92 protein-coding genes, 1 pseudogene and 1 riboswitch are annotated in these 90,849 nt (G+C 66.5%); of the genes and pseudogenes, 42 read left to right on the top strand and 51 right to left on the bottom strand.

The features are described from left to right. Positions 1–22: 22 nt before the first annotated feature. Entirely contained in the window at positions 23–1,462 is a 1,440-nt protein-coding gene (locus H289_RS0109785) for an HNH endonuclease signature motif containing protein (protein WP_020100602.1), read from the top strand. 92 nt (positions 1,463–1,554) lie between these two features. On the opposite strand, the gene H289_RS31780 is transcribed toward H289_RS0109785, so the two are convergent. From H289_RS31780 to H289_RS0109825, 8 genes are all read right to left on the bottom strand, one after another. Continuing rightward, complete coding sequence (locus tag H289_RS31780; RefSeq protein WP_138158541.1) at positions 1,555–1,878, bottom strand: hypothetical protein; 324 nt, start codon at positions 1,876–1,878, stop codon at positions 1,555–1,557. A gap of 167 nt (positions 1,879–2,045) precedes the next feature. Next, the gene (locus tag H289_RS0109795; RefSeq protein ID WP_036420416.1) at positions 2,046–2,666 is read right to left on the bottom strand and encodes a hypothetical protein; all 621 of its coding nucleotides are present in this window, start codon (positions 2,664–2,666) and stop codon (positions 2,046–2,048) included. A 158-nt stretch (positions 2,667–2,824) separates the two neighbouring features. Continuing rightward, entirely contained in the window at positions 2,825–3,211 is a 387-nt protein-coding gene (locus tag H289_RS30235; RefSeq protein WP_020100604.1) for a hypothetical protein, read from the bottom strand. A gap of 3 nt (positions 3,212–3,214) precedes the next feature. Further along, a complete protein-coding gene (locus H289_RS0109805) occupies positions 3,215–3,985 on the bottom strand; it encodes a MerR family transcriptional regulator (protein WP_020100605.1) in 771 nt (256 codons plus the stop codon). Between the two features lie 9 nt (positions 3,986–3,994). Further along, positions 3,995–5,479 (bottom strand): flavin-containing monooxygenase, encoded by a 1,485-nt coding sequence (locus H289_RS0109810; protein ID WP_020100606.1) that lies wholly within the window; start codon positions 5,477–5,479, stop codon positions 3,995–3,997. A gap of 12 nt (positions 5,480–5,491) precedes the next feature. Continuing rightward, positions 5,492–6,412, bottom strand: coding sequence for a reductase (locus H289_RS0109815; RefSeq protein ID WP_029105034.1), 921 nt, complete (start codon positions 6,410–6,412; stop codon positions 5,492–5,494). Between the two features lie 30 nt (positions 6,413–6,442). Next, positions 6,443–7,300, bottom strand: coding sequence for an SDR family NAD(P)-dependent oxidoreductase (locus H289_RS0109820; RefSeq protein ID WP_090563052.1), 858 nt, complete (start codon positions 7,298–7,300; stop codon positions 6,443–6,445). Then, positions 7,300–8,289, bottom strand: a complete 990-nt coding sequence (locus H289_RS0109825) for an alpha/beta hydrolase (RefSeq protein ID WP_020100609.1) — start codon at positions 8,287–8,289, stop codon at positions 7,300–7,302. Before H289_RS0109825 ends, H289_RS0109820 begins: the two co-directional genes overlap by 1 nt. An 89-nt stretch (positions 8,290–8,378) precedes the next feature. Here H289_RS0109825 and H289_RS0109830 point away from each other — a divergent pair, with 89 nt between their 5' ends. Next, a complete protein-coding gene (locus H289_RS0109830) occupies positions 8,379–9,431 on the top strand; it encodes a ferredoxin--NADP reductase (RefSeq protein WP_029105036.1) in 1,053 nt (350 codons plus the stop codon). Positions 9,432–9,438: 7 nt separating this feature from the next. On the opposite strand, the gene H289_RS0109835 is transcribed toward H289_RS0109830, so the two are convergent. Further along, a complete protein-coding gene (locus tag H289_RS0109835; protein WP_020100611.1) occupies positions 9,439–11,193 on the bottom strand; it encodes an MFS transporter in 1,755 nt (584 codons plus the stop codon). A 126-nt stretch (positions 11,194–11,319) separates the two neighbouring features. Then, positions 11,320–11,434: riboswitch (TPP riboswitch) on the top strand. On the opposite strand from H289_RS0109835, the gene thiC reads away from it, so the two are divergent. The 5 genes from thiC (at position 11,426) to H289_RS0109860 (ending at position 16,309) form a co-directional block, all read left to right on the top strand. Further along, positions 11,426–13,048 carry a phosphomethylpyrimidine synthase ThiC gene (thiC, locus tag H289_RS0109840; RefSeq protein WP_020100612.1) on the top strand — a complete coding sequence of 541 codons (1,623 nt, stop codon included), beginning with the start codon at positions 11,426–11,428 and terminating at the stop codon, positions 13,046–13,048. It overlaps the preceding riboswitch by 9 nt. A 7-nt stretch (positions 13,049–13,055) precedes the next feature. Further along, on the top strand, positions 13,056–13,886 hold the full coding sequence (gene thiD, locus H289_RS0109845; RefSeq protein ID WP_029105037.1) for a bifunctional hydroxymethylpyrimidine kinase/phosphomethylpyrimidine kinase: 831 nt from the start codon (positions 13,056–13,058) through the stop codon (positions 13,884–13,886). Next, positions 13,883–14,509, top strand: coding sequence for an alpha/beta hydrolase family protein (locus H289_RS0109850; RefSeq protein WP_020100614.1), 627 nt, complete (start codon positions 13,883–13,885; stop codon positions 14,507–14,509). Before thiD ends, H289_RS0109850 begins: the two co-directional genes overlap by 4 nt. 14 nt (positions 14,510–14,523) lie before the next feature. Beyond that, on the top strand, positions 14,524–16,011 hold the full coding sequence (locus H289_RS0109855) for a flavin-containing monooxygenase (protein WP_020100615.1): 1,488 nt from the start codon (positions 14,524–14,526) through the stop codon (positions 16,009–16,011). Positions 16,012–16,027: 16 nt separating this feature from the next. After that, positions 16,028–16,309 carry a DoxX-related protein gene (locus H289_RS0109860; protein ID WP_020100616.1) on the top strand — a complete coding sequence of 94 codons (282 nt, stop codon included), beginning with the start codon at positions 16,028–16,030 and terminating at the stop codon, positions 16,307–16,309. A gap of 60 nt (positions 16,310–16,369) precedes the next feature. On the opposite strand, the gene H289_RS0109865 is transcribed toward H289_RS0109860, so the two are convergent. The 7 genes from H289_RS0109865 to H289_RS31785 form a co-directional block, all read right to left on the bottom strand. Continuing rightward, positions 16,370–17,575 (bottom strand): MFS transporter, encoded by a 1,206-nt coding sequence (locus tag H289_RS0109865; RefSeq protein WP_029105039.1) that lies wholly within the window; start codon positions 17,573–17,575, stop codon positions 16,370–16,372. Further along, the gene (locus tag H289_RS0109870; RefSeq protein ID WP_020100618.1) at positions 17,572–18,210 is read right to left on the bottom strand and encodes a GntR family transcriptional regulator; all 639 of its coding nucleotides are present in this window, start codon (positions 18,208–18,210) and stop codon (positions 17,572–17,574) included. The genes H289_RS0109865 and H289_RS0109870 overlap by 4 nt, the downstream gene beginning before the upstream one ends. 67 nt (positions 18,211–18,277) lie before the next feature. Then, complete coding sequence (locus tag H289_RS30240; RefSeq protein WP_138158543.1) at positions 18,278–18,682, bottom strand: hypothetical protein; 405 nt, start codon at positions 18,680–18,682, stop codon at positions 18,278–18,280. Positions 18,683–18,764: 82 nt separating this feature from the next. Beyond that, the gene (locus tag H289_RS0109880; RefSeq protein ID WP_020100620.1) at positions 18,765–20,240 is read right to left on the bottom strand and encodes a M28 family peptidase; all 1,476 of its coding nucleotides are present in this window, start codon (positions 20,238–20,240) and stop codon (positions 18,765–18,767) included. After that, positions 20,237–21,709 (bottom strand): M28 family peptidase, encoded by a 1,473-nt coding sequence (locus H289_RS0109885; RefSeq protein WP_020100621.1) that lies wholly within the window; start codon positions 21,707–21,709, stop codon positions 20,237–20,239. The genes H289_RS0109880 and H289_RS0109885 overlap by 4 nt, the downstream gene beginning before the upstream one ends. A 44-nt stretch (positions 21,710–21,753) precedes the next feature. After that, positions 21,754–22,698 carry a class I SAM-dependent methyltransferase gene (locus tag H289_RS0109890; protein WP_155944095.1) on the bottom strand — a complete coding sequence of 315 codons (945 nt, stop codon included), beginning with the start codon at positions 22,696–22,698 and terminating at the stop codon, positions 21,754–21,756. Next, positions 22,659–25,019, bottom strand: a complete 2,361-nt coding sequence (locus tag H289_RS31785; protein ID WP_081633365.1) for a glycosyltransferase — start codon at positions 25,017–25,019, stop codon at positions 22,659–22,661. The genes H289_RS0109890 and H289_RS31785 overlap by 40 nt, the downstream gene beginning before the upstream one ends. 382 nt (positions 25,020–25,401) lie before the next feature. On the opposite strand from H289_RS31785, the gene H289_RS0109900 reads away from it, so the two are divergent. From H289_RS0109900 to H289_RS30260, 4 genes are all read left to right on the top strand, one after another. Next, positions 25,402–26,700: a lipopolysaccharide biosynthesis protein gene (locus H289_RS0109900; RefSeq protein WP_020100624.1), complete on the top strand. Its 1,299-nt coding sequence runs from the start codon at positions 25,402–25,404 to the stop codon at positions 26,698–26,700. A gap of 13 nt (positions 26,701–26,713) precedes the next feature. Continuing rightward, positions 26,714–27,631, top strand: a complete 918-nt coding sequence (locus H289_RS31790) for a pentapeptide repeat-containing protein (RefSeq protein ID WP_020100625.1) — start codon at positions 26,714–26,716, stop codon at positions 27,629–27,631. Positions 27,632–27,731: 100 nt separating this feature from the next. After that, complete coding sequence (locus tag H289_RS30255; protein ID WP_155944096.1) at positions 27,732–29,789, top strand: hypothetical protein; 2,058 nt, start codon at positions 27,732–27,734, stop codon at positions 29,787–29,789. Positions 29,790–29,945: 156 nt separating this feature from the next. Beyond that, positions 29,946–30,797 carry a glycoside hydrolase family 16 protein gene (locus H289_RS30260; protein WP_020100628.1) on the top strand — a complete coding sequence of 284 codons (852 nt, stop codon included), beginning with the start codon at positions 29,946–29,948 and terminating at the stop codon, positions 30,795–30,797. A 30-nt stretch (positions 30,798–30,827) separates the two neighbouring features. Here the strand turns inward: H289_RS30260 and H289_RS30265 are convergent, their stop codons facing one another. Beyond that, entirely contained in the window at positions 30,828–31,655 is an 828-nt protein-coding gene (locus tag H289_RS30265; protein WP_020100629.1) for a class I SAM-dependent methyltransferase, read from the bottom strand. A 313-nt stretch (positions 31,656–31,968) separates the two neighbouring features. Here H289_RS30265 and H289_RS0109930 point away from each other — a divergent pair, with 313 nt between their 5' ends. Then, positions 31,969–33,084 (top strand): glycosyltransferase family 4 protein, encoded by a 1,116-nt coding sequence (locus H289_RS0109930; RefSeq protein WP_029105042.1) that lies wholly within the window; start codon positions 31,969–31,971, stop codon positions 33,082–33,084. Positions 33,085–33,105: 21 nt separating this feature from the next. Here H289_RS0109930 and H289_RS0109935 read toward each other — a convergent pair whose 3' ends face one another. Both H289_RS0109935 and H289_RS30270 read right to left on the bottom strand, forming a co-directional pair. Next, entirely contained in the window at positions 33,106–33,852 is a 747-nt protein-coding gene (locus H289_RS0109935) for a class I SAM-dependent methyltransferase (protein ID WP_020100631.1), read from the bottom strand. 4 nt (positions 33,853–33,856) lie between these two features. After that, positions 33,857–34,687 (bottom strand): polysaccharide deacetylase family protein, encoded by an 831-nt coding sequence (locus H289_RS30270; RefSeq protein WP_020100632.1) that lies wholly within the window; start codon positions 34,685–34,687, stop codon positions 33,857–33,859. A 273-nt stretch (positions 34,688–34,960) separates the two neighbouring features. Here H289_RS30270 and H289_RS30275 point away from each other — a divergent pair, with 273 nt between their 5' ends. After that, positions 34,961–36,082: an acyltransferase family protein gene (locus tag H289_RS30275; protein ID WP_177127414.1), complete on the top strand. Its 1,122-nt coding sequence runs from the start codon at positions 34,961–34,963 to the stop codon at positions 36,080–36,082. An 18-nt stretch (positions 36,083–36,100) separates the two neighbouring features. Here the strand turns inward: H289_RS30275 and H289_RS0109950 are convergent, their stop codons facing one another. The 4 genes from H289_RS0109950 to H289_RS0109965 all read right to left on the bottom strand — a co-directional run bounded on the left by H289_RS0109950 (position 36,101) and on the right by H289_RS0109965 (position 40,741). Then, a complete protein-coding gene (locus H289_RS0109950) occupies positions 36,101–37,135 on the bottom strand; it encodes an SGNH hydrolase domain-containing protein (protein WP_155944097.1) in 1,035 nt (344 codons plus the stop codon). 276 nt (positions 37,136–37,411) lie between these two features. Then, positions 37,412–38,251: a glycosyltransferase family 2 protein gene (locus tag H289_RS30280; RefSeq protein WP_020100635.1), complete on the bottom strand. Its 840-nt coding sequence runs from the start codon at positions 38,249–38,251 to the stop codon at positions 37,412–37,414. Positions 38,252–39,059: 808 nt separating this feature from the next. Further along, positions 39,060–40,193, bottom strand: a complete 1,134-nt coding sequence (locus H289_RS0109960; RefSeq protein ID WP_020100636.1) for an HTTM domain-containing protein — start codon at positions 40,191–40,193, stop codon at positions 39,060–39,062. Next, entirely contained in the window at positions 40,190–40,741 is a 552-nt protein-coding gene (locus H289_RS0109965) for a hypothetical protein (protein ID WP_020100637.1), read from the bottom strand. The genes H289_RS0109960 and H289_RS0109965 overlap by 4 nt, the downstream gene beginning before the upstream one ends. A 156-nt stretch (positions 40,742–40,897) precedes the next feature. Between H289_RS0109965 and H289_RS32930 the strand changes: the two genes are divergently transcribed. Continuing rightward, a complete protein-coding gene (locus tag H289_RS32930; RefSeq protein WP_155944098.1) occupies positions 40,898–41,065 on the top strand; it encodes a hypothetical protein in 168 nt (55 codons plus the stop codon). 1,640 nt (positions 41,066–42,705) lie between these two features. Here H289_RS32930 and H289_RS0109980 read toward each other — a convergent pair. The 6 genes from H289_RS0109980 to thiO are packed head-to-tail and all read right to left on the bottom strand — an operon-like array spanning position 42,706 to position 47,135. Further along, a complete protein-coding gene (locus tag H289_RS0109980; protein WP_020100640.1) occupies positions 42,706–43,449 on the bottom strand; it encodes an ABC transporter permease in 744 nt (247 codons plus the stop codon). After that, complete coding sequence (locus tag H289_RS0109985; RefSeq protein WP_020100641.1) at positions 43,446–44,354, bottom strand: ABC transporter ATP-binding protein; 909 nt, start codon at positions 44,352–44,354, stop codon at positions 43,446–43,448. Before H289_RS0109985 ends, H289_RS0109980 begins: the two co-directional genes overlap by 4 nt. A 34-nt stretch (positions 44,355–44,388) precedes the next feature. Next, complete coding sequence (locus H289_RS0109990) at positions 44,389–45,159, bottom strand: SGNH/GDSL hydrolase family protein (RefSeq protein WP_020100642.1); 771 nt, start codon at positions 45,157–45,159, stop codon at positions 44,389–44,391. Further along, the gene (locus H289_RS0109995; RefSeq protein WP_263863807.1) at positions 45,156–45,899 is read right to left on the bottom strand and encodes a thiazole synthase; all 744 of its coding nucleotides are present in this window, start codon (positions 45,897–45,899) and stop codon (positions 45,156–45,158) included. Before H289_RS0109995 ends, H289_RS0109990 begins: the two co-directional genes overlap by 4 nt. 22 nt (positions 45,900–45,921) lie before the next feature. Continuing rightward, a complete protein-coding gene (gene thiS, locus H289_RS0110000) occupies positions 45,922–46,119 on the bottom strand; it encodes a sulfur carrier protein ThiS (RefSeq protein ID WP_020100644.1) in 198 nt (65 codons plus the stop codon). Then, the gene (gene thiO, locus H289_RS0110005; protein WP_502685699.1) at positions 46,113–47,135 is read right to left on the bottom strand and encodes a glycine oxidase ThiO; all 1,023 of its coding nucleotides are present in this window, start codon (positions 47,133–47,135) and stop codon (positions 46,113–46,115) included. Before thiO ends, thiS begins: the two co-directional genes overlap by 7 nt. A 125-nt stretch (positions 47,136–47,260) precedes the next feature. On the opposite strand from thiO, the gene thiE reads away from it, so the two are divergent. Further along, positions 47,261–47,929: a thiamine phosphate synthase gene (gene thiE / locus H289_RS0110010; protein ID WP_020100646.1), complete on the top strand. Its 669-nt coding sequence runs from the start codon at positions 47,261–47,263 to the stop codon at positions 47,927–47,929. Here the strand turns inward: thiE and H289_RS0110015 are convergent. Then, positions 47,919–48,404 carry an NUDIX hydrolase gene (locus H289_RS0110015; RefSeq protein WP_029105044.1) on the bottom strand — a complete coding sequence of 162 codons (486 nt, stop codon included), beginning with the start codon at positions 48,402–48,404 and terminating at the stop codon, positions 47,919–47,921. The genes thiE and H289_RS0110015 overlap by 11 nt on opposite strands. Before the next feature lie 142 nt (positions 48,405–48,546). Here H289_RS0110015 and glnX point away from each other — a divergent pair, with 142 nt between their 5' ends. From glnX to H289_RS0110030, 3 genes are read left to right on the top strand one after another with little or no spacing between them, the layout of a single operon-like run. Next, the gene (glnX, locus tag H289_RS0110020) at positions 48,547–49,863 is read left to right on the top strand and encodes a protein kinase G-activating protein GlnX (RefSeq protein ID WP_029105045.1); all 1,317 of its coding nucleotides are present in this window, start codon (positions 48,547–48,549) and stop codon (positions 49,861–49,863) included. Then, complete coding sequence (locus tag H289_RS0110025) at positions 49,860–50,825, top strand: transporter substrate-binding domain-containing protein (protein WP_020100649.1); 966 nt, start codon at positions 49,860–49,862, stop codon at positions 50,823–50,825. Before glnX ends, H289_RS0110025 begins: the two co-directional genes overlap by 4 nt. Beyond that, positions 50,825–53,107 (top strand): serine/threonine-protein kinase PknG, encoded by a 2,283-nt coding sequence (locus H289_RS0110030; RefSeq protein WP_020100650.1) that lies wholly within the window; start codon positions 50,825–50,827, stop codon positions 53,105–53,107. Before H289_RS0110025 ends, H289_RS0110030 begins: the two co-directional genes overlap by 1 nt. Before the next feature lie 140 nt (positions 53,108–53,247). On the opposite strand, the gene H289_RS0110035 is transcribed toward H289_RS0110030, so the two are convergent. The 4 genes from H289_RS0110035 to fgd all read right to left on the bottom strand — a co-directional run bounded on the left by H289_RS0110035 (position 53,248) and on the right by fgd (position 58,359). Continuing rightward, a complete protein-coding gene (locus H289_RS0110035) occupies positions 53,248–54,048 on the bottom strand; it encodes a cytochrome c oxidase assembly protein (protein ID WP_081633386.1) in 801 nt (266 codons plus the stop codon). 80 nt (positions 54,049–54,128) lie between these two features. Continuing rightward, positions 54,129–55,253, bottom strand: coding sequence for an acetate kinase (locus H289_RS0110040; RefSeq protein WP_020100652.1), 1,125 nt, complete (start codon positions 55,251–55,253; stop codon positions 54,129–54,131). Next, positions 55,250–57,319, bottom strand: coding sequence for a phosphate acetyltransferase (gene pta / locus H289_RS0110045; protein ID WP_020100653.1), 2,070 nt, complete (start codon positions 57,317–57,319; stop codon positions 55,250–55,252). The genes H289_RS0110040 and pta overlap by 4 nt, the downstream gene beginning before the upstream one ends. 29 nt (positions 57,320–57,348) lie before the next feature. Next, positions 57,349–58,359, bottom strand: a complete 1,011-nt coding sequence (gene fgd / locus H289_RS0110050) for a glucose-6-phosphate dehydrogenase (coenzyme-F420) (RefSeq protein WP_020100654.1) — start codon at positions 58,357–58,359, stop codon at positions 57,349–57,351. An 87-nt stretch (positions 58,360–58,446) separates the two neighbouring features. Here fgd and H289_RS0110055 point away from each other — a divergent pair, with 87 nt between their 5' ends. Continuing rightward, positions 58,447–59,184 (top strand): MBL fold metallo-hydrolase, encoded by a 738-nt coding sequence (locus tag H289_RS0110055; RefSeq protein WP_020100655.1) that lies wholly within the window; start codon positions 58,447–58,449, stop codon positions 59,182–59,184. Between the two features lie 12 nt (positions 59,185–59,196). On the opposite strand, the gene H289_RS0110060 is transcribed toward H289_RS0110055, so the two are convergent. Next, positions 59,197–59,514, bottom strand: coding sequence for a hypothetical protein (locus tag H289_RS0110060; RefSeq protein ID WP_020100656.1), 318 nt, complete (start codon positions 59,512–59,514; stop codon positions 59,197–59,199). A gap of 61 nt (positions 59,515–59,575) precedes the next feature. Then, positions 59,576–60,778 carry an FAD-dependent oxidoreductase gene (locus tag H289_RS0110065; RefSeq protein ID WP_020100657.1) on the bottom strand — a complete coding sequence of 401 codons (1,203 nt, stop codon included), beginning with the start codon at positions 60,776–60,778 and terminating at the stop codon, positions 59,576–59,578. 75 nt (positions 60,779–60,853) lie between these two features. Between H289_RS0110065 and H289_RS0110070 the strand changes: the two genes are divergently transcribed. Next, complete coding sequence (locus tag H289_RS0110070) at positions 60,854–61,708, top strand: SDR family oxidoreductase (RefSeq protein ID WP_020100658.1); 855 nt, start codon at positions 60,854–60,856, stop codon at positions 61,706–61,708. 73 nt (positions 61,709–61,781) lie between these two features. Here H289_RS0110070 and H289_RS0110075 read toward each other — a convergent pair whose 3' ends face one another. Then, entirely contained in the window at positions 61,782–62,225 is a 444-nt protein-coding gene (locus H289_RS0110075; RefSeq protein ID WP_020100659.1) for a VOC family protein, read from the bottom strand. Positions 62,226–62,352: 127 nt separating this feature from the next. Between H289_RS0110075 and H289_RS0110080 the strand changes: the two genes are divergently transcribed. Next, complete coding sequence (locus H289_RS0110080) at positions 62,353–62,784, top strand: PaaI family thioesterase (protein WP_020100660.1); 432 nt, start codon at positions 62,353–62,355, stop codon at positions 62,782–62,784. Positions 62,785–62,787: 3 nt separating this feature from the next. Here the strand turns inward: H289_RS0110080 and H289_RS0110085 are convergent, their stop codons facing one another. Further along, the gene (locus tag H289_RS0110085; protein ID WP_020100661.1) at positions 62,788–63,591 is read right to left on the bottom strand and encodes a helix-turn-helix domain-containing protein; all 804 of its coding nucleotides are present in this window, start codon (positions 63,589–63,591) and stop codon (positions 62,788–62,790) included. 99 nt (positions 63,592–63,690) lie between these two features. Between H289_RS0110085 and H289_RS0110090 the strand changes: the two genes are divergently transcribed. The 5 genes and pseudogenes from H289_RS0110090 to H289_RS0110110 form a co-directional block, all read left to right on the top strand. Next, on the top strand, positions 63,691–64,581 hold the full coding sequence (locus H289_RS0110090) for an alpha/beta hydrolase (protein ID WP_020100662.1): 891 nt from the start codon (positions 63,691–63,693) through the stop codon (positions 64,579–64,581). Positions 64,582–64,593: 12 nt separating this feature from the next. Continuing rightward, complete coding sequence (locus H289_RS0110095; protein ID WP_020100663.1) at positions 64,594–65,433, top strand: MBL fold metallo-hydrolase; 840 nt, start codon at positions 64,594–64,596, stop codon at positions 65,431–65,433. A gap of 13 nt (positions 65,434–65,446) precedes the next feature. Next, on the top strand, positions 65,447–66,157 hold the full coding sequence (locus H289_RS0110100) for a flavin reductase family protein (RefSeq protein ID WP_020100664.1): 711 nt from the start codon (positions 65,447–65,449) through the stop codon (positions 66,155–66,157). After that, the gene (locus H289_RS33375) at positions 66,154–66,567 is read left to right on the top strand and encodes a hypothetical protein (RefSeq protein WP_020100665.1); all 414 of its coding nucleotides are present in this window, start codon (positions 66,154–66,156) and stop codon (positions 66,565–66,567) included. Before H289_RS0110100 ends, H289_RS33375 begins: the two co-directional genes overlap by 4 nt. A gap of 178 nt (positions 66,568–66,745) precedes the next feature. Next, positions 66,746–67,666: pseudogene (locus tag H289_RS0110110) on the top strand (YbfB/YjiJ family MFS transporter); the annotation flags it as partial. A gap of 39 nt (positions 67,667–67,705) precedes the next feature. On the opposite strand, the gene H289_RS32345 reads toward H289_RS0110110, so the two are convergent. Beyond that, positions 67,706–68,635, bottom strand: coding sequence for a LysR family transcriptional regulator (locus tag H289_RS32345; RefSeq protein ID WP_081633367.1), 930 nt, complete (start codon positions 68,633–68,635; stop codon positions 67,706–67,708). A 121-nt stretch (positions 68,636–68,756) separates the two neighbouring features. On the opposite strand from H289_RS32345, the gene H289_RS0110120 reads away from it, so the two are divergent. Together H289_RS0110120 and H289_RS0110125 are read left to right on the top strand one after the other, a co-directional pair. Beyond that, a complete protein-coding gene (locus H289_RS0110120) occupies positions 68,757–69,470 on the top strand; it encodes an SDR family NAD(P)-dependent oxidoreductase (RefSeq protein WP_020100668.1) in 714 nt (237 codons plus the stop codon). Continuing rightward, positions 69,457–69,816: a YybH family protein gene (locus tag H289_RS0110125; RefSeq protein WP_155944099.1), complete on the top strand. Its 360-nt coding sequence runs from the start codon at positions 69,457–69,459 to the stop codon at positions 69,814–69,816. Before H289_RS0110120 ends, H289_RS0110125 begins: the two co-directional genes overlap by 14 nt. 8 nt (positions 69,817–69,824) lie before the next feature. Here the strand turns inward: H289_RS0110125 and H289_RS0110130 are convergent, their stop codons facing one another. Genes H289_RS0110130 through H289_RS32350 form a run of 6 tightly spaced genes read right to left on the bottom strand, consistent with a single transcriptional unit; the run spans position 69,825 to position 73,853 of the window. Further along, positions 69,825–70,217, bottom strand: a complete 393-nt coding sequence (locus H289_RS0110130; protein WP_020100670.1) for a hypothetical protein — start codon at positions 70,215–70,217, stop codon at positions 69,825–69,827. Between the two features lie 11 nt (positions 70,218–70,228). Beyond that, a complete protein-coding gene (locus H289_RS0110135; protein WP_020100671.1) occupies positions 70,229–71,458 on the bottom strand; it encodes an O-succinylhomoserine sulfhydrylase in 1,230 nt (409 codons plus the stop codon). Positions 71,459–71,463: 5 nt separating this feature from the next. Further along, positions 71,464–71,877, bottom strand: coding sequence for a rhodanese-like domain-containing protein (locus H289_RS0110140; RefSeq protein ID WP_020100672.1), 414 nt, complete (start codon positions 71,875–71,877; stop codon positions 71,464–71,466). A gap of 20 nt (positions 71,878–71,897) precedes the next feature. Next, positions 71,898–72,347: an Rv0361 family membrane protein gene (locus tag H289_RS0110145; RefSeq protein ID WP_020100673.1), complete on the bottom strand. Its 450-nt coding sequence runs from the start codon at positions 72,345–72,347 to the stop codon at positions 71,898–71,900. Continuing rightward, positions 72,344–73,495 (bottom strand): ATP-grasp domain-containing protein, encoded by a 1,152-nt coding sequence (locus tag H289_RS0110150; protein WP_020100674.1) that lies wholly within the window; start codon positions 73,493–73,495, stop codon positions 72,344–72,346. The genes H289_RS0110145 and H289_RS0110150 overlap by 4 nt, the downstream gene beginning before the upstream one ends. A 49-nt stretch (positions 73,496–73,544) precedes the next feature. Further along, complete coding sequence (locus H289_RS32350; protein WP_081633387.1) at positions 73,545–73,853, bottom strand: UBP-type zinc finger domain-containing protein; 309 nt, start codon at positions 73,851–73,853, stop codon at positions 73,545–73,547. A 58-nt stretch (positions 73,854–73,911) separates the two neighbouring features. On the opposite strand from H289_RS32350, the gene H289_RS0110155 reads away from it, so the two are divergent. The 7 genes from H289_RS0110155 to H289_RS30290 all read left to right on the top strand — a co-directional run bounded on the left by H289_RS0110155 (position 73,912) and on the right by H289_RS30290 (position 79,073). Further along, on the top strand, positions 73,912–75,504 hold the full coding sequence (locus H289_RS0110155) for a Na+/H+ antiporter (protein ID WP_020100675.1): 1,593 nt from the start codon (positions 73,912–73,914) through the stop codon (positions 75,502–75,504). Between the two features lie 117 nt (positions 75,505–75,621). After that, entirely contained in the window at positions 75,622–76,470 is an 849-nt protein-coding gene (locus H289_RS0110160; protein WP_029105048.1) for a putative endonuclease domain-containing protein, read from the top strand. Positions 76,471–76,577: 107 nt separating this feature from the next. Next, complete coding sequence (locus tag H289_RS0110165; protein ID WP_020100677.1) at positions 76,578–76,973, top strand: ArsR/SmtB family transcription factor; 396 nt, start codon at positions 76,578–76,580, stop codon at positions 76,971–76,973. Next, on the top strand, positions 76,970–77,455 hold the full coding sequence (locus tag H289_RS0110170) for an SRPBCC family protein (RefSeq protein WP_020100678.1): 486 nt from the start codon (positions 76,970–76,972) through the stop codon (positions 77,453–77,455). The genes H289_RS0110165 and H289_RS0110170 overlap by 4 nt, the downstream gene beginning before the upstream one ends. 31 nt (positions 77,456–77,486) lie before the next feature. Further along, entirely contained in the window at positions 77,487–77,948 is a 462-nt protein-coding gene (locus tag H289_RS0110175; RefSeq protein ID WP_020100679.1) for a VOC family protein, read from the top strand. 100 nt (positions 77,949–78,048) lie between these two features. Continuing rightward, positions 78,049–78,240: a hypothetical protein gene (locus tag H289_RS33380; protein WP_020100680.1), complete on the top strand. Its 192-nt coding sequence runs from the start codon at positions 78,049–78,051 to the stop codon at positions 78,238–78,240. After that, positions 78,237–79,073 carry a GH25 family lysozyme gene (locus tag H289_RS30290; RefSeq protein WP_020100681.1) on the top strand — a complete coding sequence of 279 codons (837 nt, stop codon included), beginning with the start codon at positions 78,237–78,239 and terminating at the stop codon, positions 79,071–79,073. The genes H289_RS33380 and H289_RS30290 overlap by 4 nt, the downstream gene beginning before the upstream one ends. On the opposite strand, the gene H289_RS0110185 is transcribed toward H289_RS30290, so the two are convergent. Continuing rightward, positions 79,074–79,559, bottom strand: coding sequence for a MarR family winged helix-turn-helix transcriptional regulator (locus tag H289_RS0110185; protein ID WP_020100682.1), 486 nt, complete (start codon positions 79,557–79,559; stop codon positions 79,074–79,076). Between the two features lie 106 nt (positions 79,560–79,665). Between H289_RS0110185 and H289_RS0110190 the strand changes: the two genes are divergently transcribed. Beyond that, positions 79,666–81,597 carry an MMPL family transporter gene (locus H289_RS0110190; protein WP_155944114.1) on the top strand — a complete coding sequence of 644 codons (1,932 nt, stop codon included), beginning with the start codon at positions 79,666–79,668 and terminating at the stop codon, positions 81,595–81,597. Here the strand turns inward: H289_RS0110190 and H289_RS0110195 are convergent. Continuing rightward, the gene (locus H289_RS0110195; RefSeq protein ID WP_020100684.1) at positions 81,594–82,241 is read right to left on the bottom strand and encodes a PaaI family thioesterase; all 648 of its coding nucleotides are present in this window, start codon (positions 82,239–82,241) and stop codon (positions 81,594–81,596) included. The genes H289_RS0110190 and H289_RS0110195 overlap by 4 nt on opposite strands. Continuing rightward, positions 82,238–83,527, bottom strand: coding sequence for an adenylosuccinate synthase (locus H289_RS0110200; RefSeq protein WP_020100685.1), 1,290 nt, complete (start codon positions 83,525–83,527; stop codon positions 82,238–82,240). Before H289_RS0110200 ends, H289_RS0110195 begins: the two co-directional genes overlap by 4 nt. 81 nt (positions 83,528–83,608) lie before the next feature. Here H289_RS0110200 and H289_RS0110205 point away from each other — a divergent pair, with 81 nt between their 5' ends. From H289_RS0110205 to H289_RS0110215, 3 genes are all read left to right on the top strand, one after another. Next, on the top strand, positions 83,609–84,244 hold the full coding sequence (locus tag H289_RS0110205; RefSeq protein ID WP_051128454.1) for a hypothetical protein: 636 nt from the start codon (positions 83,609–83,611) through the stop codon (positions 84,242–84,244). 9 nt (positions 84,245–84,253) lie between these two features. Next, positions 84,254–85,027 carry a site-2 protease family protein gene (locus H289_RS0110210; protein WP_020100687.1) on the top strand — a complete coding sequence of 258 codons (774 nt, stop codon included), beginning with the start codon at positions 84,254–84,256 and terminating at the stop codon, positions 85,025–85,027. 99 nt (positions 85,028–85,126) lie between these two features. Next, positions 85,127–86,017, top strand: coding sequence for a cation diffusion facilitator family transporter (locus H289_RS0110215; RefSeq protein ID WP_020100688.1), 891 nt, complete (start codon positions 85,127–85,129; stop codon positions 86,015–86,017). On the opposite strand, the gene H289_RS0110220 is transcribed toward H289_RS0110215, so the two are convergent. Next, positions 86,018–86,431, bottom strand: a complete 414-nt coding sequence (locus H289_RS0110220) for a DUF3151 domain-containing protein (RefSeq protein ID WP_029105052.1) — start codon at positions 86,429–86,431, stop codon at positions 86,018–86,020. It lies immediately after the preceding gene. A 134-nt stretch (positions 86,432–86,565) separates the two neighbouring features. On the opposite strand from H289_RS0110220, the gene H289_RS33640 reads away from it, so the two are divergent. Next, on the top strand, positions 86,566–87,003 hold the full coding sequence (locus H289_RS33640) for a hypothetical protein (protein ID WP_020100690.1): 438 nt from the start codon (positions 86,566–86,568) through the stop codon (positions 87,001–87,003). A gap of 28 nt (positions 87,004–87,031) precedes the next feature. On the opposite strand, the gene fbaA is transcribed toward H289_RS33640, so the two are convergent. Both fbaA and H289_RS0110235 read right to left on the bottom strand, forming a co-directional pair. Beyond that, positions 87,032–88,078, bottom strand: a complete 1,047-nt coding sequence (fbaA, locus tag H289_RS0110230) for a class II fructose-bisphosphate aldolase (RefSeq protein WP_020100691.1) — start codon at positions 88,076–88,078, stop codon at positions 87,032–87,034. A gap of 93 nt (positions 88,079–88,171) precedes the next feature. After that, entirely contained in the window at positions 88,172–89,185 is a 1,014-nt protein-coding gene (locus H289_RS0110235; protein WP_020100692.1) for an alcohol dehydrogenase catalytic domain-containing protein, read from the bottom strand. Between the two features lie 64 nt (positions 89,186–89,249). Between H289_RS0110235 and H289_RS0110240 the strand changes: the two genes are divergently transcribed. Together H289_RS0110240 and H289_RS30300 are read left to right on the top strand one after the other, a co-directional pair. Continuing rightward, complete coding sequence (locus tag H289_RS0110240) at positions 89,250–89,909, top strand: VTT domain-containing protein (protein ID WP_020100693.1); 660 nt, start codon at positions 89,250–89,252, stop codon at positions 89,907–89,909. Between the two features lie 122 nt (positions 89,910–90,031). Continuing rightward, a partial coding sequence (locus H289_RS30300) for a DUF222 domain-containing protein (protein ID WP_196810023.1) occupies positions 90,032–90,849 on the top strand: 818 nt, incomplete at its 3' end.

The raw sequence follows: 90,849 nt of genomic DNA on the forward strand, positions 1-90,849 counted from the left end.
ATTCGAACGTATGAGCGAAACTATGAGTGATCCCCACGCCGCGGCCGCGGCGGTCGACGCGATCACCCTGGCCACCCGCCAGGAGAACGCCGCCGGCGCCCGCCGCCTGGCCGCGATCGGCGACCTGTGGGAGCTGCGCGCTCCCGACGACGACATCGAAAAACGGTACTGGGCGATCGACGGTTTTTCTGGCCTGGTGGTCGAGGTCGCCGCCGCGCTGGGGGTGTCCCGCAAACGGGCGCAGGCCCAGGTGGAGCGGGCGGTGATGCTGCGCACCCGCCTACCCAAAGTCGCGGCCGTCTACGCGAAAGGGCTGATCGATGCGGTGATGGTCGCGATGATCGTCGCGCGCACCGACCTGATCATCGACGACGACGTCGCCCAACAGGTCGACGCCGACCTCGCCGCCAAGATCGTGGCCTGGGGGCGGTTGTCGAAACCGAAAATGGAACAACGGATCGACGCGATCATCGCCGCCTCCGACCAGGCCGGGGTGCACCCGCCCAAACCCCCGTCACAAGCCCGGTACCTCGACATCCGCGCCTGCGGCCCCGGCGCCGCCAGTGTCTGCGGAACGCTCGATGCCGCGACCGCCGCCGTACTCGACGCGGCCCTCGACGACCTCGCAAAAAGCGTGTGCCGCAATGATCCGCGCAGCCACGATCAACGCCGGGCCGCGGCCATCGATGCCCTCGCCCGCGGTGGCCGGTTGCGCTGCGAGTGCGGACAGGACGACTGCCCCGCCGCCGCGGCCGAGCTACCGGCGGCGACCGTCGGCCCCCGCGCCGTCATCCACGTCATCGCCACACCGCAAGCAGTGAACGGGCAGGCCCCCGGGTTCCTGCCCGGCTACGGGCAGATCCCCGCCGAACAAGTCGAACGACTCGCCGACGGCGCCATCATCCGCCAGGTCGACATCCCACCGGATGCGGCCGAACCCCGCTACCGGCCCTCGGCCAAACTGGCCGAGTTCGTCCGCTGCCGGGACCTGACCTGCCGATTCCCCGACTGCGACCGGCCCGCCGACGCCTGCGACATCGACCACACGACCGCCTATCCCGCGGGGCCGACGCACCCGTCAAACCTCAAATGCCTGTGCCGGTTCCACCACCTACTCAAAACCTTCCACCCTTGGCGCGATCAGCAGTTCCCCGACGGGACCGTCGTGTGGACCGCTCCCACCGGGCACACCTACATCACCAAACCCGAAGGCGCCCACTGGTACCCACAACTCGCCCACCCCACCGGAACACCCCAGATCAGCGAACAACCGCCACGCAGCCCCGCGCGCGGCCACTGCATGCCCAAACGCAAACGCACCCGCGCACAAGAACGCCAACAACGCGTCAACCAAGCCCGCACGGCCAACGAAGAACGCATCGCCGACGAACAATCGCGCCGCATCGAACACGAAAAGATCCGGGCAGCAGAAGAAGGCTGGAATGAACCCGCACCGTTCTGAAATGCGGAAAACGGCCGCTTACAATGGGTTTCACCATCGCGAGCGGCCGTCGTCGGGCAGCAGGGGGGCGACGACCACCCCGCCGGCCGTAGCTACGGGCACCCCAAGAACTGGCAGGTCGCGTTGGTGTTCTCGCCCGCGACTGTGCGGTAGTGGGGGTGACCGCCGTACCAGCCGTCTTCGGCGGTCATGCCGACGACCTGAGGTGGCATTCCGCGGTGTACCAAGTTGTACCGATGGCAGGTCGTCCAGTCCCAGTCAACCTCGGTGAAGCCGCCGGGGACCGGCTGGCCCGGGCACCAGGTACCCGAGGAGGGTTCTGCGTGGGCGGTGCCGGCGCTGAATCCAAAGGCGGCCAGACTCATCCCACCGGACAGCAGTGCCGCCGCGGCCAGTCGTGCGATTCGTCGCGTCATGTGAACTCGACCTTTCTGTTCGTCGACGCTGCCGTCGATCTGCTGCTGATTGGTGAACGAAGCATGCAGCCCGGCGCTTGGGAGATTCTTGGCTCGCACCCACGAGGCAGCCGAACACGACCCGACACCGTTCGAGTGCGGTCCTCGGGTCGGTTCGGCGACTGTGGCTAAACCAGTTCGGGCACCCGCAGGTGGGCGAAGGCCACATCGAATTCGGCCTCATCCAGCTCGGCCGCACCCGTTTCCTTCATGCGCATCTGCTTCATCGTGCGCGCGCCATCCCGGTTGCGCTCCATGGATTCCCGGCTGTCGAACGTCGTGCAGGACACCCCGCGGCCGGTGTTCCGATCAACCAGCAGGCTCGTGCTGCAGAAACCCTCGAGGGCCTCGCTGTCGGGGACGATGTTCATCTTGAAGTGTTCGATTGCGGCGTCAGCATGAGCCGGGTCGACATGCCCCCACGTAACGCGCGCACATGCGCCTTCGGGCAGCTGGCGAGCGCGGTGCAATATCGCGATATCCCACTCGTCGACGGTGGCGGCGCCGCCGAACATCTGGATTGCCTTTTCGCGGATCGGCCGAACTTGTTCGGCGACAGCGTTCATCGCGTCCTCGGACTCCCACGCGGTCACCGCGATGCACCGGCCGGACTGCCGGTCGGTGAGCAGCGACATGCCCACGAACCCTTGGAGGCCTTGGAGTTGGGGCATCACTTCATCCCGGAGATGAGCAACTCCAGCGTCGATGGCCGAGGGTTGTGCGTGAATAGTGGTAGAGCGTGCGTACACGACCCACCCCCTCTATCTCGGGGCAGCGCCCCAGCGGCACCGCCGGTCCACCGATATACGTTCCTCCGATGTCCGGCGGCTGGCAATAGCCGATCCGCACGGGTGTCGATATTGACGACCCAGGACGAATTCCGTTCTGCGAGAACAGGAATTGACGACTAGCTTCGTTTTCCGCCGGGAATCCGGTCGACGAACCACCCGAGTCGGGCGACCGTGTTGTCGAGGGGCTCCACCACTTCGGCGAGCCGCTGCAGACTCGGCAGGGTCGCGGCGATGGAATTGGCGCCGTGGGCGATCTTCTCGGCGGAGGTGTCGATGCCCGCCGCGGCCTCGGTCAGGGTGGTGATCTGGCTGGCGATCAGTTCCGCATGCCGGTCGATGCCCGCCGCGCTCTCGCTCAGCTTGGCGATGTTGTCGGCGATGTACTGCGCGGACTTGCGAAGCTCGGCGACGTCGTCCATCAACGCGAAAACTGCCTGAACGAGGGTCTTCGGTCCACGCCGCCGTTTGCCCGGGGCACTCTCCGCTTCGCCTGCCTGCGCCATGACTCACGCCTTCCGTTCGACAGGGGCCCCCTTGTCCTTGGCCTCCTGCTGGTACTGCCGCAGCTCGGCACGCACCGCTTCATCTAACGCGCGGTCAAGGCTAGCGTGCGCAGAACGGCGAGATACACGGCGCATGGCATCGATGAGGTCGGCGGCCCAGGCAAGTTCGACGTCGTTGCTGGGATACCAGCCAGTCCCACGCTGCCGAACCACCTCGGTGTGCCCGGCCCGGGTCATGGCCCGCGCCGCTTCGTCGAGCTTCTTGTCGACCGCCGTGGTGGTCTTGAGGATCGCCGCCAACGGCATCCCGCGGGAGATGAGCCTGGCGAAGTCGTCGATAACCCGCCGGTCAGGGACGAGGTAGGAATCCTTGTCGTCCGTCGGCTCGATGATCCGGCCCGAAACGAGCCGGCGCAGCGTCGCGCCATCGAGGCGGCCCAGCTGCATCTCCAGCTCCTGGCGCGTCATCGTCTGCGCCTCGGGGTTCGACCACGGCGAGATCACCAGCTCCTCGAGCTCCGACAGGTCCAGCACCTCGACGAGCCCCTCACCGCGCTGCAGGCCGGTGAGGAACTTCAAGATGTGCTTGACGGTGAAGCCCTCGCTGAGCAGCCGGACGATCGCCTGCAACTGGCTCAGGTGCCGGTCGGTGTAGATCGCGACCCGGCCCCGGCGCTGAGGCCGGGGCAGCAGGCCGTTCTCTTGGTAGACGCGGACGTTCCGGGTTGTCGTCCCCGCTTCGCGTGCGAGGTCGTCGATCCGGTACTCAGCCACCAGCGGATTCTATGCGGTCAGGACCGAAGCACCGCTGGTCTGTTCAGCAGTGATCTTGAAGTCGTGCAGATTGACCGCCTTCAGCTGGTTGACGTACTGGGTGGCAAACCCGGGGAACATCGTCGCGTTGAAGCCGTCCTCGGTCAGGTACCAGCTCTGGCAGCCCGAGTTCCACGTCGTGGACTGCAGTCGCTGCTGGATGTCCTCGTTGTAGCGCGCCTGCACCTCGGGTCGCACGTCGAGCGATTTCCACCCGAACTGCAGCAGCTTGGAGATCGCCTCGACGATGTAGTCGATCTGCGCCTCCATGTACACCAGCGCGGAGCTGTGGCCGGGGCCGGAGTTGGGTCCGAAGGTGAAATACAGGTTGGGGTAACCGGATACCGCGACGCTGCGATAGGCGTACGCGCCCCGGCTCCATTCCGCGGCGAGCTCCCGGCCGTCGATGCCGATGACGGGGAACGGGGTACCGGCCTTGGACACCTCGAAGCCGGTGGCGAACACGATGGCGTCGAACTGGTGCTCGATGCCTTCGACCGTCCGAATACCCTTGGGCGACAACCGCGCAATGGGCCACGTGACCAGCTTGCAGTTGTCGGCCTGCAGCGCCGGATAGTAGTCGGCGGTCATCAGCAGCCGCTTGCAGCCGGCCGAGAAGTCCGGGGTCAGCTGGCGGCGCAGCCACGGATCCTTCACCTGCAGGCGCAGATTCGCCAGGCTCAGCGCCTCGACGACCCGGGTGAACGGGCTGTCCCACACCACACCGAGCGCCACCGACTCATGGCCCCAGAACCACGCCGAGCGGGCGAGCTTCTCCGCGAAGGGAACGTCCTTGTAGATGCGCTTCAGCCAGCCACTGGTCGACCCGTTGATGCGCGGGATCACCCAGCCGGGCGTGCGCTGGAACACCTTGACCGACTTGGCGACCTTGACCAGTTCCGGGACGATCTGCACGCCACTGGCGCCGGTTCCGATGACCGCCACCTTCTTGCCGGCGAAGTCGTAGTCGTGATCCCAACGGGCACTGTGGATCTTGTGGCCCTCGTAGGTCTCGATGCCTTCGATCTTCGGGAAGCTGGCGTTCGCCAACGGCCCCGAGGCGACGATCACGGCGCGCGCCTGCACGGGTTCGCGACCCTCGAAGTTGACGGTCCACTCCCCCGCCACCTCGTCGTACTCCACGCCGGTCACGTTGTGGCCGAAGCGGATATGCGGCGCGATACCGAACGACTCCACCATGTTGTCGATGTAGCCGAGGATCTCGTTGCTGCCGGAGTAGGTGTGTGACCAGTCCGGGTTCGGCGCGAAACTGTAGGAGTAGAGGCGCGACGGGATGTCGCACGCCGCACCGGGATACGTGTTGTCACGCCAGGTGCCGCCGACGCGCGTGCCGCGTTCGAAGATCTCGAAGTCGGTGATGCCCTGGTCTTTGAGCCGGATGGCGGCGCCGATGCCGGCGAACCCGGCACCGATGATGGCTACAGAGAGTGTCATTGGTGAATTCCTTTACGCGACCGGCTCGTAGGTCATCTCGTCCGACCAGCTCGGCGTGTACCGCACCAGTGGCATCGGGATGGCGCCGGTGACGACCACCAGCGAGTCGGCCAGCCAGTGGTACTTCGACGTGCGGTCGATGACCTTCTTGGCGTGCCATGAGACGAACCGGTACATCGGCACCCGGCGCGCGAAAGCGCTGCGCTCACCGACGCTTTGGAAGCGGCGCATCGCCTGGTACAGGCGCTCCTCGTTGACGCCCATGGCGACGATGTTGTCGCGCATCTTGTTCAGCAGCGGGAAGTAGCTCAGCGTGCCGACGACCAGTGCCGGGTTCATCCAGCTACCGACGAAGTCGACGGCCAGCTTGCGCATGTCGGCGTGGCCCAGGATGTCCATCACCTCGAAATCGACAGCCAGGTGGCGGGATTCGTCGGAGTTGATGCGCTTGAAGACCTCTTGCGCCACCGGATCCTTGACCTCATCGGTGATGAACTTGATCAGTGCGCCGTCCAGCGCCACCTCCAGCATGGGGATGACGGTGCCCAGGATCGACAGCGACATGCCGTCGGAGAACTTGTCGAGCCAGGTGATCACCAGCTGCACGTTGACGCTCGGCGGCGGCACCTCGTCGTTCTCGAGCATGCCCCAGCGCCGCATCAGCGCGAGCTCGGCGTTGGCGTGCTTCTGCTCCTCGGCGTGGAAGTGCTCGTAGATGCTCTTGAGCGTCGGCGTCGGCGCCTTGCGGGCCAGCGCGGCGAAGCCACGGGCGCCCACGTTCTCGATCCACATCAGGTCGGTCATGAACGGCTTGAGCTTGGCCCACAGTTCCGGCTCGATCAGCTCGGCACCCGGTGCGTCCCAGTCGATGTCGGCCAGGGCCCACTGCTTGTCCTTGATCCGCTGCAGCATCTCATCGAGATCCATTGCCATGGTGGGTTCCTTTCAGTCCTTGGGGAAGCTTCAGTCTTTGGGAAGTACGCGGCCGAGTAGTCCGGCACCGCGGACGTACAGAGCCGGGAAGTGTCGCTTGAGATGCCAGATGACGGTGGCATCGAGCTGCGGCACCACGTAGAGCCGGCCGCCGTCGTGCGCGTCCAGGGTGCGGGCGGCGACGTTGTCGGCGGACAGACCGGTCCAGCGAGCCAGCTGCTGGCTCAGGCTCATCGAGCCGGGGGTGATGCGGCCGTCGGTGAAGACGTTGGTTTTCACGAACGTCGGGCATAGGACGGTGACGGCGACGTCCGTGCCGTCGAGCTCGGCGGCGAGGGTTTCCGACAGCGACATCACGCCGGCCTTCGACACGTTGTAGGCCGCCATCGACGGCGCGGCGGCGAACCCGGCGGCCGAGGCCACGTTGATGATGCCGCCCCGGCCGGCTTCGCGCAGCAGCGGCGTGAAGACCTCACAGCCGTACACCACGCCCCACAGGTTGATGCCGAGCGCCCAGTCCCAGTCTTCGAAACCGATGTCGCCCACCGGCTTTCCGCCGATGCCGACACCCGCGTTGTTGATCACCAGCGTCGGTGCGCCACCGAAGATCTCCTGCGCCTGCTTGGCCAGGAGCTCGATGGCGGTGCGGTCGGCGACGTCGCACTGCACGGCGTGCCCCTTGCCGGTCGGCAGCTGGTCGATCAGCGCGACGGTCTCCTTCGCGCGCTCCAGGCTGATGTCCGCGCAGATGATCTCGCCGCCCCGGCGCGCGAGCTCGAGAGCGAACGACCGCCCGATGCCGCTGCCGGCGCCGGTGACCACCGCCTTCGCTTTGTCCGAGCGGCGCTGGCCGCGAAAGACATTCAGGATCGTGTCAAGGCCGATCATCAGCACACCTCTTCGAGCTCGTTGGATCGCTTGTAGGCATCGGCGATGAATGCCGCGGCACGGCGCAGTGCCGGGCCGGCCTCGGGTGCCAGATGCGGCAGGGCCTGGAAGACGTGCACCATGCCGGGCCAGACCTCGAGCGTGCTGGCACCGCCGGCGCGGCGCAGTTCGGCATCGAGGTAGCGGGCGTCGGCGCGCAGCATCTCGAAGCCGCCGACCTGAATCAGCATGGGTGGCAATTGATCTGCCTTGGCGAAGTCGAGGCGCAGCCGCGGATCGGCCAGGTTCTGCCCTTGGGTGTACAGCCCGACCATGCGCGCAGCCGCGGTGGCCGACATCGCCGGATCGCGGTACGACGCCTTCTCCTGCTCCAAGGCCAGCCCGAGCGTCACGTCGATCAGCGGCGAGAACAGCACCACGCCCGCGGGCCGGAAGTCGGGGTCGCCGGCGTGCGCCAGCAGCATGTCGCAGGTCAGGTGGCCACCAGCGGAGTCGGCGCCCATCACGATGTCCGAGGCCGCGTAGCCTTCCGACAGCAGCCACCGGTATCCGGCTTCGACATCTTCTGCCGCGGTCGGGAACCGGTGCTCGGGAGCGAGGCGGTAGTCCACGACGAACATCGGCAGTCCGGTCGCCTCGGACAGGCGGGCCACCAGCTTGCGGTGGGTGCGCGCCGAGCAGATGACGTAGGCGCTGCCGTGTACGTAGTAGCCGGCGCGGCGGCCGAATTCGACACCCGGCCCGAGGACCCATTCGCCCCGCAGGTGCGGCGTGCGCACCGGGATGATTCGGGTGCCGCCGGGCATGGAGCCGGCGACCTCCATGATCGTGGCGATCAGCCCGCGCCCGAACCAGACGCCGGGCGTGTTCATGGGGATCACGCTGGTCAGATTTCCGAGCGTCCAGCGGGTCACGGTGGCCGAGAGCGTGGAGCGCAACGTTGCGCGGCTGGGTACCTCGGGCAGCGCTGCCCGATCAGTTTCCGTCACGCCGAATAGGTCACCACTAACTGTGCCATTTGTCAATGGCACAGTTATTGACGACAATCTGACCTGGTCCTACGACGGAAGGCTTATCCATGACCGCTCCGACAGCGTCCAGGTCACACGAGTTGACCGTGGTCGAGGTGATCACCGAGACCCCCGACGCCGTGTCACTGGTCCTGACGGCCGCGCACGACGCGCGTGACCAGTTCACCTACCAGGCCGGCCAGTTCCTGACATTGCGCATCCCGGCGCACGGCGGCGCGGTCTCGCGGTGCTATTCGCTCTCGAGCAGTCCGTCCACCGACGAGCACCTGAAGGTGACCGTGAAGCGCACCGCGGGCGGCCTCGCCTCCAACTGGCTGTGCGACCACGCCAAGGCCGGAATGACGCTGGAATCACTCACGCCCGCAGGCGCTTTCACCGTCCGCCCGGCAGCGGGCGAACTGATCTTCGTCGCTGCCGGCAGCGGCATCACCCCGGTCATCTCGATGATCCGCGCCGTGCTCCTGCAGACCGGCCGCCGGGTGACACTCGTCTATGCCAACCGCGACCGCGAGTCGGTCATCTTCAACGCTCAGTTGACGGAACTGCTTGCGGCACATGCCGACCGGCTGACCGTCGCCCACTGGCTCGAGTCGGAATCGGGCCTGCCCACCCCGGCCGGGCTGCGTACATTGCTGCCTGCCAAGCCTGGTGCCGACACCGCCGCCTACCTGTGCGGCCCAGCAGCATTCATGGACGTGGCCGCGGCCGCCCTGCACGACGCCGGCGTCGCCCGCGAGCACGTGCACCGCGAGGTCTTCGTCTCCCTGACCACGGACGCTTTCGCCGCGCCGGAGCCGGCAAGCGATGCTGGCGCGGACGGCGAGTCCGCCACCGCCACCGTCGAAATCGACGGCGATACCCACGAGATCAGTTGGCCCAAGACCCAGGTTTTGCTCGATACCCTGCTGGACAAAGGTATCGACGCGCCCTACGCATGCCGTGAAGGCAACTGCGGCGCGTGCGCGTACACCCTCCGTCAGGGCGAGGTGAGCATGCGCGTCAACGACACCCTCGACGACTACGAACTCGGCATCGGCGTCCGGCTGGCGTGCCAGTCACTACCCGAATCGGACTATCTGACAGCCATTTTCGACCGCTGATCGGCCGTCACGCCTCGTTGTCGGCGCCGGGCTCCGTGGCGTACGTACCCGGATTGAACATCGACGCCACGGCGCCCAGCAGCATCATGATCGCCGCCGCGCCGAACACCACGACCAGCCCGGAGTGGAACGGTTCGGTGATCAGCTGCGGGAAGAACGTCTGGCCGGTCAGCGTGCCTGCGTTGACGCCCGGCTGCTGCAGGGTGTGGAACGGGGCCAGCAGCTCGGCTATCGGGTTGTAGCCGAGGAAGGCCGCGAACAGGCTGCCGACCGGAGGTAGCCCGGCCACCTGCTGCGCGACGTCGGCCGAAACCCCCTGCTGCTGCAGGCCGCTGGACAGCGCGGACGGCAACGTGTTGGCCAGCCCGACGATCATCAGCGAGAAGAAGATGCCGATCGACAGCGAGTTGCCGGCGTTGAAGAACGTCGACCGCACACCGGACGCCGCACCACGCTGCGCGGCCGGCACGCTCGACATGATGGCGGCCGCGTTGGGCGCGGTGAAGATGCCGCCGCCGACGCCGTTGAGGAACACCAGGACGGCGAACTGCCAGTAGTCGAAGTTGACCGGGATGATCAGCAGCGCAACGAAAGTCGCCGCCATCAGCAGCATGCCGCCGACCGCGAGCGGCCGGGCACCGAGCCGGTCGGACAGGGTTCCGGCGACGGGTGCCGCCACCAGGAAGCCGACCGTCGCCGGCAGCAGATAGATACCCGCCCACAGCGGCGTCGATTCGAAGTCGTAGCCGTGCAGCGGCAACCAGATGCCCTGCAGCCAGATGATCAGCATGAACTGCAACCCGCCGCGGCCGACCGAAGACATCAGGCCGGCGAGGTTGCCCATGCCGAACGTCGCCGATTTGAACAGCCGCATGTCGACCATCGGCGACTCGACCTTGAGTTCGACGATGCAGAACGCGACCAATAGGAGCAGGCCGACGGCGATCGATCCCAGCACCGCGGGGCTGGTCCAGCCCGTCGGCGAATCACCATACGGCTGAATGCCATACGTGATGCCGAGCAGCAGCACCGTCAGGCCCACCCCGAACGTCGCGGTACCTGCCCAGTCCATCCGGCCCGGACTGCGCGAGCCCAATTCGTGCAGCGAGCGGTAGCTCCAGATGGTGCCGATGATGCCGATCGGGACGCCGACCCAGAACACGGCCTTCCACTCCCATTCGGAGAGGAACCCGCCGATCAGCAGACCGAGGAACGAACCGGCAACGGCGGCAACCATGTTCACGCCGAGGGCCATGCCGCGCTGGTTGGCGGGGAAGGCGTCGGTCAGGATCGCCGACGACGACGCCATCAGCATGGCGCCACCGATGCCCTGGATCACGCGCCAGGCGATGAGCCACACCGCGCCGCCACCGAGATGGAACGGATCGAACGACAACGCGACGGCCGCCAGCGTGAAGACGACGAAACCGATGTTGTAGATCCGGACCCGGCCGTACATGTCACCGAGGCGGCCGAACGGCACCACCAGCACGGCCGTCACCACGAGGTAGCCCATCAGCATCCACAGCAGGTAGCTGACGTTGCCCGGCGCGAGCGGGTTCAGCCCGATCCCCCGGAAGATGGCCGGCAGGGAGATCAACACGATGGACGCATTGATCGAGGCCAGCAGGATGCCCAGTGTGGTGTTGGACAGCACGACCCACTTGTAGTGCGGGTGGTCGTGGTCCATCTGGACACGGCGGCGTGCGGTGGCGGCGAGCGCGGTGTCGCGCTGCCCGGTGAGCTCGGCTTCAGTCGTCATCAGTCGGTCTTCGCTCCAATATCAGAAAAACATATGTTAGCTATACAAACGACCGCATGACAATTCCGTCCCGCTCACCGGCCCGCAACGCACCCTTGCCTTCCGGCGCGCATCGACTACGGTGAACAGCGTCCGCGCGGGAGCGCACACCCTGGTGCGCTGAGAGGACGGCTTCATGGCGCCGTCGACCGTATGAACCTGACCGGGTAATGCCGGCGTAGGGAGTAAGCAGATGTCTGCAATTGCTGTATTCAACGACCTTTCCTGCGGCCCCATCCAGGGCAGCACGAAGGTTTACCGGGAGCTTCCCGACGGTGGAAAGGTCCCGTTCCGCCGGGTCAACCTGACCACCGGCGACCACCTCGACCTGTACGACACCTCGGGCCCGTACACCGACGAGAACGCCACCATCGACCTGGAGAAGGGCCTGCCCGCCCGTCCCGGTGTCGTCAAGGACCGCGGCACCCAGTTGCAGCGCGCCCGCAACGGCGAGATCACCGCCGAGATGGCGTTCATCGCCGAGCGCGAGGGTGTGCCGGCCGAGCTGGTGCGTGACGAGGTCGCCATCGGCCGCGCCATCATCCCGGCCAACCACAACCACCCCGAGCTCGAGCCGATGATCATCGGCAAGGCGTTCGCCGTGAAGGTCAACGCCAACATCGGCAACTCGGCCGTCACGTCCTCCATTTCCGAAGAGGTCGACAAGATGGTGTGGGCCACCCGCTGGGGCGCCGACACGATCATGGACCTCTCCACCGGCAAGGACATCCACCAGACCCGCGAGTGGATCCTGCGCAACTCCCCCGTCCCCGTCGGGACCGTGCCGATCTACCAGGCGCTCGAGAAGGTCAACGGCGATCCCACCAAGCTGACCTGGGAGCTGTACCGCGACACCGTCATCGAGCAGTGCGAGCAGGGCGTCGACTACATGACGGTGCACGCCGGCGTGCTGCTGCGTTACATCCCACTGACGGTCAAGCGCGTCACCGGCATCGTGTCCCGCGGCGGCTCGATCATGGCGGCGTGGTGCCTGGCGCACCACCAGGAGTCCTTCCTCTACACGCACTTCGAAGAGCTCTGCGAAATCCTGCAGCGCTACGACGTCACCTTCTCCCTCGGTGACGGTCTGCGTCCCGGCTCGATCGCCGACGCCAACGACGAGGCGCAGTTCGCCGAGCTGCGCACCCTCGGCGAGCTCACCAAGATCGCGAAATCCCATGGCGTGCAGGTGATGATCGAGGGCCCGGGCCACGTCCCGATGCACAAGATCGTCGAGAACGTGCGCCTGGAAGAGGAACTCTGCGAAGAGGCCCCGTTCTACACGCTGGGCCCGCTGGCGACGGACATCGCGCCGGCGTACGACCACATCACCTCGGCCATCGGTGCGGCGATCATCGCCCAGGCCGGTACCGCGATGCTCTGCTACGTCACCCCGAAGGAACACCTGGGCCTGCCCAACCGCAAGGACGTCAAGGACGGGGTGATCGCGTACAAGATCGCCGCGCACGCCGCTGACCTGGCCAAAGGCCACCCCGGCGCGCAGGACCGCGACAACGCGCTGTCGCAGGCGCGCTTCGAGTTCCGCTGGCACGACCAGTTCGCGCTGTCGCTGGACCCGGACACCGCCCGCGAGTTCCACGACGAGACGCTGCCGGCCGAGCCCGCCAAGACGGCGCACTTCTGCTCGATGTGCGGTCCGAAGTTCTGCTCGATGCGCATCACGCAGGACATCCGCGACGCCTACCCGGACGGGGTCGCGCCCGATTTCGCGGACGAGATCGCCCAGGGCATGGCAGAGAAATCCCAGGAGTTCGCTGACCACGGCAACCGGGTGTATCTACCCTTGACGTCGTGATGCGTCCGTGAACCTTCTGCCTTTGACCCCGCCGGGCGAAACGCCGCTGCGGGTGATGACCATCGCCGGCTCGGACTCCGGCGGCGGCGCCGGCATCCAGGCCGACCTGCGTACCTTCGCGATGCTCGGCGTGCACGGGTGCGTCGCCGTCGCCGCGGTGACGGTGCAGAACTCGTTGGGGGTCAAGGGTTTTCACGAGCTGCCGCTCGACATCATCAGTGGGCAGATCACCGCGGTCGCCGACGACATCGGCATCCAGGCGGCCAAGACCGGCATGCTGGCCTCGGCCGACATCATCGGCGCGGTCGCCGAGACGTGGCAGAGCCTCGACGGTGACATCCCGCTGGTCGTGGACCCGGTGTGCGCGTCCATGCACGGTGACCCGCTGCTGCACCCCAGCGCGCTGAATTCGGTTCGTACCCAGCTGTTTCCGATCGCCACGCTGGTCACCCCGAACCTCGACGAGGTCCGGCTGATCACCGGCATCGACGTGGTCGACGCGTCGACCCAGAAAGATGCCGCCAAGGCCCTGCATGACCTGGGCCCGAAGTGGGCCCTGGTCAAGGGCGGTCATCTGCGGTCCAGCGATCACAGCCCGGACCTGCTGTACGACGGCAGCGAGTTCTACGAATACACCACCGAGCGCATCGACACCGGTCATGACCACGGTGCGGGCGACACGCTCGCGGCGTCGACGGCTTGCGCACTGGCGCACGGCTTTTCGGTGCCCGACGCGGTGGCGTTCGGCAAGAGCTGGGTGACCGAGTGCCTGCGGGCGGCCTACCCGCTGGGCCACGGCCACGGTCCGGTCAACGCGCTGTTCAGGTTGCAGGCATGAGTCTCGAGGACATCGCGGGCATCGCGCACGAACCCGACGGGACGCCGACGGGCGTCGTGCTGCTCACGCACGGCGCGGGCGGTAACCGCGACGCCCCACTGATCGTCCGCATCTGCGACGAATGGGCTCGCCACGGCTGGCTCGCCATCCGCTACAACCTGCCCTACCGGCGGCGCCGCCCGAAGGGGCCGCCGTCCAACTCGGCGGCGTCGGACCAGCAGGGCATCGTCGAGGCGATCGAGCTGGCCCGCACCCTGACCGACGGTCCGGTGATCGCCGGCGGCCATTCCTACGGTGGCCGGATGACGTCGATGGTGGCCGCCCAGGGCGCCGACCTGGCGGCCCTGACGCTGTTCTCCTATCCCCTGCACCCGCCCGGCAAGCCCGAGCGGGCCCGCACCGAGCACCTGGGCCAGATCGAGGTCCCGACGGTCTTCACGCACGGCACGGCCGACCCGTTCGGCAGCATTGCCGAGCTCACGGCCGCAGCCCAGCTGATCCCGGCGCCCACCGAGCTCATCGAGATCACCGGGGCCCGCCATGACCTGGGATCCAAGACCCTGGATGTCCCCGCGCTAGCGGTTACTAGGGCCATTGGACTCATTGCTCCAGGCGGTACCTGAGGTACCGTCTGAATATGACGACGCAGCAGTTCGACGCGGTCATCGTCGGCGCGGGGTTCGCCGGTATCGGTGCGGCCATCCAGCTCAAACGCCTCGGGATCGAGAATTTCACCATCCTGGAGCGCGAGGACGACCTCGGCGGCACCTGGTACGTCAACCACTATCCCGGGCTCGCGGTCGACGTGCCGACGACCACCTACTCGTACTTCTTCGAGCCCAACCCGAACTGGTCGCGCCTGTTCACCCCCGGCCCGGAGATCAAGCGGTACGCCGACGACGTCGCGGCCAAGTACGACGTGCGACGGCACATCCGGTTCAACGTCGTCGTCAACGGCGCCCGCTGGGACGAGGAAGCCGCGCTGTGGCGCGTCAGCGTCGCCGACGGCGAAACCCTCAGCGCCCGCTACCTGATCACCGCCACCGGCTTCCTGTCGCAGCCGAACATCCCGGCGATTCCGGGCATCGAGACCTTCGCCGGCCGCGTCATCCACACCACCGACTGGGATGACGACTACGACCCGGCGGGCAAGCGCATCGCGGTCATCGGCACCGGCGCCACCGCAGTCCAGCTCATCCCCGAGCTCGCCAAGACCGCCGCCGATCTGACGGTGTTCCAGCGCACGCCCATCTGGGTGGTGCCCAAGATCGACCCGCGCTTCGGCGCCCGGGCCAAGAAACTGTTCGCGCGATTCCCCTTGACGCAGCGCGCGCTTCGCTGGCTCACCGACTCGATCTACGAAGTCATGGTGTCCGTCGGGGTCCGGCACTACGGCATGTTCCGCGGCCGCTTCAACATCTCGGCCTCCGACCTGTCGAAGATGCACCGGTTCTTCGTCATCCGCGACAAGGACCTGCGGCGCCGTCTGACCCCGGACTACGACTTCGGTTGCAAGCGGCCGACTTTCAGCAACGGCTACTACCAGGCCTTCAACCGCCCCAACGTGCACCTGCAGGACGCCGGCATCGACCGGATCGAGGCCGACGGCATCCTGGGCAACGACGGCGTCAAGGTCGAGATCGACACCCTGGTGCTCGCAACCGGTTTCGACCTGTGGGAGGCCAACTTCCCGGCCATCGAGGTGATCGGCCGCGAGGGCCGCGATCTCGGAAAGTGGTGGCGCGAAACGCGTTTCCAGGCCTATCAGGGCGTGTCGATGCCGTACTTCCCGAACTACCTGAGCCTGGCGAGCCCGTACGCGTTCCTGGGGTTGAACTTCTTCAACACCATGGAGTACCAGATGCGGCTGATGGACCGGCTTTTCACCGAGGTCAGGGCGCGCGGTGCGACGACGTTCGAGGTCACCGAGGAAGCCAACACGGCGTTCCTCGACCGGATGACCGAACTGCTCGGCGACTCGCTGTTCACGCTCGGCAACTGCGCCAGCGCCCACTCGTACTATTTCAATCCCGCGGGTGAGCCCACGCTGCTACGCCCGTCGTCGACCGAGACGGCAATCCGGGAAGCGTCCGAATTTCCGTTGAGCGACTACAAGATTTTGTGATCAGAGAGGACCACAGGTGACCGACGCCGCTGAGAACACCGCTGGAAAGAAGGGCCTGCTGGCCGGGATCGGCCTGGCATTGGCCGGACTGGCGCACTTCGTCAAGCCCGACCTGTTCAAGGGCATCACCGCCACGGCGTTCCCGGAGGACATCGACAAGCACCTCAAGGTCAACGGATCGATCGAGACGGCGCTCGGCGTCGGCCTGATCGTGCCGCAGACCCGCAAAATCGCGACCGTCGGCGTCATCGGGTACGTCCTCTACCTGGCCGCCAACGTCGCCCGCAACCGCGCCTGACTTAGTGATTTGAGCACGATTTTCCGCGGTTGGCGCGGAAAATCGTGCACAAATCCCGGTCTAGGCGCGCGCCGGCAGGTGCTTTGACCAGCCGGCCGCGCAGATCACCGTGCACACCGCCGCCATCAGGCCGACCACGGTGAGCATCGCCGGGTAACTGACGTAGTGGGCCAGCGCGGCAAGCACCGCCGGCAGCAGGAACCCGACGTACGCCAGCGAGTAGTACACGCCGGACACCCCGGCCAGCTCGTGCGGTTTGGCGATGCGCTGAATCTCCAGCAGCCCGGACACGATGGCGATGCCGTACGCACTGCCCAGCAGCATGGCCACCAGCACCGCGACGGCCGGTGAGCGCGTGACGGCGGTGGCGACCGCGGCGAACACGCCCGCCGACATCAGCACCATCGACACCACCACGGCACGGGCGCTGGAATGGTCGTCCAGCCGCCTGGCGATCGGCTGCACCAGCACGCCACAGGCCAGCGTCAGCACCGTCAGGCCGGCGGTGTACAGCAGCGCCCAGGAGCCCAGCCGGTCGGCGACCAGCGCCGGCACGATGGCGTACGCGATGGCCGCCGAGCCGAACACCCACGGTGCCATCGGGGCCACCACGCGGACGAAGCGGCGGTGCGTCGCGGCGGGAACCCGCAACTGCGACAACAGGTCTCCGCTGACGCGAGCGCTCCGGGTCTCCACCGTCCGATACAGGACCAGCCACAGTGCGGGCGCGCACAGCGCCGCCTGCACCAGGTATGTCAGGGTCAACGGCAGCGGCGCGAACTGCGCCAGCAGGCCCGAGCACAACGGGCCGATCGCCAGGCCCAGGGACAGCCAGATCGACGCCCGGCGCGCTCCGGCGCCGGTCGCGGCCGAGTCATACGGCGGCGCGGACAGCTCCGCGATCCAGGTCGAGCCGACAGCCATCGCGACGCCCACACTGAGCCCACAGAGCAGCCGGCCCACGAAAAGTGCTGGGAATCCGCCCAATTCGCCGGTCGCGAGAATGAGGCTGCCCACCGCCGAACTGATCAGCCCGGCGATCATCAGCGGGCGCCGACCGTAGCGGTTCGACATGGCCGCAGCGACCAGCAGCCCGGGGATCAGGCCGAGCACGTACGCGCCCAGCAGGACGTCGACGTCCACCCGGGAGTAGCCGGCGCGGTGCACGTACTCGATCAGCATCGGGGTGAACTGATTTCCGCCCCAACCGATACAGAACACAGCGACCGCGACAGCGAGCCACGGCTTCATACGTGCGCGGCTCATCGCAGCACCACCTCGTAGGTCGACTCGAGGTGCGCCAGCAGGCGGGCATCGAACGCCGCGGCATCACGCGTCCCGACGGCGTGCGCCAGCTCGGCGTGTTCGGCGATGAGCCGGGCGACGAGGGTCTGGTCGGCCTGCACGGCGTCGGCCATCATGCGGCGCTGCCGGTCCCCCAGCGAGCCGTAGAACCGCTGTGCGATGCAGTTCCCCGCAGCGTCCACGATGTGCCGGTGGAAGGCATCATCGAGCTCGGCGAAGCGCACGAGGTCGGCAGCGGCACCGCGCTGCTGGTCGATCAGGCGGGTGAGTTCGGCGGCCGCCGCCTGCGCGGTGGCCTCGGAGCGGCAGAGCCGGCGCACGGCGCTGCCCTCCAGGGCCAGGCGCATCTCGAGCAGGTCGGTGGCTTCACGCGGCGGGATCGGGACGACGACCGCGCCCCGCCGGGGCAGCAGGTCCAGCAGGTCCTCGGCCGCCAGCCGCAGGAAGGCCTCGTGCACCGGGGTCCGGCTGACGCCGAGCTCCGCCGCGACTTCGACCTCGCTCAGCAGCTGCCCACCCTTGACCGCGCCCACCAGAATCTTGCTCTTGGTGTCACGGTAGGCGCGCTCGCTGGCGGGGGTCTGATCGATGGCCACCTGACGACGGTAGCAACTTGCATGCAAGTTTGCATACAAGCAGTGACGGACCTAACTCAGGGCCTGGTCAGTGCTGCTGTTGCGGCCCGAAGTTGAAGCCACCGCGCTCGCGCGGCTGCGGCTGGTAGACCGTCGAGGTCTGCACCGACGTCGACGTTTCCGTCGAGGTCTGGACCGACGTCGAGGTCTCGGTCTGCGTCTGGGTCTCGGTCTGGGTCGCCGTCTCGGTATTGGTCACCGTCTCCGGCGCAGGTGCCGGTGCCTGCTGCTGACCCCCACCGCCCGCGCTGCCGCCACCACCGCTGTGGTGTTCCTTGGCCGTCGTCGTGGTGGTCGTCGTGCTCGACGGGGTGACCGTGACGGTGGCCGGAGCGTTGTTGCCCTGCGAGCCGCAGGCGACGGTCAGGCCGCCCATGGCCACGACAGTGACGGTGCCGGCCACGGCCGACCAACGACGAGTAGTGCTTTTCATGGGCACCATTACTAACCCGGCAACCTGGCAAGCGAACCCACAGAAATGGCGATTCCGCTTATGAGCTCGCTGTGAGCTTTGGCTACTTGCCTGCCTGCCGGTGCCGTTGGTCGTGCAGCGGCACGCCGTTGGGTCCGGTCAGCGACTGCGCGTAGGTACCGACCGCAAACGCGACGGCCGGCCCGGTCACCGCAAGCGCGGACCGGTTCAGCTGCTCGACGGTGTCGCCCGTCGGCCCATAACCGGGATCGAAGGCGGCGCCCACCTGCCCGCCCCACAATCTGGCCTGGATCGGCGTCTTGCGCTGCGACGTCCCCGTCGAGATACCACCGACCGGAATGCCGGCGGTGAGGAACGGACCGTAGCCACTGCCCAGATCCATCGTCATGTCGGCGGGCCGCTTGCCGGCGAGGTACAGATACCCGGCCAGCGTGCGCTCGAGGCCGGCGGAGCCGGCCGGCACCGCGTCGAGGGGGATCTCGGGGTTCGCCTGACCGGACTGGTCGCCGTCGAACGTGAAGAACCCTGCGTTGGGTGAGCCGAGGATGTCGAAATCCAGGTACAGCGCAATGTCATTCAGCGGTTCGGCAGCCAGCGCGCGCACGTACTTGGTGGCGCCTTCCTGGCCCACCGCGCCCGAACCCCAGAAGGTGAACCGCACCGCGTTCTCGATCTTCGGCGAACCACCGAGCGCGGCAGCGGTCTCCAGCAGTGCCGACACCCCGGTTGCCGCGTCGTTGATGCCCGCGCTCGTCGGCGCGCTGTCGAGGTGCGCACCCGCCAGCACGACGCTGCGCTGGTCGCCGGTCTTGGTCTGGGCCAAGACGTTTCGCGATTTCACACCGGTGTTCTTGGCGTCGAGGGTGAGCTTCACCGGGGTGTTGGTTTTCAGCAGCACGGCATCGGCGTCCTTGCCGATGATGCCGACCGGCGTGTTGAGGTGTTCGTAGTAGCCGGGGCTGAACAGCCCGCGCGGGGCACCGTTCGCGCTTGGCGGGCTGACCACCAGCACCGCGACCGCGCCGCGGGCCACCGCCGCGTTCTGCTTGTCGACCACCGAGCACACCGCGTCGTCCACCACTGCGATGGCGCCGCGCAGGTTGAGCGTGCCGTAATCGTCCGGCGCGCAGCCGGCCGGCTTGACCGGATGCAGCGTCGGTGCGGTCAGGCCGCCGGGCGCCGTGGACGTCAGCAGTGAGGCCTGCACGATCCCCCACCGGCGGCCGCCGACGTCGAGCACGGGATTGCCGGGGGCACCCCGTTCCACGCGCACATACTCCGGGGTCTGGACGTCGAACCCTTTGTCCCGCAGCAGGTTCGCCACGTAGTCGACGCTGGCCTGGTAGCCGGGCGTGCCGTCGGCCCGGGTGCCCTTGTTCGCCGCGGCGATGGCGGCGAACTTCTTGAGATGGTTGTAGATGCCGTCGGTGCCCACCTTGCCTGCCAGGTCGCGGGCGAGGTCAGGGGCCGGCGGTGGCGGTGGGGCCGGCGCCTGCGGCGGTGGGGCACACGACGCCAGCACCGCGGTCAGCAGACCGGCGGCCAGTACGCGCCTCATGATGGCGAGACCACGTGCCGGGTCCGGTCATCGCGGACCGGAACGCCGTTGCGTCCACCCAAGTCCTGGGCGTACCGACCCACCCCGAAAGCCACTCCACGGCCCATGATGTCCATTGCCGTGCGGTTGATGTGCGCCAAATCGTCCGTCTTCTTGTGGTAGTTGGAGTCGAAAGGTTTTCCGGCGGTACCGCCCCAGAGTCGGGCCTGCTCGTCGTTCATGTTTTCCTCGTCGCCGGTACCCAGCCCACCTGCCGGAATACCGGCCTTGGTGAAGGCGTCGTAGTCCGACCGCCCGTTGAACGGGTAGTCCTGCGGCGGCTTCCCGGCACCGGCCAGATAGGCCGTGAAGGTGCGATCGATACCCGCCGAGCCTTCCGGGATACGCGCCACCAGGTCGTCGGGCCGTGGCGGGCCGGACAGGTTGCCGTCATAGCTGAAGTAGCCGGCGTTCTCGGAGGCGAGCATGTCGAAATTCAGATACAGCGCAATGTCTTTGAGCGCCTCGACGTCGAGGGATTCGACGTAGCGCTCAGAGCCGATCGTGCCCTCCTCCTCGGCGCCCCAGAACGCGAACCGCACCGCGTTCGCGATTTTGGGGGCGCTGCCCAACTGCAATGCCGTCTCCAGGACCGCGGCCACGCCCGACCCGTTGTCGTTGATCCCGGGCCCGTCCTTGACGCTGTCCAGATGCGCGCCGACCATCACGACGTCATGCTCGGACCCCGTCTTCGTCTGGGCAATCACGTTGCGGGTGTGCTCAACCCGCACACCGGCGTCCAGCTTCAGGGTCACCGGCCCCGGCGCGGCCCGCAGTCGAGCCCCGGCCGCCTTCGGGATCAGCACCACGGGAATCTTCACCGTCGCCTTGGCGCCCAGGGTGCCCCCGCGCGCGGGGACGCCCGCGTCGTCGACGTCGTCCTTGTTGTCGGCCACCACCAACGCGACGGCGCCGTGCACTGCCGCGGTCGCCTCCTTCACCGCGAAGGGGCACGTACCACGGTCCACCAGCGCGACCGCACCCTTGATCGGCAGGCCGTCGTAATCGGCACTGTTGCAGCCTGATCCGGGACCGCCCTTGACCGGCACCAGCGGTGCGGTGAGACCGGGGGTGCCGACCGAATACTCCAGCGCCCGCGCCGGTATCCGGGTGCCGGCGACCGTCAGTTCGGGCGTGTTGTTGTACGCGACCTTGACTTCCATATCCGGGGTGGCGACGTCGAAACCCTTGGCGCGCAGCGCATCCGCGACGTAGTCCACGCTCGCGTCGTAACCAGGTGTGCCGAACGCCCGGTTCCCACCGTGAGCGTCGGCGATGGCCTGCAGCTTGGCCAGGTGACCGGTCGTCGCCTCGACCGTCACGCTCTTCGACAGCTCCCTGGCGAAGTCATCAGCCGTAGGCTCCGATCGGCCGCACCCCGAGATGCCGACCGCCAGCACGAGCGCGAGCGCGACGCGGGTGCGGACCATGGGCACCACCGTAGCGTGAACGTCACGCGCTTGGGCTCACCCGGCTAGTCGGGTCGTCGCAGCACGTATCGAAGGAGGGTCGCCTCCGCGTCGCCCGAGCTCAACCCGTACTCGGAATGCACCGTGATACCGCGAAGTGGTTCGTTGATGATGCCGCAGTCGACGATCTCGAAGTCGGCTTGGGTGAAGATCGAATCCCACTGTCGCCGCTGTACCCGGTTCACGTATTGAACGGTGCTGTTGAACCACCGCTCCCAGGTACTCGGTGAATACCGCAGGTAGTTCTTGGCCGGCATCGCCGGATCGAAATACGACAGGTGATCGGCCAGGTCGATCTGGTGAATCGCATACCCACCAGGCCGCAGCAGCCGGTAGGTCTCCCGGATGACTTGCGGCAGTACGCCGCGGTCCACGTGCTCGAGAGTATCGGCGCTGACCACCAGGCCATAAGACTCCGATGGGAGTGGAGCAAGGGAGGCGTCGCGCTGCAGACAGTACTCGGCCCCCAGCACCTGGTAGGCGCTGTCGAACGACTCCGCAGCCAGCAGATCGTCGATGAGTTCCGCCGCCAGCGGCCGGCGCCCATCCGGTAAGTTCAACCGGGGCAGCACCTTTCGGAGATTGACGAGGTAGTGCCGGAACACCGGCCACAACCGCATGTCATCGACGTCGAACATCGTGGGTCGAACGTCGGCGAGCAATCTGACGAGTACTGACTCGAAATGCACCCAGCCGGTGCCCAACTCGAGAACACGATCACCCACGACGACGGGTTGGTGCACCGCGATGAGGTCCGACAGGGCGATCGCCCTGTCGAGATAGCGGTCGGGCAGGCCGGAGCGCATCCGCCGCCGGGTCTCGACGGCGTTCCCGAGGCGGCGGTACGCCGTCCGGGTCTGTGAGGTGAGCGAGAATCCCTTGGCCGCCGTGGCAACCAGCGCATACCTGATCATGTCGATGTCCCAACTCTCGCTCTGCGGGATCGCCAACGACTCACGCCATAGGCCAACGGACCGGACAACATGCCGAGCTTCTCCCAGCGAGCCAGTTCGACCGGCCAGTCGTCGGACTGTTTGCGATCGCGCGACGACATCGAGGAAGCGGCAAAGGCGACGCCCGCAGGCAGCTGACGCATCAGCGTTCCGAGCATCCTGGGCTCGTGCACGATCGCACTGGTCATGTACGCACCGAAACCGACGCCATACCGAAAAGCCTGCTGGCTCAAGGCCGACATCTCCCGTGGGTGCCGATGCCACACCACCGCGGCAGGCTGATACACCAGTTGGTGCCGCACGACCACGCGGAAGAACGAGGCCAGGTCGTCTCCGCCCTTGGCTGTCGTTCCGATCCCGATCGCCGGATCGAAGCCGCCGAGCCGGCGAAGCACATCGGTATCGAAGGCCATATTGGCCCCCGACCCCAGCCGCCCGATCGCGAAGGGAAACAACGGATCGTCGGGGCGGTTGCCCCGCATGTCGTAGGTACGCCGCGCGAAACCCTTCGAGAATCCGCCATGCCATTCCAGATTCAACTGGGCAGGCGTCTCGAGTTCGGACGGCAGGATGAGACCCGTCACGCAGCCGACGTCCTCACCCGAAGCGAATCCCTCAGCGATGGCCGTCAGCCAGCCGGGATCGACGATGACGTCGTCGTCGGCGAAAGCAACGATGTCCGTTGTTGTTTCCTCGAGCCCCCGGTTGTGCGCCCACGACAGGCCGCGTCGATCCTCTCGTACGTAGCGCACTCGGCCGGCGAACTCGCCGGCGATGAGCGTCTGCGTCGCATCGCTGCTGGGGTCGTTGTCGACGACCAACACCTCGAATGTCGGGTAGTCGACCGCCAGCAAGGTCTGCAGGCAGGTTCGGAGGGTGTCCGGACGGTCCCGAGTGGCCACGATGACAGTGATCGCCGGCGGATCGGCCAGAACGTCGGCGCGATCGCGGAGGCAACGCGGCACCGCTGAGGTCTGCGCGCCGAGGGCCTCGATAGTGGCCACGCATGGCAGGCCGTCTGCGGCGAGATGAGCGTTGATCTGCTCGTGCAACGATTCCCACACCACGGCGGTGTGCGCCTGCCAGGCAACGCCTTTCGCACCGTCCAGGATCACCGTGCCAAGCGGATGCCCATGCAGACTGATCAGCGCGTAGATATTCTGGTGCGCTCGGCGCACGTTTGCCAGCAAGACCTCCGTCGGCGGATCACTCAGCTCAATCTCGGTGCGTGCCAGTGGAAGCTCTTCGATGCTGACGGCGCGCAGCGGAAGATGGTGGCCCCCCGGCACAGTCCCCGCGCCGTCGCGCCTGTCTTCACGCGTGGTCGCCTCGTCGTCGTCCGGCGACCGCAGCATCGCGTACCCGTAACCGATCGTCGTGACAAGCAGGCCGACCAGCACCACCGCACTGCGCGCACAGGCAGCGCGGCGGCTGCCACGACCGACCAGGGCATCCCGCAATCCGCCGAGGAATGCCGAAGGCAAAACACTTGTGACGTAACGACGTTCGGTACTCAGCGCATCGGACGACCCGACCATGCCGCTCACCCGATGCTTCGACAGCCCCTCGGAGAAGCAGCGGTCCAGGAAGTATCGGAGTCGGGCGCGTTCCGGCGTGACCGAGTGCCGGACCGATATCGCAGGATCGAACAGCAGCCTTGCCGCCGGTCGTGCCTGCGACAGCCTGATGCACAATTCCGTTTCTTCGCAGCCGACCGGACGTGACCCGAGCCGCCCGACGTCCACATTGAACTCCCCGACTTCCGCAAACACGGAATTGCGGAAGGACATGTTGCAGCCGATGAAATTACGGACACGGGTAACCGAGACCGGCAGACCGCGATGACTGCAACCGACCACCCAGTCGTACTCGACGGGGAACCACTCCGGCCGACCGGCCGCGGGCCACACCGGTTCGGCATAGCCGCCGACGCCCGCGACCTCGGGGTCGCGGTAGTGCGCGCGCAGCTTGTCGGCCCAACCCGGTTGAATCTCGGCGTCATCGTCCACGAAAGCCAGTACGTCGCGGCTCGCACGAGCGATGCCACTATTTCGGGCACCGGACAGCCCGCGCACGCGCGTGTTCACAATGACGCGATCGCCGTATCGATCCGCCATGGTTTCGTACAGTTGAGTGTTGTAATCGATGACCACAACAATTTCATCGTCAGAATGCATCTGAAGCAGCAGCGCATCGACGCAATTGGTGAGTTGAGCAATTCTGTCAGTCGTATACGCGCAAACGATGATGGACAGCGATACGTCACGGACGCGCGAGCCTGCCTCAGATACTGGCAAATCAGGGTCGGCGCTCAGCATCGACGACCACCGCCGTCTTCCATCACAGCCATCCTCAACCGTCGCGCTAACGCTGCGTGCTGATCGGGACCCGTGGCCGTCACAACAACCTGGCTACTACTGCAGATCACATAGTAGCTACAAACAGCAACAATTGGGAGATACTGGCAAATGTGACGGAAGATGCTCATGTGCACATTCCGCCGCCGTGCAGCCCTTCGTTACACCCCCTCGCGCGCCACGCCCGGTGGTAAGGTCAGCCGCAACGCGATAACGGGGTCGGATGAACACAGCAAACTCCAGGCAGCATCAGGCGGCACGGCGCCGCGGGACGCTTACCGCGAGCGGAATCGACTGCGGCAAATCGCGTTCATGCAATTTATTTACGGATTGGTTGTAATTAATGACCAGCCTGCGTGTGCAACTTCGCGACGTCGTCCGCCGCTTTCCGGATACACACGTGGCCGTCCATTCCGCGGCATTGATCACCACCTGGATCATTACCGCTGCCACCGGAATCATTTTCTGGTCCATCGCCGCGAGAGTGATGTCGCCCGAGCGACTCGGCGTCGACACCGCCCTGATTTCGTTGATATCGACCGCTGGGATCGTCGCCGCGACCGGCACCGGAAACTCGTTCGTGGCCCTGCTGCCGGCCCCGGGCTGCGACCGGCAGAAACGACTCGCTGACGGCTACTTCATCGTCGGGCTGCTTTCCACGGTGATCGGTGCGGCGATGGGCATCGTCGCATCCGCGACACTTCATCTGGACCTCGCGACTGCCGTCTGCTGGACAACGATCGGATCCGTGGCATCAGCCACCTACATCCTGAAGGACTCCGCCCTCGTCGGGCTCGGCGGAACACCGAAACTGCTCGGGCAGAACCTCGGAGCCAGCATCGCCAAGATCGCGTTGGTCATTCTGCTTGCGTCATACGTTTCGCATCCCGCCGTCCTCGCAACCGTCGTGTCATCGGCCGTCGTCAGCGCGATGGCCCTGGGCATCGTGATTCCGCGCCTTCTCACGACTCTCACCACCGACTCACCGGCCACGATGTCGGGTGGCCCGACCCGGAAGGACCTCGCGGTCTTCTCCATTCGGGACGGCGCCGGCAGCGCGATGGCAAACGGGGTGTTCCTGATCTTGCCGTTCCTCACGACGTGGATAGCCGGAGCGACGCAGGGCGCCGTTGTCGCACTGACACTTTCGTTTTCACTGTCACTCGAACTGGTGTCAGGCGGCGTCGGCACCGCGCTGACCGCGGGGCTGTCCGCATCGCCCGAGCGGTTGTGGGAGCGTGGGCGCCGGGCGTGGCTCATCACACAGGCCATTGCGATCGTCACCGCCCTCGGGCTCATTGTCGCCGGGCCCGCGGTCGTGGCGATCCTCGGTTCGCAGTACCAGCATCTGCCTGTCGTTTCTGTTCTGATCATCCTCGCCGTCGGGTCCGTCGCGCGCGTCCCGTTCGTCATCTGGTCTTCGGTCGTGCGCGCCATGGGCCGCACAGGTTCGATCCTGATCACCAACGCCTTCGGGACCGCCCTGGCGATACCGCTCATCATGTGGTGCACCACGCAATGGGGCGCGGTCGGTGCCGCCGTGGGCTTGACCATCGCTTCGACCGCAACAGGATTCATCGGCGCCGTCGGCATCCTCACCAACGGGCGGCCGGCGTTTCATCCGTCGAAGAACAGCGCATGAAATGGGGCGGCCCGTGACCAAACCCAATCCACTCCGGCGGATGTGGAGCTTCTTCACGAAGCCGGATCCGCCGTGGTGGATCCCCGCCACGGCCACCGCACTTTTCATCGTGGTGGCAGTAGTCGGCGCGATGGCGATCGTCGATGATCGCCGGGCCGACCGCGACAACGTTCAGCACGAAGCCGACCAGAACCAGGCCCAAGTGCTCGAGAACCTCCGGTTCGTCCGCGAATACGCCAATTCGCAACGGCAATCGGCCGCCGCTCAGACCGGCGGGACGAACGCAGGCGGAGTCCCGTGCCCACCGTCGCGTCATCTGAGTGCCGCTGTCCGACAATCGTTCGAGAGCATCAATCTCTCGGGGCAGAATCTAGCGTTCCTGCAGCTGCCCAATACGAACTTCGCGCGGGCCAACATGGACGGCGGCCGTCTCGTCGGTGTCGTGCTCACACCCAATGTCGACCTCGCCGGCGCCTCCCTGATCGAGGCGATCCTCGTCGATGGCGATCTCAGCGAAGCCAGCCTGGTCAACACTGACCTAACCAACGCCGATCTACACGGCGCGCGGCTGTGCGGGGCCAACCTCGCCGGGGCAAAACTGGCGGGGGCGAATCTGAGCAATGCCGTGCTGACCGGCATCGATTTCAGCGACGCAAACGGCACATGGATTGCGCAGGAGGGCACGCCCGACGTCGGTTTCGTCGTTCACGGGAAGGTGAACCTCAGCCGAGCCGACCTCGCCGGCGCCGATCTCACCGGTGCGTCGAACCTCGACGCCGCGATGCTCTACGACATCTACTACGACAACACGACGAAGTGGCCCGCCGGCTTCTCACCCCAGCCCAGTCGCGAAAAGCGCTGTGTCCGCGCCGATAAGTTCAGCAACCCTGACAGCCCGTGCCTCGAGGGCGAAGAGGGGGCTTCCCGTTAGCGCAGAACCCGACCAGATGCGCCGGCCGTCGTTGCGGCCGGGGCAGGGCCGACACCGCTCCATGCCGGCCGCGGCTCGCCAACCGCAGATACTGGCCCAATTGGCGGTGCTTGCCGGTGCCGCGGGAGCCCTGTCGCCGATACCGACCGCTCCGGTGCTACAGGCGATGCTGCTCACCGTCTTCTCCTTGGCGGGTATCGGGAGCGCGGCACTGTGCTGGCTGGCTCTGCCGGGACCGGCGGCCACCGCCGGCGTGATAGGGCTGAGCATGGCCGGCGTCATCGCGCTGGCGACCTCGATGAACTGGCTGAAAATCTGGGCGCCGACTCCGTCGTGTGTGATGATCTCGGTGCTGGTCACCGCGGTCGGTCTGCTGCGCCTGTGGCAGCTGAGAAACGACAGCGACATCCCGACACCATCGAAAACCGTTGCGGCTCAAAATGTGAACTTCGGGCTGGGCGAATCGGTGCGGCCGCCGCGCCTGGGCGGGATCACCGGCCCATTTGTCGTGCCATCGATCTTGATTGTGGCGCTGTGCATTTGGGCGCTGGCACTACCGGGTTTACGCCGCGTGACCGCAGGACAGTGGGGACTCCTGTTTTCCCAGAGTGGCGTGCTGCTCCTGCTCGCGCTCGTCCTCACCGTCACCGGCTTTGTCGTCGCGATCGTGGTGCATCGCGAAATCATGGCTGCCGTCGCCATCCTCGTCGCGCTCATCGTGGATCGGGTCACCGTTCCGATGATCACGGAAGTGCCCATCTACACGTGGACGTACAAGCACATCGGGATTGTCGACTACATACTCAAGAACCATGCGCTCCCGCCAACGGGCGTGGACGTCTACAACCAGTGGCCGGGCTTTTTCGCAGGAATGGCGTGGTTCAGTTCGATCACGAAGTCGGACCTGGATGTCACCGCGCACTGGTTCGGCATCGTCAGCGACGCCCTGCTGATCGTCCTGGTGGCAGCGCTGGCATTGAGTTTCAATGCCAGCATCCGCTCGGCGTTGGTTGCCGGGATGCTCGCGCTACTCGTCAACTGGGTTGGGCAGGACTACTACTCGCCGCAAGCCACTGCGATAGTCCTGTGCGCATCGGTTCTCGTGCTGCTGTCCTGCTCCAGAAGCCTGCCCGCCGCCGGTTACGTGTCGGTGCCCGTCTTCGCGGTACTGGTGCCCACCCATCAACTCACGCCGCTGTGGGTGGTGGCCGTGACGGTTGCTCTTGCGGTGCTCAAACAATTGCGGCCCCGATGGCTCGCGCTCGTCTACCTCGCCATCTTGGCGGCGTACTTGATACCTCGGCACCACGTGATCCTCCAGAATGGTGGCCTCGCCAGCTTCAACCCGTTCAACAACACCAAAGCCGTTGGGCAGGGGCGTGGTTCAGATGGGCGTGTATTCAGCGTGATCATCGAGCAGGGCCTGTCGATGTCGGTCTGGGTGGGTGCCGCCGTCTGCTTCGTGCTGATCTGGCGGCGCGGCCGTCCGCCGTGGGAGTTGGCCCTGGTCGCGTTTTCGCCCCTCGCCTTGATCTTGGGACTCAACTACGGCGGCGAAGCGATTCTCCGGGTGTTCCTCTACTCATTGTTGGGTTCTTGCGCATTGGTCGCACCGTTCATCACCAGAGCGCTGGACTATCGGCCGCCGCAGCGAATAGGTGTGCTGATCCTGGCATGGCTGGCAATGACCATTGCAGCAGCAGCCGGCATGCAGGGCTACTACGGCAGCTGGACGTACATCACCATCACCCGCCACCAGCTGGAACAGAGCCGCGAACTACTCGCTCGGAATGAACCCGGCATCACCGTTACAGTCATGGCGCCGCCCGCAGGCTGGCCGGAGCGCAGCAGCGCGGACTACGTCAGGTTCGCACTGGCACAAGGCAATTACGACAATCCGCTGGACGACCTCCGGACTTCACTGCTCAAGGGCCAACCGACTCCGGAGGCAATCGACAATCTCGAGGCAGTACCCACAAACGGTGCGCTCTACATTGTTCTGCCCGAACAGGTTTGGGCCTACAACGCGTACATCGGTCTCTTCCCTCCTGGCGCGCTCGAAAGCCTCGTCGAACAACTTTCCCAACGACCGAACTGGACTCGGGTGATCGAAGACGAAGATACGTTGGCATTCAAATACGCCCCGCCGCGCAGGTGAGCGTGTCCGCCGAGACGCACAAGGAGTCATCGATGAGTGGCAGAATTTCGAGAACCGCCTTGGTATCAACAGTTCTCATGTGGCTGTTGGTTGTGGGTTTCGTAGCGCTCGGCATCTACGACACCATCGTCGGACACTAGACGGCAGGAGACGCCGATGCTCTTTCGCGTTCTGGTGCTCGCCATGGTGACCATGCTGACGTCCTCGTGCCTGGCCGATTCAGCACCCAGCGACCCGAATACCACCAATCCGATCAACACCACAACGCTGTCGAGCCTCCTGCCGATGCTCAAGCTATCCACCGAGGACAATTTCGACGGACCAACGAACGCTCCACCGGATCCACGGGTGTGGAACACCGATGTGGGCAACCGATGGGGATACGGCAAAGAGACGCAGGCATATACGACCGACCCCGCCAACGTCCGTCAGGACGGCCAGGGCCACCTCGTGCTGGAGGCGACCACGACGGATGGGCACGTGACATCCGGTCGAGTGAACACGGAAGGCAAGGTTCAGCTGACGGACGGGTTGATCGCGGCCCGCATCAAAATGCCTGCGGGGCAGGGTCTTCACCCGGCATTCTGGATGCTCGGAAGTTCTCTGCGCAGTGCCGGCTGGCCGGCGTGCGGGGAGATCGACATCGTGGAGTTCGTCAACGACGGTTCAACCGCCTTTTTCACGATCCACGGGCCGCCCGGTGATCCAAAGCAAGCGGGACCGGATGGCGACGTCCAGCTGCAGTCGACGAAATCGACGCCCAACCTGGTCGGCGACTTTCATACGTACTGGCTGTACAAGCAGTCACAACGATTGATCATGGGCATCGATGACAATCAGGTGGCGGCGTTCAGCGCCAACCACCTGCGGCAGGGCTGGAAGTGGGTGTACGACGCCCCGTTCTTCGCCGTCCTCAACCTGGCCGTCGGAGGCGATTGGGCCGGCGCACTCGCACCCGGTGTACTGCCCAAGCAGATGCTCGTTGACTGGATCAAGGTCTATCAGTGAACACTGCCGATGCAAGCTGATCTGAAGTCGTTACACACCAAGCGAATTCAAGGCTGATGACTTCTTCCTGATGACGATGAGAGAATTGTCCCAGAGCGCGATACCGGGGCGGTGCAGCCTGACGATTTGGACGACGAGGTCCTGACGGCAGTCCGAAAAGTACTCGTCGTAGGCCTGACGATCCCGCAGCGTGACGTCTTCAATGATGTAGACGCCATCGTCTTTCAAGAGATCAAAGGTGTTTTCAAAGAGGCATTTCCCGGCATGGAACTTGTGCAATCCGTCATCGATGATGACATCGACCGAACCGGCCGGGATGGCAGCGGCACTCTTGAATTCCTGAACGCTGCTGGCGTCCGTCTGGTCGCAGTAGTAGGTCCGGATCCGATCCTCGGTGAACAGGATGTCCTTGTCTATGTCGATGCCGACGACATCAGCGTGGGGGAAGTACTCGCGCCAGACCCGGAGGCTGGCACCCGGCGTGCCGGTGACGCCCATGCTGGACTCACGACTCGGGTTGTTTGTACCCAGCCCACATTCGATGACCGAACGGACGGCCTCGCGCTTCTGGCCGAAGAGCATTTCGTAGAAGTCGGTGTAGGTATGGGTCGGCCAGCTCCGCCGACGGGCCTTGCCACCCTTCTGCACTTCGCCCTTGTCGCTGCCATGCAATTCGCACAACGCTGCGAGCACGCTTGCATCGTCCCGCCCGTAGGAGATTTCCATCGCAAAGGGATTGCGCTTCCGGAGACGCGCGTCCTCGATACGCTCACGAATCGGCTCGCCCGCACCAACACGCCAAAAGATGCGGCGGAGTCTGCCCTGCAGCGCCTGATCGACCTTGTCGGCAACTCGCATAACCACTCGAACATCCCCTTACCGATCTAGCTAACCCATCTATGGACATCGCCAACGATTGAATGACCTTGCTGACGACGAGGACATAGCACCAAAAAGCTGGTCCATCGGAGAATTTCTGCATTAGCCTACCGCGACACACTCCCTTCAGGGAAGAATCATGAGCAAACAACTAGCCAGACAGAATCGATGTTCCAGAATTCCGCCCGCATCAGTCCGGTCCGACTCCTGAAGCAGGCCGAGGCCGATAACATCGGACAGGAAACATCGGTCACCCGTGGCTCATGCAGCACTCCTGCAGAAAAGGGGCTCAATGACTTCCGATCCGCGGGCGCCACTACGAATCGGCATGGTGACCACGCGTGCCCTACCGCTGATGGGCGGAATCGAGACCCACGTTCACGAGGTCTCCCGTCGACTGGCGACAGCCGGTTTGGAAGTAACAGTGGTTACGACCGACCCGATCGGGGACCAACTCGCTGACGACAGCCTGTCCGGCTACCGAATCCGACGCTTCCCCGCGTACCCACGGTCCCGCGACTACTACCTTTCCCCAGGCTTGTACCAACACCTGATGCACGGCCAGTACGACATCGTCCATGTGCAAGGCGTGCATTCGCTCGTCGCCCCAACCGCGCTCGCGGCCACCCGTCGCGCCGGTGTCCGCTCCATACTGACTTTCCACACCGGCGGCCACCCGTCGGCCCTGCGCGCGTCACTTCGTCCATTGCAATGGCGCCTGATGGCGCCGCTACTTCGGTCAGCTGCGGCGTTCGCCGCGGTTTCAGAGTATGAGCGTCGGCTCTTCGCGAAAGTTCTTGGTATCGAGGAGAACACGATTCGACTGATCAGAAACGGGTGCGAGCCCTTGCCGGTTGACCCAACGGCGGAAAGCATGACGGGCAGCCCCTTGATCCTGTCGGTCGGCAGGCTTGAGCGTCACAAAGGTCACCAACGTATCCTGCGAGCACTGCCGAACATCCTGGATCAGGCTCCAGACGCTCGACTCGTGCTCGTCGGCAGCGGCCCCTACGAATCGCGGCTGAGGACAATGGCCGGGGAACTCGATGTCGCCGAACGTGTTTCGATCTGTTCGTTTGGTCCCGATCGCCGTTCGTCGATGGGCAAGCTCATCTCTGACGCTGATGTGGTTTGCCTGATGAGCGAATGCGAGGCCCATCCAGTCGCGATCATGGAAGCCGTCGGCGCAGGCACACCTGCACTCGTCGCCGATACCTCTGGGCTCTCGGAGCTCGGCCGTGCGGGTTTGGTGACGACGATCCCGCTCGATGCGCCACCAGCGCAGCTGGCGGCCGCCACACTGGCCGTTGCCGCCACGCCCCGGTCTGATCCGCCCGCACTACCGACCTGGAATGACTGCGCGGACGAGCTACACCGGCTGTACCTGGAAGTCGCGGGTCTCGGATGAACCGCCATACCGACGAACCATTCAGGCGGTGGCTTCGAGAATCAGCGACTCGACGCGGTTCGGGAGTTCACCGATCAAAGTGGCGTGGCGATCCCCGCCCAGCAACTCCGCGTGCTCGGATTCATTTGGTAGGCAACGTCGTATCTGCCGAAACCCCGTGAGCTGCAGCGCATGCCTGAGCGTTGTTTCGTCATAAAGATAGCTGTGGCCCCATGACCTCATCACGCGATTCAAGGCATGAACGGGGTTGTCCTCTTCCTTTCGTTCGGCAGGCGAACCGAAAGTGCGGTTGCTCCACCGGACGTACTCTTGCACGTCTGGGTCCTGCGAATCAGGCAGCAGGCGAACAACATCCAAGTCGGGTGTAGAGATGCGCAGAACTCCTGCCGGATGCAGCACACGCCGCGCTTCCGCGAGCAAACGTAGTCCAGCGTCATATGGCACCTGCTCGAACATATGCTCGCACAGCACATATCGAAACGACGCCGACGGCACGGGCCACCGCCGCACCGCGTCGAGATACATGACCGACGGTTTCACCGGAACCAGATCGGTGCACAGCCAGCCGGTCGAGGTCATGGCACCGGAGCCCAGTGCCAACTTCCGCTTGTCAGCAGGCGTATCCCGCAGGTAGCGGTTGAGCTGGCCGGCTCGGCGAACCCTCCCGACGGCCTGCAGCCCGACCGCCGCCGACCGATACACAGCCGGGACTCGCCGAAGCGCGTGTCCGGCCCGCTGCACTGCCGTCACCCGACCGTCGGTCGTCATCCGATCACCGTCCCCCGCCGGAGCGTTCGGACCGCGAATCGATCACCGCAAGGCCCGACAGCGGACCACTCAGACGGCGGCTCCAACGCCACAGCGTCGTTTGAATTCTTTCCGGATAGGGAGCTGTTCGCGCCCCTGATCCCGCCAGCCAGCCCTGCAGCTCTTCGGTTGTGGTGGTCGCTTTCACTGTCAATCTTGCGAGTGCGTAGATGTTGTCCGACTCCGAACTGAACGCATTCATGACCGCGCACGCTGAGGTGTGGCCGGCTGCCGCAACGACCTTGCGCGTCCGGTCGCTCTGGAACCCGTGTGGGTAGGCGAAGCTCGGGATCGCTCGACCACACGCCTGCTCGAGCAGTTCTTTCGAGTACCGGAGTTCCGCAGCGACGTCACCGGCCCGCATGGTGTCGAGCTGACGGTGCGTGTGGCTGTGCGCACCGATCTCGACATCGAGTTGCAGCAGGTGATTCAGCTGGGCCCAGCTCAGCATGGGAGCCGACGGGAGAGCCATTTTCGACGGCCGTGGGGCACGCCCCTCTAACGCGCCCGTCGTCACGTACAGCGTGCTTGGCAGGCGGTGCGTAGCCATCGCCTCTGCCGCACCGATGAAGTCGGCGAATCCGTCGTCGAAGGTGATGACCAGCGGTCGTCGTGGTAGCCGCGTCCGTCCTGCCAGCGCAGCAGTCAGGTCGGAAACCGTCAACGCGGTCCGCCCGCTTTCGGTAACAAGCTCCAAGTGGTGAGCGAACACCGTCGGCGAAACCGAGTAGGGCGCGATCCAGGGCGCCGGGTCGTCGGAGATCGAGTGGTACAGCAGGATAGGTATCACCGTCACGGCTCACCCCCGGACCTCTCCAGCAAATTCGGATACATGCGCGATCGTAGCGTGACAGCATGGCTTCTACCGCCGCCTCGGGCAATTGATGCGCCATGTCAACAGGCGCGGGCCACGATGGGAGGTCTTGTGGCACCGAGAGAAAGCCGCAGCGCAGGGCCGTCGGCCGCAGCCGTGCCGGTTATCGCGAGTCCGGCCCAGAACTCGACCGCTCAACGTGCGACGGGCTCCGGCACCTCCTCGTTCCGCAAAGACATCCACGGGATGCGTGCAGTGGCGGTGACACTGGTCGTCCTGAGCCATGCCCACGTTCCCGGTCTCGCGGGCGGCTTCGTCGGTGTCGACATCTTCTTTGTGATCTCAGGCTTCGTCATCACCGGAGTGCTGGTGCGCGACAGCGATTCGGGCGCGCGCACGTTGTTGGCGCGGTTCTATGCCAGGCGTGCGCGGCGGATTCTGCCGGCCGCCGGCGTCGTCGCTGTGGTGACGGTGCTCGTCACCTACGGCGTCCTCGGATTCATCCGAGGTTTCGCGACCGGAAGAGATGCGGTATCAGTCGCGTTCTTCGCGGCGAACTACCATTTCATCTCCATCGGCACCGACTATGCCCTCGCACGAACTCCGCCATCTCCCCTGCAGAATTACTGGTCCCTCGCAGTCGAGGAGCAGTTCTACATCGTCTTTCCTGCGTTGTGCCTCATGGCGTTCCGTTTGGGCCGCCACCGCTTCACCAGCACGCTCTTCGGGGTCATGGTCGCGCTAACGTCCGCCTCATACGTATGGTCCATCCATCTGACAGCCGCAAATGGGACCGCGGCATTCTTCTCGAGCGCGACACGCGCTTGCGAGCTGGGCATCGGTTGCCTGACTTTTCTTCTCGGCCCTTGGGTGCGAGCCCGGATCAGCGCCCAGTCGGCTTGCACCGCGGGATGGCTCGGAGTTGGGTTGATCACTTGGGCCGCAATCAAATTCGACCCTGGCACGCACTTTCCGGGGGCTCTCGTCGCTGTACCGGCTCTCGGGACCGCCCTGGCCATCCTCTCTGGCCCGTCACCGGGGCCTCGCGGTGTAGCGGCTCTGCTGCACACCCGTTGTTTCCAGTGGATCGGTTCATTGTCGTACAGCCTCTACCTGATTCATTGGCCGCTGTTCACGATCGCCGAACAATATGCGACCACGCCGCTTTCTGCACTCACGCGCGTCGGCTTGACCGGCGCCGCAGTGCTATTGGCGGCGATCAGCTACGTGTCGATCGAGAAGCCCGTGTGGAAATCTCGTTACCTGTCGACTCGCCCATTCCTATCGCTCTGCATCTTCCCGGTTTTCGTCCTCGCGATCCTCGCGGTGGTACTCGCGGAGCAGTCCCACGCAGGATTACCGCTGAGGCTCTTCTGACGCCGCAGCGGGCACAGGTCACCCCATCGCCGGACGCAACGCGCCCTCCAGCACGCCCGAAAGGTAACGGGCATAGTCGTGTGTGGTGTGGTAGATGCCGGCGTACGCGACAACGCCCGCGATCACCGCCGGGCACGTCTGTGCACAGAACCAACGGGTCACGTCGACGTACAAGGCGCCCGTGGCAGCAGCTGCGTCCCTGAGAGCATCATTCGCGTACACCGGAACCACGTCGCTCGCCTTCTGTGCACACCGTGAAATGTCGCCGGAATTCTGGGCTAGGCATTCGCCTGCCGGTTCAGTGATATGCGGAATATCCCCGAGCAACACTGTTTTGGCGTCAGACGGTATCTGCTGGACGGTGGCGACGAGGGCATCCCGCCACATCTCCGGCGTGAACGTTCTTGTGGGACCGGCGATCCCCTTGTCGCCGTCGTACCAGCCGGATAACACCACCATGTCGGGTTTCAACGACTTGATCTGATCCATCCGCCACTGCTGCCATGCGTTGCACTCCGTCAAGTCGCGCTTGAGTTGCCACTGGTAGTACGTCATGGTTGCGGGCCCGCAGTTGTCCTTGGCCAGCACGATGATTCGCCAGTCCGTCCTGCGGCCGACGTAGTCCAGCCCACGTGCCCACATCGACGCATTCGAGTCGCCGATCACCACCATCGTATGTGCGCCCGCCGGTGCCCCTACGGTGCACGGATTGATATCGGTGAGCGAACTGACTTCGTAGTCGGGATTGCAGTCAGGCAGCGCCCACAAACTGCTGTCGTCTTCTGCCGACTTGACGAGTTCGTTCGGCGTGATCCACGCCGGAAGGTGTTTCGAGGTCTCCGCCTCTTTCACCGCTGCGATGACCTGGGCCTCGGTTGCGGGCACGCTGTCGAACTCCAACGCAGGTTTCTCACCGTTGCCACCCGGGTGACCGCAGCCGGCAATCGCGATGATCACGGCGAAGAAGGCGATACACAGCGGCCCGCCCCGTCCTGCCGCACCAGACCTGCTCACGCCGTCCTCCCGTATGCGGATGGGCAGCAACAAATGCACGTGTAGTCATCACTTGTCCTGACGCACACCATCTTGACAGCCGCAGAGCCCGAAGCGAAGATTCCCTTGAGTTGGGGGTGCCTTGAATTCAGCGCAAAGCGGCGTCTGCATTTGCGGACATGACCGCGCCTGCCACGAACACTACCGAGCAGGCTCAGAATGTGCCTTGTGCAGCGACTGCCTCCGGTACCGCTCGACCGATGCCGGGAAGCAGCGGTGGAAGTGGGCGAAAATGCGCTCTCGACCTCGGCGCTGACTGCGCCTGCGTGGACGTCCTCACGCACCACGGACGAAGGCGAGATCGCCCGCGTCGGGAGGCTGCACCGCCTGCAATCGCGCATGCCCGGCAGGCACGGAACTACGGGTGGCGCGGCGGTTACGAAATTCCGAGCCGATTGTGCTGAGCACACGCAACCCGTCAGATACGGCATTGAGATTGCTGATCCCATGGATTCGGCTGTACTCGTGGCTGCAGACTTCGATCACGTTCAGCTTGCTGTCGGCGACGCGCACGTTGATGAGAGTCTCGATCTCGAAACCGTCGCCCCACTGCGCGCATTCGCCGGCGATACTGGGCAACTGCATTGAATCCAGGCAGCGACGCCAGAATGCGTTGTAGCCGTAGCACAGATCGGTGTACTTGGTCCCGAACAGCAGGTTGACCAGACCATTGAGTGCCTTGTTGCCGAGACGACGGAACCGGGTGATGTCCTCGCTCCCACCGCCCTGGATGAAACGCGAACCCTTCGCGAAGTCTGCTCCTGCGATTAAGGCACCCACATAGCTCGGAATCTCGGCCGGGTCTGTGCTGCCGTCCGCGTCGAGCATCACGATGATGTCGCCGGACGCAGCGGCAAAACCGCACGCCAACGCGTTACCCTTGCCGGTCCGCGTTTGATCGATATGTACGGCGCCAGGCCATAATTCACGCGCCACCGCGGCAGTGTTGTCCATCGACCGTCCGTTCACGAAGACGATCTCATCCACGTCGAACGGCATCCGCGCCGCGACGTGCGGCAGGTTCTTCTCTTCGTTCAGCGCCGGTATGACGACCGAGACCGACGGCCGAACCGCCAGGGGTGATGATGCGTCGCGGATGCAGCTGACGTTATCCATCGAGATCTCCTGACCGATGTCGCGAGAACACGTTCCGAGGTGCGTGCATCAGGCCGTGCGGGTCCACAACCGCGCGACCGACCGCAGAGACTCCCACTCCACATGAGTTAGCTGAAGATGCAGTTTCAGTCCCCAAACCCACAGGACGGACCGGGACCACCACACGCCCATCGAATAGCGATGAGAGGAAGTCGATTTCAGTCATCATGAGACCTCTTTTTCCGACCACCCCGATGCAGTCGGTGACTTTATGGTGATCCTTTTATGCAAGTAAGTCAATGTTTGCCAAAACCGGGACAATCAATAAAGGAGGATGAAGCGGCCGCCAAAATCACATCGGATTACAAGCAAAAGTTTCGGCGGAAATTTGTCTCACTCGGAAAATTCATCGACCGACAGGCGATGAACGCGCGCCGGCGAAGGCCGGACATTCGATCATCTATGCACTTCAGACTAGGTATTCATTGCTCAATTGACTACATGGATGCATTTCAGCAGCCAACACAGAACCACCCGCCTCGCGTTGATTCCGCGAACGCGCGCCACCCCTGAACCAACAATGCGATGCCCGCATGTAACTATTTACGCATTTGCTGTATTTGCGGCGTCACAGAAATTCATACCTTCGGACTACCCCGGATTCAAAAAGTCACGAGCCGGAAATCGAACCACAGCCGGCTTCGCGATACGGTCGAAGCTCAGCGCGCCACCAGCGCCGCACGCCACCATCCCGACGGCAAGAAAGCTGGCCGACAGGTTGGCTGCATACGTTTGCTGCTGTTGCGGCTGCGGCAGGCGCGCGGACCGATCAGTCGCGCTGCGGGACCGGGAGGACCACGTTGCCGTTGACCCGATCAGGAGCGGCCGTAGCGTCAGCCGCGGCATGCCGGCCGCCAGGCGAGGAATCGTTATCGCCTTCACCCGCAATCGATTCCGTTGATGCAGCAGCGTCGACCACAGGCGGCGGACTGCCAGCAGGCTCAGGCGCGCCGGCATCGACCTTGCGGCGAAGGACACGTTGCGTCGCCGAACTGAGCCGCCTGTGCACCTCGTCCGCCAGCGCCTTCGACCGTTCCCACGGCACGAACGACAGGTACAGCACGAATATGGCCAGCGAGAAGAATCCCACGACCATGGTCAGGAGGATGGTCAGATGCAGGAACACGCCCGCAATCAAAACTCTTGTGCGCCAACGCTTGTTCCATACAAGAACGCCGATGGAGAACTCGACCAGCAGGGTGCCCCACGTCATTGCGTTGCCGATCAGCGGGCTGGTCGACACCCACGCCGGGCTCGGTAGCAGCAGCATGTCGTCGAGTCGCAACGTGTACGAAACGGCACTGCCGTTCTGCCACGTGTCACCGTGGAGCTTCGCGATGACCGTGGTGATGTAGATGATCGATATCTGCACCTGCATCAGGCGCAGCGGCCACACCTTGATGTCCTGCGCGGACCAGAAGGATCCGAAGTGACGACGCTGGTCCAGCGACAGCGCCGCACCGCATGGCGACAGCGCCAAATACAGTGACAGGATGCGGATCAACCCGTCTCCCGAGTTGAAGATCCAGGGATTGCGGCGCTCGAACGACATGATCATCAGAAACACCAGGAAGGTTGCCAACTTGGTGTGCCAGCCGACGATCATGACCAGCGACGCCACCATCAGCACGATCCAGCCGGCCAGCAAGGCCGTGTCGCCCGGCCAGCGGTAGAACACGCCCCACAGGAATTCGTACGTCGGTGGCTGCGGCACAATGCCGTTGACGCTGAACTTGTCGTACAGGTCCATCCCGAGCTCGAGTGACCATAGGAAAGCCAAGACACCGAAGGCAATCCGAATGATCCCCAGCGTGTAGGCAGGCTCCATACTGAACCAGAAGTTCCGCCAACCCTGCACCGCGCTGCGGCCCGATTCACGCAACATTGCCACCGGAGCGATCATGACGCGGGCCCAAACTTCCAGTCGTACAAGATCTTCTGCTCATGCTCTTCTGGAGCATTGGAACCCGGGGGCCGAAGCTTTCGGCTATCGGCAAAGATGGTCACGCCCACCGGATGCTCCCCCGGCTGCATCAATTTCCGGACGACCCACATCGCATATGCCGGACGGGTAACCGGCTCATTGATCAATGCTTCTTTGAACTTGCGCCACCGGTCCCAGTAGAACTGGCCCACCAGTGACCGGTCGCCTTCGAGTTTCCACACCCGCCGCGCACCACTGTCGTAGAGCACAGCCGTTTCCACTTCCGGCACCGACAGCGGCGGGTTCGGGGAGAACATTCCCCATGTCTGGTCCAGGCCGGTGAAGCGCGCTATCGGCTGCAGCTCCGGCATCATCACGTCCTTGATGGGCGAGGCGGGGATGGTCCAGACCACCGCCACCATCAGCACGATGATGATGCCGAAGCTGGCGAGTGCCTCCCGCAGGTTGGACCTGCGGGAGGCGTGCCGCCCCAGCGACTTTTCTGCCAAACGTCGCGAACGGGACATTCTCAGCATCGTAGAACCGGCAAACCTTAGATCTGGACGTTTCCGCCAGTCAGGATGCCCAAGATGCCGTTACCGACGTTCACCACGAAGTCCAGGATGCTCTGCAGGAGACTGAAGAGGAAGCTGAACAAGTTGCCCCCAGGTGCAGGGGTTCCCGTGGTTGAACTTGCCGTGGTCGAACTCGCGGTGGTCGAACTTGCCGTAGTCGAACTCGCCGTGGTCGTCGACGGGCCGGTGGTTGACGAGTTGCCGTTCGAGTTGCCGTTCGACGAGTTGCCATTCGAATTGCCGTTCGACGATTGGCCGTTCGAGGACGACGACTGACCATTCGACGAAGACGACTGGCCATTAGAACTCGACGACTGGCCGTTCGAGGACGACGACTGACCATTGGAACTCGACGACTGACCGTTCGACGACGAGGACTGGCCGTTCGAGCTGGACGACTGGCCGTTAGAACTCGACGACTGACCATTGGACGACGACGACTGACCGTTAGAACTCGACGACTGGCCGTTCGAGCTGGACGACTGGCCGTTAGAACTCGACGACTGACCATTCGAGGACGACGACTGACCGTTAGAACTCGACGACTGACCATTCGAAGACGTACTGCCTGTCGAAGTCGACGAAGACGACTGACCGTTCGAGGACGACGACTGGCCGTTAGAACTCGACGACTGACCGTTCGACGAGGACGACTGACCATTCGAAGACGACGACTGACCATTCGAGGACGTACTGCCAGTCGAAGTCGACGAAGACGACTGACCGTTAGAACTCGACGACTGACCATTCGAAGACGACGACTGACCGTTCGAGCTGGACGACTGACCGTTCGTCGTCGACTGACCAGTATTGCCCGTCGTGGTCGACTGCCCGTTGGAGCTGGAGGACTGGCCATTCGAACTCGACGACTGACCAGTCGAAGACGTACTACCAGTCGACGTCGACGAAGACGACTGACCGTTAGAACTCGACGACTGACCATTAGAAGACGACGACTGACCGTTCGAGCTGGACGACTGACCATTCGAAGACGTACTGCCAGTCGAGGTCGACGACGTCGACTGACCACTCGAACCAGTCGAACTCGACGACTGACCGTTCGAAGACGACGACTGGCCACTCGAACTCGACGACTGACCGTTAGACGACGACGACTGGCCGTTCGTCGTACTCGGAGCCAAGGGAAGGTCGCCGACCGTCCCGTAGCCCACTGATGCAAGCTCCACTCTGTAGTCGTTGGTTGGCAGCTGGCAGTAGACGCCAGCGGTGATTGCTAGAGAGCCGGCGAGCAGCCTGGCCCCCGCTCGACGAACCGGGTACGTCGGCCGCACCTTGGATCCCGCCGAAGTTGAATCTTTTTCACTCATCATCAGGCTCCTCTCCGGCTGCCCCGATGCCGCCGGAATTCCAATGTTGGACCTGCATTTGCCAATAGTCAACGTTCGCTGAGAAAGCAATGTGATATCTACCATGGTGGAATATTTCTTACGAACAGAGCCGAATTCAACGCTCTCGACTAATCAAGATCGAGAATCAAAAATAATTTACAGCAACAGATAATTAACGTACGAGCAGTATGTTCTGTACTCACTTTCCATCATATAAGCAGGTAGATGGCTTGTTTTTTGGCCTAAATAACACCAAAGACATATTTTCAGCAATCCCTCAGCTTCGCCAATGCTGACGCCCAGCCGATCTTGATCGACCCCGACCACGGCTCAAACCGCAGGCTTAGAGGCAATAATTGACCTGATTGCGTAAATGTTTGCCGTTCGCGAGAAATTAACCCGGAGGAGTCAGCTGTTACGTAAATCAGCTACTCGAATACGGGCCCCGGCACCACCGCGCGCCACGCCGGGAAGACCTCCGGCCCCAAGGCGCCAAACGCCCAGACCCGGCCCATGAACCGATACGGGCCGTACCAAGAAACAGAATTTGCTGAAATCGGCCGTTGCCTACGGATCGCGGCGGGTGACCACCACGAGCGCCAGCATGAACACCGCCGCCGCAACCGCGGCGAAATACAAGGCCGCGCCGGCCGGTCCCCACCACAACGAGAACGTCTGGAACCAGGGGGTCTTGGTGAAGGTGTACGCGTTCCCGAAGGGCAGCCACGGCCCGACTCGTGCACCGACCTGAGGCAGCGCACCGAGCACCGGCTCCACGACGAACGGCATCAGCAACACCACCGCGACCACCGCCGCGGCGTGCCGCAACAAGCCACCCAGACCGACCGCCAGAACCGCTCCCAGCACGGCATACAGGGACATTGCGCCGATGGCGCGCCACACCTCGGTGCTCGCGAAGGACAACTCATCCCCCTGCTCGGCGGTCACCAATGACGCCGCGAACGCGATCGAACCCGCCACCATGAGCGCGGTGACGACAGCGGAAAGCACCGCCATCACAATCGCTTTCGCTGCCAGCGCCCACGCCCTGTTCGGGGTGGCCAGGAACGTCGTGCGGATCATGCCGGAGCGGTATTCACCGGTGACCGACATCGCGGACAGGATCATCAGCACCGGCACCCCGAAGACACTGACGCCGATGGCCGCCCGCTCCGGCTTGAGCACCCCGTGGGGACCCAGCGCGGCCGCCTGGATCGCGGCGAAACCCAGCCCCAGAACCACCACCGCCAGGATGAGCCAGATCGGCGATCGCGTGGTCTGCAGCTTGATCCGTTCGGCGTTGATGGTCATGGCGCACCCACTGCCCGGTAGTCGACGGCGTCGTCGGTCAGTCGCATGTACGCCTCCTCCAACGAGGCCTGCTGGGCGGCCAGTTCGTGCAGCACGATTCCGTGGCCGGCAGCCAACTCCCCCACCTGCTCCGTCGAGATTCCGCGAACCAGCAGCACGCCGTCCGCCAATTGCGCCGACGCGTCCTGCGCCGTCAGCAACTCTTGAAGACGCTCCAGCTGGGGGCTACGCACCCGGATGGTGTCGCTCCCGGAGCTGGTCAGGAACTCCGCCATGGTGCTCGAGCTGATCAACTGTCCACGCCCGATCACCAGCAGCCGGTCCGCGGTGTTCGCCATCTCGGCCAGCAGATGACTGGACACCAACACCGTCCGGCCCTCAGATGCCAAGTCGCGCATGAGCGTCCGAATCCACCTGATGCCCTCGGGGTCCAGCCCGTTCACCGGTTCGTCGAACAGCAGCACTTCGGGATCACCCAACAGCGCCACGGCGATGCCCAACCGCTGCGACATCCCGAGCGAGAATGTGCCGGCCTGTTTACCCGCGACATCGGTCAATCCGACGATGTTCAGTACTTCATCGACGCGGGCCTTCGGCAGCTTGTTGCTGGCGGCCAGCCACCGCAGGTGAGCGCGCGCCGTGCGGTTGGGATGCACCTGCCGGGCATCGAGCAGAGCACCGACGCTGCGCAGCGGATGCTTCAGGTCCTGATAAGTCTTGCCGAGCACCGTCGCGGTGCCGGAGGTCGGTCTGTCCAGCCCGACGATCATGCGCATCGTGGTGGACTTGCCGGCGCCGTTCGGCCCGAGGAAACCGGTGACGAAACCAGGCTCGACGGAACAGGTCAAATCATCGACGGCACGCTTGCGCCCGAAAACCTTTGTCAATCCCGTCAGCTGGATCATCGCCGGACAACCCCCTTGCCTGATGGCACCGCCATCAGGCGCACGATACGCGTTCGATCACCATCTGCGCGACGGCGCGCATACCCGCGGCATTGGGATGTAGCGGCGCCACCCGGCCCGGCAGCGGCAGGTGGAACGCCGTGGTCCAGGGATCGGCCGACCACGCGTGGTGGTCGCGGCTGGCATCGGCGACCGGCACCAGTTCACATCCCGTGTCCGCGGCGGCGACGGCCGTCAGCTCAGCCAGCCGGGCGGCGATGTGCCGGCCCAGATCGGCATCGGCCGCACCGATGGGTGGCGCAGGCACACCGGCCGGCGGCAGCAGCGTCAGGTAGTCGACGAACAGCACCCGGGCCTGCGGTGCACGTCGACGTACTTCTCGCCCAACGGTTTTCAACGACTCACCCACGGCTTCGAGGGCCTGGTCCCGCGCCGTCGCATCGAGTTGCCCGCGCAGCAACGCACCGATGAGGGGCACCGACCGCAGGAACCGGGGCAGGCAGGCGGCCCCGAGCATCGGCACGTAGCCGGCGTCGTTGCCGCCGATGGTGATGGTGACCAACGACTCCGATCCGACGAGCGCGTCCACCTGCGGCGGCTCGCCGAACTGCCGTTCTGTGAGCACGTGGGCGGTGGTGGCACCCGAAAACGTCACGTCGACAAGGTCGTAACCGAGGCGGTCGGCGACCAGGTGCGGGTAGTTGACCGCCGACCTGCCGGATCGCTTCGGTGCCCCGGGAGCGCCCGGCGCGATGCCGGGTCCGGCGGCCATCGAACTACCGAGGGCGACGTACCGCGCGGTCATAGCGCCGGGCTGGATGCCTGTGCCCAGAACCGCTTGGGCACGCGACCGGCACGCGACGCCAGCCGGCCCGCGGTGACCGCGGCGGCCATGGCGGCGGCCATCATCGGGGGATCGGCGGCCCGGGTCACCGCGGTCGCGAGAAGCACTGCGTCACAACCCAGTTCCATGGCCAGGGCGGCATCACTTGCCGTGCCGATGCCGGCGTCGAGCACCACCGGCACCCCGGCGGCCGCGACGATCATCTCGATGTTGTGCGGGTTGGAGATACCCAGCCCGGTGCCGATCGGCGCGCCCAACGGCATGACCGCCGCGCAGCCGGTGTCCTCCAGTCGCCGCGCCAACACCGGGTCGTCGTTGGTGTAGGGCAGGACGATGAAGCCGTCGTCCACCAATTGTTCTGCGGCGCGCACCAATTCGATGGCGTCGGGCAACAGGGTGCGCTCGTCGGCGATCACTTCGAGTTTCACCCAGTTGGTCTGCAACGCCTCGCGCGCCAGCTGCGCCGTCAGTACCGCTTCGGCCGCACCACGACAGCCGGCGGTGTTGGGCAGTGCCGCGATGCCGAGCTTGTTCAGCAGATCGAGTACACCGGTACCGGTTTCGGCGTCGACGCGCCGCATCGCGACCGTGGTCAGCTCGGTACCCGAGGCGACGAGCGCCTCCTCCAAGATCGACAGATTCGCCGCACCGCCGGTACCCATGATGAGCCGGGATGCGAATTCCCGGTCGGCGATGCGCAAGACGTCGGCCGACGTACAGACCTCAGCCACCTTGCACCGCCGTCACGACCTCGATCTTGGCGCCCTCTGCCAGGACGTCGTCCCATTCCGACCGCGGCAGCACCGTCCAGTCGACGGCGACGGCGATGCCCTTGTCCGGAAAGCCCAGTGTGCCAATCAATTCGGCTACCGTGGTGCCCTCGCGAATCTCCACGCTCTCGTTGTTGACCGTGATCAGCACAGTGCCACCTTCTCTCTCGCATCGCCGGCCAGCAGTTCCGAAACCCGTTGTGCGGTCCACGCGGACAGCAGAAAACCGTTGCGCCCGTGACCGGTGGCCGCCAGGGTGCGGTCATCGAGCCAGCCCACGATCGGCAGGCCGTCCGGGGTCATCGGCCGCAGTCCCGCAGCGCATTCGGCCAGTTCGTATTCGCCGAGCGCGGGTATCACCGCGCAGGCGTCATCAAGAATGTCCCGCACGCCGGTGACCGAAGGCGCGGTGTCGCGGCCGTGCTCGTACTGCGTGGCACCCGCGACCACACCGTCCGCACGGGGCACCAGATATACCTGCCGGCCGTGCACCCGAGCGCGAATCACCCGCTGCGGCACCGGCATACAGCCCTTGCGCCACCGCAGCCGCAGAATCTCGCCCTTCACCGGACGCACCGGCAGGCCGGGCCACAGTGCCGGTGCGTCGATGCCGTTGGCCAGCACGGTGATGTCGGCGTCGCGCGTCTCGTCCAGTGACGCGACCGGCCCGGCCCATTGCACACCCAGGCGGTCGCAGTGCGCGATCAGCCCCTCGACCACCAACCGGTTGTCGACGGCCAGTTCGGTCTCCGCCCGGAAGCCATGCCGAATCCCCTGCGCCAGCAGGGGTTCGACGTCACGGGCGGCGGTGGTTGCCGTGACGGGATGCCCCTGCGCCGCCAGCCAGTCGGCGACGGTACGCACGTCGCTCGCGTCCGCCCGGTCGACCGCCACCACCAGCGAGTCGCGCGCCGTCACCACGTCGTCGGGCAGGCCGTCGAGAAAGCCGTCGTGCCACAACGCCAGTGAGTCCAGTCCCAGCTGCAGCTGGTCCTGCTCCCCCGGCCAGCCCTCGGAGTGCGGTGCGAGCATGCCGCCGGCCACCCACGACGCACCGGGGTCGTCGGTCCGGTGCACGCGCACGGACCAGCCGTCCAGCGCGGCGCGCCGGGCCACAGCGAGGCCGATGACGCCGCCTCCAATGACGGCAATGCTCGACGGCACGATCCCTTCCTCCCTTCGCCGGCATGATCCGGATCAGGTGTGACGGTAAGGGCAGGCGACCCCACTCTCAGCCCCCGGTCCTGGGACTCCCGTGTTGCGGCGTCCACGGTAGTCGTTACCGTCGCGCTGTGTCTAAAGCCACCCAGCGTCTGCAGTCCGCGTCCCTCTATCTGTGCACCGACGCCCGCCGGGAGCGTGGTGACCTGGCCGAGTTCGCCGACGCGGCACTCGCCGGTGGCGTGGACATCATCCAGTTGCGGGACAAGGGCTCGGCCGGTGAAGCACAGTTCGGCCCGCTCGAGGCCAAGCAGGAACTGGAAGCGCTCGAGGTGCTCGCCGACGCGGCACGCCGGCACGGCGCGCTGTTCGCGGTGAACGACCGAGCTGACATCGCCCGCGGCGCGCACGCCGACGTGCTGCACCTGGGCCAGGACGATCTGCCGCTGCCGCTGGCCCGCGAGATCGTCGGGCCGGATCCGTTGTTCGGCCGCTCGACGCACGACGAGCAGCAGCTGGCGGTCTCGGTGACCGAGGATGTCGACTACTTCTGCGTCGGCCCGTGCTGGCCGACGCCGACCAAGCCGGGCCGCACCGCGCCGGGCCTGGATCTGGTCCGGGCGGCGGCCGCCACCGGCACCGACAAACCGTGGTTCGCCATCGGTGGCATCGACCTGTCGCGTGTCCCCGAGGTGGTGGCCGCCGGTGCGCGGCGCATCGTCGTGGTCCGGGCGATCACCGCTGCCGACGACCCGGCCGCGGCGGCCCGGGCACTCAAGCAGGCGCTGCCTACGAACTGAGCGGGATACCCGCCGTCACGCTGCGCAGCTGTTCCCAGCTGGCGGCGAATCCGGGATGCAGCGGCAGCGACGCGACGTCGTCCTCGGAGACCCACCGCAGCTCGACGCTCTCCCGGTTGGGCACCGTCTCGAGTTGTTCGGGCGCGTCGGCGATCACCGTGGTGTAGGTCCACACCTCACCGAGCGCGATCGCGGTGACGACGGTGGTCCTGACCGTCAGCTGTTCGGCCAGCAGGCCGGCCTCTTCGTAGGCCTCGCGGACCGCGGCCTCCTCGACCGTCTCGTGGCTGTCGCGCGCCCCACCCGGCAGTGCCCAGGTACCGCCTTGATGGCTCCACGGCGCGCGGTACTGCAGCAGCACCGCCGCTCCGCCACCCGGCTGCGGCGCCCGCAGCAGAAGTCCGGCCGCGCCGTGGCGACCCCAGAAGTGGGAGCCGTCAGCCGCGAGCACCCATCCGTCACCGTCGCCCTGCACGAAACCCACAATAAGGACTTCGCGGAAGATTTGGGCACCGGGCCGACCGGGAATCCACCCCCTACGCGCCGCAAGCTCTTAGACTTCTATTAAACGAGTTCGGCAGGGTCAACGGGTCAGGAAAGTTGAGGTCGGCGCACACGTGACGGTGGAGTTGGCGCACCCTTCGACCGAGCCCGTGGTGTCTCGGACGCCCGGGACCCCCGCGCACACTCGATGGTGGTTCATGTGGACCACGCCCGGCCGCATCCTGCTGATCGGGTTGATGCTCGCCAGCCTGGTCCTGGCCTGCGCCTTCGCGACCTCGACCACGATCCACGCCCGCCAGCAGGCCCTGACCACGGTGCTCGACCACACCGAGCCACTGGCGTTCGCGGCCGGCCAGCTCTACACCACGCTGTCGGTCGCCGACGCCGCCGCCGCCACCGCCTTCATCGCGGGTTCGGAGCCGGTGGATGTCCGGCAGCGCTACGAGCAGGCCATCACCGACGCCGCGGTCGCGGTCACCGCCGCGTCCAGCGGCCTGACCGACGAACCCATGGTGAAAGTGCTCGGGCACATCAATGCCGAGCTGGCGGTCTACACCGGCCTGGTGGAGACGGCCCGGACCAACAACCGCGCGGGCAACCCGGTGGGTTCGTCGTACCTGTCCGAGGCCTCGTGGCTGATGCAGACGCAGATCCTGCCCGACGCCCAGCGGCTCTACGAGAACACGTCGGCGCGCGTGAACTCGGAGACCAGCGGCTCGTCGCAGGTGCCCGCGCCGGTGATCCTCGTGGTCGCGGCGACGCTGATGTTCGGCTTCTTCTCGAACCGCTGGCTGGCCCAGCACACCCGCCGTCGCGTCAACATCGGTTTCGTCGCCGGCGGCATGGCGGTGCTGATCATGATCATCTGGATCGGGGCGACCCTCATCATCTCGACCACGGACACCCGGCATGCCCGCAACGCCGCCGCGTCGCTGCAAACCGTGACGAGCATGGCCATCACGGCGCAGCAGGCCCGCGCGGACGAGACGCTGTCGCTGATCCGGCGCGGCGACGAGAGCGTCCGCAAGCAGTCCTACTACCACCGCGTCGACGATCTCCAACGGCGGCTGGCGGAGTACATGCGGCGCCCCGACGCGATCGGCAAGAACGACCTGTCGGGCGCCGATCAGCTGATCCGCCGCTGGCGCGCCGCCGACGACCGGATCAACGCCTACATCTCCACCGGCAATTACCAGTCCGCCACCCAAGTGGCCCTGGGCACCAGCGAAGACGATTCGACGCCGGCCTTCGACAAGCTCGACGAAGCCCTTTCGAAGGCCATCGACGAAAGTCGCAAGCAGCTGCGCAGCGACATCCTGAACGGGCGCCAGGCCCTGTCCGGCGCGACGGTCGGCGCGGCGGCATTGAGCCTCGCTGCGGCACTCGCAGTGGCGCTCGGGCTGTGGCCGAGGTTGAGTGAATACCGATGAGTTTCACGATGCGTTCCCGGTTGGTCCTGGCGATGGTCACGGTGCTGGTGGCCGCCGGCTGCGGCGAGGCCCCACCGCCCGTCGCGCCGCAGAACATCACCATCGCGCCGCCGACACCCGCGGGCATGGAGGTGCAGACCGCGGTTCCGGACCTGGGCCCGGAGGACAAGTCGGACTGCACCGCGAGCCTGCGGCCGTTCCCGACGCCCGAGGCCGCCGCGGCGGCCGTCACCAACATCAAGGAGCGCGGCCGGCTGATCGTCGGCCTCGACATCGGCAGCAATCTGTTCACGTTCCGTGACCCGATCACCGGACAGATCACCGGATTCGACGTCGACATCGCCGGTGAGGTGGCCCGCGACATCTTCGGCACCCCGTCCCAGGTCGAGTACCGGATCCTGTCGGACAACGACCGGATCTCGGCGCTGCAGCACAACCTCGTCGACATCGTGGTGAAGACCATGAGCATCACCTGCGACCGGCGCAAGCTCGTCAACTTCTCGGCCGAGTACTTCTCGGCCAAACAACGGATCCTCACCACCCGCACCTCCGACATCCGCCGAGCCACGGATCTGCCGGGCAAGCGGGTGTGCGTCGTGAAGGCCACCACCTCGAAGGCACGCCTGCAGCGCATCACCCCGCCGCCGGTCCTCGTGGAAGCGGTGACCTGGGCGGACTGCCTGGTGGCGTTGCAGCAGCGGCAGGCCGACGCCGTGTCGACCGATGACGCGATCCTGGCCGGCCTGGTGGCGCAGGACCCGTACCTGCACATCGTCGGCCCCAACATGGCCGAGGAGCCCTACGGCATCGGCATCAACCTCAACAACACCGGGCTGGTGCGGTTCGTCAACGGGACGTTGGAGCGGATTCGCCGCGACGGCACGTGGAACACCTTGTACCGCAAGTGGTTGACCGTGCTGGGCTCGACGCCGAACCCGCCCGTACCGAGGTACAGCGACTGATGTCCGAAAGCGAAGCGACGACAGGCCCGGTGGATTCGGGCCCCGACACCGACCCGGGCACCCAGGCCGTCGAGGTGACGTGGGATTCGCTGGCCACGATGCGGCCGATGGGCACGCAAGCGGTGTTCCGGCCACTGTTCGACGACTCGATCAGCATTCCGGTGGAGGCGCGATCCGTGCCCTCTCAACGGGATTCGGGAGCGACCAGCGTCGTCACCGCGACCACCCGGGTCTCCCCCGTCCGGCGCCTGGGCGGCGGTCTGGTCGAGGTGCCGCGGGTGGTGGACCAGGATCCGCTCGCCGCGTTGATGACCGATCCCGTGGTGGCCGAGGCCAAACGGTTCTGTTGGTCCTGCGGCAAGCCGGTCGGCCGCTCCGAGAACGGCGAACCCGGCCAGTCGGAAGGCTCCTGCCCGCACTGCGGCGCCGCGTATTCGTTTCTGCCGCAACTGAGTCCGGGCACCATGGTGGCCGACCAGTACGAGGTCAAGGGCTGCATCGCCCACGGTGGACTGGGCTGGATCTACCTGGCGCTGGACACCAACGTCAACAACCGGCCGGTGGTGCTGAAAGGCCTGGTGCATTCCGGTGACGCCGAGGCGCAGGCCATCGCCATGGCCGAGCGACAGTTCCTGGCCGAGGTCACCCATCCGGCGATCGTGAAGATCTTCAACTTCGTCGAGCACGCCGACAAGCACGGTGACCCGGTGGGCTACATCGTGATGGAGTACGTCGGCGGCACCTCACTGAAGCCATCCAAAGGCGCCAAACTGCCGGTGGCACAGGCCATTGCGTACATGCTGGAGATCCTGCCGGCACTGGGCTACCTGCATTCGGTCGGGCTCGTCTACAACGACCTCAAACCCGAGAACATCATGCTCACCGAGGAGCAACTCAAGCTCATCGACCTCGGCGCGGTGTCGCGCATCAACTCGTTCGGATTCCTCTACGGCACACCGGGTTACCAGGCGCCGGAGATCGTCCGCACCGGGCCGACGGTCGTCACCGACATCTACACCGTCGGCCGCACCCTCGCAGCCCTGACGCTGAACCTCAAGACCGACAAAGGCCGCTACGTCGACGGGCTGCCCGAGGACGATCCGATTCTGCTCCAATACGATTCGTTCGCCCGGTTGTTGCGCCGCGCGATCGACCCGGACCCACGCCGGCGGTTCGGCAGCGCCGAGGAGATGTCCGGGCAGCTGCTCGGCGTGCTGCGCGAGGTCGTCGCCCAGGACACCGGGACGCCGCGGCCGGGGCTGTCGTCGGTGTTCAGCCCGTCCCGGTCGACATTCGGGGTCAACATGCTGGTGGCCCACACCGACGTGTACATCGACGGGCAGCCACACACAGAGAAGATCACGGCGCCAGAGATCGTCCGCGCGCTGCAGGTGCCCCTGGTCGACCCGGCCGACGTCGGTGCGGCCGTGCTGTCGGCCAGTCTGCTGAGCCAGCCGGTGCAAACCCTGGATTCGCTGCGCGCAGCCCGCGAGGGGTCCCTCGATTCGGAAGGTGTGGACCTGTCCACGTCTGTCGAGCTGCCCCTGATGGAGGTGCGCGCACTGCTCGACCTCGGCGATGTGGCCAAGGCCAACCGGAAGCTGGAGAACCTGGCCGACCGGATCGGCTGGCACTGGCGGCTGGTGTGGTTCCGCGCGGTGGGCGAACTGTTGTCCGGCAACTACGAGTCCGCGACAAAGGATTTCACCGAGGTACTCAACACGCTGCCGGGCGAACTGGCGCCGAAGGTGGCGTTGGCGGCCACCGCCGAACTGTCCGGATCGGAGGCCGAGCGGGCCTTCTATCAGACGGTGTGGAACACCGACAACGGCATCATCTCAGCCGGTTTCGGCCAGGCCCGGGTACAGGCGCTGGCCGGAGACCGCGAGGCCGCGGTGCACACCCTCGACGAAGTTCCGGCCACCTCACGGCATTTCACCACGGCACGACTGACCAGCGCCGTCACGCTGCTGTCGGCGCCGACCACCGCCGAGATCACCGAACGCCAAATCCGTGATGCCGCACGGCGAGTGGAGGCGTTGCCGGAAACCGAACCGCGCGTGCTGCAGATCCGGACGCTGGTCCTCGGCACGGCTCTGGACTGGCTGGCTGACCACACCGCCAGCACCAATCACATCCTCGGTTTCCCGTTCACCGAGCACGGTCTCCGGCTCGGCGTGGAGGCCTCCCTGCGCGGGCTGGCCCGCGTGGCGCCGACCAAGGCGCACCGCTACGCACTCGTGGACCTGGCCAACAACGTGCGGCCGATCAGTACGTTCTAGCGTGCGAGCGGCGCGGCGGCGTGTCGCCGCGCGGGTGCCGTCTGTCCTGCAACACATTCGAACTGGCGCCGTCAGCTTTCATTGACGGTCAGGGAAAGTTGACGGCTCTGGATCGAACATGCCAAGAGAGGAGAGCCGGGTCAGCGATAGCGGTCCCGCAGCTGCGGATCGTTCTGCCACCAGAGGCCGCTCGACGGCGCCTCGAGTTCCGGCTCGGGAGCGTCCAACTCGGCATCGACCTCCGCCGCCTTGCGCCGCTCGTCAGAACCCAAGGCGCGCATCAGCAGCAGGATGAACGGCACGCCCACGACGTCACCCAGAATCCACAGGATCCCGGCACCGTAGCTCTGGTCCTGGCGAATGCTCGGGCCGAACCCACGATGCAGCCCCGCGTAGTAGTCGTAGGCGATCACCGGGCCCAGCCACAGCACCAGCCCGAGGATGCCGTCCCCGAGACCCTCGGCCACACTGATGCCGATGGACAACAGCGGCGGGTACCGCCGCGGCACCGGGTCGACCTGCAGGCGGGCATAGAAGTAGCCGAAACCGATACCCAGCAGGACAATTCGCGTCAGCGACGCGAGCGGGCCGGTCATCGAGGCGACGTACCACGGCGTCAGGTACAGCAGCCATGGCGTCACCAGCATCAGCACGGAGGTCACCGGGGGTGACAGAAGTACGCGCGCGACAACGGAATTCAGCACGGGGTCGAGCGTTGCTCCCATCAGCGAGACCGGCCGGCTCAGCGCGAGGAAGAACGGCACGAGGTACAGCAGGAACAGGACCTGCAGCGCGCGCACCCAGAACAGCAATGGCGCATATAGCGCGATGGCGCTGAGGGTGGCCACCGCCCAGACCGCGATGGCGATGCCGAAGCACCACCGCTGGGCCCGCGACATGCGTCGGCGCAGCCGCACCAGCGCACCGATGCCGAGCAGCATCAGCACCACGTCTACGGGGTCGAACGTCCCGGTCAGTAAGGGCACGAGCGCAAGCTACGCCCCCACCCTGGCAGGTTCCTTCAGTCCACCTGGCAGACGTCGACGCAGGCCCGCGCGATGGCCAGTTCTTCATTGGTGGGAATGACCAGCACACTCACCGGTGAGGTGTCGGTGGAGATCCGCCGGGCACCGCGGTTCGCGGAGAGGTTCCGCTCCTCGTCGACCTCGATGCCGAGCGCCAACAACCCGGCGAGCGCGTCGCGGCGGACGGCGGCGTCGTTCTCCCCCACACCTGCGGTGAAGGTGATGACGTCGGCTCCGCCCAGCAGCGCCAGGTATCCGCCGATGTACTTGCGCAGCCGGTGGATGTAGACGTCGTAGGCCAGCTGGGCCGCTTCGTCACCGTCATCCATGCGCTTGTGCAGCTCGCGGAAATCGGTGGCGCCGCCCAATCCCGATACGCCCGAGCGGCGGTTCAGCAGGACGTCGATGTCCTCGACCGACATCCCGGCGGCGCGTGACAGATACATGATGATGCCGGGGTCGACGTCGCCGGAGCGCGTCCCCATCACCAGACCCTCCATCGGCGTCATCCCCATCGAGGTGTCGATGGGCCGGCCACCGGCGATCGCCGACGCCGACGCCCCGTTACCGAGATGCAGGACAATCTGATTCACCGATTCGAGGGGCAGGCCGAGGAACTGCGCGGCCTGCTCGCTGACGTACTGGTGTGACGTGCCGTGGAAGCCGTACCGGCGAATGTGCCACTTGTCGGCGACATCCCGGTCGATCGCATACTCGGCGGCCGCCGCGGGCAGGTTGTGAAAGAAGGCCGTGTCGAACACCGCGACATGCGGCACATCCGGCAGCAGCTTGCGGGCCGCGTTGATGCCCAGCAGTCCCGGCGGATTGTGCAGCGGCGCCAGCGGCGCGAGCTCTTCGAGTTCGGCGATCAGCTCGTCGCCGATCAGAGTCGGCCGGTAGAACCGCCGGCCACCATGCACGACGCGGTGACCGACACACGCGATCTCGCCGGCCGACACCCCGGCCGCACTCACCGCATCGAAGACCTCCTGCAGGGCCTTCGGGTAATCGTCCACCCGCTCGATGACGCCGTCGGCCAACGACTCGCCCGAAGCCGGTTGCACCAGGCGGTATTTCACCGACGACGAGCCGCAGTTGAGTACCAGTACCGGCCCGCTCATTTCGCTCCTTGAGCCTGAATCGCCGTGATGGCAACGGTATTGACGATGTCCTCGACGAGGGCGCCGCGGGACAGATCGTTCACCGGCTTGTTGAGCCCTTGCAGGACCGGGCCGATCGCGATGGCCCCGGCGCTGCGCTGCACGGCCTTGTAGGTGTTGTTGCCGGTGTTCAGGTCCGGGAAGATCAGCACTGTCGCACGGCCGGCGACCGGCGAATCCGGCATCTTGGTCGCGGCCACCGACGGCTCGACCGCGGCGTCGTACTGGATGGGCCCTTCGACCAACAGCTCCGGCGCCCGCTTGCGGACCAATTCCGTTGCCGCCCTGACCTTGTCGACGTCGGCGCCCGTCCCTGAATCGCCCGTCGAGTAGGACAGCATGGCCACGCGCGGCTCGATGCCGAACTGCGCGGCGGTCTGCGCCGAGCTGATCGCGATGTCGGCCAGCTGCTCGGACGTCGGGTCCGGCACGATGGCGCAGTCGCCGTAGGCCAGGACCCGGTCCGCCAGGCACATCAGGAAGATGCTCGACACCGTCGAGATGTCGGGTGCGGTGCGGATGATCTCGAATGCCGGGCGGACGGTGTGCGCTGTGGTGTGCGCGGCACCGGACACCATGCCGTCGACCATGTTGTTGTGCACCAGCATGGTGCCGAAATACGAGACGTCGTGGATGATCTCGCGGGCCTGCTCGAGGGTCACGCCCTTCTTCTTACGCAGTTCGGCGTACTGCGCCGCGAACTGGTCGCACAGGTCGCTGGTGCGCGGATCGAGCACGACGGCGGCCGACAGGTCCAGGCCCAGCTCGGCAGCCCGCGCCCGCACCGCCGACTCGTCGCCGAGGATCGTGAGATCGGCGACCGAACGGGCGAGCAGCCGGCTCGCCGCGCGCAGAATCCGGTCATCGTCGCCTTCGGGCAGCACGATGCGGCGGCGGTCCGCGCGGGCCCGGTCCTGCAGCTGGTGCGTGAACATCTGCGGTGTGACGACCGACGGGATCGGAACTGCCAGCTGGGCAAGCAGATCCGCGACGTCGACGTGCTCGTCCATCAAGGCCAGCGCGGTGTCGACCTTGCGCAGCGACGTCGCCGTCACCCGGCCCTTCGCCGTCGACGCGGCGCGGGCGGTGTCATAGGTGCCCAGATCGGTGGCCACGATGGGCAGGCGCAGGCCAAGGCCCGCAACCAGTTTGGCGATCGACGGATGCAGCGGCAGGCCACCGTTGAGGATGAGGCAGGAGATCGACGGAAAACCTTCCGCCGCATGCGCGCTGGCGATGGCCAGAACCACATCGGAGCGGTCGCCCGGCGTGATGACGGCCATGGACTCCCGCAGCCGCTCCAGACAGTGTTCGGCCGTCATCCCGGCGACCATCATCCCCATGACCTCGCGGGTCAGCAGTTCCTCGTCACCGCTGATCAACGTGCCCTGCACCGCGTCGCGCAGCTCCGCCACCGTCGGTGCCGCCAGCAGCGGCTCCTCCGGCAGCACATAGCTTTTCGGCGTGAAGCGCTGCAGCGCGGTGGCGACGTCGGCGAGTTCGTCAGGGGCGCACCGGTTGGCGACCACCGCGGCGGTGTGGGCGTGCTGGGCCGCGAGCTCGGCCAGGCACAGCTCGACCACGTGGGCCACCTCGGCGGGTGTGCGATCAGCGGCGCGCACCGAGAGCAACACGGGCGCACCGAGATTCACGGCGATGCGGGCGTTCATCGACAGCTCGCTGGGCGAGGCGACGTCGGTGTAGTCGCTGCCGACGATCACCACCGCTCCGCACTTGTCCGCGACGCGGTGGTAGCGATCGACGATGTCGGCGATCGCCGCATCGGGGTCGTCGTGCAACTGCTGGTAGGTGACGCCGGCACAGTCGTCGTACTCCAAGCCTGCGGTGCTGTGTGCGAGCAACAGGTCCAGGATGTAGTCGCGGTCGGACCCCGCGCGCACGATCGGGCGGAAGACCCCGACATTGGCGACCGTGGCCGCCAGTCGGTGCAACAGCCCTAGCGCGATGGTCGACTTGCCGGTGTCGCCTTCGGGTGAGGCGATGTAGATCGCGGTGGCGTCTGGCACTGCGTCAGCCTATCGAGCCCGGCCGCGCGTCAGCCGAGTTTGCGGAGGCGCGGCTCCAGGTCTGTCTTGAACAGCTCCAGGAAGCGGCGCTGGTCCTGCCGCGGGTCGTGGAACACCAGGTGGTTCAGGCCCCAGTCGACGTACTGCTTGACCTTCTCGACGGCTTCGTCCGGGTCGGAGGCCACGATCCAGCGCTTGGCGACCTGCTCGATGGGCAGCGCATCGGCGGCCGCTTCCATCTCGATGGGGTCGTCGATGGAGTGCTTCTGCTCGGCGGTCAGCGACAGCGGCGCCCAGAACCGGGTGTTCTCGAGAGCCAGTTCGGGATCCGGGTCGTACGAGATCTTGATCTCGATCATCCGGTCGACGTCGTCGGGGTTCTTGCCCGCAGCCTCGGCACCCTCGCGCATGGCGGGGATGAGCTTGTCCTTGTACAGCTCCTCGCCCTTGCCCGAGGTGCAGATGAAGCCGTCGCCGGCGCGGCCGGCGTACTTCGCCACCTGCGGCCCGCCCGCCGCGATGTAGATCGGGATACCGCCCTCGGGCACGTCGTAGATCGAGGCGCCCTTGGTCTTGTAGTACTCGCCCTCGAAGTCGACGCGGTCGCCGAGCCACAGCTCACGCATCAGGCGCACCGACTCACGCAGCCGCGCGTAGCGCTCCTTGAATTCGGGCCATTCGCCTTCGTAGCCGGTGGCGATCTCGTTGAGCGCCTCACCGGTGCCGATACCCAGGAAGATCCGGTCCGGGTACAGGCAGCCCATGGTCGCGAACGCCTGCGCGATGACGGCCGGGTTGTAGCGGAACGTCGGGGTCAGGACCGAGGTGCCCAGGATCAGCCGCTCGGTGCGCTCGCCGACCGCGGTCATCCAGGCCAGGGAGAACGGGGCGTGGCCGCCGGTGTGACGCCAGGGCTGGAAGTGGTCGCTGACGGTGGCGCTGTCCATGCCCGCCGCCTCGGCGGCGACCGCCAGCTCGACGAGTTCACGCGGGGCGAACTGCTCCGCCGACGCCTTGTATCCCAGTCTGAGTTCAGCCATGAGTCCCGTTCCTGTTCGTCGCCTCTGCCGCGGCCCTTTTGCTCCTCGCGGGCGCAATTCCATTTCTACTCTGCCTACACTCGCGTCATGGCGGCAGCCCTGAGCGCGATCTCCGACAATGTCCACTTCGCCCAGACCGACCTCGTGAACTGGACGCTCGTCAGCGACGACAGCGGGGTGATCCTGATCGACGCGGGATTTCCCGGCCAGCGCGACGACGTCCTGCGTTCACTGCGCGACCTGGGCTTCGAGGCCGGCGATGTCCGGGCGATCCTGCTCACCCACGCGCACGTCGACCACCTCGGCGCGGCCATCTGGTTCGCCAAAACCCATGGCACGCCGGTGTTCTGCCACGGTGCCGAGGTCGGCCACGCCAAACGCGAGTATCTGGAACAGGTTTCACCGGCCGACCTGCTGACGCGGGCCTGGAACCCGCGGTACCTGGCGTGGTCGCTTCAGATCGTCGGCAAGGGCGCGCTGGTGCGCGAGGGCATCCCGACCGCGCAGGCCCTCACCGAGGACGTCGCGGTGACGCTGCCGGGCAGCCCGCAGGTGATCCCGAGCCCGGGGCACACCGGCGGGCACTGCTCGTACGTGTTCGGCGACGTGCTGGTCGCCGGCGACGCCGTGGTCACCGGCCATCCGGTCATCACCAAGGGCGGCCCGCAGCTGCTGCCGCAGATGTTCAATCACGATCAGGCGGCGTGCGAACGCAGCCTGTCCGCGCTCGGCCTGCTCGATACCCAGGTGCTGCTGCCCGGCCACGGGCCGGCGTGGCGGGGCCCGGTGCGGGAGGCGGCTGAACTGGCGTTGCAGCGACGCTGACACCCGCCGGCGTCAGACGCCGTGTTTGACCAGTTCCAGGAACAGTACGAACAGCCCGGCCAGGAGCAGTCCGCCGGCTACGACGACGGCGGGCAGGAAGAGCATGTGATCGAGCTCTTCGTCGTCAAAGGTGTTGTTGCCCTGGGCATCACGGTTGATGGGACCGTAGAACACTTTGCCGAAAGTGGACCAGCGCACCGCGCGTGCGCGCCGGCGATGCGGGCTATCCTGGGGCGTCTTGGCGACGTACGTGCGCGCCGCCATACCGGCCCCCAACACCAGCACGGCGGCGATCAGCAGCAGACACCCGACGGTCCAACCGGTGAGCACAAATCAAGCGTATCCACCTGATCGCCGGCGCGACCTGGATTCTGCAGCCTCTGGTGAGCCGCTAGTGGATGTCCGGGGTCCGCACGTGCTCGGGACGGAAACCGCGGCCGACCAGCAGCGGCGGAATGTATTGCAGCGGGCCCTTTCCCACGAACGACGGCACCTTGATCGGTGACAGGTCACCGGCCAGGTTGGGTTCGATGAACTGGTCCTGCGCCAGCACCTGGCCGGCCTGGATGATGCGGGTCGGCAACTCGCGGCGGCGTTGCACCTTGGCCAGGTCGGAGTCGGCGAGCAGGCCGTTACGCAGTGGGCCGCACAGGATGTTGGCGGCGGCGACGGCGTCGGCCACGGCCAGGTTGATGCCGACGCCGCCGGCCGGCGACATCGCGTGCGCGGCGTCGCCGATGCACAGGAGCCCCGGCCGCCACCAGGTCTTGAGCCGGTCCACGCGGACGTCGAGGTGGCTGGTGTCGTCCCAGGACTTCAGGTCCTCGACGTGCTCACGCAGTTGCGGCCGTACCGACACCAGCCGGGCCTTGAAGTCGTCGAGCGAGCCGCCCTGCGGATTGGTGCCCTTCGGCATGAGGTACGCGACCTGCCAGTAGTCGCCGCGATAGATCATCGCCATCAGCAGACCCTTGCGGATGACGCCGAACAGTTCCTGCGGGTCACCGGGGCGCCAGCCCAGCCGGAACCACAGCACGTCCATGGGGCTGTGCGCGCTCGCCATGGCGAGCCCGGATGCCGCGCGCACCGCGGACTTGCGGCCGTCGGCGGCCACCACCAGATCGGCGCGCACCTCCAGTTCGGGCGTGCGCACTCCGGCGACGCGGCCGTCCTCGATGATCAGGTCGGTCACCTCGGCGTTGCGGATCAGCGTGAATTCCGGGTAGGCGGAAGCCTTTTCCGCGAGGAAGTCCAGGAAATCCCACTGCGGCATGAGCGCGATGTAGGGCTCGGGGAACCGCAGCACCTTCAGCGCCCCGAAACTGCCGAAGGTCCGGAGGGTGCCGTCGGCGTCCATGCAGACGCGGGTGATCTTGGTGTGCGGCAGCTTCAGGAACTCGTCGATGAATCCCAGCTCGTGCATGACGCGCAGCGTGGTGGGGTGGACGGTGTCGCCGCGAAAGTCGCGGAGGAAGTCGTTGTGCTTCTCCAGCACGACGACGTCGATCCCGGCGCGGGCCAGCAGTAGTGCGTGTACCAGACCCGCGGGTCCACCACCGGCTACACAAACCTGAGTCCGCAGCACGCGCGTCATGCCCCGACACTAGCCCGCCGAGATGGCCGAATCGGGGCTTCATTTCAAAACTTGACACGTGTAAAGTTTGCGGCCATGGACAACATCCGCGGCAAGACCATCGCGATCACCGGGGCCGCACGAGGTATCGGCTATGCCACCGCCAAGGCCCTTCTCGCCCGCGGCGCGCGCGTCGTCATCGGCGACCGGGACGTCGCAGTACTCGAGTCGGCCGTCTCTGAGCTGGTCAAACTGGGCCCGGCCACGGGATACCCGCTCGACGTCACCGACCGCGAATCCTTCGAGGTGTTCCTGGACAAGGCCCGCAGCGACGGCGCCGGCCACCTCGACGTCCTGATCAACAACGCCGGCGTCATGCCCATCGGCCCGTTCCTCGACGAGACCGAGCAGTCCATCCGGTCGGCGATGGAAGTCAATCTGTACGGCGTCCTCACCGGGTGCCAGCTGGCGCTGCCCGAGATGGTCGCGCGCCGGCGCGGTCACATCATCAACATCGCGTCGCTGTCCGGCCTCATCCCGTTGCCGGGGCAGGTCGTCTACAACGCGACCAAGTTCGGCGTCGTCGGATTGACCACCGCACTGGCCGACGAGGTCGCGCCGCACGGCGTCGAGGTGTCGGTGGTCATGCCGCCGTTCACACGGACCGAACTGATCTCGGGCACGTCCGAGACCATGGCGGTCAAGCCCGTCGAACCCGAGGAGATCGCCGCGGCGATCGTCAAGACCCTGGACAAGCCCAAGACGCACGTCTCGGTGCCGGCCGCACTCCGATTCACCGCCCAGGCCGCGCAGCTGCTCGGCCCGCGCGGCCGGCGCTGGATGAACAAGAAGCTCGGTCTCGACACCGTCTTCATGACATTCGACGCCGCCAAGCGGCAGAGCTACACCGAACGCGCGCACGCCGCGCAGGGTGTCATCGAGAAAGACTGACCACACCGCCGAGAGTGAGGTTGTGTGCCAAATCCCTTGCGGTATCGACACATAACCTCACTTTCGAGGTGCGTCAGCGCCCAGGCAACCGCGTGGTGATCTCCTGCAGCACCCAGCCGTTGCCGTCCGGATCCTCGAACGAGGCGTACGACGCGTAGCTGCGGCGCTCCGGGTCGGGGCCATCGACCCGGCCGGCCGTCCCGGCGCGGTGGAAGACACCGCCCGCATCGTGGAACACCTCACTGACTGTGATGCCGCGGCCGACAAGCTCCGCACGCGCCGCCACAACGTCGTCGACCACCAGGTGCAGCCCGTGCACCGAGCCGGGCACGGCGTCAGAGACGCCGGTGCCGAAGATGACCGATGCCGCCGACCCCGGCGGGGTCAGTTGGATCACCCGGAAGTCCGCACCGGTCTCGAAGTCGGCGTCCAGCCGCCAGCCCAGCTTCTCGTAGAAGGCCTTGGCCCGGTCGACGTCGGCGACCGGCAGCACCGCGATCTCGAATTTCATGTCCATGCCGGATCAAAGCACCCAGGACCTCGGGGGAATTCCCACGCATCCTGGGGCCACGGGGGCCAGGCTCGCCGGAACGAATTCTGCGAACGTGGTGCTCACGGAGCAGAACCCTGCGAGAGGAGCAGTCATGACAGAAACCACCGCACCCGCACCCGCACTCAGCCTGGCGGAGCTGAACAGCGGCGGCCCGTTCCTCACCGCCGCCGGCCTTCACGTGACCGAGGCGACGGGCCAACTCGTCGTCGGCACCATCGAGCTGGGCCCCGAGCACCACACGCCGTGGGGCGTCGTGCACGGCGGCGTCTACACGACCGCGGTGGAATCCGCGGCCAGCATCGGCGCCAGCGCCGCAGTGGCCGATCGCGGTCAGTTCGCGGTCGGGGTGCACAACAGCACAGACTTCGTCCGCTCCGCCACCGGCGGCACTGCCACGGTTCGCGCCGTCCCGGTACAACAGGGCCGCAGCCAGCAGCTGTGGGACGTGACGATCACCGACGCGAACGGCAGCCTCCTCGCGCGCGGCAGCCTGCGCCTGCACAACCTCGACCTGCGCCGCTGAGACCTACAACTCCCTGAGTGCCTCAAGGGCTTTCGCGGACTCGCTATCGGGGTCGGCACGGAACGTGATCACGTGCTGCCCACCGGAATGCGGCAGGTTCAACCGATTGCGGCGCAGGAAGAGCTCCCCGACCACCGGGTGGCGCACGTGCGTGACACCGGCCCGGTAACCGACATCCGCCCGCGACCACAGCTCACGGAATCGCGCACTGGCAGAAGACAGTTCACTCACCATGCGCTGCAGATACGGATCGTCGGGATGACCACCGGTCACCTCGCGCAGACCACCGACCGCGATCTCCGTCGCCTCATCCCAGTCGACGAAGAAATCCTTGGCCGCCGGGTCCAGGAGCCGCCACGCCAAGATGTTCTGTCCCGGACGGAAACCCGGCGCCAGCGCACAGGCGAGTTGGTTGGCGGCGAGCACAACCTGGTAGCGATTGGCCACGAACGCGGGCATCGGGAACTGATCGATCAACTCGTCCAGCTCGTCGGCGACCTGCTCCAATTCTGATTTATCCCAACGGATTCCGGTGGGATTGGCCAGCTTGTGCAGATACTCCGTGCCGTTGATGTCGAGCTGCAGCGCACGGGCCAAGGCATCGAGAACCTGCGGAGACGGGTTTGTGTCTCGGCCCTGTTCGAGTCGCAGATAGTAATCAGAACTGATGCCGGCCAGCAGCGCCAGTTCCTCACGGCGCAGGCCGGCCACCCGGCGGCGGCTGCCGGCGATCAATCCCACATCCTCGGGACGGACCTGTTCCCGCCGAGACCGCAGGTAATCGCCGAGCGCGTTCCCCTTCACCATCGCTCGAGCCTAACCCTGCCAATACCAGGATCACGGCGGCGTTCCCACAGAACTTGTCCCGGCCTGATGGTGGATATCAGCAGACAAGGAGCGTGGACCATGAAACGACAGGACGTCGAATTCACCGCGGCCGACGGAGTGACGCTGCGCGGCTGGCTGTTCGTTCCGCACGGCGCGGGTCCGCACCCCGCGATCACGATGGCCCATGGCTTCGCCGGCGTGAAGGAACACGGCTTGGCGCGGTTCGCCGAATTGTTCGCCGATGCCGGATTCGTCGTCCTGGTGCACGACCACCGGGGTTTCGGCGCCAGTGACGGGATGCCGCGCGGCGACGTCGACCCGTGGGTGCAGATCGCGGACTGGCGGCGCGCCATCTCGTTCCTGGAAAGCCACCCGTGGGTGGACCCGACGCGAATCGGCTTGTGGGGCACCAGTTACGCCGGTGGGCACGCGATCGTGCTGGGCGCCACCGACCGTCGGCTACGGGCCGTCGTGGCGCAGGTCCCGACCATCAGCGGCTATCAGCAGAGCCTGCGGCGTGTGGCCCCGGAACACGTGGCGGCACTGGAGGCCGCCTTCATCGACGACGACCGCCGCCAGTTCCGCGGCGAAGCGCCCGCGGTGCAGGCCGTCGTCGGTGACGACCCGACAGTGCCCGCCGCATACCGGTCCGCGGAGGCCATCTCGTTCTACACCCAGCCGGTGCCGGACGGGGTGTGGGACAACGCGATGACGGTCCGGTCGTCGCGCGCCGCCCGCATGTACGAACCGGGTACCTGGATCGCGCGGGTTTCGCCCACGCCGCTGCTCATGGTCGTCGGGCTGCGGGACACCGTCACCATGACCGACCTGGAACTGCAGGCCTACCAGCAGGCACTCGAGCCCAAGAGGCTCGTCACCGTCGCCGGCGGGCACTTCGCCCCCTACCTGGACCAATTCCCGACGGCCGGCGGCGCCGCCCGCGACTGGTTCACCGAACACCTCGCCTGAAAGGACCTCAGCATGACCACCTTGAACTACAACGTGCTGGTGCACGACGGCCTGCGCCGCCACCGCGAACAGCGCCTGCCCGACGGCAGCCCCATCGTGTCCTCCCCGGTGTCGTCCACTCTCATCTTCGGCGAGCACGACGCCGTCCTCGTCGACCCGCCGTTCACCCACGAGCAGATCAGCCGCGTCGGCGATTGGATCCAGCACTCCGGCAGACGTCTGACCGCGATCTACGCCACGCACGGCCACGGCGACCACTGGTTCGGCACCGATGTTCTGCTGCAACGCTTTCCCGGTGCGGTCGCCTACGCGACCGCGGGCACCATAAGCAAGATGCACGAGCAGGCCGTGGCCGGCCGCGCCCAGATGTGGGACGTCGACTTTCCCGGCATGATCCCGCCCAGCCCCGTTGTCTACCAGGAGGTTCCTGCCGACGGGTTCGAGTTGGAGGGTCAGCACCTCGTGCCGATCGAGGTGGGCCACACCGATACCGACGACACCACCGTGCTGCATGTGCCGTCGATCGGCCTGGTCGTCGCCGGTGACGTGGTCTACAACGGCGTGCACCAGTACCTGCTGGAAAGCGACCACGGTGGCATCCGCTCCTGGCTGCGCGCGCTCAACACGGTCGCGGCACTGCACCCCCGCGCCGTGGTGGCGGGACACAAGAACAAGAACCTGCCCGATGATCCCGCGGCCATCGACGAGACCCGTGACTACCTGCTCGACGCCCAGCGCCTGCTGGCCGGGAAGCCCAGTCCGCGTGAGTTTTTCGACTACATGATCCGCCTGTATCCGGACCGCCTCAATGTCGGGCCGGTCTGGTACAGCGCCCTGGCCCTCCTGTCCTGAAAGGCATTCCACCATGGTCATCGATCCCGCCGATCTCGATCCCACCTCGAGCTACAAGCTGCTGATCGGCAGCGTCCTGCCCCGGCCGATCGCCTGGATCAGCACCGCCTCGACCGAAGGCGTGGGCAACATCGCGCCCATCTCGTTCTTCACCGTCGTGGGCCGCTTCCCGCCGGTGCTGTCCATCAGCCTGCAACCACGGTCCGATGGTGTGACGCTGAAAGACACATTCGTCAACATCCGCGACACCGGCGAATTCGTCGTCAACATCGCGACCATCGACAACGCGGACACCGTGCACCGCTCCGCGTTCGAATTCGACCACGACGTCGACGAATTCGACACCCTCGGCCTGCACAAGGCCGCATCGGAGACCATCGCGGCGCCGCGTATCGCCGAGGCGCCGATCTCGTTCGAGTGTGAGGTGGACCGCATCATCCCGATGCCGCCCCTGCCCGACCACGTCGTGTGGGGACGGGTGACGAAGATCCACATCCGCGACGAGCTCTATCTGCCGAACGGACGCATCGACGTCGGTGCGCTGGGCGCGTTCGGCCGCCTGGCCGCCGAATACTCGCTGATCGACAACATCTTCACGACGCCGCTGCCCGACGACGTCGTGAAGACGCTCAGCACCCGGCGGGCCGCCCGCCTCGACGGGAAGCCGACCGACTTCTCCCCCATCGACACCGCGGCCTGGTCCGCGTCAGGAGCAACGAAATGAGCGGCTGGCAGGACGGTTTCGCGCAGCAGTCCCAGACCACGTTCGCGGCTGAGTTCGCCGACGACATCGTGCTGGACGCCACCGCCTTGGCGGCACCCGTCCAGGGCAGAGACCTCGTCGCCACGGTGATGGCCACCGCGAGCTCGATCTACGAAACCCTGGAGTTCACCGAATCCGCGCAGGCCGGCTCGACGAGCTATCTGCAGTGGCGGGCAACGGCTTTCGGCGGCATGCAGATCCGCGGCGTGACCATTCTGGACCGCGACGCCGCGGGAAAGATCACCAACGCCGCCATCCATCACCGGCCACTGCCGGCCGTGTTGCGGTTCTCCGCGGAGATCCAGGATCGGCTGTCCGGCGTCCTTTCGGCCGAACATTTCATCGGACAGGCGCCGTTCCCGGCCGGCTGAGCCGTCTGCGAGGCAATTCCTCACAGCTGCAAGGAGACCGGTCCTGGCGACCGCCGGCCGGAGCCACGCACCATGAGGCATGCCCACGTCCGCCTGGCTCTCGATCGCCCGCGCCGCGGCGGCCCTGGCCGCGGCGATGGGCATCGGCCGGTTCGCCTACACGCCGATTCTCCCGCTGATGACGGGCCACGCCGGCCTCACCGCACAGGCCGCGGGGCAGTTGGCGACCGCCAACTACGTCGGCTATCTGATCGGTGCGGTGGGCGCCGCCGTCTCGCCGCGGCTGGCCCGGTCCGTTGCCGTGTGTCGGGCGTCCCTCGTGATCCTGGTCGTGACGCTCGCGGCGATGACACTGAGCACCAACGTCGTCGAGTGGGGCGCCCTGCGGCTGGTGGCCGGTATCGCCAGCGCGCTGGTCTTCGTGATCGCCGTCAACACACTGATGGATCACGGGCATCCCGCCCACCACGCCGGCTGGGCGTTCAGCGGCGTGGGTATCGGCATCGCCTTGTCCGCGGCCCTGCCCGCCACCAGAGACTGGCAGGTCGCCTGGTGGGCGGCGGCGGGCCTGGCCGCACTGCTCAGTGCGTTCGCGTGGAACATGCATCCGGGCACCTCCGGCGACACTGCGAAAGCACCTGCGGGACAGGAGGGCAGCGCCCGCGGCCCCCTGGCGTTGCTGATGGCGAGCTACACCCTCGAAGGCGTCGGCTACATCATCGCCGGCACGTTCCTGGTCGCCGCGGTCGCGCAGCAGTCACCTGGCGGACTCGGCAGTGCAGTGTGGCTGTTGGTCGGCCTGGCCGCCGCGCCGTCGGCCGCGCTGTGGGCGCGGTTCACCGGCCGCTTCTCGTATGCCGCACTGCTCGTCGCCGCGTTGCTGCTGCAGGCCACCGGAATCGCTTGGGCGGGAACCGGGAACAGCGCAGCGGCACTCGCCGGTGCCATCCTGTTCGGCGGCACCTTCATCGGCATCAGCACCCTGGCGCTCGCCGCGGGCCGCGCGCTGCAGTTCCCCGGCGCCGTCGCGCTGCTGACGACGGGTTACTCCGTCGGCCAGATCGTCGGGCCTGTCGCGGTGGCACCCCTGCTGCACAACGGTTTTCAGCAGGCGCTGCTCGCCGGCGCTGCCGTCGTGCTACTCGCCGCCCTGGCCGCGCTGCTGATGTGGATCAGTGGACGGCAGCCACGCCGCGTCATCGATTCCCAGAGCGGCGGCGTCCCGCGTGAGCGCGTCGACGACAGCGTGAACGGCAGGGTTGTCTTCTCCCCGCCGCCACACGAGTGACCACGTCCACAACGGCGTCGGCTGAATCACCGGACGGCGCACCAGGTCTCGCGGCAGGGCATCGGTCTGTCCTCTGGGATTGTTGAGCACCGGACGGCCCAGCTGGCGGACGTGCTCGAAGAACGTCGGGCCCGTGACGCCGCCGTCGTCGGTGCGCATCACCCGCGCGCCGGTGTCCGCGGCGAACTGCTCGCCGTAGCGGTTCCACGACTCCCAACTCGCCGTGTCCGAATCCACCAGCACCAGAGTGTCTTTCGCGCGCACGGGCGAGTCGTCGGCGCCGACGCACAGCGCGAACAGCCGGTCCACCCCCATCAGCCGGGCTTCCAGTTTGAGGTCGGCCAGATCGTCGGTCTGCACCCAACAGATGGCCAGATCGAGGATGCCCTCGGCGACCCGCGCGGCCTGCGCGTGCGACGGCATCACCCAGGTGTCCACACGCAGCTGCGCGACGCCGGCCGCACGTTCGGCCAGGTCGGTCGGGCACCAGTTGACATAGCCGATGCGGATCGGTTCGGAGTTCGACAAACCGATTGCCCGCCTGCGGAATTCGTCGGCCTCTGCCACCAGGGACCGGGCATGCGGCAACAACGACGCGCCCGCCGCCGTGAGGCGCACCGACCGGCGGTCACGATCGAAAAGTTCCACCTTGAGATCGCGTTCGAGCGCCTTGATCTGCTGGGACAGTGACGGACCCGCGATGTGCAGCCGCTCGGCCGCCCGCCCGAAATTCAGCTCATCGGCAACGGCGACGAAGTACCGAAGTTGCCGTAGCTCCATGTCGACAGCGTAGTAGGCAGAACCTCTCAGCAGAAAGCGAATAAGTCCCGCGGCAGCGGCATCGACGCGGGCCGGCCGCGGTTGTTAAGGGCAGCACCATCAACCGAGAGGAACCACCCCGATGAGCACAACAACCCGCGTCGCGATCGTCACCGGCGCGTCCCAGGGCATCGGCGAAGCGCTGGTGGCCGGCTATCGCAAACTGGGCTACGCCGTCGTCGCCAACTCCCGGACCATCGCCGAGAGCGACGATCCCCTGGTCCTGACCGTCGCCGCCGACATCGGCCGGCCGGGCGTCGGACAGCAGCTCGTCGATGCCGCGGTCGAGCACTTCGGGCGGGTCGACACCGTCGTGAACAACGCCGGCATCTTCATCGCCAAACCGTTCACCGAGTACACCGACGCGGACTATGACGCCATCACCGGCGTGAACTCCCGCGGCTTCTTCGAACTGACCCGCGCCGCCATCAGGACCATGGAAGCCCAGGGCGACGGCGGCCACGTCGTCACCATCTCGACCAGCCTGGTGGATCAGGCCAACTCGCAGGTGCCCTCGGCCCTGGCGTCACTGACCAAGGGCGGCCTCAACGCCGCGACGCGAGCACTGGCCGTCGAGTACGGCAGCCGTGGAATCCGTGCCAACGCCGTCGCTCTGGGCATCATCCGCACCCCGATGCATGCGCCGGAGACCCACGAGTTCCTGTCGGCGCTGCATCCGGTCGGCCACATGGGCGACATCTCCGACGTCGTCGACGGCGTTCTGTATCTGGAGAACGCCACGTTCGTCACCGGCGAGATCCTGCACGTGGATGGTGGTCAAAGTGCCGGGCGCTGAAGCGGTTCGTGAGGTGCTGGACCAGTGGCAGGCGGGCATCGCCGCCCACCGGCCGGATCAGGTCGCCGCGGTGTTCACCGAAGACGCGATATTCCAGGGACTTCGGCCGTACAGCGTGGGGCGCCAGGGCGTCTTCGACTACTACGACTCCCAGCCGGTCGGACTGACGGTCGACTACCGCATCAACGAGATCCGCGAACCCGCGGCGGGCGTGGTGTTGGCCTACACCCGCGCCGACTTCACCCTCCCCGACGGTCAAGTGATCAGCCTGAATCTGAGTGTCCTTGTCACACAAGGTGACAACGGCTGGCAGATCGCGCATTATCAGGTCTCGCAGATCGGTTGACGGGCAGATCAGAACTGCGGGACCGGCTCCCCGACGCGGTAGGCCTCGATGACATCGAGGTTCGCCATCAACTGCTCGACGGTGAAGCTGTAGATTTCGCCGTCCTCTTCGGTGCCGACGAGGATGAGCTGCGGCTGGTCCGGATCGGAGACCCAGATCCGCGTCACCAGCTCACGCGGATCGTCCTCGGTGGATTCGAACCCTGACGGCGGGTAGTACCAGATCAGGTACTCGTCGTTGGAGTAGTCCGAATCGAAAACCCAACCGCGGGGCAGGATTTCACCCGCGAGCCGCCCGACGGCCTCGACCTCGGCGTGCACCTCGTCGGGCAGCCAGTTGGCATTGCGCGTGGTCTGCCGCTTCTTGCGACGGGCCTTCTTGGCCGCCGTCTGCTTGGACATCTCCCAGCCCCCTAGCTCAGCGCCTGATCCAGGTCGGCGATCAGATCCTCGGTGCCCTCGAGCCCGACGGAAATCCGCACCACACCGTCGCCCAGACCGATCGCGGCCCGGCCCTCCGGTCCCATCGCACGGTGCGTGGTGGTGGCCGGGTGGGTGATCAGCGTCTTGGAATCGCCGAGGTTGTTGGAGATGTCGATGACCTGCAACTTGTCGAGCACCTCGAACGCCCGGTCCTTCGCAGACCCTCCTGCCCCAGCGGAGAGCTCGAAGGTGACGACGGTGCCGCCGCCGCGCATCTGCCGCTTGGCCAGGTCATGCTGCGGATGGGACTGCAGGAACGGGTATTTCACCCAGTTCACGCCGCGCACGCCTTCCAGGAACTCGGCCACGCGCTGCGCGGAACGGTTCGAGTAGTCGACCCGAACAGCCAGCGTCTCAAGGCCTTTCAGCATCGTCCAGGCGTTGAAGGCGCTCATCGCCGGGCCCGTGTGCCGCATCAGCTGCTGCACCGGGCCGGAGATGAATTCCTTGTCGCCGAGGATCGCCCCGCCGAGCACCCGGCCCTGGCCGTCGATGTGCTTGGTGCCCGAGTACACGACGACGTCGGCGCCCAGCTCCAGCCCCTGCTGCAGCAGCGGTGTCGCGAAGACGTTGTCCAGCACCACCTTTGCGCCGGCGGCGTGCGCCAGCTCGGACACCGCGGCGATGTCCACCAGCGACTGCATCGGGTTGGACGGCGTCTCGAAGAACACCGCGGTGGTCGGCACCGACAGCGCCTCCTCCCACTGCGACAGGTCGTCACCGTCGACGAAGACGGTCTCGACGCCCCAGCGCGGGAGAATCTCGTTGCACACCACGAAGCAGGAGCCGAAGAGGCTGCGCGCTGCGACCAGCCGGTCGCCGGCGGCGAGCAGCGCACCCAGCGCGGTGAACACCGCCGCCATGCCGGTGGCCGTCGCGAAAGCGGCCGGCGCCCCTTCGATGAGCCGCAGCCGTTCCTCGAACATCTGGATGGTCGGGTTGCCGTACCGCGAGTACACGTACCGGTCGATCTCGCCGGTGAACGCCTGCTCCGCGGCCGCCGCCGACTCGTAGACGTACCCCGAGGTCAGGTACATCGCCTCGGCGGTCTCCTCGAACTCGGACCGCAGCAGGCCGCCGCGCACGCCGATGGTCGCCTGGCTGACACCGTCGGGCAACGGTGCGGGGACCCGGACCGAGGGGACGCCGTCGGCGTTCACGCCCCTCACGACTGCACCCAGGGCAGTCCGATGGCGCGCCAGCCGCTGCCACCGCGGTGCCGGTTTTCATCGAGGTTGCCCTCGAAACCGTCGAGCACGTTGTACGACGGGCCGATGCCCGCCGCCGTCGCCGCCTCGGCCGCACCGATCGAACGATTACCCGAGCGACAGAGGAACACCACCGGCCGTTCGCCGGGCGTCACACCCGCGGCCAGCAGGTCGTCGACGAAGCTGGTATTGCGCTTGCCGTCATTCGACACCCACTCGATGTACACAACGTCCCGCCCGAGGCTGGAGATGTCGGGCACGCCCACCCAGCGCCATTCGGCGTCGGTCCGGCAGTCGACAAGCACCGCCTCGGGGTTCTCACTGAGCAGGTCCCAGGCCTGCTGCGGCGTGATATCTCCCGCGTAGCTCACGGATGCGAGTCTGTCACAAACTAGCTCGGGACCGGCGAGCACACCTTCCATGCGCCGTCCTCGTTCACCAGCACCACCGGCGCCGTGGGCTTCTGATCCGGCGTCTTGTCGAAGTGGTACATCAGCACAGCGGTGGCCTTCTGGCCGTCGAACTTGATGTCGCGCACCTCGTCGACGTAGCGCTGCCCGTTCTTGGCTGCCGAATCCTCTTGCTTGGCAAGCACATCCGCCTCGGTGCCGGCCTGGGCCTTGCAGGTGTACGTCTGGAAGCGCGCGTAGTCCTTGCGCTGCAGCCCGTCGTTCTGGCCGACGACCGCGGTGCGCACCAGCTGCTCCGGCGTCGGATCATTCCGGCCGAAGACCCCGATCGCGTTCAGGACGGCAATTATGACCACGAGGACCACAATCAGCGCCAGCGCGGCCAGGAACGGGCCCAGCGTCTGCCGCGGCTGCGATTCCGATTCGGTCATGGTGCCGTCCCTGTCTGGTTGATCGCGGCCGAGTGGTTGAGCACAGCGGCCACCTGATGCGCGCGGTCACGCGCCCGCACGACGTCCGGCGCCGTCGCCAATGCCACGCACACCTCGCCAGAGAGCCGCACGTCGCTCTCGGCGATGGCCAGCGCATCCGGCAGTGCCCGCGCGAGCGCCGCGCGGTCCGACGACGGGCGGCTGACCTCACCAGCCGCCGGCGAGATCATGATGGTGTCGACCGGCAGCCCGAGGACCGCCCGCGCATGCAGGTCGAACTGCGACAGCCGCTGTGAGCGCGTCGTCACGAAGCCGGCGCCCGTCAGCATCGGATGAACCGTCGCGAAGTACACCTCCTCGGCCCCCGACTCCGGGTCGGCGCCGAGCAACAGGTCGACCGTGAACAGCCCCGTGCCGCCGAGCTTGCCCACGATCCGGGCGGCGATCGAGCGCGCCGCGTCCAGCGCCGACTCCGACAGCTCGTGCGGCTGCCACAACTCCAGCGGACCCCCGGCCGCATGAGAGTTGTCGCGGCGGTGACCGATCGGCTCACAGAACTGCACCACCGGGCCCGCCTGGCCCTGCGTCCGCACCGTCAGCATCGTGAACTCGGCCGCCACGTCGACGGCCGTCTCGGCCATCACCCGCTCACCGCCCGCGGCCACCGCACGGTGCCACGCGACGTCGACGTCCTCGAGACGCGACAGCACCGAACGGCCCGCGCCCTCGGTTCCCGGATGCGTCACCGGCGTGATGGTCAAGGGCAGCCCCGCGTGCTCGGCCACCGCGGTCAGCTCGTCGACCGATCCGGCGAACCAGAACGGGGGCGTCGGCAGCCCGAGCTCGTCGGCCGCCAGGGTGCGCAGCGCCTCGCGATCGGAGGCGAGCCGCAGGGCAGCCGGCGTCGGGAACACCGCGACTTCGTCGAGCCCGGCCAATGCCTGCACGACGTCGGCGCCGAGGTCCGCCGCCGGGGACTGCACCACCACCAGCTGCGGGGTGTGCCGGTCGATCAGGGTCCGCAATGCCTCCCCTCCCGTGGGCGCGGGCACCGCGGTCGCCCGCGTCCCCAGCCGCTGGAAGGACAGCACCAGTTCACTGCTCAGCTCACCGATGCCGAGAACCAGAACCGTTGTCCGATCCACCAAGTCACCAACCTCCCCCGTCGCTCGCTCGCCCCGTCGACCACTCTCCCCGTCAACCCAACCTGATGTCGACGTAGCACCACCGCCAGCTCTCCCCCGGCTCGACCGACCGCATCACGGGATGGCCCGTGCGGCGATAGTGCTCGTTGGCGTGTTGGTGCGGACTGGAATCACAACAACTGACCTGCCCGCACGTCAGACACATCCGAAGGTGCGCCCACGTATCCTCCCCAAGTGCCGCACAGTCACCACAGCGGCCGGGCGTCTGCGGCTCCGGTTCAGGTTGGCCGACAGCGTCGGCGAGGTGCGTGCAGGTGGTCGGGGAATTTTCTTCGCGCGGTCGCGTTGCCCGTGACTGCATCCATTTCCCCAGCATGTTGAACAAGGATAGGGCTGGCTGACCGAGGAGGTTCGAGGACGTGGGTGCCCCACTGCTGGCAGTGCTGGTGGCCTCGGTGTTGTTGGCCGCGCTGGCCCGCCGATACGACGTCTCCGCGCCGCTGGGACTCGTCGTCGCCGGACTGGCCGTCGGGCTGATCCCCGGCGTCCCGGCCATCGAGATGCAGCCGCAGTTGGTCATGTTCGTCGTGCTGCCGCCGCTGCTGTGGTCGGCCGGGCTGGAGAGCAGCTATCTGGCCCTGCGCAAGAACGTCCGCCCCATCGGGCTGCTCGCCGTCGGACTGCCGCTGGCCACCACGCTGGTGGTGGGCTTCGTCGCGTTTCACACCGTCCCGGAGCTGACGGTCGCCGCGGCCCTCACCCTGGGCGCCATCGTCGCGCCGCCCGACGCGGTGTCCGCCGCGGCCATCGGCCGCCGACTGGGACTGCCGCGCCAGATCATGACGCTGCTCGGCGGCGAGAGCCTGCTCAACGACGCCACGGCACTGACCGCGTACAAGGTCGCGCTGGCCGCTGCCGTCGGCGCCGCCGCGACCTGGCAGGGCGCATTGGGCACCTTCGCGCTCGCCGCGGCGGGCGGTGTCGTGATCGGCGGCCTGATCGGCTGGCTCATCGAGTTCATCCGGACGTGGCTGGATGACCCGCTGGTCGAGAGCGCCATCGGGCTCGTCGCACCGTATTTCATCTACTGGCTGGCCGAAGAGGCGCACGGCTCCGGGGTGATCGCGGTGGTCGTCGCCGCACTGTTGCTCGGACAGCGCGCGACCCGGGCGTCGTACGCCACCCGGCTGCAGGACGACGCGGTGTGGAAGTCGATCCAGCTGGTACTGGAGTCGTTCGCGTTCCTGATGATCGGCCTGCAGCTGCCGACGGTCATCGACGAGCTGACCGGCATCCGCGCGGTCACCCTGATCGTGGCGTCGGCCGCGGTGCTGGCGACGGTCATCGGCATCCGCATCGTCTGGGTGTACGTCATGGCCTACACGCCGCGGATGCTGTTCCGCGGCGTCCGTGAGCGAGAACCCACGCCGACCCCGTCGCAGGTCTTCATCGTGGCGTGGGCGGGTATGCGCGGCGTCGTGTCACTGGCCGCGGCATTCGGTGTGCCGATGACGACACTGGCCGGTGAACCCTTCCCGGGGCGGCCGCAGCTGGTGTTCCTGACGTTCGTCGTGGTGGTCGGGACGCTGCTGTTGCACGGCCTGACGCTGCCGTGGCTGATCCGCGTGCTGGACGTGCGCAGCGAGGCCGAGGCCCACCAGGACGCCCTGGAACAGGCCGCGGCGTCGAGTCGTGCCGCGCAGGCAGCGGCCGACCGGCTCGATGAATTGCTGGCGCGCAGCAGCGATTCCAGCGCCCAACAGCACGTCGGCGAGATATTGCAGAACTGGAACGACCGGCGCCGCAACGCGGTGTGGGAGCGACTCGGCCGCAGTGACGACGACATCGGCGAGAGTCCGGCGTCGGCCATGCGCCGGCTGCGGCTGGAGATGCTGGCGGCCGAGCGCGAGACGTACATCGCCGAACGCGATGCCGGGAACATCGACGACGAGGTGCTGCGGTCGGTGCTGCACGGGCTGGATTTGGAAGAGGCAGCGCTCAACCGGGAGTAGGGCTCGGGTCCAGCGCCGAGAAGGACCAAATGGCTGCTGATCAGCACTACATAGCCGCCATTTGGTCCCTTTCGATCCACGATGGAGCCGATCAGCCCGCCCACACGTCTAGAAGACATGCTGATTCCCTTCGTCGGGGGCGACGCGATCGCCGCCGGCGTGTTGACCCGAGCGCAATTGCGCCACCGCTACCGACCGATCTTTCATGGCATCTACGTCCCTCGACATCATCAAGTGAAGTTGCGCGACCGGATTCGTGGAGCCGCCCTCGCGGTGCCACTCGGCGTCATAGGCGGGGTCGCTGCATCTGCAGTGCACGGCGCGAAGTGGGTGGATGACGATGTGCCCATCGATGTCGTCGCACTGTGCAAAGGCCAGAGTGGACTCGTCGTCCGGCACGACTCCTTGGCCGACGACGAAGTGGTCACCATCGGTGGCGTGCGCGTCACTTCCCGGGTGCGCACGGCTTTTGACCTGGCTCGCCACCTACCCCGGGACACCGCCGTCGCGCGGCTCGATGCATTGATGAACGCTGCCCCGTTCGGGTTCGAAGGCGTCCACTTGCTCGCGAAGCAGCACCCAGGGGCGCGGGGGTTGGCTCGCCTACGGAAGGCGTTGCCTCTGGTCGACGGCGGCGCTGAATCGCCACGTGAAAGCCGGCTGCGGTTGTTATTCATCGACGCCGGATTGCCCACGCCCACAACTCAGTACGTGGTTCGCAACGAGTTCGGGCGCTACGTCCGCCGGATCGACATGTGCTGGGAGGAATTCAAGGTCGGTGCCGAGTACGACGGCGTCCAGCACCTGACTGATCGACGCCAGTACTCGATAGACGTCTGGGCCAACCGGGAACTGCTGAGGCTGAAGTGGCACGTCATCCATGTCATCAAAGAGGACTCCGGGGTCGAGATTGTCGAAGACGCCCGCACTGCGCTGCTCGAGCGGGGATGGTCCGGGTTGCCCTAGCCCGAGAAGGACCAAATGGTCGCTATTGCAGCCAAAGAGCGACCATTTGGTCCTTCTCGGCGACAGACTCTTGACCCGCCTCACAACATCACCTAACCTACAACCAAATGGTTGTAAATACTTCCCCTGAGGCCTTCACCGATGCGGAGATCGACCGGATCTTCCACGCATTGGCGGACGCCACCCGCCGCGACATCGTCGCCCGCACGATGCGCAGCGACCAGTCGGTGAGCGCGCTCGCCCGCGGCTACGACATGAGCTTCGCGGCGGTGCAGAAACACGTCGCGGTACTGGCCGGTGCCGCGTTGGTGCATAAAGAGCGCCGCGGCCGGGAACAACTCGTGCGTGCGGTGCCCGAAACCCTGCACCGAGCGGGCGTGCTCCTGGAGCGGTACGCGGCGCTCTGGCACGACCGTGCCGCGAGCATCGAGGCGATCCTCGCCGAAGACGGTTACCCACCACACGAAAAATCAAGCAGCACAAAACGAAAGGACCACCGATGACGGTGATCAGCAGCGCCGCCGACCCGCAAGCCCTCACCATGACCTTCGTGGCCGAGTTCGCCGCGCCACCGGCGCGGGTCTGGCAGGTGTGGGAAGACCCGCGGCAGCTGGAACGCTGGTGGGGTCCGCCGACGTGGCCGGCCACGTTCACCCGGCACGAGCTCACCCCGAGCGGGCAGTCGCGCTATCACATGACGGGTCCCGAGGGCGAGAAGGCGCCGGGCTGGTGGACCACGCTCGAGGTCGACGCACCGTCTCGGCTTCTCATCGAAGACGGCTTCTCGCAGCCCGATGGCGAGCCTGACCCCGAAATGCCCACGATGCGCCTCGAAGTGTCGTTCGACGCGATCGACACCGGCACCCGGATGACGATCGTCACCCGGTTCACCGACCTCGAACAACTCGAGAAGGTGACCGCGATGGGCATGGTCGAGGGCATGACCGGCGCCCTCGGCCAGATCGACGCGCTGCTGGCTGCCTGACCGAAAACGACTGAAAGACAAGGAGAACGACGTGCCGACAGCCATCCAGCCATGTCTCTGGTTCAACGACCAGGCCCGCGAGGCCATGAACTACTACGTCGACGTGTTTCCGAACTCCCGGATCATCTCGGTCGAGGAGTACCCGGACGAGGCCCTTGACGAACATTTCAAGGGCATGTCGGGCAAGGTGCTGGGCGGCCGATTCAGTTTGAACGGCGTCGATTTCGTCTGCCTCGACGGCGGACCGCTGTTCACCTTCAACGAATCCATCTCGTTCGTCGTCGAATGCGCAGACCAGGACGAGATCGACCACTACTGGTCCAAACTCTCGCACGTGCCGGAATCCGAGCAATGCGGTTGGTGCAAGGACCGATTCGGGATCAGCTGGCAGATCATCCCCGCCAAGATGGATCAGCTACTGGGCCGCCCCGAGCAGATGCAGACGATGATGCGCCAGAAGAAGATCGTGATCGCCGAACTGGAGAACGCCTGACCCGACCCGGCCGCGGGGATCGCGCTATCGTGGAAAGTGCCCGCCGAGAACGAGAATCGAAGCGGGACAATACCTCTACGGGAGAAGGCGAGGATTCGCTATGAACGCGGCGGGCAAACCCGAAGCCCTCGGCGAGGTGTACGAGCAGGCGGGCGCGATCGCCACGGCGACGCACGACGCCGACGGCCGGTTGCAGTGGACGGTGCAGTCTCACGACGGATCCAGCGCCGACACAAAGGCTTTGGCGAGCACGACGAGCTGGACGCCGGTGAATCCGGAGACGGTACTGTGACGCTCTACGGACCGGACACGTCGAACAACAACTTCCGCTCGGCCGCCGATGCCATCGCCTTCGTCTCCCAGCTACCCGGCCAGGGTTTCTCCTGGATCGAGCAGAAGGTGTCCGAAGGCAGTTACTACCGGGATCCGTACTGGCCGGTGATCGCACAGTGGTGCCGGGACAACCACTTTCCGCACATCGGCTATCACTACGTCACCACCAACAGCCCGGCGGCGCAGGCCCAGACGTGGCTCAGCAATAACGGTGGCCAGTATGCGATGCTCGACTTCGAAGCGAATTCCGGTGACATCCACAACTTCTGGGCCGTGGTCAATGCCTTCAATGCCGTCGGGGTGACGATCTCGCTGTCGTACATCCCGCATTGGTACTGGCAACAGGTCGGCTCGCCCGACATCTCTCAGGTACCGGGCCTCATCGCGTCGAATTACGTCAACGGCACCGGCTACGCGTCAAACCTCTATCCCGGCAACGACAATCAGCGCTACTGGTTCCCCTACGGTGGTGCCACGCCGCAGATCCTGCAGTTCACCGATGCCGCACTGGTCGGGAATCTGTCGGTGGACTGCAACGCATTCCAGGGCACGCTCGACCAACTCATCGCACTGCTGAACGGAGGAACCGTGACTCAACCGGACCCGAACACCGCGACCCTCAATCAGATCCTGGCCATCGTGCAGGACATCCAGACCCAGTTACGCGGCCCGAACCTGAAAGGCTGGCCGCAGCTCGGTCACAACGCTGCCGGGCAGAACCTGACAGTGGTGGACGCACTGGCCGCGCTCAGGGCGGACGTCGACGCCCTCAAGGCCTCGTCGGCCGTGTGATCACGGCTCGCCGGGGGCGGGTTCGTCGCGGAACGCCCGCATCGCGCCGGTGAGCGCCACGAAGACGCGGTGCGCCGCCTCGAGGTCCGCGTCGGGCAGGTCGGCCAAAGCCTGGGTGTTGAGCCGAGCCAGCGGACTGAAGAACTCCCGGCCGACGGCCAGCCCCTTGTCGTCGTTGCGCAGGATGACCTTGCGCCGATCGGCGGGATCGGCATCACGGCGCAGATGGCCGGAGCTGATCATCCGCTCCACCAGGTAGGTGATGGCCGCCCCTGAGGTGCCCATCAGCTTGCGCAGCTCGCCCGCAGTCAGCGGTGCCCCTGCGGACTCGGCGACGATCACGTGCAGCAGTGCCCGAAAATCATTGGCGCCCAGGTCGTTCTGCACGGCGAAAGCACGGCCGATCTGGTCGGATTCGGCCGTCAGTGCCCGCACGTCGACGGCGATCTGCGCCTCCAGGTCGGCACGGTCCAGCGGCGTTGGCACGCGGAGAGCATAGCGCCCATGAAGTTCATTTGCTTAATGTTTAAGTATCTGAAATATTTTGGGAGTGTCCACTCGAGTCGCATGGGCAGTGGCCCTCATCGTCCTGATGCTCTCCGGCGCAGCCATGGCCTTGCTCGGCGCCGGGGATTCGGCGTCACGGTCGCCGGTGGCCGTGCCGGCCGGCGCGGAATCCGCCCGCGCCGACGCATTGCGCGCACAGTTCCCCGGCGGCGAGACCGCGCCGGCGATCATCGTCGTCACCCGCACGGACGGCGCGCCCTTGAGTCCGGCCGACGTCACCGCGGCCGGAGCGGGCGCTCGAGTGTCCGAGGACGGTAAGGCAGCGGTGCGAGTGGCGCCGCTGGCGGCCGACCTGTCCGGCTTCGATCTTCGCGACGCGGTCCATGAGCTGCGATCGCAGGTATCGGCTGCGCTGCCCGACGGATTGCGGGCTCAGGTGACGGGCGGGCCCGCATTCGGCGCCGACATCGCGAATTCCTTTGCCGGAGCCAACTTCACGCTGCTCGCGGTGACCGCCACGGTCGTGGCGCTGCTGCTGATCGTCACGTACCGCTCGCCCATCCTCTGGCTGATCCCGCTGTTGGTCATCGGGTTCGCCGATCAGGTGGGCGCGGTCGTCGGCACCGCGGTGGCCGCGGCGACGGGGCTGAACCCCGACGGTTCGACGGCCGGCATCACGAGCGTGCTGGTGTTCGGCGCGGGGACCAATTACGCGCTGCTGCTGATCTCGCGTTACCGCGAGGAACTGTCCCGGCGCAGCGATCACCGGGACGCGCTGCGGGTGGCATGGCGCGCCGCGGCCCCCGCGATCATCGCCAGCAACGCCACTGTCGTCTTGGCCCTACTGACTCTGTTGCTCGCCTCGGCGCCGAGCAACCGCAGCCTCGGGGTACAGGCCGCGTCCGGCCTGGTGGTCGCCGCGGTGTTCGTCCTGCTGGTGCTGCCGCCGCTGCTCGGATTGTTCGGCCGCCGGCTGTTCTGGCCCTTCATCCCCGAAACCGGTTCGCACGCCATGCCGCTCACCGAGAGCGGCGTCTGGCACCGCGTCGCAGCCGGGGTGTCCCGCAGGCCGGGCCGCGTCGCCACCGTGGCGCTGGCCGGCTTGGCCGCGCTGTGCGTCGGTCTGGTGAATCTGCCCATCGGGCTGTCCCAGACCCAGCAGTTCCGGGTGCAGGCCGAGTCCGTCGCCGGCTACGACACACTGGCCGCGCACTTCCCGAGCGGCCTGACCAATCCCACGATCGTCATCGCATCGGACCCCGCGGTCGCCGACGTCATCACCCGCACCCCCGGCGTGGTGTCGGCGACGCCGGCCGGGCGCTCGGCGTCGGGCCTGACGCAGTGGTCGGTGGTCCTGGCTGCCGCGCCCGCCTCGCCGGAAGCATTCAAAACGATTGACGCCCTTCGTGACTCGGTGCACCAGATCGATGCGCAAGCAGTCGTCGGCGGCCCCGACGCACAGGCCCGCGATGCCGCGGCGGCAGCGCAACACGACCGGAAGATCGTCATCCCGGCGATCCTGCTGGTCGTCCTGGCCGTCCTGTACGTCCTGCTGCGCTCGGCCCTGGCCCCACTCCTGCTGGTGGCGGTGACGGTCCTCAGCGCGCTGGCCGCGCTGGGACTCGGCGGCTGGGCGAGCGTGCACCTGCTCGGTTTCCCCGCGCTCGACAACGGGACCCCGCTGTTCGCGTTCCTGTTCCTCGTCGCGCTGGGCGTGGACTACACGATCTTCCTGGTGACCCGGGCGCGCGAAGAGACGCCCGAGTTCGGCAACCGGCAGGGCATCGTGCGCGCCGTCTCGGCGACGGGCGCGGTGATCACCAGCGCCGGCATCGTGCTGGCCGCGGTGTTCTGCGTGCTCGGCGTGCTGCCACTGATCGTGCTGACGCAGCTGGGCATCATCGTCGGACTGGGCATCCTGTTGGACACCTTCGTGGTGCGCACCGTCATCATCCCGGCGCTGTTCACGCTCATCGGCCCCCGCATCTGGTGGCCCGCGCTGCGCGCCGAGCCCTAGGGCTGGCCGGGCAGCAGGCTGACCATCAGGCCATTGGCCTCGGCCAGCAGGTTGCCCTCGGGATCGAACAGTTCGGCCGCGACGAACGTCTTACGGCCTTCGACCTCGGTGACGTGGGCCTTGGCGGTCAGCACCGTGTCGATCGGCGTGACCTTGCGGTAGTCGACGTGCAGGTACGCCGTGCGACTCATCGGTCGATTGACGGCGTGGATCAGCATGCCGAAGGCCTGGTCGAACAGCAGCGGCAGCACCCCGCCGTGCACGGCGTAGTTGCCGCCCACGTGGTACCGGCTGAACTCGACCTCCATCTCGACGCCCTCGGGCGAGAACTTGGTGACCGTCCACGGCGGCATCAGCAGACTGCCGGCGCCCGGCAGCGACGGCACCCGGATGGCCGGGCCGACACCTTCGGCCGCCTCGAACGGCTTCAGCAGCTTGACGAGTTCCTCGACGCGGTCGGCGGCGTCGTCCCATGTGTCGCTGTCCGGGTTGGCCGAGACGGCCAGGTCCTGCAGCCGCCTCATGCCCTCGAGGAAGCGGCCGAAGCCGGGCCCCGGGTCGGCAACCTCGAATCGTGGGAATCCGCCGTGCTGGTCGATGAAACCTTCGCTTTTCCCCGTCGCTTCGCTCGCCCCTTCTGTCACCCGAGGATGTCCCGGCGCACGATCGTCTGGTCCCGGCCGGGACCGACGCCGATGCACGACACATGGGCGCCGGAGAGCTCCTCGAGCCGCAGCACGTAGTCCTGCGCCTTGGCCGGCAGGTCCGAGAACTCGCGGGCCCCGGAGATGTCCTCCCACCAGCCTGGCAGCTCTTCGTAGATCGGCTCGGCGCGGGCGATGTCGGCCTGCGTCATCGGCATCTCGTCGGTGCGCTTGCCGTCGACGGTGTAGCCGACGCAGATCGGCACCGTCTCCAGGCTGGACAGCACGTCGAGCTTGGTCAGGAAGTAGTCGGTGATGCCGTTGACGCGGGTCGCGTACCGGGCGATGACGGCGTCGAACCAGCCGCAGCGCCGGGCGCGGCCGGTCGTCACGCCGACCTCGCCGCCCGTCTTGGACAGGTAGGCGCCGTACTCGTCGAACAGCTCCGTCGGGAACGGGCCCGAGCCCACGCGGGTCGTGTAGGCCTTCAGGATGCCCAGCACCGTGGTGATGCGGGTGGGGCCGATGCCGGAGCCGACGGCCGCACCACCCGCCGTCGGGTTGGACGACGTCACGAACGGGTAGGTGCCGTGGTCGACGTCCAGCAGGGTGCCCTGCGAGCCTTCCAGCAGCACGGTCTCGCCGCGCTCCAGTGCCTGGTTGAGCAGCAGCCGGGCGTCGGCGATGCGGTGCTTGAAGCCCTCGGCCTGCTGCAGCAGGCTCTCGACGACCTCGGCCGGGTCCAGCGCCTTGCGGTTGTAGATCTTGACCAGCACCTGGTTCTTGAACTCCAGTGCGGCCTCGACCTTGGCGGCCAGCTGCTCCTCATCGAGGACGTCGGCCACCCGGATACCGATGCGCGCGATCTTGTCCTGGTAGCAGGGACCGATGCCGCGACCGGTGGTGCCGATCTTCTTGCTGCCCGCGTACCGCTCGGTGACCTTGTCGATGGCCACGTGGTACGGCATGAGCAGGTGCGCGTCAGCCGAGATCATGAGCTTCGAGGTGTCCACGCCGCGGTCCTCGAGCCCGGAGAGCTCACTGAGCAGCACACCTGGGTCGACCACGACACCGTTGCCGATGACGTTGGTGACCCCGGGCGTCAGGATGCCCGAGGGGATGAGGTGGAGCGCGAAGTTCTCCCCCGTGGGCAGTACCACCGTGTGCCCGGCGTTGTTGCCGCCTTGGTAGCGGACCACCCATTGCACACGTCCACCGAGTAGATCGGTGGCCTTACCTTTGCCCTCGTCACCCCATTGGGCCCCGATGAGCACGATTGCCGGCATCGTTTTGCCTCCCGCATTACCTGCCTGAATACAGTGGCAGCCGGTGAGCAACCTTATCCCAGCAGGACGAGAGGAGAGGCCTTGACCGCCAGAGAGGCCTCAGGCGATGTCGTGGCGCTGGTCTTCGGCGACCGTCGGACACCCCGCGCGCTGGCGGATCTGACGGCCATCCCGGTGCCCTCGGCCAGTGCTCCGACGATCCCCGACGGCGCTGTCCGGGTGATCGTCGTCGGCGATCACGCCGATCTGTCGGCCACCCTGGCCCGGCTGCTGCGCGACGACCGGCTCGACGTCGAGGTCGGCTTCGTCCCACCCCTGACGCGCGGCGGGTTGGGTGCCGCACGCCGCGCCAGAGACGGTGTCGCCCAACGTGTTCCGCTCATTCGCGACGAGACCGGCGCGGTGATCGTCCGGTCCGCACGCTGGCTGCCGTCGGGCGGCGACGCCATCACCGGAGAGGCCGTCGTCGACGACACCGTGCTGTTCGACGGCGAGTCCGCGGGCGTCGTCATCGAGCCCCTCCCCGGCATGCCGGGGCTGCGCGCGCGGCCCCTCGGGGCCGGGCGTTCGGGGCCGGGACGGGGCTGGGTCGCCGGCCGCGCCGCCCAACTCGGCAGCACCGGAGTTTTGGTTGAGCGCGACGGCGTGGCGGCCGCCCGTCCGGCGCGGCGGTCGGCGTTCTACCGCCATATCCAGGGTTGGCTGCGGGTCGGCTAGTTTGCAGTCATGACCATGCCTGTCCGGCGCGCCGTCCGTCCCAGCCCCGTCTTCTGGGCGATCGTGGCCCTGACCGTCGCCGGTGGTGCCGTCGCGTGGTTCTGCGGCGCCGAGGTTCGGCCGCTGGCCTACGCCGGTGTCTTCGTGTTCGTCATCGCGGGCTGGACCGTGTCGCTGTGCCTGCACGAGTTCGGCCACGCGTACACCGCCTGGCGGTTCGGCGACCGCGATGTCGAGCTGCGCGGCTATCTCACGCTGAACCCCGCGAAGTACGCCAGCCCGCTGCTGTCGCTCGGCCTGCCGGCCCTGTTCATCGCTCTCGGTGGCATCGGCCTACCCGGCGGCGCGGTGTACGTGCGCACCGAGTACATGACGCCGCGGCAGCGCACGCTGGTCAGCCTGGCCGGCCCGTTCGCCAACCTCGTGCTCGCCGCCATCCTGCTGGTCGCGACCGCGGTGCTGTTCGACAGCGACCATCCGGTGTTCTGGGCGGGCCTGGCCTTCCTGGGATTCCTGCAGGTGACGGCGCTGTTCCTGAACCTGCTGCCCATTCCGGGGCTGGACGGCTACGGCGCACTGGAACCGCACTTGAGCGCCGACACGCAGCGCGAACTGCTGCCCGCCCGGCAGTGGGGCTTCCTGATCCTGATGCTGCTGCTGATCGTCCCCGAGCTCAACCGGTTGTTCTTCAACGTCGTCTACTCGGCCGTCAGCCTGACCGGCGTGCCGCCGCGCCTGGCGATGATCGGCAGCGCCCTGACCCGCTTCTGGTCCGCCTGGTAGCAGGGATTTGTGCACGATTTTCCGCGCTGACCGCGGAAAATCGTGCACAAATCCCGGGGCGTCTTGCGACATATGCAGAGTTCTGCATATATTGCTGGCATGGGTGCCGGACACGACCACAGCCATGGCGCGAACACGCGCGCCAGCCGCATGATCATCGCCGCTGCCGTACTCAGCGTCTTCTTCGTCATCGAGCTGACGACCGCGCTGATGATCAACTCGATCGCGCTGCTGGCCGACGCCGGGCACATGCTGACCGACCTCGTCGCCATCTTCATGGGCCTGGGCGCCGTCATGCTCGCCCGCCGTGGGTCGACGTCCGCGGCCCGCACCTACGGCTGGCACCGCGCCGAGGTCTTCACCGCGGTCGCCAACGCCGCCCTGCTGATGGGTGTCGCGGCGTTCATCCTCTACGAGGCCTATGAGCGACTGGGTGCGGCGCCTTCGATTCCCGGCGTCCCGATGATCGTCGTCGCGGTCGCCGGACTGCTCGCCAACCTGGTCGTGGTGCTCCTCCTGCGCTCCGACGCCGACAGCAGCCTCGCCGTCAAGGGCGCCTACATGGAGGTCGTCGCCGACACCGTCGGCAGCATCGGCGTCCTGATCGCGGGCATCGTCAACGTCACCACCGGCTGGCCGTACGCCGACGTCGTCGTCGCCGTCCTGGTCGCGCTGTGGGTACTGCCGCGCGCCATCGCACTGGCTCGCGCCGCCCTGCGCATCCTGTCGGAGTCGTCACCCCGCCACATCGACGTCGACGAACTGCGTGAAGCGCTGGCCGCCGTCGACGGCGTCACCGACGTGCACGACCTGCACGTGTGGACCCTGGTGCCCGGCAAGGACATGGCCACCGCGCACCTGACGTCCGCCGGGGATTCGGCGCGCGTCCTCGAGTCGGCGCGCGCCGTGCTGGCCGCCCGCGGTCTGGACCACGCCACCGTTCAGGTGGAGCCGCCGGCCGACGGCGGCTGCCACTGCGAGATGGACTAGTTAGAGACCCAGCTCGGCACGCGCCGCGGGATCGCAGTCGTCCAGCAGATCCAGGCAGCGCAGGTACTCGTCCTGCTCGCCGATGGACTCCGCGGCCTTCGCGAGCACCGCAACGCAGCGCAGGAAGCCCTGGTTCGGTTCGTGCGCGAACGGCACCGGGCCGAAGCCCTTCCAGCCGTTGCGACGCAACTGATCCAGACCGCGGTGGTAACCGGTCCGGGCGTAGGCGTAGGCGGTGATGGTCTGACCGTCGGCCAGGGCGGCCTCGGCCAGAGCGGCCCACGCAACAGAGGCCGTCGGCTGCGCCGCAGCAACTTCGGTGGCGGATTTGCCCGCGGCGAGAGCGTCCTCGGCCTCGAAGTTGGCCGGCAGCAACACCGGCTCCGGACCCAGCAGATCACCCATTCGCGTCATGGCGCCATTGTGCCGTGCGGCCGCTCGCTGAGATCCCGCAGGCGGGAGATTAAGCTCCAGGTAGGACGTCGCGGCCTGCTCCAGGACGCATCGGCCCCAGTGCGCGATCTGATCTCGGGAGGACAGTCACCCCCATGTCGAACCCAGCCGCCATGTCGAACCCGACGGGACCGGACGGCCGTCGCGATGCCGATCAGCGCGCTGCCTCGACAGGCGACGACGCCGCGGCGGCAACCGAAATCTTCGAGCCCGCCGATCCCGCGACCGACCCGACCATCCCGGTGCGGCGCTTCACCGCGCCGTCGGGCTTCGACGGCAAGACGCAGATCATCACGCCGCTGCCGGACCCGGAAACCGAACTGATGCCGCCGGCCGCGCCGCAGGTGATCCCCGGCGCCGTCAAGCCGCCGAAGGACCGGCGCAGCTGGGGCTGGGTCATCGCGCTGGTCCTGGTGATCGCGGCCATCGCCGCCGTCGCAGTGCTGGGCACGGTGCTTTTGACGCGCGGCCACTCGGCCATGAACGCCGAATGGCCGCTCACGACACAAGGTTTCGCGATTCCTGCGTCATGACCGGCCAGTCGGCGGTGTCCAGTTTTGGCTACTTGCCCAGCCCCGCGGAGACGCTGCGGCCGGTGCTGTGCAGGTCGTTACACGCTTCGATGACGCGCTGGGTCATCGAAGCCTCGGCCTTCTTCAGGTAGCTGCGCGGGTCGTAGACCTTCTTGTTGCCGACCTCGCCGTCGATCTTCAGGACGCCGTCGTAGTTGGTGAACATGTGCGCCGCCACCGGACGGGTGAACGCGTACTGGGTGTCGGTGTCGACGTTCATCTTCACGACGCCGTAGCGCAGCGAGTCCTCGATCTCGGACTTCAGCGAGCCCGAACCGCCGTGGAACACGAAGTCGAACGGCTTGGAACCGGCGGGCAGGCCGAGCTTGGCGGCGGCCACCTTCTGGCCCTCGGCCAGCACCTCGGGCTTGAGCTTGACGTTGCCCGGCTTGTAGACGCCGTGGACGTTGCCGAAGGTCGCCGCCAGCAGGTACTTGCCGTTCTCGCCGGAGCCCAGCGCGTCGATGGTCTTCTCGAAGTCCTCGGAGCTCGTGTAGAGCTTGTCGTTGATCTCTGCCTCGACGCCGTCTTCCTCGCCGCCGACGACGCCGATCTCGACCTCGAGGATGATCTTCGCGGCGGACGCGAGCTTGAGCAGCTCCTGCCCGATGGTCAGGTTTTCATCGATCGGCACCGCGGAGCCGTCCCACATGTGCGACTGGAACAGCGGGTTCTGGCCGTTGGCCACGCGCTCGGCCGAGATGGCCAGCAGCGGGCGCACGTAGGTGTCGAGCTTGTCCTTGGGGCAGTGGTCGGTGTGCAGCGCGACGGTGATGTCGTATTTGGCAGCGACGATGTGGGCGAACTCGGCCAGCGCGACGGCACCGGTGACCATGTCCTTGATTCCGAGACCGGAGGCGAATTCAGCGCCGCCGGTGGAGAATTGGATGATGCCGTCGCTACCGGCGTCGGCGAAACCTTTGATCGCCGCGTTGACGGTTTCCGACGACGTGCAGTTGATGGCCGGGAACGCGAAGGAGTGTTCCTTGGCGCGGGCCAGCATCTCCGCGTAGACCTCGGGCGTGGCGATGGGCATGTTTTTCCTCTCGGCGAACCTGCAGTCTGGGCCAGTATGTCAGTCACGCGAAGCTGAAGTGCGGCACCGGGGGACACCCGTCAGCTCATGCGGTCAGACGGTCAAGACCATCCGGTAGCGCGCGTGGCCGCTGTTCATCCGGTCGAACGCTTCGGCGGCCTGCGCGAGAGGCCGTTCCTCGATGACGGCCCGCACGCCCGTGAGCGCGGCGAAGTGCAACGTCTCCTCGATATCGCGCGCGGTGCCCGACGGATGCCCGACGACCGAGAAGCCGCCGTTGATGAGGTCGAGCGGGCTGATCGGCAGGGGCTCGGGGGTGACGCCGACCGTCACGAGCTGCCCCTCGGGTGCCAGCCCGCCGACCGTGGCGGCCATCGCCGTCGAGCTCGCGGCCGTCGCGAGCACGACGGTCGCCCCACCGAGACGCTGCAGTTCGGCAGCGACGTCCGAGGCGTTCGAATCGATGTAGTGATGGGCGCCGAGTTCCTTGGCGGCGGCCTCACGCTCCGGCCCGCGCGCGATCGCGACGGTCTCGAACCCCATCGCCCGGGAGAACTGCACGCCGAGGTGGCCGAGGCCACCGATCCCGATCACCGCGACCAGGTCGCCGGCCTTGGCGCGCGTCTTGCGCAATCCGTTGAACGTCGTCACGCCCGCGCAGCCCATCGGGGCGGCCTCGGCGAACGAGAACTCGTCCGGGATTCGGGCCAGCGCGGTCGCTGGCGCCGTGACCGATTCGGCGTATCCGCCGGGGTAGTGCCAGCTCGGCACCTCCATGCGTACGCACTGCATGAAATGGCCCTGTCGACATGGGACGCAGCGGTTGCAGTTGCCGCCGAACCAGCCCACCGCCACCCGGTCGCCCACGACGAAGTCTTCGACGCCGTCGCCCAGTTCGGCGACGGTGCCGGCGATCTCGTGGCCGAGGGTGATCGGCCACGAAAGTCCCGGGAAGTGCCCCGCGTGGAACTCGCGGTCGGTGCCGCACACCCCGCACGCGGCGACCTCGATGCGGACGTGGTCGCGCGGCGGCGAGACGGTGTCGACGTCGGCGAGTGCGAGCGGGCCGTCGGCTTGCGCAACGTGAACTGCCCTGTGAGTGGCCATGCGCCGACCTTATGGGCGATGTGCGGTTAAGGGAACAGCCAACATAGACCGGTATGTTGACCCCATGATCAGCACGCTGTCGCTCATGCCGGACTTCATGGATCCGGTGAAGCTCATCGCCTATTTCGGCACGTGGGCGCTCGTCGGGCTGCTGGTCGTCATCTTCGTGGAGTCGGGCGTGCTGTTCCCGATCCTGCCTGGCGACACCCTGCTGTTCGTCGCGGGCATGCTGGCCGCCGGCACCGCCGCTCAGGCCGAGGTCGCCGCCCAGGCCAACTTCAACATCTGGCTCCTACTGGTGACCATCCCGATCGCCGCGGTCCTCGGCGGGCAGGCCGGCTACTTCATCGGACGATTCATCGGCGTCGAGATGTTCAAGCCCGACGCCCGCGTCCTCAAGCAGAAGTACCTCGACGAGGCGCACAGCTTCTTCGAAGAGCGCGGACCATTCGCGATCCTGCTGGCCCGCTTCGTGCCGATCGTGCGCACCCTGGCGCCCATCACCGCCGGCGCGGCCCGGATGGGTTACGGCGCCTTCACGCTGTACAACGTGATCGGCGCGGTCGTGTGGGGCTGCGGCATCACGCTGCTGGGCTACTGGCTGGGGCAGTTCCCCATCGTTCAGAAGCTGCTCGAGCCGATCTTCATCCTGATCCTCGTCGCATCCATTACGCCGATGATCTGGCACTGGTACCAGCGTCGCAAGGCTGCCGCCGAGAGCTGATGCGGGCTGAGTGGGCCCGGGGTTCGAAAATCTTTGGCCACTTTGTTTGCACTGGTCACGATGGTTAACTAGAGCCTCATTCGTCACGGTGCATTGTCGGTAGCTCGAACTAATGTTCGAATATGACTATCGGCCGTGACACGATCCTCACCGCGCACGCGGTGATCGAGGAAGCCGCGGCCACGCTCAACGGCCTCGACTACACCACCCTGACCGTCCACGAACTGCTGGACCTGCAATCCCAGCGGCACCGCCTCAAATGCGCTGCCGAAGCCGTCGACCACCAGATCCTCGCAGCCCTGAAAACCCAAACCACCCCGCGAGAGATCGGGGCGAAAAACTGGGCCGAGGTGCTACGCGTCCGGTTGCACATCGACACCACCGAAGCCAACCGCCAGGTCCGCGACGCCGAACATCTCGGACCCCGCACGGGGCTGACCGGGGAGCCGTTGCCGCCGCTGTGGGAGTTTGTCGCCGCGGCCCAGGCCGAGGGCGCGATCAACACCGAGCACGTGATAGTGATCGGCCAGTTCATCAACAAACTCCCCGGGTGGGTGGACCCCACCACCAGTGGACAGTTCGAGCAGTCCCTGGTTGCTGGTGCGCGGCACCAGACCCCGGAAGAACTGCGTGCGGCGGCTGAGGCGCTGCTCTACCTGCTCGATCAGGACGGCCCACTACCCGATGACGCCGAACGCGCCCGCAAACGCAGCTTCCGCATCGGCAAACAACAACCCGACGGCATGTCCAAAGTGGACGGCTGGCTCGACCCCGAAGCACGCGCCACCCTCGAAGCAGTCCAAGACAAACTCGGCGCCCCCGGCATGTGCAACCCCGCCGACCCCACCCCCTGCCAATCCGGCACCCCCACCCAGGCCCAGATCGACAACGACACCCGCAGCACCGACCAACGCAACCACGACGCCCTCGCCGCCATGGG

Source organism: Mycobacterium sp. 360MFTsu5.1 (assembly GCF_000383495.1).
Lineage (GTDB): Bacteria > Actinomycetota > Actinomycetes > Mycobacteriales > Mycobacteriaceae > Mycobacterium > Mycobacterium mucogenicum_B.

What these genes read in the sequence shown, in the direction of transcription:
- H289_RS0109785 (WP_020100602.1), top strand. Translation starts at nt 23, where the DNA reads ATGAGTGATCCCCACGCCGCGGCCGCGGCGGTCGACGCGATCACCCTG.
- H289_RS31780 (WP_138158541.1), bottom strand. Translation starts at nt 1,878, where the DNA reads ATGACGCGACGAATCGCACGACTGGCCGCGGCGGCACTGCTGTCCGGT.
- H289_RS30235 (WP_020100604.1), bottom strand. Translation starts at nt 3,211, where the DNA reads ATGGCGCAGGCAGGCGAAGCGGAGAGTGCCCCGGGCAAACGGCGGCGT.
- H289_RS0109810 (WP_020100606.1), bottom strand. Translation starts at nt 5,479, where the DNA reads ATGACACTCTCTGTAGCCATCATCGGTGCCGGGTTCGCCGGCATCGGC.
- H289_RS0109815 (WP_029105034.1), bottom strand. Translation starts at nt 6,412, where the DNA reads ATGGCAATGGATCTCGATGAGATGCTGCAGCGGATCAAGGACAAGCAG.
- H289_RS0109820 (WP_090563052.1), bottom strand. Translation starts at nt 7,300, where the DNA reads ATGATCGGCCTTGACACGATCCTGAATGTCTTTCGCGGCCAGCGCCGC.
- H289_RS0109830 (WP_029105036.1), top strand. Translation starts at nt 8,379, where the DNA reads ATGACCGCTCCGACAGCGTCCAGGTCACACGAGTTGACCGTGGTCGAG.
- H289_RS0109835 (WP_020100611.1), bottom strand. Translation starts at nt 11,193, where the DNA reads ATGACGACTGAAGCCGAGCTCACCGGGCAGCGCGACACCGCGCTCGCC.
- thiC (WP_020100612.1), top strand. Translation starts at nt 11,426, where the DNA reads ATGTCTGCAATTGCTGTATTCAACGACCTTTCCTGCGGCCCCATCCAG.
- H289_RS0109850 (WP_020100614.1), top strand. Translation starts at nt 13,883, where the DNA reads ATGAGTCTCGAGGACATCGCGGGCATCGCGCACGAACCCGACGGGACG.
- H289_RS0109855 (WP_020100615.1), top strand. Translation starts at nt 14,524, where the DNA reads ATGACGACGCAGCAGTTCGACGCGGTCATCGTCGGCGCGGGGTTCGCC.
- H289_RS0109865 (WP_029105039.1), bottom strand. Translation starts at nt 17,575, where the DNA reads ATGAGCCGCGCACGTATGAAGCCGTGGCTCGCTGTCGCGGTCGCTGTG.
- H289_RS30240 (WP_138158543.1), bottom strand. Translation starts at nt 18,682, where the DNA reads ATGAAAAGCACTACTCGTCGTTGGTCGGCCGTGGCCGGCACCGTCACT.
- H289_RS0109880 (WP_020100620.1), bottom strand. Translation starts at nt 20,240, where the DNA reads ATGAGGCGCGTACTGGCCGCCGGTCTGCTGACCGCGGTGCTGGCGTCG.
- H289_RS0109885 (WP_020100621.1), bottom strand. Translation starts at nt 21,709, where the DNA reads ATGGTCCGCACCCGCGTCGCGCTCGCGCTCGTGCTGGCGGTCGGCATC.
- H289_RS31785 (WP_081633365.1), bottom strand. Translation starts at nt 25,019, where the DNA reads ATGCTGAGCGCCGACCCTGATTTGCCAGTATCTGAGGCAGGCTCGCGC.
- H289_RS0109900 (WP_020100624.1), top strand. Translation starts at nt 25,402, where the DNA reads ATGACCAGCCTGCGTGTGCAACTTCGCGACGTCGTCCGCCGCTTTCCG.
- H289_RS30260 (WP_020100628.1), top strand. Translation starts at nt 29,946, where the DNA reads ATGCTCTTTCGCGTTCTGGTGCTCGCCATGGTGACCATGCTGACGTCC.
- H289_RS30265 (WP_020100629.1), bottom strand. Translation starts at nt 31,655, where the DNA reads ATGCGAGTTGCCGACAAGGTCGATCAGGCGCTGCAGGGCAGACTCCGC.
- H289_RS0109930 (WP_029105042.1), top strand. Translation starts at nt 31,969, where the DNA reads ATGACTTCCGATCCGCGGGCGCCACTACGAATCGGCATGGTGACCACG.
- H289_RS0109935 (WP_020100631.1), bottom strand. Translation starts at nt 33,852, where the DNA reads ATGACGACCGACGGTCGGGTGACGGCAGTGCAGCGGGCCGGACACGCG.
- H289_RS30280 (WP_020100635.1), bottom strand. Translation starts at nt 38,251, where the DNA reads ATGGATAACGTCAGCTGCATCCGCGACGCATCATCACCCCTGGCGGTT.
- H289_RS0109960 (WP_020100636.1), bottom strand. Translation starts at nt 40,193, where the DNA reads ATGATCGCTCCGGTGGCAATGTTGCGTGAATCGGGCCGCAGCGCGGTG.
- H289_RS0109965 (WP_020100637.1), bottom strand. Translation starts at nt 40,741, where the DNA reads ATGTCCCGTTCGCGACGTTTGGCAGAAAAGTCGCTGGGGCGGCACGCC.
- H289_RS0109980 (WP_020100640.1), bottom strand. Translation starts at nt 43,449, where the DNA reads ATGACCATCAACGCCGAACGGATCAAGCTGCAGACCACGCGATCGCCG.
- H289_RS0109985 (WP_020100641.1), bottom strand. Translation starts at nt 44,354, where the DNA reads ATGATCCAGCTGACGGGATTGACAAAGGTTTTCGGGCGCAAGCGTGCC.
- H289_RS0109990 (WP_020100642.1), bottom strand. Translation starts at nt 45,159, where the DNA reads ATGACCGCGCGGTACGTCGCCCTCGGTAGTTCGATGGCCGCCGGACCC.
- H289_RS0110025 (WP_020100649.1), top strand. Translation starts at nt 49,860, where the DNA reads ATGAGTTTCACGATGCGTTCCCGGTTGGTCCTGGCGATGGTCACGGTG.
- H289_RS0110030 (WP_020100650.1), top strand. Translation starts at nt 50,825, where the DNA reads ATGTCCGAAAGCGAAGCGACGACAGGCCCGGTGGATTCGGGCCCCGAC.
- H289_RS0110035 (WP_081633386.1), bottom strand. Translation starts at nt 54,048, where the DNA reads ATGCTGCTCGGCATCGGTGCGCTGGTGCGGCTGCGCCGACGCATGTCG.
- H289_RS0110040 (WP_020100652.1), bottom strand. Translation starts at nt 55,253, where the DNA reads ATGAGCGGGCCGGTACTGGTACTCAACTGCGGCTCGTCGTCGGTGAAA.
- fgd (WP_020100654.1), bottom strand. Translation starts at nt 58,359, where the DNA reads ATGGCTGAACTCAGACTGGGATACAAGGCGTCGGCGGAGCAGTTCGCC.
- H289_RS0110055 (WP_020100655.1), top strand. Translation starts at nt 58,447, where the DNA reads ATGGCGGCAGCCCTGAGCGCGATCTCCGACAATGTCCACTTCGCCCAG.
- H289_RS0110065 (WP_020100657.1), bottom strand. Translation starts at nt 60,778, where the DNA reads ATGACGCGCGTGCTGCGGACTCAGGTTTGTGTAGCCGGTGGTGGACCC.
- H289_RS0110070 (WP_020100658.1), top strand. Translation starts at nt 60,854, where the DNA reads ATGGACAACATCCGCGGCAAGACCATCGCGATCACCGGGGCCGCACGA.
- H289_RS0110075 (WP_020100659.1), bottom strand. Translation starts at nt 62,225, where the DNA reads ATGGACATGAAATTCGAGATCGCGGTGCTGCCGGTCGCCGACGTCGAC.
- H289_RS0110080 (WP_020100660.1), top strand. Translation starts at nt 62,353, where the DNA reads ATGACAGAAACCACCGCACCCGCACCCGCACTCAGCCTGGCGGAGCTG.
- H289_RS0110085 (WP_020100661.1), bottom strand. Translation starts at nt 63,591, where the DNA reads ATGGTGAAGGGGAACGCGCTCGGCGATTACCTGCGGTCTCGGCGGGAA.
- H289_RS0110090 (WP_020100662.1), top strand. Translation starts at nt 63,691, where the DNA reads ATGAAACGACAGGACGTCGAATTCACCGCGGCCGACGGAGTGACGCTG.
- H289_RS0110095 (WP_020100663.1), top strand. Translation starts at nt 64,594, where the DNA reads ATGACCACCTTGAACTACAACGTGCTGGTGCACGACGGCCTGCGCCGC.
- H289_RS0110100 (WP_020100664.1), top strand. Translation starts at nt 65,447, where the DNA reads ATGGTCATCGATCCCGCCGATCTCGATCCCACCTCGAGCTACAAGCTG.
- H289_RS33375 (WP_020100665.1), top strand. Translation starts at nt 66,154, where the DNA reads ATGAGCGGCTGGCAGGACGGTTTCGCGCAGCAGTCCCAGACCACGTTC.
- H289_RS32345 (WP_081633367.1), bottom strand. Translation starts at nt 68,635, where the DNA reads ATGGAGCTACGGCAACTTCGGTACTTCGTCGCCGTTGCCGATGAGCTG.
- H289_RS0110120 (WP_020100668.1), top strand. Translation starts at nt 68,757, where the DNA reads ATGAGCACAACAACCCGCGTCGCGATCGTCACCGGCGCGTCCCAGGGC.
- H289_RS0110130 (WP_020100670.1), bottom strand. Translation starts at nt 70,217, where the DNA reads ATGTCCAAGCAGACGGCGGCCAAGAAGGCCCGTCGCAAGAAGCGGCAG.
- H289_RS0110145 (WP_020100673.1), bottom strand. Translation starts at nt 72,347, where the DNA reads ATGACCGAATCGGAATCGCAGCCGCGGCAGACGCTGGGCCCGTTCCTG.
- H289_RS32350 (WP_081633387.1), bottom strand. Translation starts at nt 73,853, where the DNA reads ATGCAGTCACGGGCAACGCGACCGCGCGAAGAAAATTCCCCGACCACC.
- H289_RS0110160 (WP_029105048.1), top strand. Translation starts at nt 75,622, where the DNA reads ATGCTGATTCCCTTCGTCGGGGGCGACGCGATCGCCGCCGGCGTGTTG.
- H289_RS0110165 (WP_020100677.1), top strand. Translation starts at nt 76,578, where the DNA reads ATGGTTGTAAATACTTCCCCTGAGGCCTTCACCGATGCGGAGATCGAC.
- H289_RS0110170 (WP_020100678.1), top strand. Translation starts at nt 76,970, where the DNA reads ATGACGGTGATCAGCAGCGCCGCCGACCCGCAAGCCCTCACCATGACC.
- H289_RS33380 (WP_020100680.1), top strand. Translation starts at nt 78,049, where the DNA reads ATGAACGCGGCGGGCAAACCCGAAGCCCTCGGCGAGGTGTACGAGCAG.
- H289_RS0110190 (WP_155944114.1), top strand. Translation starts at nt 79,666, where the DNA reads ATGCTCTCCGGCGCAGCCATGGCCTTGCTCGGCGCCGGGGATTCGGCG.
- H289_RS0110200 (WP_020100685.1), bottom strand. Translation starts at nt 83,527, where the DNA reads ATGCCGGCAATCGTGCTCATCGGGGCCCAATGGGGTGACGAGGGCAAA.
- H289_RS0110210 (WP_020100687.1), top strand. Translation starts at nt 84,254, where the DNA reads ATGACCATGCCTGTCCGGCGCGCCGTCCGTCCCAGCCCCGTCTTCTGG.
- H289_RS0110215 (WP_020100688.1), top strand. Translation starts at nt 85,127, where the DNA reads ATGGGTGCCGGACACGACCACAGCCATGGCGCGAACACGCGCGCCAGC.
- H289_RS0110220 (WP_029105052.1), bottom strand. Translation starts at nt 86,431, where the DNA reads ATGACGCGAATGGGTGATCTGCTGGGTCCGGAGCCGGTGTTGCTGCCG.
- H289_RS33640 (WP_020100690.1), top strand. Translation starts at nt 86,566, where the DNA reads ATGTCGAACCCAGCCGCCATGTCGAACCCGACGGGACCGGACGGCCGT.
- fbaA (WP_020100691.1), bottom strand. Translation starts at nt 88,078, where the DNA reads ATGCCCATCGCCACGCCCGAGGTCTACGCGGAGATGCTGGCCCGCGCC.
- H289_RS0110235 (WP_020100692.1), bottom strand. Translation starts at nt 89,185, where the DNA reads ATGGCCACTCACAGGGCAGTTCACGTTGCGCAAGCCGACGGCCCGCTC.
- H289_RS0110240 (WP_020100693.1), top strand. Translation starts at nt 89,250, where the DNA reads ATGATCAGCACGCTGTCGCTCATGCCGGACTTCATGGATCCGGTGAAG.